The following is a 115343-nucleotide window of genomic DNA, read 5'->3' as shown; positions in this document are numbered from 1 at the left end:
AGGGCGATCCCGTTGAGGATCGCACCCATCGCGTGCTCGCGGATGCCGAAGTGGAGGTTGCGGCCGTAGGGGGACGCGGTCCACATGTCGGTCGAGATCGAGGCCGGACCGAAGGAGTCGGCGCCCTTGATGGGCGTGTTGTTGGACTCGGCCAGGTCCGCGGAGCCGCCCCACAGCTCGGGCAGGGTCTTGCCGAGGGCCTGGATGACCTCCGCCGAGGCCTTACGGGTGGCCACGCCCTTCGGGTCCGCCTCCCACGTCGGCAACTCGGCGTCCCAGCCCTCGGGCAGGTCGCCGGCGTACAGGCGGTCGTAGAGCTTCTTGCCCTCCGGGTTGGCCTCGGCCCACGCGTGGAACATGTCGCTCCACTGGGCGTGGACCCGGGCCCCCCGGTCACGGGCACCCCGGGTGTGGGCGAGCACCTCGTCGTCGACGGTGAACGGCTCCGTTCCGCCCATCCCGACGGCCTCCTTGACCGCGTCGACCTCGTCCTGGCCGAGCGCGGCGCCGTGGGAGGCGCCGGTGTTCATCTTGGTGGGAGCCGGGTAGGCGATGACGGTGCGCAGCACGATGAGCGACGGCTTGTCGGTCACAGCCCGGGCGTCGGCGATCGCCTCCTCGATCGCGGCCACGTCCTCGCCGCCGTTGACCGTCTGGACGTGCCAACCATATGCCTCGTAGCGCGCGGCGACGTCCTCGGTGAAGGCGATCTGGGTGTCGTCCTCGATCGAGATCTTGTTGTCGTCGTAGACGGCGATGAGGTTGCCGAGCTGCTGTGTGCCGGCCAGCGACGACGCCTCCGCCGTCACCCCCTCCTGGAGGTCGCCGTCCGAGGCGATGACGTAGACGAAGTGGTCGAACGGGCTCTTGCCGTACGGGGTGTCCGGGTCGAACAGGCCGCGCTCGTAGCGGGCGGCCATCGCCATGCCCACCGCCGAGGCGAGGCCCTGGCCGAGCGGGCCCGTGGTGATCTCGACGCCGTCGGTGTGGTTCCACTCCGGGTGGCCGGGGGTCTTGGATCCCCACGTCCGCAGGGCCTTGAGGTCCTCGATCTCGAGCCCGAACCCGGCGAGGTAGAGCTGGATGTACTGGGTGAGCGAGGAGTGCCCGCAGGACAGGACGAACCGGTCGCGGCCCACCCACTTGGGGTTCGCCGGGTCGAGCCGCATGACGCGCTGGTACAGCGTGTAGGCCAGGGGCGCCAGGCTCATGGCGGTGCCGGGGTGGCCGCTGCCGCAGTTCTGGACCGCCTCGGCGGCCAGAACACGGGCGGTGTCGACGGCCCGGGTGTCAAGGTCCGTCCAGTCCGAGGGGTGGCGGGCGGTGGTGAGCTCGGTGATCTCCGACGCGCTGGTCACAGGTGGGTCTCCCGGGTCGAGTGTGCGGCGCGGATCCGCGCGCGTGTCGTCAACCACCTTAGTGGTCACCGGCGATCGGGGTCGGGCGGTCCCCGCCCCCGCCTTTTCGCAGGCGTCAGTGGGGAGACGTAGGATCGGCGGGTAAGGCGCGACGAGTGCGACGCGACATCTGCGATGAGGAGTTCCGGTGCACGATTCCACCCCGACCCGGAGTAGGGGGGCTTCCCCCTCCGCTCATGAGGACTCGGGGCGGACGGGCACGGCCCCTGTCGATGCGGGGCGTAGCCGGCCGCTGGACGTGGTGATGGCCTACATCGCCCTCACCAAGCCACGCGTCATCGAGTTGCTCCTCGTGGCCGCGATCCCGGCCCTCCTGCAGGCCGACCGCGGCTCGGTGCACCTCGGGCTCATCCTGCTGACCCTGGTCGGCGGGTGGATGGGCGCGGCCAGCGCCAACACCTTCAACATGGTCGTGGACTACGACATCGACCAGGTGATGAAGCGCACCGAACGCCGTCCGCTCGCCCGGCACGCCGTGACCCGCCGCGCCGCGTTGATCTTCGGCCTCGTCCTGGGCGCGGGGAGCATGCTGTGGCTCGGCCTGCTGGCCAGCAGCTGGCTCGCCGCCTTCTTCATCCTGCTGACGATCCTGTTCTACGTGTTCGTCTACACGATGTTCCTCAAGCGCCGGACCGCGCAGAACGTGGTGTGGGGCGGCGCCGCCGGCTGCATGCCGGTGCTCGTGTCGTGGGCCGTGATCACGGACAACGTCGATGCGGAGACGGGCGCGTGGTGGCAGGCGATCGTCTTGTTTCTCATCATCTTCTTCTGGACGCCGCCCCACACGTGGGCGCTCGCGATGCGCTACAAGGACGACTACGAGGCGGCCGGAGTCCCGATGCTGCCCGTCGTGATGTCCCCCGAGGGCGTCACGCGCCGGATCACCATCTACACGTGGGTCACGGTCCTGTGCACCCTCGCCCTGCTGCCCGCCGCGGGGTGGGTCTACGCCGCCGGCGCGATCGGATTCGGTGCGTGGTTCATCGTCATGGCCCACCGCCTCGAGGCCGGCGTCCGCCGAGGCGTCGAGGTCAAGCCGCTCAAGCTGTTCATCCTGTCGAACAACTACCTCGCCGGTGTGTTCGTGGCGCTCTCCGTGGACGCGGTGCTGGGCCTGCAGACCCTGTCGGAGATGACGACCCTGTTCTGATCCGGGCGCACCTCTCCCGTCAGCGCGTGGGGTCGAGCGTCACCGAACCGGTGGTCTCCCTTGCCTGCAGCGCTCGGTGGGCGTCGGCGGCTTCGGACAATCCGAACGTGGCGCCGACGCTGAGGCGGAGCGTCCCGTCGAGCAGCGCTCCCAGCACCTCGGAGGCCCGGTCCCGGAACTCCTCGGTCGTGGCGATGTAGTCGGCCAGCGTGGGCCGGGTGAGGAACACCGACCCCACGGCGTTGAGCCGCTGGGGGTCGACGGGCGGGACGGGGCCGCTGGCCGCGCCGAACAGCACGAGGGTGCCGCGCCGGCGCAGGGAGGCCAGGCTCACGTCGAAGGTGTCCCGGCCCACGCCGTCGAAGACCGCGGCCACCCCTCCGTCGGAGAGCTCCCGCACCCGCTCCGCCGTGGCCTCCTCGTACCGAAGGACGTGCTCGGCGCCGAGGTCGCGGCACAGCCGCGCCTTCTCCTCGGTAGACGTCGTGGTGATCACCCGCAGGTCCCGCGCCGTGGCCATCTGGATGAGGAGCTGGCCCACGCCGCCGGCGCCTGCGGTGACGAGGACGGCGTCGCCCGGCTCCGCCCGGTGGGTGTCTGTGACGAGGTAATGCGCGGTGAGGCCCTGCAGGAGCAGGGACGCGGCCACCTCGTCGGCCACACCGTCGGGCACCGCGACGAGCTTGTCCGCGGGGACCGCGACGTACTGCGCGTAGGAACCGGGCCCCTGGCACCAGGCGACCCGGTCGCCGACGGCGAGGTCGCTCGTCCCCTCGCCGAGTTCCTCGACGACGCCCGCCCCCTCGCTGCCCGGGACGAACGGCAGGTCCGCGGCATAGACACCCTCGCGGAAGTACGTGTCGATGTAGTTGACACCGATCGCCGTGGTCCGCACCAGGACCTCGCCCGAGCCCGGCGAGGGGACCTCGCGGTCGACCGGGGTGAGGACGTCGGGGTCGCCGTGTCGGGTGATCTCGATGGCACGCATGGGTACCAGTATCCGTGCCCCGGCCGGCTCCTGCAGCGCCGATTCCGGTGGCGGACGGCGGCGAGGTCGGGAGCGCCGCCCGGGCACGGGCGGTGGAGGCGATAGGCTACCCCCATGAGCCTGCAGATCCTTTCCCAGTACGCCGGGGGACCGCGAGTCCGGGCGACCGGCTGGCCGGCCGTGACGACGAGCGGTTCCGCCGCCCCCGCGCCCGCGGAGACGCCGGCCCCCGAGTCCAGCGAGGCGACGGCTCCCGCCGACTCGGCTCGCGCCGCCGAGTCCGCCCCGGCATCCGAGGCCGCTGCCGCAGAGGCTGCTTCAGAGCCCGCCGCCCCGACCTCCGGTGAAGCCGGTGCCGCTCCCGCTGCTGCCGCCTCGACGGCCGCTGCCGTCGGCGGCGCGATCGTGCTAGGCCGTCGGGCCCCCAAGGCACCTGGCGGCGGGGCCTCGACCCTGCACGGCGATCGCATCACGGAGTCCGCGGGCGGCGGCACGGCCGCCCCGTCGGCGCCCGCCGCGGCCACTCCGGCTGCTGCGGCACCGGCCGATGGGCCGGCCACTGCCGAGGAGAAGGCCCCCACCGAGGTGGCCCCGGCCGAGGAGGCCGCTCCCGCCGCCGAGGCTCCGGCGGACAAGCCCGTTGACGCTCCGGCCCCGAAGACCGTCGACGCCCCGGCCGCCTCCGGCGGTGGCCTCACCCTGGGTGGCGGCTCCAAGGCCAAGGCCCCGGGTGGCGGCAAGGCGGGCAAGCTCGTCCTCGGTGGCGGCGCGGCGGCAGCGGCCGCAGGTGCGGCCGGTGCGGCGGCGCAGGGCGACGAGCCCGCCGCGGACGCCTCGGCGGAGAACACTCCCGCCCCGGCGACCGCGAAGGCCGACACGCCTGCCACCGAGCCCGACACGGCGGCGTCCGTGCCGAAGGCCGCCTCGGCTCCCAAGGCGCCCGGCGGTGGCAAGGGCGGCGGGCTCACGCTGGGCGGTGGCTCCAAGGCCAAGGCGCCCGGTGGCGGCGCGGCCGCGGTGACGCTCGGCGGCGGTACGGCTGCCGCGGCTGCGGCGCCGGCCTCGTCGGAGTCGAAGGCCGACGAGCCGGCCGCCGAGGAGAAGGCCTCCGAGCAGGCCGCGCCCGCCGCCGAGGACGCGACGGACACCCCGGCCGAGGCTCCCGCCGAGAAGCCGGCGGAGGCCGCGCCCGCTGCGAAGGCCCCCGAGGAGAAGTCGGAGCCGGAGCCCGCGGGCCCGACCCCGTCCAAGCGCTCGGCCAAGTTCGTCCACAAGTTCCTCGGTCGGCACGGCGGCACCGCGGACGTGGTGCTGCAGCCGGTCGGCCGCCGCGGGATCCGCGTGACGCTGGTCGGCGCCGACGGCACGATGGACGACTACATGGTCGACACGCTTTCCGAGGCCGAGGCGATCCGCGACTCGATCGACGGTCTGACCGGGTCCGACTGGACGCGCGAGCTCGTCGCGAAGGCCGACGTCCCCGCCGGCCACTGGAAGCGCATGGCGGGCTCGGGCGCGCTCGTCTGAGCCGTTCCCCGCCGGGATCCCCGGTGTCCCCGCGTCGGGACGCCGGGGATCTGCTCGTCCGGGCGGAGACGCGGCGGTGTCGGCCCGGATCCACACGCCTGAGCATCATCCACACACGAGGTTTCCCGTGGGGATGCAGCTGGAGCGTGTGGCTGCCGGGCCGGCCGTGCCGGCCCTCCAGCGCGACCGGCCAGTCCCTACGCCGGAACGCGCTCGCGCAGCACGCCGGCGGCCCAGAGGGCGCCGGTCATCGCGGTGATCGCCCCCGCGAGGGTCACGTGGAGCACCACGAGCAGCCCGGGCACGCCGAGCTGGTACTGGGTCACACCGAGGATCGCCTGCGCCACGATCATCACGATGAGGATCACACCGCGGCGGATCGCCGGGCCCTCGGCGCGCAGCGCGAGCAGACCCAGCACGAGGCCCACGACCAGGCACAGGTAGCCCACGGTGAGCTCGGCGTGGAAGTGGACCAGCCACTGGATGGGCCACTGGAGGCGGTCGGCGGCCTCGACGCGGGCGTCGCCGGCGTGCGGGCCGGCGCCGGTGACCATCGTGCCCAGGGCCAGTACGCCGGCGAGCAGCACGGCGGAGAGCCACGTCAGCCAGGTGAGCGGGCGGGGGATCACGCGGCGGGCCGGGACGTCGTCGCGCTCGCCGATCCGCACGAGCAGCACGGCGGCGAGCCACGCGAGGATCATCGAGGGCAGCAGGTGCAGGGCCACGGTCCACCAGACCAGGCCGGTGAGCACGGTGATGCCACCGATGACGGCCTGCGCGAGGATGCCGGCGGGCATGGCCCAGGCCAGCGCCTTGAGCCCGCGGCGGCGGCCGGCGCGGTAGATCGCTAGTAGCAGCGCCACGGCCGCCGCGGTGAGCACGAACGTCAGCAGCCGGTTACCGAACTCGACGCCCTGGTGCAGGGCCGGCGCGGCGCCGGGGACGGGGACGAAGCTGTCCTCGTTGCAGCGCGGCCAGGTCTCGCAGCCCAGACCCGAGGCGGTGATGCGCACGGTGACGCCGGTCGTCATGATGCCGACCTGCGCGATGAGGTTGGCCACGGCCAGTCCCTTCTGCAGCCGGATCGACGGCAGGGGCAGTCGGGACAGCGGTCCGCCGGCCTCCCGGGACTCGTTTGTGGCCGGGAATCCGGAGGTCGGGGCGGTGGAGGACGCGGTCACGCCCACGATTCTAGGTCTTCGGGCCCGCCGGCCTCGCCCAGGTGAGGGCGGCGGGGGGCCGGTGTGGGGGCGGGGCGGGCTCAGGTAAAGGAGAAGTGCCGCACGGCGAGTGCGCCGCACACGGCGGTCCACGCGAGCAGTACGAGGGCCTGGACGGCGGGGACGCCGCCATCCAGGGCCGCGACGAGGGCGGAGGTGAGGGCGTGGGAGGGGACGACGCCGAGGACGTCGTGCGCCCGTTCGGGCAGCGACGCCACCCCGATCGCCAGACCTGCCCCGCCGATGAGCAGGAACCAGATGAGGTTCGCCAGCGCGAGCACCACCTCGGCTTTGAGCGTGCCGCCGAGGAGCAGGCCCATCGCGGAGAACGCGATCGCGCCGAGGGCGATCATCACCGCCCCCACCACGAGCCCGCCGAGTGTGGGCCGCCAGCCCATGGCGGCGGCGATGACGCCGAGCACCAGCGACTGTCCGGCCACGAGCACCAGGGTGGCGAGGACCTTGCCCACGATGATGACGGCCGGCGGCAGCGGTGTCCCGCCGAGCCTCTTGAGCGCGCCATAGCGGCGGTCGAAACCCACCGCGATGGCCTGGCCGGTGAACGCGGTGCCCATGACGGAGATGGTGAGCACGGCGGTGATCGCGTGCGCGACCCGCGGTTCGGGGACCGCCCCGAGGTCGACCGCGGTGAGGCCGACGAGGACGGCGACGGGGATGACGAGCGCCACGAGCAGCTGCTCGCCGTTGCGCAGGAAGAGGGTGAGCTCCATGCGGGTCTGCGAGGCCACCATGCGCGCGAGCGGCGCGGGCGCGGACGGGGTGGCGAACGTCCCGGGGGCGAAGCGGTTGGCGGCGGGCCGGGCGGGGCCGGCGGCGGAGTCGGTCATCGCAGTTCCCGTCCGGTCAGGTCGAGGAAGACCTCCTCGAGGCTCCTGGTGCGGGTGGCCAGGGAGGTCAACTGGAGCCCGGCGCCCTCGAGCGCCGCGCACAGGGTGGTCATGAGGGCGGGGGAGACGGGCCCGTGGACCTCGAGGATCCCGCCGCCGGCGCCCTGGACGACGGTGTGCCCGTCGTCGACCACCCCGTCGAGCAGAGACGGGTCGACGGTGCCGTCGACGACGAGGGTCACCCCCTCCGTGGTCCCGGCGCGCTGCAGTTCATCGGGCGTGCCGGAGGCGACGCGGCGACCGTGGTCGACGATGACGACCTCGTCGGCCAGCGCGGCGGCCTCGTCCATGAGGTGGGTCGTGAGGACCACGGCGGCGCCGTCGCGGCGCAGGGCGCGGACGAGGTCCCACACGGCGCGGCGCGACTGGGCGTCGAGTCCCGCGGTGGGTTCATCGAGGAACACCAGCTCGGGGCGGCCGACCACCGCGCAGGCGAGCGAGAGCCGCTGCTGCTGACCGCCGGACAGGCGCCGGTAGGGGGTGCGGACGTGGTCGGTGAGCCCGAGCTCCCCGAGCAGCCAGTCCGGGTCGAGGGGGTCGGCGTAGTAGGAGGCCACGAGGCGGAGCATCTCGCCGGCCCGCGCGCCGGGGTAGGCGCCGCCGCCCTGGAGCATCATGCCGATCCGGCTGCGGACCTGCTGCCGCTCGGCGACGGGGTCCAGTCCGAGGACGGCGATCGTGCCGCCGTCGGGGCGGAGGAACCCCTCGCAGATCTCTACCGTGGTGGTCTTGCCGGCGCCGTTGGGGCCGAGTAGCGCCATGACGCGGCCCCGGCCGAGGTGCAGGTCGAGGCCGTCGACGGCGGTGGTGGCACCGAACCGCTTGACGAGCCCCTCGACGTGCAGCGCGGGGGCGTCGGCGTCGGGGGTCACCCGGCCGAGTCTAGGCCGCGGGCCCTACCGGTACCGCAACAGCCCCGGCCAGCGGTAGAAGGCGACGAGCAGCACCAGCGCGATCACGGCCGTCGCCGCCCAGCTCTGCACCGTGACGAAGGTGGGCGGACCGGTCCCCGGAGGCAGCGTGAAGCACGCGAGGACCGCGCTCACCGCCACGACCGGGGCGCGGAAGGTGATCCGGGACGCCCAGGCCGCGAGTGGGACCAGGGCCCAGAGCATGTACCACGGCTGGACCACCGGGAAGCACAGGACGATGACGGCCATGGAGGCCCCGAGCCCGCCGACCGGGTCGATGCTGCCGCGGTGAACGGCGAAGAGCATGCGCAGGGTGAAGGCGGCGGCCACGACGAGCGCGGCGGTCTGGACCATGACGAGGATCTGGGCGGTGTGGTCGCCCAGGCCCAGGTACTGACCGATCCCACCGGAGAGGACACCGAGCGCCGTGGGTGGCGAGAGCCAGCTGCGGATGGAGGTCGCCGCGCCCAGCTTGGTGATCCAGCCGAAGCCGGCGGAGGTGGCGACGACGGCGACGGCGGCGGTCGCGCCCCCGACGGCCACCATGACGCCGGCCGCCTTGCCTATGGCGCGCCATCCGGAGCCCCACCGGCGGGCCAGGGCCATGCCCACAAACCCGAGGGCGACCACCGTCGGCAGCTTGACCAGCGCGGACCCGGTGATCAGGGCGGTGCCCAGGCAGAAGAGCAGGACCGGGCGCCGGACTGCGGTGGGGGCGTCCAGGGCCCGCAGGGCCAGCACCAGTCCCACCGCGAGCAGGCCCATCATGAGCGACTCGGAGTGGATACCGGAGATGAGATGGAACAGGACCAGGGGGTTGGCCACCGCGAGCCAGAGCGCGGCCACGTCGGAGACGCCGCAGTACTCGGCCAGGCGGGGGACGGCCCAGCCCAGCAGGAGGACGCCGAACACAGCGACGGCCCGGTGGAGCACGGTGCCGGCGATCACGTCGTCGCCGGTGAGGGCGTGGATGGCCTTCTGCACGCCGAGGAACAGCGGGCCGTACTGGTTGGGGGTGTCCCGCCAGACGTCGGGGACGTTGATCGCGAGCGGGTGCGTGGCGCCCAGGGCGGAGACCGGGCCGAGGGCGTACGGGTCGTCGAGCGTGTTGGCGATGGCCCCCTGGGCGAGGTAGCTGTAGACGTCCTTGCTGAACATCGGAGGTGCCAGCGCCAGCGGCAGGGCCCAGGAGGCGATGATCCGGTCCAGGGTTACGCGGTCGATGCGCCCGCTGCGTCGGCCGAACGGGGTGCGGCCGAGGGCGTAGGGGGAGAGCAGCAGCCAGCAGAAGGTCACCACGACCATCCCGGCGAGCGTGATCGCCATGGAGGAGTGCTGCAGGCGCAGCCAGATGCCGAAGAGTCGTTCGCCGGCGGTGGGATTCTGTAGGACCGGCAGGGCCCCGGCACCGAGGGCGCCGACGGCCATGGTGACCGAGGCGGTGGTGCCGATGCGGCGGATCCGGCCGACGCGGGCGAGCTCGGCGTCCAGCGGGGTGCCGGTGTCCGGCTCGGCCGCGTGGAGGCGCGCGGTGACCACGCCAGGTGCGTGACGGGGGATGCGTGGCATGCGGCTGACGGCCTCCCTCCGTGGCGGTGTGACCGCCGCAACATCCGGCCCACTGAGCGCGCACCGACGGGGGTGGGAATATTTCCGTCACGCTGGTGTTGCGTAATATCAGGTGGCGCGCCCCGCTCCGGGGCGTACCGAGCATAACCGGAAGGGAGGGACGCATGAGCGTGCAGCACGCTGTGGTCACCGGCACGCGTCCCGACACCCGGTCCGCCGTCCGGGAGCTCCTCCTCGAGCGGGGGGCGCTCACGGCGGGGGAGATCGGGCAGGCCCTGGGCCTCACGGCCGCCGGCGTCCGCCGACACCTCGACCACCTGGTCGAGGCGGGCGAGGTGGAGCCGGTGCGGCGGCGGCCCGCGGCGACCCGCGGGCGTCCGGCCAGGGCGTTCCAGGTCACGGCCGTGGGCCGGAGCACCGCCGAACACGGGTACGACCACCTCGCCGCGGAGGCGCTCACGGCCCTGCGCCGCGTGGGCGGCACCGAGGCGGTGGCCGAGTTCGCCCGCGACCGCGTGCGCTCGGTGATCGGCCACGTGCGCCCCGCCGAGGAGCCCGAGGACGTCGAGCGGGCCGTCCGCGACATCGCGGAGGCGCTCTCGGACGCCGGCTACGCCTCGTCCGTAGAGGGCGCCGGCGGGGGGCTGCAGATCTGCCAGCACCACTGCCCTGTCTGGAACGTGGCGTCGCGTTTCCCCGAACTCTGCGAGGCGGAACAGGAGGTGGTGTCCGAGATCGTGGGCACCCACGTCCAGCGTCTCGCGACCATCGCGGGCGGAAACTGCGCCTGCACCACCAACATCCCCACGGGGACGGTGACCGCGGAAGCGCTCGCGGCCACGATCCCGTCCCAGGCCGACGCGACCGCGTCGGCTCCGACCCCCGAAAGGACAGCGCGATGACCATCACCCCAGATCAGGTGACGGCCGACGTCACCGGGCACGAGCCGACCACCGACGAGGAGCGGATCGCCTCGATCGGCCAGTACAACTACGGCTGGCACGACTCGGACGCCGCCGGCGCCGCCGCCCAGCGCGGTCTCTCCGAGGCCGTGGTGCGCGACATCTCGGCCAAGAAGAACGAGTCCGAGTGGATGCTGAACAAGCGCCTCAAGGCCCTGCAGACCTTCGAGAAGAAGCCGATGCCGGCGTGGGGTTCCGACCTCTCGGGGATCGACTTCGACAACATCAAGTACTTCGTCCGCTCCACGGAGCGGCAGGCCACCAGTTGGGAGGACCTGCCCGAGGACATCAAGAACACCTACGACAAGCTCGGCATCCCGGAGGCGGAGAAGCAGCGCCTCGTGGCCGGCGTCGCCGCCCAGTACGAGTCCGAGGTGGTGTACCACCAGATCCGTGAGGACCTCGAGTCCCAGGGCGTGATCTTTATGGACACCGACACCGCGCTCAAGGAGCACCCCGAGTACTTCGAGGAGTACTTCGGCTCGGTGATCCCGGCGGGCGACAACAAGTTCTCCGCGCTCAACACGGCCGTGTGGTCGGGCGGCTCGTTCATCTACGTCCCGCCGGGCGTGCACGTGGACATCCCGCTGCAGGCCTACTTCCGCATCAACACGGAGAACATGGGCCAGTTCGAGCGGACCCTCATCATCGTGGACGAGGACGCCTACGTGCACTACGTCGAGGGCTGCACGGCGCCGATCTACAAGTCGGACTCGCTGCACTCGGCCGTGGTGGAGATCATCGTCAAGAAGGGCGGCCGCTGCCGCTACACGACCATCCAGAACTGGTCGAACAACGTCTACAACCTGGTCACGAAGCGGGCGCGTGCCGAAGAGGGCGCCACCATGGAGTGGATCGACGGCAACATCGGTTCCAAGGTGACGATGAAGTACCCGGCCGTGTGGCTCACGGGCGAGCACGCCAAGGGCGAGGTCCTCTCCGTGGCGTTCGCCGGCGAGGGCCAGCACCAGGACACCGGCTCCAAGATGCTGCACCTGGCCCCCAACACGTCGTCGAACATCGTCTCCAAGTCGGTGGCGCGCGGCGGCGGTCGTTCGGCGTACCGCGGGCTCATCCAGATCAACCCCGGCGCCAAGGGCTCCAAGTCCAACGTCGAGTGCGACGCGCTGCTCGTGGACAACATCAGCCGGTCGGACACCTACCCCTACATCGACATCCGCGAGGACGACGTGACGCTGGGGCACGAGGCCACGGTCTCCAAGGTGAGCCAGGACCAGCTGTTCTACCTCATGAGCCGCGGGCTGGCGGAGGACGAGGCGATGGCGATGATCGTGCGCGGCTTCGTCGAGCCGATCGCCAAGGAGCTCCCGATGGAGTACGCGCTCGAGCTCAACCGCCTGATCGAACTGCAGATGGAAGGATCGGTGGGCTGACCACCATGACCGACACCACGACCTCCACCACGGGATCCGTCGCCGCGCCGGCGACGGACCGCTACGGCGTGCCCGTCACCGCCACCAAGGGCGACCAGTTCTCCTCCTTCGACGTCGCGGCCTTCGAGGTCCCGAGCCACAAGGACGAGATCTGGCGCTTCACGCCGCTCAAGCGGCTCCGTGGCATCCACGACGGCTCGAACGTCACGGCCACAGGGCGCCTGCTGGTCTCGGTGGCCGAGCGCGACGGACTCACCACCGAGACCGTCCCCACCTCCGACGAGCGAATCGGCAAGGCCGGCGCGCCCCGCGACCGCGTGGCAGCCCAGGCGTTCAGTTCGGTCGAGGAGGCGACGGTGCTCACCGTGGCCAGGGAAACCGAGCTGGACGAGCCGGTGTACGTGACCGTCGACGGTCCCGGTGAGGGCGAGCTGGCCTACGGGCACCTGCAGCTGCGCCTCGAGCCGTTCGCCTCGGCGACGATCGTCATCGACCAGCGCGGCGGCGGCACGATCGCCGAGAACGTCGAGTTCGTGGTGGGTGACTCCGCGAACCTCGAGGTGGTGCTCATCCAGGACTGGGACGACGACGCCCTGCACCTGGCCGGCCACCACCTGCTCGTCGGCCGGGACGCCACTCTGACCTACACCGCCGTCACCTTCGGCGGCGAGGTCGTGCGGATCGCGCCGGTGGCCGGGTTCACCGCCCCGGGCGGCACCGTCACGCTCAACGGGCTGTACTACGCGGACGACGGGCAGCACATCGAGCACCGCCTGCTGGTGGACCACTCGGTGCCGAACTGCACCTCCGAGATCCTCTACAAGGGCGCACTGCAGGGCGACGCCTCGTCGAACCTGCCCGACGCCCACACCGTGTGGATCGGCGACGTGCTCATCCGGGCCGAGGCCGAGGGCACGGACACCTACGAGATGAACCGCAACCTCGTCCTCACCGACGGGGCGCGCGCCGACTCGGTGCCCAACCTGGAGATCGAGACCGGCGAGATCGCCGGCGCCGGTCACGCCAGCGCGGTGGGCCGCTTCGACGAGGAGCACCTGTTCTACCTCATGTCCCGCGGCATCCCGGAGGATGTCGCGCGCCGCCTGGTCGTGCGCGGGTTCTTCGGCGAGGTGATCAACCGCATCGGGGTCCCCGAGGTCCGCGAGCGGATCACCGAGGCCGTCGAGGTAGAACTCCAGTCCTCCGGTATCTGACCGCCGGCTTCCCACCACCCCCCACGCTTCACGAGAAGATTGCGAGCACACTCCCCATGACCACTCTCGAGATCAAGGGCCTCACCGCCCGCGTCGCCGCGACCGAGGACTCCGAGCCGGTCGACATCCTCAAGGGCGTCGACCTCACCATCGAGTCCGGCCAGACCCACGCCATCATGGGCCCCAACGGCTCCGGCAAGTCGACGCTGGCCTACGTGGTGGCCGGCCACCCCAAGTACGAGGTCACCGGCGGCACCGTGACCCTCGACGGCGAGGACGTCCTGTCCATGGAGGTCGACGAGCGCGCCCGGGCCGGCCTGTTCCTGGCCATGCAGTACCCCACGGAGATCCCCGGCGTGTCCACCGCCAACTTCCTGCGCACCGCCGCCACCGCCGTGCGCGGCGAGGCGCCCAAGCTGCGCCACTGGGTCAAGGAGGTCAAGGAGGCCATGTCCGACCTCGACTTCGACCCCGCCTTCTCCGAGCGCAGCGTCAACGAGGGTTTCTCCGGTGGCGAGAAGAAGCGCCACGAGATCCTCCAGCTGGACCTGCTCAAGCCCAAGATCGCGGTGCTCGACGAGACCGACTCGGGCCTGGACGTGGACGCGTTGCGCGTGGTGTCCGAGGGCGTCAACCGTTACCGCGAGGAGGAGAACGGCGGCATCCTCCTCATCACCCACTACACCCGTATTCTGCGGTACATCAAGCCCGACACCGTCCACGTCTTTGTGGACGGCCGGATCGCCGAGTCCGGCGGCCCGGAGCTGGCCGACGAACTCGAGGCGAACGGGTACGAGAAGTACCTGACGCCCGCCACCGCCTGATCGGAACAGCTGGGAGAACATGACCTCGACTCTCGACCTGACAGCAGTCCGCGCGGATTTCCCGATCCTGTCGCGGACGGTCCGTGACGGAAAGCCCCTGGTCTACCTGGATTCGGGGGCGACCTCGCAGCGCCCCGTGCAGGTGCTCGACGCGGAGCGGGACTTCCTCCTGCACTCCAACGCGGCCGTGCACCGTGGCGCGCACCAGCTCGCCGAGGAGGCCACCGACGCCTACGAGGGGGCGCGTGCCGACATCGCGCGGTTCGTGGGCGCCGGGGTCGACGAGCTGGTCTTTACCAAGAACGCCACCGAGGCGCTCAACCTCGTGGCCTTCGCGTGCGGGGACGAGCGGTTCGGGGCGTACGCGTTGGGCCCGGGCGACGAGGTCGTGGTCTCGGAGATCGAGCACCACGCCAACCTCGTCCCGTGGCAAGAGCTGTGCCGACGTACCGGCGCGACCCTGCGCTGGTACTCCGTGACCGACGACGGGCGCATCGACCTCGACTCTCTCGAGCTCACCGACGCCGTCAAGGTCGTCGCCGTCACACACCAGTCCAACGTGACGGGCGCGGTCACCGACGTGTCCCGCGTGGTCGAGGCCGCGAAGAAGGTCGGCGCGCTGGTCGTGCTGGACGCCTGCCAGTCGGTGCCGCACATGGCCGTGGACTTCCACGCCCTCGGCGTGGACTTCGCGGCGTTCTCCGGCCACAAGATGCTCGGCCCCACCGGCATCGGCGTTCTCTACGGGCGTCGCGAGCTGCTGCGGGCCATGCCCCCGGTACTCACGGGCGGGTCCATGATCGCGACCGTGACCATGGAGGGCTCGACGTACGCCGATCCGCCGCAGCGGTTCGAGGCCGGCGTGCCCATGGTCTCGCAGGCGGTCGGCCTGGCCGCGGCCGTGCGCTATCTCGAGGGCGTGGGAATGGACGCGATCGCCCGCCACGAGGAGGCGCTCACCGCGGCCACGCTCGAGGCGCTCGACGGCATCCCCGGCATCCGGGTGGTCGGGCCGACGGACATGGCCTCCCGCGGCGGAGCCGTGTCGTTCGTCGTCGACGGCATCCACGCCCACGACGTGAGCCAGGTCCTGGACGACGACGGCGTGGCCGTGCGCGTGGGGCACCACTGCGCGTGGCCGCTGCACCGCCGGCTCGGCGTGCAGTCCACCGTGCGGGCCTCGTTCGCGTTGTACAACACCCTCGACGAGGTCGAGGTGCTCGCCCGGTCGCTGCGACGGGCGCAGGAGTTCTTCGGAAGCGGAGGTGTCGCACTGTGAAGCTGGAGCAGATGTACCAGGAGGTCATCCTGGACCACTATCGGCACCCGCACCACAACGGCCTGCGGGAGCCCTTCGGCGCCGAGGTGCACCACGTCAACCCGACCTGCGGCGACGAACTGACCCTCCGGTTGCGCCTGTCCGAAGATCTGACCACCGTGGAGGATGTGTCCTACGACGCCCAGGGCTGCTCGATCAGCCAGGCGTCGACCTCGATGATGGCGGACCTCATCGTGGGCCGCCCGGTGGCCGACGCGCTGCAGGCCTACGAGGCGTTCCACGCGATGATCTCGTCCCGCGGCCAGGACGAGGGCGACGAGGAGATCCTCGACGACGCCGTGGCGCTCGCCGGTGTCTCCCGCTACCCTGCCCGCGTCAAGTGCGCCCTACTCGGGTGGATGGCCTTCAAGGACGCCCTCGGCCGGCAGACCGATCACACCCAGGAGTGAGTGACATGACCGAGCAGACGAGCCCCTCGAACGACCCCGCCGTCAACGACCCCATGTCGGCGGAGGAGAACCCGACCCCGCCCGGCACCGCCTACAACGGCGAATTCCGCCCGGACCCCAACCGCCCCGAGCAGTCTGAGGACGACCTCGCGCTGGTGGCCGACATCGAGGAGGCCATGCGCGACGTGGTGGACCCCGAACTCGGCATCAACGTGGTGGACCTGGGCCTGGTCTACGACATCTGGGTGCGGCCCGGCGAGACCGAGGGCTCCACGATCGCCCGCGTCGACATGACGCTGACGTCCGCGGCCTGCCCGCTCACCGACGTGATCGAGGACCAGGCCCGCAGCGCCGTGGTGGGCTCCGACCTGGCCAACGAGCTCGAGCTCAACTGGGTCTGGATGCCGCCGTGGGGTCCGGGGATGATCTCCGACGACGGCCGCGAGCAGCTGCGCGCCATCGGCTTCACCGTCTGAGCCGCCGCGCCGGGCCCCCCGAGACGCCGCCCCCCGGAACCCCCTCCGGCGGGCGGCGTTCGATATTAGGGTGAGCTCATCTGGCGAGAGGGGCGGACATGCCACACGGATTCGACCCGCTGCGTCGGCGCTTACTCGCGGGGCTGGCCGCGGCACCTGTCCTCGCGTCGGTGACCTCGGCGTGCGGCCGACGCGGGCAGCCGGAGCGCTTCTTCGAGGACGAGGGCGTGGTCGAACTCATCGCCGCCGCCGAGAAGGGTGACGGCGCCCGCGCGGCGCAGCTCGTGGCGGACGGCGTCGACCCCAACGCGCTCGGTAACGACGAGGATCCGCGCCGCGTCGCCCTGACCCCGTTGCACTACAGCGTGGAGTTCTCCCCGCTGCGGGCGATCGGGGTCCTGCTCGACGTGGGGGCCGACCCGTTGCGCCCGCACGCACCGGACGGGGGACCGAAGGCGGGCGAGAACGTCCCGCACTACGCGGCGCGGCGCGACCTCGCTGAACCGCTCCGCGAACTCGTGTCCCTCCGCCCGTCGGTGGTCGAGGCCCCCGCGAGGACGGGCGGCAATCTGCTGCACTCGGTGGCCGGATCGATCAACCTGGACCGGTCCGACGCCGACGACAGTCTGCTGAGGCAGGCGATCGACGCCGGGGCGGACCTCGACTCCCGGCAGACAGTTTCCGGGTGGACGCCGTTGTTCTCCGCCGCCGCCGTGCACAACTGGCGCGCGTGCCTGGTCCTCATCCGCGCGGGCGCCGACGCCGGGCTTCGCGACGCGCAGGGCAACCGGTGGTTGGGGATGATCATGAAACATGACGACTCCATGCTCACCGCCGAGTTCCGCGACGGCCGACGCGAGGTCGTGCGTGAGCTCGAGGCCCGCGGTTTTCCGACGGAGTACTGACCGCGGAACGACCGAGGCCCGCCCCCCGCGGAAGGGCGTGGGAACCGACCGCGCGGATCATCCCCGCCTTGCCGCGCGTCGGCATCCGCGCCCACATGCCCCACATCGCGGCCGCCACCTGGTAGGAGGGGCTCGAGCCGTCGAGGAACCACAGCTGGCGTCGGGAGTCGATGCGCCCGAACGCGTCGAAGAGCCGGCGCAGGGTCCGCTCGTCCGCGTGCAGGAGCGCACCCAGTCCCAGTTCTTGTAGAGCGGTGGCCCGGGGCGATCGGGGTGCGGGCAGCGGATATCCCGTCACCACGGCGTGGACGGCCGCCGGCACCGCCTCGAGCATCGATGCCACCGAGTAGCCGGTCGCGGCATGCCCGTGCCCGCCCGCGGTGCCGAACGCCTCGATCAGCGTGTCGGGGTGCGGCGGCGGGGGCAGCAGCGGGATGCGGACCTCCTCGACGGACAGCGGCGCGTCGATCACCTCCTCGGCGACGCCCCGGCGCAGCAGCCGCGACCGCAGGCGGCGGGCCAGGACGGCCGGGGCCGGGGCCGGATCGCCTGCCAGACACGTCTCCTCGAGGAGGACGCGCGTCGGGCCCACCGGGATCGCGTACAGGAAGGTGGGGCCGAGCTCGTCGTCGTCATGATCGGAGCGCCAGTCCATGAACAGCGCGGGGTCCCCGCCGAGGGCGGGCGCGGCGTCGGCGGCGGGCAGGACAATCCCGTACGCGGTCTGCATAGGGATCCCGGGGCCCGGCCGGGCGCCGCGGCAGTCCACGACGCGGTGGGCGCGGCGGGTGAGGGCCCGTAGGCCGGCGTCGTCGATCCGGGACCGCTCGATCGTGACTCCCGCGCCGAGGGGGAACGCCTCGCGCAGGCGCGCGGTGTCGAGGACCGCGTACTCCATGCCGATCACGTGGCGCTCGGACCGGTGGGTCGTGGGGCTGTGCAGCGTGGGCCCGGCCACCGTGTGCGCGAGCACGTCGCGGCCGAGCCACGGCGGGAGCTGCTCGGTCCACAGGGAGAGGGTCTGGCGCCACTGGGCGTCGGGGTCGGGATCGACGGCGAGGACGCGCAGGCCCTCCGCGGCGCAGCGCGAGGCGAGCGCGCGGCCGGCCGGCCCGAGGCCGACGACAGCGACGTCGGCCATCGCACTCCCCGTAGCATTCATCACCGGTAAGGGTACGCAGCACACCGGGACGCCAGAGCTCCGCGGTGCCGACCAGGAGGAGGGCCGCGGATGACCGCCGTGTCGTTCTACACACCGCTCGACGAGTCGCGGTTCGAGTCGAGCCCGCTCACCGCCGGGCCGTGGGGCCCGGACTCGCAGCATGCGGGCCCGCCGAGCGCGCTGCTCGTGCGGGCGATGGAGCGGCATTCCCCGGCGCCCGACTCGCGGCTCGCGCGGGTCGTTGTGGACGTGCTCGGCCCGGTGCCGGTGGCTCCGCTGGAGGTGGACGTGCGGGTGATCCGGCCCGGGCGCAGCGTGGAGCTGCTCGAGGCGACCGCCTCCGTCGAGGGCCGGGCCGCGCTGGTCGCGCGCGGTTGGCGGATGCGCGTGACGCCGGGGGACTTCTCGGTGGTGGGCGAGCAGCTCGGACCCGACCCGGCGCTGCGACCGCCCCACCGCGGGGATCTTCTGCCGGGCGCGCACGCGGACGGTTACCTCTCGGTGGTGGACTTCCACTTCGTCTCCGGCTCCGGTGAGGGGCTCGGCCCCGCCTCGGCGTGGGGGCGCAGCCGCGCCGATCTCGTGGCCGGGGAGACCATGACGGGCTGGCAGCACCTGATGGCGGTGGTGGACTCGGCGAGCGGGATTTCCATGGCCACACATCCACTCGAGCACCCGGCCATCAACTGCGATCTGGTGGTGTCGTTGTTCCGCGATCCGGAGCCGGACTGGGTGTACCTGGATGCCGAGACGGTGGGCGGGCCGGGCGGCGGCGTGCTCACCGACACGAAGCTCTTCGACGCCCGCGGGCGGCTGGGCCGGTGCATGCAGAACCTCTACGGTCGCGGGGTCTAAAGCGGGCGGCTGAGGCGCAGGTCACCGGAGTCGTCCCGGTGCGGTGTGCGCCGGTAGAGTGGCAGGTCGGCCCGCTTCCGGGCGACTCCACCGCTTGACCCCCACCGTCCGAGACGAGGTACCCGCGCACGTGATCACCATCGACGACCTGGAGGTGCGCGCCGGCGTGCGCACCCTGCTCCACATGGACGGGTCCTCGCTGCGGGTCCAGCCGGGCGACCGGATCGGCCTGGTCGGCCGCAACGGGGCGGGTAAGACGACGACGATGAGGATCCTCGCCGGTGAGGGTGAGCCGTACGCCGGGAAGGTCAGCCGGAGCGGCGAAATCGGATACCTTCCGCAGGACCCGCGTGAGGGCAACATGGACCAGCTGGCGCGGTCGCGGGTGCTCTCGGCCCGGGGGCTGGACGTGCTCATGGCGCAGATGGCCGAGGCGCAGGAGCTCATGGCCGAGGCCGAGGACGACGCGGTGCGCGACAAGGCCGTGCGCCGCTACGGGCGTCTCGAGGACGAGTTCTCCGCCAAGGGCGGCTACGAGGCCGAGTCCGAGGCGGCGCGGATCTGCCACTCGCTGGGGCTGGAGGACCGGATCCTCACGCAGAACCTCGGCACACTCTCGGGCGGTCAGCGCCGTCGGGTGGAACTGGCACGCATCCTGTTCGCCGCCTCCGACGGCGCCGGCAAGTCACAGACGATGCTGCTCCTCGACGAGCCGACCAACCACCTCGACGCCGACTCCATCACCTGGCTGCGCCAGTTCCTGGAGAAGCACGAGGGCGGGCTGGTGATCATCTCCCACGATGTGGAGCTGCTCGACGCCGTGGTGAACAAGGTGTGGTTCCTCGACGCGGTGCGCGGGGAGATCGACGCCTACAACATGGGCTGGAAGAAGTACCTCGACGCCCGTGCCACCGACGAGGCGCGGCGCCGCCGCGAGCGGGCGAACGCCGAGAAGAAGGCCTCCGCGCTCAAGCAGCAGGCCGCCAAGCTCGGCGCCAAGGCCACCAAGGCCGCCGCCGCCAAGCAGATGGTGCGGCGTGCCGAGGCGATGATGAACGAGCTCGACGAGGTGCGCGTGGCCGACAAGGTGGCGCACATCAAGTTCCCCACGCCGGCCGCGTGTGGCAAGACGCCGCTGTTCGCCAAGGGCCTGACCAAGATGTACGGCTCGCTCGAGGTGTTCGCCGGGGTGGATCTGGCGATCGACAAGGGCTCCCGCGTGGTGGTGCTGGGCTACAACGGCGCCGGAAAGACCACCTTGCTCAAGCTGTTGGCCGGGGTGGAGCGCACCGACGGCGAGGGCGGCGTGGTCACCGGCCACGGACTGAAAATCGGCTACTTCGCCCAGGAGCACGACACCCTGGACATGGACGCGACCGTGTGGGAGAACATCCGCCACGCCGCGCCGGACGCGGGGGAGCAGGACCTGCGCGGCCTGTTGGGCGCCTTCATGTTCTCAGGACCGCAGCTCGAGCAGCCCACCGGCACGCTGTCCGGCGGTGAGCGCACGCGTCTCGCGCTGGCGGGGCTGGTGTCGTCGGCGGCCAACGTGCTGCTGCTGGACGAGCCCACCAACAACCTCGACCCGATCTCACGCGAGCAGGTGCTCGACGCCCTGCGCACCTACGAAGGCGCGGTCGTGCTGGTCACCCACGATCCGGGCGCAGTCGAGGCCCTGGAGCCGGAGCGGGTCATCATCCTGCCCGACGGGGTCGAGGACCTCTGGTCGCAGGACTACATGGAGATCGTCGAGCTGGCGTGAGTGGGCGGACGCGCCCGCGCGACCCCGAGTACGCGCACGCAACACAAGTGACATCTGAAGTGTGAATCACATTTACCGCGCCAAGTAGTGGGCAGGATTTCGGCTTCGGGAAGGGTGGGGGTCGTCGGGTCGGCTCAGCCCGAGTGCAACTCAGCGGAGCGGTTCCAGGGATCACGGCACCCAGCTGACCTCCGGACCCAACTGAAGGCAGCGTTATCGGTACTGGCTCCGCGGTCGTTCAGGTCATCCCGTGGAACGGGTGCGGTCGTCAAGTGCGTCTGGCGGTTGCCGCGCAGCTGCTCGCTGACGGGCGCGAAATCGCTCGAAGGCCAGGGAAGATAGCGACACCCCGTAGCCAACCCGGGCCCGGAGCATCTGCGAGAATCGACGCCATGGACATCGCCATCAAGCTCGTTCTGATCCTGCACTTCATCGGCCTCGCCGGCGTCATCGGCGGCTGGCTCGCCACCATCAAGTCCCCGCACATGACCAAGGGCGTCCTGCACGGCGCCATCCTCGCCCTGGTCGCCGGCCTCGTGCTGGTTGCCCTGCGTGAGATGCAGGACGAGGTCGAGCTCAACCACATGAAGATCGGCATCAAACTGCTGGTCGCGATCGTCATCCTCGTGGTGGCGATCATCGGTGTTCGCAAGGAGGCCAGGGCCCAGGGCAGCACCGCCGCCCTGGCGCACACCGCCGGCATCCTGGGGATCGTCAACGTGGCGATCGCCGTGCTCGTCTGACGAGCGCATACGTCCGACACGTCGCGTTTGTCCGACACCCCGGGCGCAGCCGAACCGCCCCTCCGCCGACACCGGCGGAGGGGCGGTTTGCATAAGCCCGGCCCCGCGGTTACTCCATGACCGCGGCCAGGTAGGCCCGCACCAGCCGGGCGCCCACCTCGGCAGGCAGGCGCTCGATCGCGGCGAGAAGCCCCGCCATCCCGGGCTCCGAGTCGCCGGAGACCACCGCGGAGACCAGGGCGTGGACGTCGTCCTCCGGCAGCGCCAGCAGGTCGGCGGGGGAGAGGGCGCCGGACTCGAGCGCACCCAGCACGTCCGCGAACTCCGCCGGCGCCTCGGGCGCGGGCCGGCCCCGCACCTCGTCGGCCGCCTCGCCGGCCACGGCGAGGATCTCCTCGACCAGCCGTTCGGTGACCGGCGTGATGGTCAGGTGCGCCGACGACGGCACGGCACCGCGCTCCTGCCGGTAGGCGGGCTGGCACTGCACCGCGATCCCGCGGGGCCCGCAGGCGTCCGCCCACAGGTGCGGGTGCACGCGGCGGTCGTCGGGCGCGGACTCGTCGGCCACCACGGCCAGCAGCGGCCCCGGGTCCCGGTCGAGCAGCCGCAGCCCCTCCAGCGCCTCGATCCCCATGGCGAGCCGGTCGGTGGCGCGGGCGGTGCGGGCGACGAGCTCGCGCTGGCCGTCGTCGCCCAGAGCCTCGAGCACCGCCCACGCCGCGGCCGCCGGCTCCAGCGGCTTGGACCCCAGCAGCGTGGGGTTGACCACCGGGTACCCCGGCCAGTCCACGGTCGCGAACCACGCCGCGCGGTGCCGTGCCCGGCCGCGGCTGAGCAGCACCGACGACCCCTTGGGGGCGAAGCCGTACTTGTGCAGGTCCGCCGAGACGCTCGTCACCCGCGGCAGCCGCAGGTCCCAGGGCTCCAGGGCCGGACCGCCGGGGCCGTCCGGCCAGAACGGCAGCACCAGCCCGCCCAGGCATGCGTCCACGTGCAGGCCCACGTGGTCGGCTCCCCGAGCCTCGAGCCCGGCGGCCACCTCCTCAACCGGGTCCACCACGCCGGTCGGGTACGCCGGCGCCGAGCACACCACCAGCACGGTGTCGTGGTCCACGGCCGCGAGCAGCTCCTGCGCCGAGACCCGCGCGGTCGCCGGGTCCACCTCGACGCCCACAAACCGAAGTCCGAGCAGGTGGGCGGCCTTGCGGAACGCCGCGTGCACCGTCACCGGCGCCACGATCGTCCCGCCCTCCCCGGGCAAGCGGCCGGCGACCTCGCGCGCGGCCAGGCAGGCCAGGACGCAACTCTCGGTCCCGCCGGAGGTGACGGAACCGAACACCTCGTCGTCACCACCCAGGATCTCCCGCGCGCGCCGCACGATCCCGCCGTGCACGTCCGCCACCGACCCGAACACCGTGGGGTCCAGGCCGTTGACGCCGTGCGCCAACGCGGCGGCGCGGATCGCGATGTCGTCCAGTCCCTCGACCCCCGAGTCGTAGACGTAGGACAGCACCCGGCCGCCGGTCGTCGGCGGGTCGGAAGCGCGCAGTTCGGCCAGCCGGGCCAGTGCCGTCTCGCCGCGGTCGCCCACGCGGGCGGGCAGGGAATCGGCACGAGGATCGGGGGTCACGAGGTCGGGATTCACGCGGTAGCTCCCGTCGTCGGGGCGGTCCAGCGCGGGTACTCGCGCCCGAGGGCGCGGACCACCGGCAGGCTCAGGGCTGTGAGCAGTGCGGGGACCAGGGAGAAGCCCAGGACGATGGCCCACCGGGCCGTGTCGGACTGCTCGGCCACACCCCCGGACTCGAAGCCCCCGACGGCGAGGAGCGCCAACACCACCACCGGGCCGAGCGCCATGGAGCCCGTCTCCGAGGCCGTCCACAGCCCGCTCATCGCACCACTGCGCCGGCGGCCGCCGAGCTCGCGGTCCAGGTCCGTGGCGTCGGGAAGCATCGACATCGGTAGAGCCTGCATACCCGCGTACGCCACGCCCGCCATCGCGACCGGCAGGTGGACCCACGCGCCGGGCATCCAGCCGACCAAAACGAGTAGCAGGCCGGCCACCGTGAACAGAAGCGTAGCCACCGTGAGAGCCTGCACCTTGCCACGCTTGTGCGAGAGGTTCGTCCACCACGGCATCACGATGAGCGCCGGGGCGATCAGCGCGAGGAACAGTCCGGTGAGCGCCGTCTCGTCGCCCAGCACGTACGTGGCCACGTACTGGCCGCCCGCGAGCATCACCGCCGTGGCCACCGCCTGCAGGCAGGACACCAGCACCAGCAGCCGGAACGGGCGGGTCGTGCGCATCGCGTCGAAGCCCTCCCGGTACCCGTGCGCCAGCCCACCCGACGGTTCGTCGGCCCGCAGCACCGTGCGCCGGCCCGCTCCGAACGTGGCCCAGAGCATGCCGAGGAGCATCACCACCGCGACCGCCGCCGCCATGAGGACGTACCCGGTCGGCCCGCCGCCCGCGGTGTCTCGGACCGCCGGCCCGCCGCCCCCCACGAGCAGGATGGTTCCCGCGAGGACCGCCACGCGCCAGGCGAGGATCGTCACCCGATGCCCCGAATCGTCCGTCAGCTCCGCCGGCAGCGCGAGATACGGCACCTGGAAGCACGAGTAGGCCAGCGAAGCCAGCAGGAAGAAACCCATCACCCACAGCCCGGCCGCGCCCGTGCTCCACCCCGTGGGCGCCGCGAACGTGGCCACGAACAGCAGCGGCAGGGCGAGCGCGCCGCCCAGCATGAGGCCCGTCCGCCGGCCCGAGCGGTGCGAAGCCCGGTCCGACAGCGCACCGATCAGCGGATAGGCCAGCACGTCGATCAGCTTGGGAACCAACACGAGCACCGTGGCCAGTGCCGCGGCCACCCCGATCGAGTCAGTGAGGTAGTAGGCCAGCACCAGGCCGGGCAGGGTGCCGAACGCGCCGGTGCCGAGGCTGCCGGCCGCGTACGAGGCGAGCAGCGAACCGGAGGGGGCGGCGCCCGCGGCCTCGGGGACGTCGGGGCGGGTCGAGGTCATGGCCTCGACACTAGGGCCGCGCGGGAGAGCGCACGCGGGTAACAGCGATGATCCCCTCCGACAGCGGCGATGCACGCTGTCGGAGAGCGATGGCGCTGTTGGAGGGGTGGGGAGGCGCGCCGGGGGGCGGGGGAGTCAGCCGCGCCAGTCGAAGGTGTCGGGGTCCGGCCCCGACCGCGTGCCGTCGTGCAGCGCCGAGACCGACGCCATCTGCTCGTCGGTCAGCTCGAAATCGAACACGTCGAGGTTCTCCCGCATCCGCTCCGGGCTCGAGGACTTGGGGAACACGATGTCGCCCCGCTGCAGCACCCAACGCAACACCACCTGCGACACCGTGCGACCCACCTGCTCCGCCAGCGCCTCCAGCTGCGAATCACCGAACACCCGACCCTGCGCCAGCGGGCTCCACGCCTCCACCGCGATCCCGCGCTCGGCGCACTCCGCGCGCACCTCGTCGTTGACGAAGTACGGATTGGACTCGACCTGATCCACCACCGGCACGCTCAGTCCCGCCTCCGCCAGCCGCGACAGGTGGGCCGGCTGGAAGTTGGAGACGCCGATCGACCGCACCGGGTAGTCGGCCCTGATCTCCTCCATGACCTCCCACACCCGCGCCACGTCCGCGTGCATGGCCAGCGGCCAGTGCACCAGGTAGAGGTCGATGTGGCCGCAGTCGAGCGACTCCAGCGAACGCTCGGTGGCCTCCCGCGCGGCCGCGCGCTCGTGGAACTCGTTGCTCAACTTCGTCGTCACATAGAGCTCGTCCCGGGCCACACCTGCCGCGGCGACGGCTCGGCCCACGCCCTCCTCGTTGCCGTACATCTGTGCGGTGTCGAGGTGACGGTAGCCGGCGGCCAACGCGTCGGAAACCACGCGCTCGGCGTCGGCGGGCGGCACCTGGAAGGTGCCGAACCCGAGCTGGGGGATCGAGGTGCCGTCGCTCAGCGCGACGTGGGGGATCTGCGGTGCGCTACTGGTCATGCGCCCTACAGTACGCCCGCCCCGGAAACAGGCCTCAGTCCCGGCCGGTGCGCAGGGAGTCCTCCACCAGGTCGAGCATGGCGCTCACGTGGGCAGTGCCGCGGCCCGTGGCCAGATGGTTGATGAGCCCGTCGAGGACCACCTCGAGGTAGGTGCGCATCACGTCCGCGGGCACGTCCGTCCGCATCCGGCCCGCTGCCTTCTGCTCACGCAGGCGCGCTACCAGGGCCTCGTCGACCTCGTGCTGGCGGTCCCGCCAGCGCTCCCGGAACGTGGGGTCCGTCCGGATCCGGCGGGCGATCTCCAGGCGGGTGCCCAGCCACGAGAACTCGCCGGGGTCGGCGAGGATCTCCCGCATCACCTGGACCAGACCCTGCTGGGCGACGGTGGCGGCCATAGCCTCGGCGTCGTCGTGCGCCAGGGCGAGGAACAACGCGTCCTTGTCGTCGAAGTGGTGGAAGATCGCGCCCCGGCTCAGGCCCGTCGCATCCTCGAGGCGCCGCACCGTGGCGCCCTCGAAGCCGTACTCGGCGAAGCACCGGCGGGCCCCGGCGAGGATCTGCCGGCGGCGGGCATCCATGTGGTCCTGGCTGACCCTGGGCATGTGGTCCCTTCTGGCGGCGGGCGACGGGAGCGGGGGAGACGCCGACGGCGGGCCGGCCGACCGGAGTGGTTCCGGGGCCGACCCGCCGTCGGGCGCGGATCAGGGGAGCTACGTTCAGCCCTTGATCATGTTGCGCAGCACGTACTGCAGGATGCCGCCGTTGCGGTAGTAGTCGGCCTCACCGGGCGTGTCGATGCGGACCTTGGCATCGAACTCGACGGTGTTGCCGTCCTCCTTGGTGGCGACGACCTTGACCGTCTTGGGTGTGGTGCCGTTGTTCAGCTCCTCGATACCCGTGATGTCGAAGGTCTCCGTGCCGTCGAGCCCGAGGGTCTCGTGGGACTCGCCCTCCGGGAACTGCAGCGGGATCACGCCCATGCCGATGAGGTTCGAGCGGTGGATACGCTCGAACGACTCGGTGATCACGGCCTTGACGCCCAGCAGGCGGGTGCCCTTGGCGGCCCAGTCACGCGAGGAGCCGGTGCCGTACTCCTTGCCGCCGAGCACGACCAGCGGGATGTTCTGCTCCGCGTAGTTCTGCGCGGCGTCGTAGATGAACGCCTGCGGGGCGCCCTCCTGCGTGAAGTCGCGGGTGTAGCCGCCGGTCACGCCGTCGAGCAGCTGGTTCTGCAGACGGATGTTGGCGAACGTACCGCGGATCATCACCTCGTGGTTGCCGCGCCGCGAACCGAAGGAGTTGTAGTCCTTGCGCTCCACGCCGTTCTCGTCGAGGTACTTCGCGGCCGGGGTGCCCGGCTTGATGGTCGAGGCCGGCGAGATGTGGTCGGTGGTGACCGAGTCGCCCAGCTTGGCCAGAACGCGTGCGCCCTTGATGTCCTCGACGGGGGCCGGCTCGGACTCCATGTCGTCGAAGTACGGGGCCTTGCGGACGTAGGTTGACTTGTCGTCCCACTCGAAGGTCTTGCCGTCGGGGGTGGACAGTCCGCGCCAGCGGTCGTCGCCGGCAAAGACGTCGGCGTACTTCTCCTTGTACTCCTTCGAGGTGATGGAGGCCTTGATGGTCTCCTCGATCTCCTCGCCGGTGGGCCAGATGTCCTTAAGGTAGACGTCGTTGCCGTCCTTGTCCTTACCCAGGGAGTCCGACTCGAAGTCGAAGTCCATGGTGCCGGCGATGGCGTACGCGATGACCAGCGGCGGGGACGCCAGGTAGTTCATCTTGACGTCCTGGTTGATCCGGCCCTCGAAGTTGCGGTTGCCGGACAGGACGGCGGTCGCCGTGAGGTCGTTCTCCTGGATCGCGGTGGAGATCTGCTCCGGCAGCGGACCCGAGTTGCCGATGCAGGTAGTGCAGCCGTAGCCCACGAGGTGGAACCCGAGCGCCTCCAGGTCCGGCCACAGGCCGGCGCGCTCGTAGTACTCGGTGACGACCTGCGAGCCGGGCGCCATGGAGGTCTTGACCCACGGCTTCGCGGTGAGGCCCTTCTCGTGCGCCTTCCGGGCCAGCAGGCCGGCGCCGATCATGACCGACGGGTTGGAGGTGTTGGTGCACGAGGTGATCGAGGCGATCGAGACGATCCCGTGGTCGATCACCATCTCCGTGCCGTTCGAGGAAACCTCGACCGGCTTGGACGGCCGCCCCTCGGCGCCGGCGGAGGCGTCGGCGCGGACCGAGCCCTCCTCGGCGAAGGACAGGCTGGCGCCACCGTTCGAGTCGGACGGGGCACCACCCTCAGCCTGCATGCGACGACCCTCGCGGGTGGCGAGCTTGTCCACGTCGGCGTCCACGTAGTTGTGGATGTCCTTGCGGAAGGCGCTCTTGGCGTCGGCCAGCTCGATGCGGTCCTGCGGGCGCTTGGGGCCGGCGATCGACGGGACGACGTCGCCGAGGTCGAGCTCGAGGTACTCGGAGAACGTGGGCTCCTCGGCCTCGGGGTCGAGCCACATGCCCTGCTCCTTGGCGTAGGCCTCCACGAGGGCCAGCTGGTCCTCGTCGCGGCCGGTCAGGCGCAGGTAGTCGATGGTCTCGCCGTCGATCGGGAACATCGCACAGGTCGAGCCGAACTCGGGACTCATGTTGCCGATGGTGGCGCGGTTGGCCAGCGGCACAGCGGCCACACCGGCGCCGTAGAACTCGACGAACTTGCCCACCACGCCGTGCTTGCGCAGCATCTCGGTGATCGTGAGCACGACGTCGGTCGCGGTGACGCCCGGCTTGATCTCGCCGCTGAGCTTGAAGCCCACGACGCGCGGGATCAGCATCGAGATGGGCTGGCCGAGCATGGCCGCCTCGGCCTCGATGCCGCCGACGCCCCAGCCGAGTACGCCGAGACCGTTCTGCATGGTGGTGTGCGAGTCGGTGCCCACGCAGGTGTCGGGGTAGGCCTGGCCGTTACGCACCATCACCGAGCGCGCGAGGTACTCGATGTTGACCTGGTGGACGATGCCGGTGCCCGGGGGGACCACCTTGAAGTCGTCGAAGGCGCCCTGGCCCCAGCGCAGGAACTGGTAGCGCTCCTCGTTGCGCTGGTACTCGATCTCCACGTTCTTCTCGAACGAGTCGGGGCCGCCGAAGGACTCGATGATCACCGAGTGGTCGATGACCATCTCGGCCGGGGCGAGCGGGTTGACCTTGTCCGGGTCGCCGCCCAGGGTCTTGACGGCCTCGCGCATCGTGGCCAGGTCCACGATGCAGGGCACACCGGTGAAGTCCTGCATGATCACGCGGGCAGGCGTGAACTGGATCTCGGTGTCCGGCTCGGCGTTCGGGTCCCAGTTCGCCAGGGCCTGGATGTGCTCCTTGGTGACGTTCGCGCCGTCCTCGGTGCGCAGCAGGTTCTCGGCGAGGACCTTGAGGGAGTAGGGGAGCTTCTCGGCCCCCGGAACCGCCGACAGGCGGAAGATCTCGTAGGAATCGCCGCCGACCTCAAGGGTCCCCTTGGCGCCAAAGCTGTCAATGCTTGCTGTCACGTCAGCTCCACTCATGGTGAGAAATTCGGTTCGACATCCCTCCCGGCAGATCCTCGCGACGCGGGGCGCCGCCGGCTCTGCCGGGCGGGCACTGGCTCCATTGTGGACCCTCGCGCCCGGATTGCGACCGCCAATTTACCAGTACGTCCGTTCTGCATTCCTGACGCCACGCCCGTCCGTGGGGGTCGGGCACGGAATCGGCGGGCGACGGCGCGTGGCGCCGGGGCCTCGACGGGGAGATGGCACCATGGCCACGTGAACTCCGCCGACGACGACGTGACACTGCTCGCCTACGAGTCCGAGCCGGTGATCTCCCTGAAGGAGGGAGAGGATCCCTTCTGGCTCGACTACCGGGCCGTCATGGAGGACCTCGCGGACGACGGGGTCTCCGCGCCCGAGCCGTTCGTCGAGGGGCTGCGCGGCGTCGTCACCGAGGCCGCCGGCCGCGGGCTCGACCTCAAGGTGGTCTATACGGAGGCGCCGACCGGCGTGCACACCGACCCGCGAGACGTGGCGAACCTGCTGGGGCAGGAGTATGAGGGGACGATCTTCGTCCGCACCCCCATGTTCGTGGGCAGTTCGAGCGACACGATCCCGCGCCACCAGCTCGAGGCCGGCCAGGACGACGCGATCGAGGAATTCGACCCGGTGGCCTCTGCGGCTGTGTTCTCCCACAAGATCACCCAACCCGCACCCCCGTGGGGCACCTATTCGGCAGTTCTCCTGGTGGTCGCGGTGATCGCCGTCGTCGCCTTCGCCGTGGCGCTGCGACGCCGGCTCGGCTGAGGGCCCACCCCGCCCGGATCGCACCGGTCGGCCGTTCCTGGCCGCCCGTCCAACCCGCTCCGCGCCCCTGATCCCGTCGCGCGGGGATTGTTCCACCCCGCCCGGGGCCCGCAGGGCACCGGGCGCGCCGCCGCGCATAATCGCAGCTCACTACGCACCGTGGGTACCACTAGTCACACAAGTCACACAAGTCACACGGCGCGCCTCCGTGCGCGAGAAGTTACAGCAGTGTATTTAACGCACTCGTGTTTCGATTGCGTCTTCTGTGACCTACGGTGCTAGAGGAACAACAGTTTCAGCCGGGTCTGAATGAGGCTCCAGTGGCGCAGGGGAAGGCATCACCGGAGTTCTCATCCACCCCGGCGACGCGTCCCGTGCTGCGGGACGCGCGGTGAGCCGTACCCCGGTGCGGCAATCGGAAGGTGAGACGTGGAGCCTGACAAGTCGATGACCCGTGCGCTGGACACGCGGCGAGTACCGAGGAACAGACGCGCGGGAGGGCGTGCCGTACTGACGGCCGTCCTGGTCCTGGGAACCGCGTCGGCCGGGGTCCACGTGCCGTTGGCCGTGGCCCAGGAGGCGCCGGCCGCCTCGCCCGCCCCCGACGACATCAGCGGCCTCATCCGGGCCGTCGCCGACGCCACCGCGCGCCTCGACGCCGCCCGCCAGGACATCGCTGTCAAGCGCGAGGGTGTCAACAAGACCCTCGTGGACCTGCAGATGGCCCGCGTCGAACTCGACCGGGCCTCCGCGGCGGCCGACACCGCCGCGCAGGAGCGGGAGCGTGCCGACTCGGGCGTCGCCACGGCGCGCGAGACGCTCGACGACTACGCGAGCATGCTCCACCGCCAGGGCACCGCACCCGGCGTGGCCTCGCAGATCCTCGACCCCGCCGGGCCGGGGGCCGCGGGGGATCGCCAGGAGCTGCTCCAACGGGCCGCCGCGGACCAGCACCGCGTGGTGGGCGACATGGTCACCGCCCGCGACGAGGCGACCCGCCGCGAGGCCGAGGCCACCACGGCCCGCACCGCGGCCGAGGAGCGGTACGCCGACGCCTCCGCCCGCCGCGACGCCGCCGAGGCCGAGGTCTCCTCCGTCACGGCCGAGGTCACCGCGCTCGAGCAGGAGGTCGCCGACCTCACCCGCGCCCTCGAGGAGAGCCGGGACTCGCTCCAGGCGGCCGGCGGCACCCCGGCGCCCCTGCCGTCCGAGGCCGGCGCCGTGGACATCGACCAGGACGCCGCCCGTGTGGAGGCACAGAGCCGGCTCGCCGCCGACCCCTACGCCGAGGGCCGTGCGGCCGACATCGCCGGCGCGCTGCCCTCGCACCTCGACCTGGGGGCGGTCCGCCGCCTCGCGGCCGGCTCCTCGGACCGCGTGTCCCAACGGGTCGGAGGGGCGATCGACACCGGCAGCCTCGACGGCGCGGTCGACGCCGGCAGTGTCGCCGACGCCGTGTCGGCCGGCATCGACGGCGACACCGACGCGATCATCCAGCAGGTCATCGACGCCATCAGCGGGACCGACACCGGCTCGCTCTACTCGGAGCCGGGGAGCCCCGGGGCGCCCACGAACCCGGGCGGCGGGACCTCGCCGGGGACGCCCCCCGCGGGCGGGAATCAGGGCGGGAACACCGGCACGCCCTCGCGCGACGCCAAGGTCGAGACCGTGGTCAACCGGGCACTCTCGCAGCTCGGCGTGCCGTACGCCTGGGGCGGCGGCGACGCCAACGGCCCCACGCGCGGCATCCGCGACGGCGGGGTCGCCGACCAGCACGGCGACTACAACAAGATCGGCTTCGACTGCTCCGGGCTCATGATCTATGCGTTCGCCGGGATCGGTAAGGCCCTCCCGCACTACACCGGGTACCAGTACACCTCCGGCCCGCAGTTCCCGGTGGCCCAGCGCCAGCGCGGCGACATGCTGTTCTGGCCCGGGCACGTGGCGCTCTACCTGGGCGACGGGAAGATGGTCGAGGCCCCGCAGTCGGGCGACGTCGTCAAGATCTCCCCGGTGCGGATGGCGGGGATCTCGCCGATGGTGGTGCGCCTGGTCTGAGCGGGCGCCTCCCGGGGGCGCCCGAGCGGGCGGCTCCCCGGGGCGGCACCGCCGTCGCGCGTTCGGCCCGCACCGGTACTGTCGTCCCCAGCCCGTGCCCAGACGCACCCCATCACCCAGAAGGAGCCCGCCGCGGTGACCCGACCCGACTCCGACACCACGACCGATTCCGGCACCCGTCCCTCGGGGGCCGCGCTCGCGGCGGAGGACGCGGCGCTGCTCGAGCGGGCGGTGTACGAGGTCAAGAAGGTCGTGGTGGGCCAGGACCGGCTGGTCGAGATGATCCTCGTGGGCCTGCTCTCGCGCGGCCACATCCTGCTCGAGGGCGTGCCCGGTGTGGCCAAGACGCTCACGGTGGAGACGTTCGCGACCGTGGTCGGAGGGAGCTTCCGGCGCCTGCAGTTCACCCCCGACCTCGTCCCCGCGGACATCGTGGGTACCCGCATCTACCGACAGGGCCGCGAGGAGTTCGACGTCGAATTGGGGCCGATCATGGCCAACTTCGTGCTGGCCGACGAGATCAACCGCGCCCCCGCCAAGGTGCAGTCCGCGCTGCTCGAGGTGATGGCCGAGGGGCACGTCTCGATCGGCGGCCGCACCTTCCCGGTGCCGGCGCCGTTCCTCGTCATGGCCACCCAGAACCCCATCGAGAGCGAGGGCGTCTACCAGCTCCCGGAGGCGCAACGCGACCGCTTCCTGTTCAAGCTCGTCGTGGATTACCCGAGCCCGGAGGAGGAGCGGGAGATCGTCTACCGGATGGGCAGCACGCCGCCGGAGCCGTCGCTGGTCCTCGGCACCGACGCCCTGCTGCGCATGCAGGAGGCGGTGCGCGAGATCTTCGTCCACCACGCGCTCGTCGACTACGTGGTCCGGGTGACCGCCGCGACCCGACAGCCCGCGGCGCACGGCCTCGAGGACGTGTCCCGCTGGCTCGCCTACGGCGCCTCGCCGCGCGCGACGCTCGGCGCGGTGACGGCGGCACGGGCACTCGCCCTGATCCGGGGTCGCGACTACGTGGTCCCGCAGGACGTGGTGGACGTGCTCCCGGACGTCCTTCGCCACCGCCTCGTGCTGACCTACGACGCGCTGGCGGACGAGGTGAGCGCCGACACCGTGGTGCGGAGGGTGCTCGAGGCCGTCCCGCTGCCGCGGATCAGCGCCGTGCCCGCCCAGCAGGGCGCCGGACCGCAGCCGGTCGGATCGCAGCCCGGTGACGGGCCGCCCGCACGGTGACCGCCGCCGACGACACGGTGCGTGAGGACCCGACCCACGCGTCGTCCCGCGCGGCGCTGGCCCGACTCGAACTCCTCGTCACCCGAAGGCTCGACGGCGTCCTGGGCGGCGACCACCGCGGCCTGCTGCCCGGGCCCGGCACCGAACCGGGGGAGGCCCGCCCGTACGAGCCCGGCGACGACGTCCGCACCATGGACTGGTCGGTCACGGCCCGCACCACGGTGCCGCACATCCGGCAGACCATCGCCGACCGAGAGCTCGAGACCTGGATCGTCGTGGACCTGGCACCGAGCATGGACGTGGTCGGCCGGTACGGGAGCAAGCGGCGGCTGGTCGAGGCCGCCGTCGCCACCGTCGGCTTCCTCTCCGCCACGGACGGCAGCCGCGTGGGGATGGTCGTCACCGGCCGGGGACGGCCCCGGGTGTTGCGCGCGACGGGCGGACGGGCCCACGTGCGGCGCCTGCTCGAGGAGGTGTCGGAAGCGCCGGCGGAGGTTGGTCCCGGCGGCACGCTCGACGACGCGCTCGTCGCCGTCCGCCGGACCGCCCGCCGCCACGGGCTCGTCGTGGTGGTCTCCGACTTCCTCTCCGCCCTCACGTGGGAGCGGTCCCTGCGGGTCCTCGCCGTGCGGCACGACTTCCTCGCCGTCCACGTGGCCGACCCCCTCGACATCGCCCTTCCCGCCGTGGGCGCCGCGCTGCTCCAGGACCCCGACACCGGCGAGGTGCTCGAGGTGGACGTGGACGACGCCCTGGCCGCCGATTACCGCCGCGAGGCCGGGGCGCACCGGGACGCGGTGCACACGGCGCTGCGCCGGTGCGGCGCGCCCGTCCTGGGCCTGCGCACCGACCGGGACTGGGTCCGGGACGTCATCGACTTCGTGGGCGTGCGCCGCCAGGGCGGGTTCCCGACCGGCGACGACCTGTCCCGGGACCTGCCGGACGGCGATGACGACGAGGTGGGCCGATGAGTCTGTCGGATTTCCAGCACCCCCTGTGGCTGATCCTGCTCCTCGTCCCCGCGGCGATCGTCGTGGGCTACGTCCTCGCGGTGCGCTCCAAGCGGCGCCGGACCGTCCGCTTCGGCAACTTCGGCATGGTCAAGACCGTCGACCGGGGCGCGAGACGCTGGTTCACGCACGTCCCCGCGGTGCTGCTCGTGCTGTCGCTGGTCGCCCTCGTCGTCGCCCTCGCCGGGCCCCAGGAGGAACAGAAGGTCCCCCGGAACCGGGCGACGGTGATGCTCGTCGTCGACGTCTCCCTGTCCATGGAGTCCACCGACGTCGCGCCCTCGCGCCTCGAGGCGGCGCAGGAGGCCGCCACGACGTTCTCCAACAACCTCACCCAGGGCGTCAACCTGGGCCTGGTGTCCTTCGCGGGCACCGCCTCGATGCTCGTCGCCCCCACCACGGACCGGGGCCCGGTGATCCGCGCGATCGAGCGGCTCCGGCTGGACGAGCGCACCGCCACCGGCGAGGCCATCTACACCTCCACGCAGGCCATCCAGACATTCACCGACAGCCTCGGTGGGCCGGACCAGGCGCCGCCCGCGCGCATCGTCCTGCTCTCCGACGGCAAGGAGACCGTCCCCGCGGACCCCACCGAGGAGCGCGGCGCCTTCACCGCCGCCGAACGCGCCAAGGAGGCCGGAATCCCGGTCTCCACCATCTCGTTCGGCACCCTCTACGGCACGGTCGACATCCAGGGCCGCTCTCAACCCGTGCCGGTCGACGACGCCTCCCTGCGCACCATCGCCGAGAAGTCCGGTGGCGAGTTCTTCACCGCCTCCAGCCTCGAGGAGCTCGACTCCGTCTACCGCACCCTCGAGGAGCAGATCGGCTACGAGTGGAAAAAGGCCGACGCCTCGCGGCCCTGGCTCATCACCGGGGCGCTGCTGGCGATGCTCGCCGCCGCCGGCTCCCTGGTGGCGCACCGCCGTATCCCGTGACGCGGCCGGAGCGGTGCGGACCGGGGACCGTGCTCCGTTCGCTAGGTTGGGTGTCATGGAATCCGATCCCACCCGCAGCCCAGCGCCGCGCCCCGTCACCCCGCGCACGGTCCTCGTCACCGGAGGCAACCGCGGCATCGGCCGCGCCGTCGCCGAGCGACTCGCGGCCGACGGCCACCGCGTGGCCGTGACCCACCGCGGATCCGGCGCGCCGGAGGGCCTGTTCGGTGTGGAGTGCGACGTCACCGACGCCGAGTCCGTGGACGCCGCCTTCGCCACCGTCGAGGCCGAGCTCGGCCCCGTCGAGGTGGTGGTGTCCAACGCGGGGATCACCGACGACACGCTCCTCATGCGCATGAAGGAGGAACAGTTCACCCGCGTGCTGGACGCCAACCTCACCGGCGCGTTCCGCGTGGCCAAGCGCGCCTCGCGGGGGATGCTGCGCGCCAAGTTCGGGCGGATCGTCCTCATCGGCTCGGTGGTGGGCCAGTCCGGCACCGCCGGCCAGGTCAACTACGCCGCCTCCAAGGCCGGGCTCGTGGGGATGGCCCGCTCCCTGACCCGCGAGCTCGGCTCGCGGGGCGTCACCGCCAACGTGGTGGCGCCCGGGTTCATCGATACCGACATGACCGCCGCGCTCGACGACAAGACGCAGGACCTCGCCGTGGCCGCCATCCCGCTCGGACGGCAGGGCACCGCCGAGGAGGTGGCCGGCGCCGTGAGCTTCCTGGCCTCCGACGACGCCGCGTACGTCTCCGGCGCCGTGATCCCCGTCGACGGCGGCATGGGAATGGGGCACTGATCATGACGTCTCCCGACACCACCGACGCCGCGCCCGCGGGCTCCGGACTGCTCGCCGGCAAGACCGTCCTCGTGACCGGCGTCATCACCGACGCCTCCATCGGCTTCCACATCGCCAAGCACTGCCAGCTCCACGGGGCACAGGTGATCCTCACCGCCTTCGGCCGGCCGTCGCTGGTCAAGGCGATCGCCAAGCGGCTGCCCGAACGTCCGCCCGTCATCGAGCTGGACGTGCAGAGCGCCGACGACCTCGCCGCGCTCGAGGGCCGGGTCCGCGAGCACGCCGACGGACTCGACGGCGTGGTGCACTCGATCGGCTTCGCCCCGCCGTCGTGCCTGGGCCGGGACTTCCTCGAGGCGCCGTGGCAGGACGTCTCCGTGGCACTGGAGGTCTCCGCGTACTCCTACGCCTCGCTCGCCAAGGCGGTGCGGCCGCTACTCCGACCGGGCGCCTCGATCCTCGGCCTGGACTTCGACCCCCGGTTCTCCATGCCGTTCTACAACTGGATGTCCGTGGCCAAGAACGCCCTCGAGGCCGTGAACCGCTACGTGGCCCGCGAGCTCGGCCCCGAGGGCGTGCGCTCCAACCTCATCGCCGCCGGGCCCGTCAAGACGCTGGCCGCCAAGGCGATCGCCGGCGACGCGCTCGGCCCCGGTGGCGAGCTGGACCAGATGCAGGACGAATGGGCCGCGCGGGCCCCGCTGGGCTGGGACGTGGAGGACCCCACCGCCGTCGCCACCACCGCCGTCGCCCTGCTCTCGGACCTCATGCCCGCCACCACCGGCACGGTGATCTACGCCGACGGCGGTGCCGGCACCGTAGCCTTCGCCGGGCGGGAGGGCCTGACGTGACCGACGGCGTGGGCGCGGTGGACGCGCTGCTCCTACTCTCCTTCGGCGGGCCGAACGGCCAGGACGACGTGATCCCGTTCCTCGAGAACGTCACCCGCGGGCGTGGCATCCCCGCCGAGCGGCTCGAGGAGGTGGCCACCCACTACCGGCACCTGGGCGGCCGGAGCCCGCTCAACGAGCTCAACCTCGAGATCATCGCGAACCTCCGCTCCGAGCTGTCCCGCCGCGGTCGCGACCTTCCGGTGTACTTCGGCAACCGCAACTGGGAGCCCTACCTCGAGGACACGCTCGCCACCATGCGCGACGACGGCGTGCGGGCCGCCGCGGTGTTCGCCACCTCCGCCTGGGGCGGCTACTCCGGGTGTGCGCAGTACCAGGAGGACATCCAGCGGGCCCGCCGCACCGTCGAGGACGCGCCCACCCTGTACCGGCTGCGGCAGTTCCACGACCACCCGCGGTTCGTCCAGCGCTTCGCCGACGACCTGCTCGTGGCGCTGGAGGAGGCCCGGGAGAAGGCCCGGGCCGCGGATCATGACGGCGAGGGGGTCGGTTCCGGCGGGGAGCCCCGCCTCGTCTTTACCGCCCACTCCGTCCCCGACACCGCCGACGCCACCGCCGGCCCCACGGAGCTCGGCGGGTTCCTCTACAGCCGTCAGGTAGCCGATTCCGCGCGGCTGGTGGCCGGGGCCGTGGGTGTGGACGAGTACGACGTGGTCTGGCAGTCCCGTTCCGGGCCGCCGAGCGTTCCGTGGCTCGAGCCGGACGTCGTGGACCACGTGCGCGACCTGGCGCGCAGGCACGGGATCCGCGACGTGGTGATCTGCCCGATCGGGTTCGTCTCCGACCACGTCGAGGTGGTGTGGGACCTGGATACCGAGCTGGTGGAGGACACCGAGGACCTCGGTGTGCGTGTGACCCGCTGCGCCACGCCCGGCCCGAGCGCCGAGTTCACCGAGATGGTGTTGCAGTTGCTCGACGAGCTCGAGACGGGGCGAGCGGTCGAGCGCCTCGGCGCGGTGCCCTCGCTGGGCTGCACCCGCGACGGCGAGCGGTGCGCGGTGGACTGCTGCCCCGCGCCGCGCCGGCGCCCGGCCTGACGAGTCTCAGCAGGAACTGCCGAGCGTTGCGGCCTCCGGGAGCGGATCGAGCATCTGGACCCGCGAGCCGTCCCACTGGAAGGTCACGTCGGCACGTCCCGACATCAGGGCGTTGGGCTCGTCGCCCACAGGCCAGCGGTACTCGACCGTCACCGAGTCGTCGGACTCGCCTACAACCTGTCCGAGGATGTCGCAGCGCACGCCGGTGCCGAGGAAGCGGTCCCGGTGGAAGAGCAGGAGCTGGGTGGGGGAGGAGCCCGTCGCCCCCTCGATGGTGATCTCGGCGTAGCCGAGGGTCGGGCACCCCTCCGACTTGCTGTACAGGACCCATCCACGGTCCGGGGCCAGCGAGGTCGGGCGGAAGCCGGCGATGGCCTCCGACACCGCCGAGTCCAGGTCGCACCCGGTGGACCCGGGCTGCTCCCACGGGTCGGTCGGGTCCGGTGCCTCGGCCTGTTCGTCGGGGGCGCCGCCCTCGTCGTCGACGGTAGTCACCACGGTGACGGTCTCGGGTTCCGGGGCACCGACCGGCACCGACCCGTCCTGGCCGCACGCGGTCGCCGCGAGCAGCACGACCGCCGCGACGGCGACGGGAGAGCATCGCGGGCCGAAACGTCCGGTTCGCAGCATGTGAGCACTGTAACCCGTCGGAGTCCGTATCCGGGGCCGTCCGCTCCCGGGTCGACGTCAGCGGACAGCGGTCAGTGTGCCCGGAGCGCCTCTGCTCCGGCCGCCGCGACCGCGGCACGCCGGGCGGCGTCGAGCGCCGAGACCAACCGCCGCAGCACCGGCTCGCGGCCGGCGGGGTCGGCACCGACGCCGGGCAACGCCAGGGCCAGCGCGACGATCGCCTCCACGCGGTCCACGCGGTCGACCAGCTCGAGGACCCGCGGCGTCAGTCCGGCGGGCAGGCGCGTCACGTGCCCGTGCACGTCCACGACGCCTGTAGTGCCACCCCCGGCGGTCGACCGTTCGATGAGCTCGGCCGCCTCCACCACGGCGCGGCCGAGGTCGGCCAGGGCGGCCGCGGGGCCGTCCGGTTGGGGCGCGACCGGACAGTCCGCGACGCCCCGTGCCCGCCACCGCGCCACCTCGCCGTCGACCACCCGGACCGTGAGGCACACCGCCTGGCCCACCACGGGGTCGCGCACCAGCACCCCGCATCCGGCCGCGGCCACGTCCGTGCGCACGGCCGGTACGGGCGGCAGGCTCGCCGAATCGCCGGGCGCGGCCGTGAGCAGCGAGAGCACCTCCGGCGCGGGGAACGGCCCTCCGGCCTCGGCGGATCCGGTCCCGGATCCGCCCGCGCGCCGCAGCGCCGCGACGAGCCCCGGCAGCACCCCGGCCGGGCCGGCTGCGGGGGAGACCCCGTCGAGCATCGCCACGCGGTCGCCGACCACCTCGAGGAGGTGCGCCTGCGCGAGCCCGCCGACATACTCGGTGAGCGCGTCGTAGGGCTGGTCGGCCCAGGCCGTGCGCAGCAGGAACAGCGGTAGCGGCCACGCGGGGTGCAGGGCGGTGCCCTGGATCGCCGGAGAGGTCATGAGATGCCAGCGTACCGCCGCGGATCGGGGGACACACGCCGCGTCGCCCGCATCCCGCGCGCCGGCCGGGCTACCGTGTCGGGCCGTGGCTGACATGTACGGATCCGATGTCCTGGCCGGTACCGCGAAGCGGCGCCGCCCCCAGATCCCGGTGATCGACGCCGAGCGCGACCTCGTGGTGGAGGACTCCGAGTCCGGCTTCTGCGGCGCCGTGGTGGGCTTCGACCGGAGCTACGACGGCGAGTTCGTCAAACTCGAGGACCGTCGCGGCACCGTCCGGCTCTTCGCCATGACCCCGGCCGCGTTCCTCATCGACGGCAAGCCCGTGACGCTGCGCAAGCCGAAGCCCGCCGCGCAGTCGGGCCCCGCGATCACCGCCTCGGGCTCGCGCAGGGTCGAGGGCCTGCGCGCCCGCACGGCCCGCGCCGGACGCATCTGGGTGGAGGGCATCCACGACGCCGCCCTGGTCGAGCGCATCTGGGGCCACGACCTGCGCGTCGAGGGGATCGTCGTGGAGCCGCTGCACGGCATCGACGACCTGCCCGCGCTCGTCCGGGAGTTCGGCCCGCACCCCGGCGCACGGCTCGGCGTGCTCGTGGACCACCTCGTCGAGGGCAGCAAGGAGTCCCGCATCGTCGCCGGCCTCGGCCCGCACGTGCTGGTGACCGGCCACCCGTACGTCGACATCTGGCAGGCGGTCAAGCCCGCGGCAGTCGGCATCCGCGAGTGGCCGACCGTCCCGCGCGGCGAGGACTGGAAGACCGGCATCTGCGAACGCCTGGGCTGGGGCGAGCCCGCGGACGGCTTCCGGCGTGTCCTGGCGGCCGTGTCGAGTTACCGGGACATCGAGCCGGCGCTGCTCGGAGCGGTGGAGCGGCTGGTGGACTTCGTCACCGAGCCCGCCTGACCTCGCCGTCGTCCACCACTCCCGGCCCCTCCCGCCCGTCCGACGCGCCGCAGGGTCGCACCGGGATGCGGGCGTCGAGCCACACCCCGGCAAGCCCGATGACGGCGAAGGCGGCGGTCGCCCACAGCCCCGTGGTCCCCGCGCCCTCCGTCAGCGCGTCCCCGAGCAGGATCGCCGCGACGGTGCCGGGGGCGCTGCCCACGACCCGCGCGGGCAGGAAGTGCGCGAAGCGGATCGAGGAGAGGGCCGCCGCGTAGTTGAGCACGGAGAACGGCACGGCCGGCACCATGCTCAGGCCGACGATCGACGGCCACCCTCGGCGTCGCAGGTGTGCGTCGATCCCCACGACCCTCGGATGCCGCCGCAGGCCGGCGGCCCGCTCGTAGCCGAGGGCGCGGACGCCGAGGAACGCCACGGTCGCGCTGACCGCGGTGGCGATCAGGGCCCCGGGGATAGCCACGGCGGGAACGAAGAGCACGGCCGCCGAATAGGTGAACGTGGACCGCGGGACCGGGAACACGGAGACGACGGCGTAGGTGAGGAAGAAGACGAGGGGGAACCACGCGCCGAGCTCCGTGGACCACTCGCGGATCCGCTCCAGGCCCGGCATCGGCACGAGGAACGCGAGGAGGACCACGGCGAGCATCGCCGCCACGCCCAGCAGGACCCGTCCGCGCACCCGGACGACTCTAGCCCGGTCCGCCGCGCGTCCTGCCCCCGTGTGGACCCGGTGCGATCGGTCGCCCTCCGACGTGAGGGGAGCCTCGACTAGAGTTCCCACCAAGAATCCGTGTCGCTCCGAGAGAGAACGAGGTACCGGTGTCCAGTCCGACCACAGGCCCCGACCTGAACTCCTGGTACGCAGCGGTGGGAGCCGTGCTCGCCAAGGCCGCCCGCAAGGACCCGTCGGAGATGCCCGAGGACGCCTGGCGTTCCCTCGTGGCCACGACGCGCGACGGGATCGAGGTCAACCCGCTCTACACCCGCGCCGACGAGACCGCCGAGCGCCCCGCCCCGGGCGTGTTCCCCTACGTTCGCGGCGGCGACCGCACCGGGCTGCCGGAGAACGGCTGGCACGTGAGTGCCCGTGTCGAGGCCGGCGACTCGGCCTCGGACACCAACACCGCCGTTCTGGACCTGCTGAACCAGGGCGTGTCCGCGCTGTGGCTGCGCGTGTCGGCCGCCGACGTGGCCGGGGTGCTCTCCGGCGTCTACCTGGACCTGGCGCCGGTGACGTTCGACGTGGGTGCGGACGTCGTGGAGGTCGCCGAGGCGTTCCTCGCACACGTGGACGAGCGCAAGGCCGCCGGCGACGGGGTCACGGACCGCGCGGCCATCGTCGCCGACCTGGGCGTGGCGCCGGTGACGGCCGCCTATGCCGCCGGCTCGGAGACGATCGGCCTCGACGCCGCGGTCCGCCTGGCGGCGCAGGTCTCCGAGCGCGAGGAGACCATCCGCACCTTCGTCGCCGACGGCACGGTGTTCCACGCCGACGGTGCCGGGGACGCCCAGGAGCTCGCCTACGCGGTGGCCGCGGGCCTGGAGTACGTCCGCGCCCTCATGCGGGCCGGGCTCTCCGCCGCGGACGCGCTGCGCCAGGTGTCGTTCCGCCTCGCCGCGACGGACGACCAGTTCCAGTCCATCGCCAAGTTCCGCGCGGGCCGCCTCCTGTGGGCCCGCGTCGCCGAGCTCCTCGGCGCGCCCGAGGCCGGCGACGCCCCGCAGCACGCCGTCACCTCGTCGGCCATGATGTCGCGCCGCGACCCGTGGGTGAACATGCTGCGCACCACGCTCGCCGCGTTCGGCGCAGGCGTCGGCGGCGCCACCTCGGTGACGGTCCTGCCGTTCGACGCCTCGGTGCCCGGCGGGCTGCAGAGCACCTCGCGCACCTTCGCCGAGCGCATGGCCCGCAACACCCAGCTCCTGCTGCTCGAGGAGTCGCACCTCGGCTACGTCGTGGACCCCGCGGGCGGCTCCTGGTACGTCGAGTCGCTCACCGACGCGATCGCCGACTCCGCCTGGTCCGCGCTGCAGACCATCGAGGCCGCCGGGGGCCTGGCCGCCGCGATCTCCTCCGGCAGCGTGGCCGACGCCGTCGCCCGGGTGCGCGACGCCCGAGACGCCGACTTCGCCACGCGCACGGCGCCGCTCACCGGTGTCTCCGAGTTCCCCAACCTGGCCGAGCCTCCGCTGGACGCCTCGCGCCGCGGGGGAGAGGGCTACCGCTACGGTCGCGCCTTCGAGGACCTGCGTGACCGCTCGGACGCCCACCTCGACTCCACCGGGACGCGCCCGAGCGTTCTCGTCGCCGGCCTCGGCCCGCAGGCCGAGACCACCGCTCGCGTGACCTTCGTGTCCAACCTGCTCGCCGCCGGTGGCATCGAGGCCCGCAACCCGGGCACCACCGCCGCGGGTGACGTCGCCGGAGCCGTCGAGGGCGACACCATCGCCGTGCTCTGCGGCACCGACAAGCGCTACGCCGCGGAAGGCCCCGACGCCCTCCGCGCGCTCCGCGACGCCGGGGTGTCCACCGTGTACCTGGCCGGCGCCGAGAAGGGCTTCCCAGCGGACGCCGCCGACCGCCCGGACGGCTACCTCGGGCTCGGCATCGACGCCGTCGCCGCCCTGACCACCCTCCTCGACCAGCTGGGAGTGCAGTGAGATGACGACCTTCCCTGACTTTTCCACCGCCCCGTTGCGCGACTCCGAGGCCGAGGCGGCCGACGTCTCCGTGACCGACGAGGGCGCCCACTGGGAGACCCCGGAGGGCATCGACGTCAAGCGCGTCTTCACCAAGGCCGACCGCGACGGCGTCGAGAAGGGCACCGCCGACGCCGCGACCGAGGCGGCCGACGGCGACGAGGTCACGCCGTTCCCGCTCGACACCCTCCCGGGTGCCGCCCCGTTCGTGCGCGGGCCGTACCCGTCGATGTACGTCAACCAGCCGTGGACCATCCGCCAGTACGCGGGCTTCTCCACCGCCGCCGAGTCCAACGCCTTCTACCGACGCAACCTCGCGGCCGGCCAGAAGGGCCTGTCGGTGGCCTTCGACCTGGCCACCCACCGCGGCTACGACTCGGACCATCCGCGGGTCAGTGGCGACGTCGGCATGGCCGGCGTGGCGATCGACTCGATCCTCGACATGCGCGAGCTGTTCGACGGCATCGACCTGTCGTCGGTCTCGGTCTCCATGACCATGAACGGCGCCGTGCTACCGATCCTCGCCCTCTACGTGGTGGCCGCCGAGGAACAGGGGGTGACGCCGGAGCAACTCGCCGGGACCATCCAGAACGACATCCTCAAGGAGTTCATGGTCCGCAACACCTACATCTATCCGCCCAAGCCCTCTATGCGGATCATCTCGGACATCTTCGCCTACACCTCGCAGAAGATGCCCCGGTTCAACTCCATCTCGATCTCCGGCTACCACATCCAGGAGGCCGGGGCGACGGCCGATCTGGAGCTGGCGTACACGCTCGCCGACGGCGTCGAGTACATCCGCGCCGGCCTCGACGCCGGCCTGGACATCGACAAGTTCGCGCCCCGCCTGTCGTTCTTCTGGGCGATCGGCATGAACTTCTCCATGGAGATCGCCAAGATGCGCGCCGGCCGCCTCCTGTGGAGCGAGCTGGTCGAGAAGTTCGGCCCCAAGAGCGAGAAGTCCAAGTCGCTGCGCACCCACTCGCAGACCTCCGGCTGGTCGCTCACCGCGCAGGACGTGTTCAACAACGTCGCCCGCACCTGCATCGAGGCCATGGCCGCCACGCAGGGCCACACGCAGTCGCTGCACACCAACGCCCTCGACGAGGCACTGGCGCTGCCCACCGACTTCTCCGCACGCATCGCCCGCAACACCCAGCTCGTGCTGCAGCAGGAGTCCAACACCGTTCGTCCGATCGACCCGTGGGCCGGCTCGTACTACATCGAGTGGCTCACCGCGCAGCTCGCCGACAAGGCCCGGCTCCACCTGCTGGAGATCGAGGAGGCCGGCGGCATGGCCCAGGCCATCGGCGAGGGCATCCCCAAGCTCCGCATCGAGGAGGCCGCGGCCCGCACCCAGGCGCGCATCGACTCCGGGCGCCAGCCGGTCATCGGCGTGAACAAGTACGTCGTGACCGAGGACCAGGAGATCGAGGTCCTCAAGGTCGAGAACTCGCGCGTGCGGGCCGAGCAGCTCGCCAAGCTGGAGAAGCTGCGCGCCGAACGCGACGAGGACGCGTGCCGGGCCGCGCTCGACAAGCTCACCGCCGCGGCCGACGGCCCCGCGAGCAGCGACCTGGACCGCAACCTGCTCGCGCTGGCGATCGACGCCGCGCGTGCCCACGCGACCGTCGGCGAGATCTCCGACGCGCTCGAGAAGGTATACGGCCGGCACAAGGCCGAGATCAAGACCCTGTCCGGGGTGTACCGGCAGGAGGTCTCCAAGGAGGGCGCCGTGGACAACGTCACCAAGGCCACCCGCATGGCCGACGTCTTTGCCGAGCAGGAGGGCCGACGCCCCCGCATCCTGCTGGCCAAGATGGGCCAGGACGGCCACGACCGCGGCCAGAAGGTCGTGGGCACCGCGTTCGCCGACCTCGGCTTCGACGTGGACATGGGCCCGCTCTTCCAGACCCCGGAGGAGGTGGCCCAGCAGGCAGCCGACGCCGACGTCCACGTCGTGGGCGTCTCCTCGCTCGCCGCGGGCCACCTCACCCTCGTGCCCGCGTTGCGCGACGCCCTCGCCGCCGTCGGCCGCGAGGACATCATGGTGACCGTCGGCGGCGTCATCCCGCCCGGCGATTTCCAGGAGCTCTACGACGCCGGCGCCGCCGCGATCTACCCGCCCGGCACCGTGATCGCCGAGGCCGCGATCGAGCTGCTCGACCGCCTCGCCGGCGAGCTCGGCCACGACCTGTCGTCGGCCGAGTCCGGGGAGGCCTGATCGGACGTGGCCGTCCTCGGCTCCGGCCCGGATCCCGCGGGCTCCGGTAACCCGCTCGGCGCCCTGTCGACCACGGCCGGGACGGGCGCCGTGCGCGGCCCCGTCCCGGCCGCCGACGGGCCGCGCCCGCGCCGCGAGATCGACGTCGATGCACTCCTCGACGGTGTCCTCGCCGACCGGCGGCCGATCCTCGCCCGGGCCATCACCCTGCTGGAGTCCACCAACCCGTCGCACCGGGAGAAGGCCCAGCAGCTCCTGCTCGGCGCTCTACCGCACTCCGGTGGGGCACTACGGATCGGGATCACCGGTGTCCCCGGCGTCGGCAAGTCGACGTTCATCGAGTCGTTCGGTCTCTACCTCGTGGAGAAGGGCCTGAAGGTCGCGGTCCTGGCCATCGACCCCTCGTCCACGAGGACCGGGGGCTCGATCCTCGGTGACAAGACCCGCATGGCGACGCTGTCGACCGAGCCGCGGGCCTACATCCGGCCGTCACCCACCTCCGGCACGCTCGGCGGGGTGGCCAAGGCGACGCGCGAGACGATCGTGCTCATGGAGGCCGCCGGCTTCGACGTGATCCTCATCGAGACCGTCGGCGTGGGCCAGTCCGAGGTCACCGTGGCCGGGATGGTCGACTGCTTTACCTTTCTGACCCTGGCCCGCACCGGCGACCAGTTGCAGGGCATCAAGAAGGGCGTGCTCGAGCTGGCCGACGTGGTGGCGGTGAACAAGGCCGACGGCCCGCACGTCAAGGACGCCCAGCGCGCCGCCCGAGAACTGGCCGCCGCCATGCGCCTGGTGCGGCCGGCCGACGCGATCTGGAAGGTGCCGGTCCTCACCATGTCCGGCCTCGAGGCCGAGGGACTCGACCGCTTCTGGGACGCCATCTGCACGCACCGTTCGACCATGGACGAGGCGGGGGAGTTCGAGGCCCGCCGCGCCCGCCAGCAGGTGGACTGGACATGGTCGATGGTGCACGACACCCTGATGGCGCGGCTGTCCGCCGACCCCGAGGTGCGGCGCGTGGCCCCCGACGTAGAGAAGCAGGTCCGCGCGGGCACGCTCACCGCGGCGCTGGCCGCCCAGGCGATCATCGACGCCTTCGACTCCTGAGCCCACGGCGCTCGCCCGCGGCGGGCGAACAGCAGGCCGATCACACCACCAGGACCACCCCGCCGCCGAATTCAGGAGTGCGGCGAGAGCGCCTTGCGTGCCGGTTCCTCGATGAACCGGTAGCTGGCGGCACCGACGGCGATCGAGCCGGCCACGGTCACGGGCCAGATCACGCCCATCCGCCGGGTCCACAGCGGCGTGCGCGTCAACGGGAAGGCGAAGTGCAGCACGATGAGGTGCCAGAGGAAGATCCCGTACGACCAGCGTCCGATCGCCTGCAGCGGCCGCGACTCGAGGACCGGGAACCGGGCGCCCTCCGGCGCCAGGACGACGGGCCCCAGGACCAGGAACGCCATTGCGGCGGTGAGCCCGTTGCGGGCGGCGTACTCGCGGCCGCTCGGGTGCCGGAATCCCTCGGAGAACCAGCGCGGCACCGTGGTGGCGAGCAGCGCGACGCCCCCGGCGGTCCACCAGCCCCATCGCGCGACCTGCCCCCGACTGAGGCGCGCGAGCACGCCGGGCCGCGCGGTCGCCAGCTCGGCGAGCAGCATCCCGGAGGCGAACCACGCCGAGAACGCCGGCGGCAGGATCTGATCGTTGACCCCCTGGGGCAGCAGCCGGAGCCGATGCCAGGGGACGAGCGGGAACAGAAGGCCCGAGAGACCGAACGCGCCGACGGCGGGCAGGCGCCACCGGGACGCCGCGCCCCGCAGGTTCCTCATCCCGGTCCACAACGCGGGAAGCGTGAGGTAGTAGGCCATCTCCACCGCCAGCGACCACGCGTGGGTGATCCCGGAGACGAGGAACTTGCGCTGATAGATCTGCGTGAGCGTGAGGTTGCGCAGCCACACGACGGGTCCGTTGACCCGGTTCTGCGGCAGCACCACCATCGCCACGGCCACGAGAACCGAGTACGCCGGCATGATCCGCACGAGCCTGGCCCGCAGGTAGGGGAGCACCGCGCGGGCGGTCCCGGGCCGGTCGCGGCGGGCATGGTCGGCGTGCGCCCGCCAGAGCAGGAAGCCGGTCTTGGCAAAGAAGACCGCGACCAGCATGTCGAGCCGCCCGAACAGGCGCCGCACCGGCGTGCCGAACGACATGCGGGTCACAAACGCCACGTGAGTGGTGATGATCCCGATCGCCGCCAGCCCACGGAGCCCCTCGAGCGCCGGGATGTGGCCACGGGATCCGGCGAGCCGCGGCTCCGCCGACATCGGCGCCCCGCCCGCCGCAGACCCCCCGGGAGCCCCCGAAGCCACTGGATCCGAAGCCTCCGCGGAGGCGGCCGCTGCCGCCCCGGACCCCTGCGCCGGGGCCGTCTCCTGCTGCACCAGACGGCGCGCCGCGAACCCGGCCGCGACGGCTCCACCAGCGAGGGCGACGGCGGCGACACGCCTCATGGACACTCCCGGGACGACTGAGATGGAACGACGATGCGTCTCCTGACAGCTCGGTTGCCGCTGCCAGGGCATCCGGGAGAGATTAGCACCGGTTCTAGTCGCCGACCCCGACACGGTCCGGGACGGACGCCACGGGTCTCACCCCGGATCGGCGAGGGCGGCCATGACCTCGTCCAGCACCGCGTCCGGCCCGCCGGAAACGGAGAGGTCGACGACGAGGGCGGCATTCGCCGGCCGCCCGCGGTGCCCGCGGCGGTCCTCGACCGTCATCCCGCGGGTGTGCTCGCCCGCGCACTCGACGCGCAGGTGCACGGGTTCCGTCACCGCCGCCTCGGGGTGCAGTGCCAGCCACGCGACCAGCGGGTCGTGCACCTGGGCCAGGTAGCCCTCGCCCACGGAGTCGTGGAACTCGAAGTAGAACCGCAGTGCATCCACGAGGTGCCGTGCCAGCCGAGCGGCCCGGCCGTCCGCCGACGCCGCCTGCGCGAGCAGCCGATCCGAACGCTCCGGCGTCCACACCGACCGCTCGGTGAGGTTCAGCCCGCACCACCACGCCGGCGCGACTGCCGGATCGGCCGCCCGCGCCGCCTCCCAGGCCAGGCATACCGCGTCGGCGGACTCGGGATCGACGTCGACGTTCCACTCGCTCACCGGCGTGGTGTTGCCGAGATGCCCGCGGAACGTCCCACCCATCACCACCAGCCTGCTCAGGAGCCGGGGGAGTGCGGGCTCCAGGTCGAGGGCCGTGGCCAGTGTGGACGAGGGCCCGGTCACCACGGCGACGAGCTTCCCCGGGTGGGCCCGGGCGAGATCCACCCAGAGGCGGGCACCACTACGGGCGTCGAGGGCCCTCGTCGCTGTCCCCTCCTCCCGTTCCGGCAGGACGGCGTGCCCGGCGCCACGCGGGCCGTGGGTCTCGGGTGTGAAGGCGTGCGGAACCACGGTGGCCCCGGCCGCGCCGGCGGCCACCGGCACCTCGACGCCGGCGCCGGCGAGGTCGATCCAGGCCAGGGCATTGCGCACGGTGTCGTCGATCCCCACGTTGCCGGCGGTGGCCACCACACCCTGTAGCGCGATCCGCCCGGCGCGGTGCTCGGCGGCGAGGTAGGCGATCGCCAGGGCGTCGTCGATCCCCGGGTCGCAGTCGAGCAGGACCGGGGTCTGCCGGCTCACCACGGGCTCGGCTCGAAGTCCTTGAGAAAACAGCCGTAGAGGTCCTCGCCGGCCTCGCCACGGACGATCGGATCCACGACGCGCGCGGCGCCGTCCACGAGGTCGAGCGGAGCGTGGAATCCCTCCTCGTGCAGGCGCACCTTGGTCACGTGCGGGCGTTCGTCGGTGATCCACCCGGTGTCCACGGCCGTCATGAGGATGCCGTGCTCGGTGAACATCTCCTCGGCGGAGGTGCGGGTGAGCATGTTGAGGCCCGCCTTGGCCATGTTGGTGTGCGGGTGCCCGGCGCCCTTGTAGCGCCGCGAGAACTGGCCCTCCATCGCGGAGACGTTCACGACGTACTTGCGGCGTGCCTCGGAGGCCGCCAGCGCCGGACGCAGCCGCGAGACCAGGATGAACGGCGCCACCGAGTTGCACAGCTGCACCTCGAGCATCTCCATGGGCTCGACCTGCTCGACCGTGGCCACCCAACTGTTGTGGTCCACCACGTCCGGCAGCAGCCCGCCGGCGTCGATGGCGGTCCCGGCGGCCACCCGGTCCAGCGACGCCGACCCGGCCTGCAGGGCGAGCTGCGCGATGTGGTCGGCCTCCCGCTCGGCCTCGTCGGCGCCGATGAGCGCGGACTCGCCGCCCATGAGCGCCGCCGGGTGCAGCTCGGAGGTACGGCCCATCGTCACCATGGGGACCTCGGCCGCGCGGCCGGTAATCGGCGCCGACTCGCCCTCGACCAGCCCAGAGTACGAGCCGGGGGAGCGGCGCACTGTCTGCGCGGCGTTGTTGATGAGGATGTCCAGCGGCCCGGCGGCGGCCACCTCGTCGGCCAGCGCCACCACCTGGGCGGGGTCGCGCAGGTCCACGCCGATCACGTGGACGCGGTCGGCCCAGTCCGCGTAGTCGTCCATCGACGCGAACCGGCGGACGGCGTCGCGCGGGAAGCGGGTCGTGATGGTGACGTCCGCGCCCGCCCGCAGCAGCATCAGCCCGATGTACATGCCGATCTTGGCGCGCCCACCGGTGAGCAGCACGCGCCGCCCACGCAGATCCATCTCCGGGTCGCGCTTTGCGCGGTTGACCGCCGCGCACGTGGGGCAGAGCTGGTGGTAGAACGCGTCGACCTGGGTGTAGAGCTCCTTGCACACGTAGCAGGCCTGCGCCCGCTGCAGATGGCCCGCGACGGCCCCCGGGGCGTTGGACACCAGTCGGATCCCGGCCGTCTCGTCGTCGATCCGGGTGGGCGAGCCGGTCGCGGTGGCCTCGATCACCGCCTTGTCCGCCTCCTGCCGCGCCCGGCGCACCTCGGCCCGGCGCGCCTTCTTGAGGTACTTGAACATCCGGCCCACGGCCCGCTGGACGGTCACCGAATCCGGGTCGTCGGCGGGGAGCCCCCCGACCTCGTCGAGGACGCGGAGGCAGATCTCGAGGTCGGTGGGGTCGATGCGCTGCTGCGGGTCGGTGCCGGTCACCAGGACACGGTACGACGAGGTGGCCGGCCCCTAAACGCTCGCCCCTGGCCGGGGAGCCACCACACCCTCCCGGAGCCCGGCGAGCGCCGCTGCCATGGCCTCGCGGTCGCGGGCGTCGAGCGGGCCCGCGGGCACCCGGGCGAATCCGTACCGGGCCGCGTAGGCGTCCGAGACGAGCTGGGCGTGCGCCTCGATCGGCCAGTCGCCCCGCCCTCCGGGCCGGGATGCCGCCCCGGCCGGTCGGTCGAGCACCCGCCGCCAGTCGTAGGCCCTTCGGCCCAGGCTCAGCTGCTCGAGCAGCGCCCGGGGGACGTACTGCGGCCCCACGTGGCGCCCCTGCCACACGTGCGCGAGTTCGTGGACCAGCGTCGGGGTGGCCCGCGGCCGGTCCGTGCGGACGATCCCCGGGTCCGAGCCGAGGTAGATCAGCCCGGGCAGCGCGAACGCTCGCGGGTGCGGGATACCGGGGACGTGACCGCGGCGGATCATCACCGCCGCGGGGTCGAACGCGTCCCCGAACAAGCCCCGCAGGTCCTCCAGGACCTCGGGCGGCAGCGCGAGCCGCGGCGGCGCCAGGCCCCGCCGATCGGCGAGCCGGTCGGCGAGTCGGGAGATCGCGCCCAGGGCGATCCCGGCGGCGTCGGCGAGCGGGCAGCGCACGGGCATGGGGTCATCCTGCCCGGCCGCTGCGGCCATCCGCCAGCACAGCTCGTTCCCCGTGACGATGGAGGGGGAGCCGAAGGTCGTCCGGTACGAGCGTGTCGCGTCCTAGCGACCGACGCCCCACGCACCGTCGCGGCGCATCGCCACCACCGGTAGCGCGGTGACGACCGGCGGCACCCACAGCGGCGCCGGGCCCACCGGCACATGCAGGGGGCCGGGCGCTGCGCCGCGCGTGAACTGCACGGGGGCGGGGGCCCGCCCGGCGAGGAACCGCGGGGGAGCCAACATCGCGGCGGCATCCGAGGCGGGGACCGCCGAGGCGAGCAGGCGGTAGGTGCCGTCGGGCGGCCGGCCGAGCAGAACCGCTCCCGGGCCCCGGCGCCTGTTGCCGGAAACGGGCGCGGCGCTGGCGACACCGCCGGGGTAGAAGCCCACGTAGACGTCCAGGTCGTCGCCGAGTCCCTCCGCCACCTCCACGATGACCGGGACCGTCGGTCCCGGTGGCGGCGCGGGCGTCGCGGCGGCGCCCGGGCCGGCGAGCCAGTCCTCGACCGGGCCGCGCAGCCCGGCGAAGGCGGAGGGGCTCACCCCGACCTCACTGCGGAAGCGGCGAGAGAAGGTCCCCAGCGAGCTGAAGCCCGACTCGTGGCACGCCTCGGTGACGGACGCGCCGGCGAGCAGCAGGCCCTTGGCCAGCTCGAAGCGTCGCGCGGTGATCGTGGCCCCGAGTCCGGCCCCGGTCTCGCGCTCGAACAGCCGCATGAGGTGGAAGGGGCTGTAGCCGACCGCCTCGGCGACGGCGTGGACGCCGTCGAGCTCCGTGAGGTGCGCGTCGATGAGCCCGCCCACCCGGTCGGCCACCCGCGCGCCGTGGGCGGACGTCGCGCTCCACGGCGAACCCGCCGGGTCTGCTGCACCCATGCCCCAGACGGTAGGCGCCCGGGCCGACATCCGTAAGGGCTCAAAGAATAGGACCCCGGATCGTCAGACGATCCGGGGTCCATCTACTGTCTCGACACAGTGTGCGCGAGGGGGGACTTGAACCCCCACGTCCGTTAATAGGACACTAGCACCTCAAGCTAGCGCGTCTGCCATTCCGCCACTCGCGCTCGCACTACTGCTTCGCCGGTTGTCCGGCTTGGTCGTGCGAGGAATGACACTAGCGGATCGCCGATCCCGGGGCCAAATCGGCCCCCGCGCACCGGACGCGCACGGGGTTCATCGCTGGTAGACAGGGACGTGACCGGTACGAGACGACGCCTGAGAACCCCAGGAGGACCGATGACCGACTTCCGTGTTCCCAACCCGTACGACGCCCTTCCCGACCTGCCCGTGCTCGAGGTGTCGAGCGAGTCGTTCGCCGAGGGCGCCACGCTCAGCGCCCCGCAGCTCGGTGGCAAGATGGGCGTCGAGGGCGGCGAGGACAAGTCCCCGCAGGTGAGCTGGTCCGCCGGCCCGGAGGGCACCAAGACCTACGTCGTGACCGTCTTCGACCCGGACGCCCCCACCGCGTCGGGTTTCTGGCACTGGTCGGTGGCCAACATCCCGGCCGACGTCACCTCGCTGCCCGAGGGGGCGTGCACGGGCGACGACTGCTCCGGGCTGCCCGACGGCGCGGTGGTGGTGCGCAACGACGCCGGCTTCAAGGGCTTCGTGGGCGCCGCTCCACCGGAGGGCCACGGCCCGCACCGGTATATCCTCGCCGTCCACGCCGTGGGCGACGAGATCGGGCTGGACGACGATGCCTCGTGCGCGTTCGTCGGCTTCAACCTCTTCGGCCAGGGCCTGGCCCGCGGCACCACCACGGCGCTCTTCGAGCAGTGAGCCGCTGACCGCAGGGGCCGTCGGTCACCGCACCGCGGAGCCGACGGCCTCGCCCAGCGAGGAGAACCCTCCCTGCCGGAGCCGTCGGGCCACCAGGCGGTTGGTGTCGCGGATCAGGCCGGTGCCCCCGTAGATGAACCCGGTGTAGGTCTGCACGAGGTTCGCGCCGTGGGTGATCCTCTCCCACACGTCCTCGGCGGTCTCGACGCCGCCCACCGAGATGATCACCAGCCGGCCGCCCGCCCGGGCGTGGATCCGGGCGAGCACCTCGCGGGAGCGGGCCGCGACGGGCGCGCCGGAGATGCCGCCGGCGCCCAGCGCCTCCACCTCGGCCGCCGGGGTGGCGAGCCCCTCGCGGGAGATCGTCGTGTTGGTGGCCACGATGCCCGCCAGACCCAGTTCGAGCGCCAGGTCGGTGACGGCGTCGACGTCCTCGTCCGACAGGTCCGGCGCGATCTTGACCAGGACAGGAACGGTCGCCACCTCGTCGACCGCCGCGAGGATGGGCCGCAGCGATTCCACCGCCTGGAGGTCGCGGAGGCCCGGCGTGTTGGGGGAACTGACGTTGACGACGAGGTAGTCGGCCAGGCCTGTGAGCATCGTGGCCGAGGCCACATAGTCGCGGACGGCGTCCTCCGCGGGGACCACCTTGGTCTTGCCGATGTTGATGCCCACCGGGTCGGCGCTGCGCCGGCGGCGCAGGTTGTTGGCGGCGTTGCCCGCGCCGTGGTTGTTGAAGCCCATCCGGTTGAGGATCGCCCGGTCGGCGACGAGCCGGAACAGGCGCGGCGCGGGGTTGCCCGGCTGCGGCGAGGCCGTGACCGTGCCCACCTCGCTGAACCCGAAGCCGATCGCGCCCCACGAGTCCACGGCCGCCGCGTTCTTGTCGAACCCGGCCGCAAGGCCGAGCGGGCCCGGAAAGGAGCGGCCCAGGACGTCCTGGGCGAGGATCGGGTCCTGCGCGCCGAGGACGCGCCGGACGAGCGCGCCGAGCGGCGGGATCAGCGTGAGGAGCTTGAGCACCCCGAACACCAGGTGGTGGACGCGCTCTGCGGGAAAGCGGAAGAGCACGGTCTTGAGCAGCGGGTACACGGTCCTCCTCAGGGGACGTGGGTCGTGACGGATCAGCCTTCGGGCTCGTCGAGCGTGGGGCGCAGCAGGTGCAGGCCGGCACCGCCAGCGGAACCCACCACCACGGTGCCCGAGTCGGTGACCACCACCGAGTTGGGCTGGCGGAGCGTCGCCACCTCGGCCCGGCGCGATCCGAAGCCATCGCCGAGATCGTACGCCTGGAGGGTGTTGGTCCCGGTCGAGGTCATCCACACCACCTCCCGCGAGGCGTCCTCCGCCACGGCCCACGGCGCGTCCGCGACGGGGAACATCTGGTGCAGGCGCACCGGATCGGTCGAGTACACCAACAGTGCGTCGCCGACCGTGTCGCTCGCCACCACCGAGTCCCCGGCGAACGGGGCGACCATCCCGGCACCCTTGCCGGCGCGCAGCAGCGGGCCCGCGGTGTCCTCGGAGAGGTCCACGCTGGCGATCACCGTGTCGGGGCGGCTCAGGGCCGTCACCGACCCGTCGCTGGCCACGGAGAGCAGGTCCACCGAGGTCAGCCCGCGAACGCGGTGCTGCTCGGCGCCCTCGGCGTCGCGCACCACGACCTCGCCGTCGGCGGTGCCGGTGAGCAGGCGGCCGTCGTCCGTGAGCGCCGCCGCGGTCACCGGGCCGAGCCCGGAGATCCGACGCTCGTCGCCGGTCGGGGGCACCACCACCACGCCGTCGGCGTAGGGCACGACCACGGCGCCGTCAGGTCCCGCCGTGGCCGGCCCGGCATCGGCGGGCAGCTCGACGGTGCGGTCCTCGGTCCAGTCGGTCCCCTCGACGTCGCCGATCAGCAGGCGCGCCGGGTCGGCGAGCTGGACCGCCACGCGGTCGCCCGCGGCGACCAGGGCCACCACCTCGCCGTCGACCTCCACGACCTCCCCATCGTCGGGTTCCGCGGCGGGCGGGGAGACGGCGGGCTGCGCGTTGCCCTGCTCGACGGCGTTGTGGCCCTCGAGCTGGCTGGCGGCCTGGGAACAGCCCGCCAGGCCCATCGCGAGCGCGAGCAGCGCGGCGGGCAGAGCGGTGCGACGGCGGACACGCAGGGTCACGGTGATCCTTTCGACTGCCCGACATTGTCCACGACGCGGGCCCTCAGGTGGCGCCCAGGTCGGAGCGACTACCCTCTGCCGAGTGAACGCAACGGTCCTCGCCGCCCCCGCCACCGAGGGAATGTCGTGGCTCCAGGTGGTCGTGCTCTCGCTCCTCCAGGGCCTCACCGAGTTCCTGCCCGTGTCCTCGTCCGGGCACCTGCGGATCTTCTCCACCTGGTTCTTCGGGCAGGACGCCGGCGCCTCGTTCACCGCGGTCGTCCAGCTCGGCACCGAGGCGGCGGTGCTCGTCTACTTCTTCACGGACATCGTCCGGATCCTCATCGCCTGGTTCCGGGGAGTGTTCCGGCCCGAGCACCGCGACGACCCCAACTACCGGCTCGGCTGGTACGTCATCGTGGGCTCGGCCCCCATCGCGATCATCGGCTTCGTGGGCAAGGACCTCATCCGCGACAACCTGCGGAACCTGTGGATCACGGCCGCGGTGCTCATCGGGTTCTCCTTCGTCTTTCTCCTCGCCGAGAAGCTCGGCCGCCAGGACCGCCCCGTCGACGGCAAGTCGCTCGAGGGGCTGACGATGAAGGACGCGGTCGTCATGGGCTTCGCGCAGTGCCTGGCCCTCATCCCCGGGGTGAGCCGCTCGGGCGGCACCATCTCGGCGGGCCTGTTCCTCGACATGTCCCGCGAGGCCGCCGCCCGGTTCTCGTTCCTGCTGGCGATCCCCGCCGTGCTCGCCTCCGGCCTGTTCAGCCTGCCCGACGCGTTCGCGCCGTCGTCGGTGGGACAGTCCGCGAGCGGGATCCAGCTCCTCGTGGGCTCGGCCATCGCGTTCGTCGTGGGCTACGCGGCCATCGCCTGGCTCCTGCGCTTCGTCCAGAAGCACTCCCTTGCCTGGTTCGCCGGCTACCGGATCCTGCTGGGCCTGCTCGTCATGGGGCTGCTCGCCACGGGGACCATCCCCGCGTCCTGACGTGGCCCGCGTCCCGGCCGGCTCCCGCCGGTAACCTGCGGGCATGACCGTCATCCTGCTCCGGCACGGCCGCTCCACCGCCAACACGGCGCGAACCCTGGCCGGCCGCACGCCCGGCGTCGGGCTCGACGAGACGGGCCGAGCGCAGGCCGACGCGCTCGTCACCCGGCTCGACGGCCTACCCGTGGAGGCCCTCGTGCGCTCGCCGCTCCTGCGCTGCCGCGAGACCGTCGAGCCGCTCGCCTCCGCGCTCGGCCTGGAGCCCACGATCGACGAGGGCCTGGTCGAGGTGGACTTCGGCACGTGGACCGGCCGGGTGCTCAGCGAGCTCGCGGAGGAGCACATCTGGTCGGTGGTGCAGCAGCACCCGTCGTCGGCGATCTTCCCCGAAGGCGAGTCCATGGCGCAGATGGCGATCCGCGCCGTGTCCGCCGTCCGGATGCACGACCGGCGGCTCGCCGACCAGGCCGGGCGCGACGTGCTGTGGGTGGCCTGCAGCCACGGCGACGTGATCAAGGCGGTCCTCGCCGACGCGTACGGGATGCACCTGGACCACTTCCAGCGGATCGTCGTGGAACCCGCGTCGGTCTCCGTGGTGCGGTACACGCCGCACCGGCCGTTCGTGCTCCGGGTCAACGACACCGGGGGAGACCTGTCGAGCCTGCGCGGCGAGCCGGCCGGGCACGTGAGCAACGCCACGCCCACCCACGCCGCCTCGGACGCCGTCCCCGGCGGGAACGTACCCTGAGAGATCGCGGGACCAGGCAGGACCGAGGAGGAGGCGAGCCGGCATGAGCAGGGCGGTGCACGAGTTCCATGACCCCACGCGGTTCATCGTGGGCACGGTCGGGCAGCCCGGCGAACGCGTCTTCTTTGTCCAGGCCACCGGCGACGGCCGCACCGTCTCGGTGCGGTGCGAGAAGCAGCAGGCGCAGATCCTCTCGGAGAAGATGGGCGCGCTGCTCGACGAGGTCGCGGCCCGCACCGACACGACCGTGCCGCCGGCCGCGCACACCGTCGATGACCTCGAGCCGCTCGAGATGCCCGTCGACCCCGAGTTCCAGGTGGGCACCATGGGCCTGGGCTGGGACGGCGAGAAGAACCTCGTGGTGGTGGAACTGCTCGCGATGGACCCCGGCGCCACCGACGAGTCCGTGGTCCTGTCGGACTCCGAGGACGCCCCCGACGCACTGCGCGTCTTTCTCACCCCCGCCCGCGCCCGGCAGTTCGTCCTGCGCAGCGAGAGGGTGGTCTCCGCCGGCCGCGAGCCGTGCCCGCTGTGCGGGGAGCCCATCGACGCGGCCGGGCACCTGTGCGTGCGGCTCAACGGGTACCGGCCGCGGTCCCGCGGGGAGCTCGTCGAGCTCATCGAACCGTGACCGGCCGCGCGGCCCCGCCCGAGCTCACCGTCCAGGCCCGCATCCCCTCCGGGAGCAACGCCGTCTACCGCTGCGTGGACGCCGACGGTGACGCGTGGGTCTACAAACCGTCGCTGGGGGAACGACCGCTCGCCGACTTCCCGGACGGCACCCTCGCCGCGCGGGAGGTCGCCGCCTACCTCGTGTCCGTGGCGTTGGGCTGGGACCTCGTCCCGGAGACCGTCGCCGTGAGCGGGCCCGGTGGGCCCGGGATGGCGCAGCGGTGGATCGACGAGGTGCCCGACGACGAGGCGGGCGGACCCGACCCGGTGGACGTCCACCCGGTGGACGCCGTGCCCGACGGCCGTGTCCCGGTCCTCCGGGGCGAGGGGGCCCGCGGCGAGGACGTGGTGGTGGCCCACACCGTCGACGAGCGGGTCCGGCGCATCGCGCTGCTCGACCACGTCGTCAACAACGCCGACCGCAAGGGCGGCCACCTCCTCGTGGACACCGGGGGGGTGGTGTGGGCGATCGATCACGGCCTGTCGTTCCACGTCCAGCCCAAGGTCCGGACCGTGCTGTGGGGGTGGGCGGGTCAGGCGCTGCCGGCCGACGACCTCGATGGCCTGCGGCGCCTCCGGACCGCCCTGCGTGACGCGGACACGCTCCGGCTGGGCCTGGCGGACCTGCTGGACCCCGCCGAGATCGACGCCCTCGAGCACCGGGTCGAGGCCCTCGTCGAGGCCGGCGTCTTCCCCGTCCCCGGCCCCGGATACCCCCTGCCCTGGCCGCTGTTCTGACACGCGTCTCTAGACTCGGCCGCATGCACTCGTGGTCCGCGCCCGCCGTTCCCGCCGTCCCAGGCGAGGCCGCGGCACTCCGGCTCTTCGACACGGCGAGCGGCGAGGTCCTGCCCGTGGACGCCGGACCCGTCGCCCGCATGTACGTGTGCGGGATCACCCCGTACGACACCACGCATCTCGGGCACGCGGCCACCTACCTGGCCTTCGATCTGGTGTACCGCCAGCTCCTCGACGCCGGCCACGAGGTCCACTACGTCCAGAACACCACCGACGTCGACGACCCGCTGTTCGAGCGCGCCGAGCGCGACGGCGTGGACTGGCGTGAGCTGGGCGCGATCGAGACCGACCGGTTCCGGTCCGACATGGAGGCGCTGCGCGTCCTGCCGCCCCGCGACTACGTGGCCGCCACCGAGACGATCGACGAGGTCGTGGAGATGGTGGCCGAGCTCCTCGACCGCGGGCACGCCTACCGCATCGACGAGGCCGTGGACGGTCACGCGGACGTCTACTACCGGCACCGCGCCACCGTCGACTTCGGCTACGAGTCCGGGTACGACGACGCGGCGATGGCGGCGGCGTTCGCCGAGCGTGGCGGCGACCCCGACCGCGCCGGCAAGGAGCATCCCCTGGACGCCCTGCTGTGGCGGATGGAGCGCCCCGGCGAACCGTCGTGGCCCTCGCCGTGGGGAGCCGGCCGCCCCGGCTGGCACATCGAGTGCTCGGCCATCGCCCGCAACCGGCTCGGCATGGGGTTCGACATCCAGGGCGGCGGCAGCGATCTCGCCTTTCCGCACCACGAGTTCTCGGCCGCGCACGCCGAGGCGGCCACGGGCGACGCCCGGTTCGCCCGGCTCTACGTCCACGCCGCGATGATCGGGCTCGACGGGGTCAAGATGAGCAAGTCTCTCGGCAACCTCGTGCGCGTCCAGCAGCTCCGCGAACAGGGCGTGGACCCGGCACTCATCCGGCTCGGCCTGTTCGTTGGCCACTACCGCACGGACCGCTCGTGGTCCGACGACGTGCTGGCGGACGCCCGCGACCGGCACGCGGCGTGGTCCCGGGCCGTGGCCCGAGGCACCGGCGCCGACGCGGCCGACGCGGTCCGGGCCCTACGGGAGCGGCTGGCCGACGACCTCGACACACCGGGCGCCCTCGCGGCCATCGACGCGTGGGCCGGGGCCACGCTCACCGGGGACGCGTCCGACCCCGGCGCCGGCGCCGCCGTCGCGACCGCGATCGACGCGCTGCTGGGCATCCGTCTCTGACCGGCCCCGCCTGCCCCGCCCGGCCCGCCCGGCCCGCCCCGGCATCTGCTCGAGCAGATGCCGGGGTGAATCGTCCTCGCCACGGTTCGCGTACAACCGCCCCGGCGCGCGCCATGGCGGCTGTGCGCTAAAGGGGGCGTGCGTCATCTGCTCGAGCAGATGGCGGGGAACGGCCAGGCGCCGGCGCGCTATATGCCGGGGAACGGCCAGGCGCCGGCGGGCTAGATGCCGGGTAGCCCTAGGTGCCGTCGGTGTCGCCGCGGTCGCCGCGGTCGCCGCGGAGGAACTTCTCGAACTCGGCGGCAATCGCGTCGCCGTCCACCAACGGCATGGCGTCGCCGTCGGCGGCGCGACCGCGGTCGGGCTCCGGGTCCACACCCGGATCCACCTGGCCCTCGTCCACGCGGTCCTCCAGGGACTGGATGTAGTCGCGCAGGTCGTCGTCCTCGCGGGCGGCCACGTCCACCTTCTCGACCCACGACCGGGCCTGGGAGCGCAGGGCGTCCATCGGCACCGCGATGCCCAGCTGCTCGCCGAGCCACGAGAGCATCGCCTCGGTCCCGCGCGGATTGGGCGGCGAGGCCACGTAGTGGGGGATCCCCGCCCACAGGCTCAGGGCCGGCACGCCGGCCTCGGTGAGCAACTGCTGCAGCACGCCGGTCATTCCGGTGGGGCCCTCGTAGTCCGAGGCGTCGACCCCCATCCCGCCCACGCGCTGGCGGCTGAAGGCGGCCCCGGTCAGGGGGACCGGCCGGGTGTGGGGGATGTCCGCGAGGTAGGCGCCCAGCAGGACCACCTGGGTCACCTCGAGGGTGTCCACCAGGTCCACGAACTCGGCGGCGAAGCGGCGCCACTTGAGGGCCGGCTCCGGCCCGTGGACCAGCACCACGTCGTGGGCGTAGCCGTCGGGCCGGCACACCGACACCATGATCCGCGGCCACTCGATCGCCCGGGAGACGCCGCCGGCGTGCCGCACGAGCGGGCGATGGTCGAGGTAGTCGAAGAAGTCGTCGCCGCCGATCTCCGCGATCGGGCGCGCCTCCCAGTTCAGGGCCAGGTGCTCGATCGTCCCCGTGGCCACGTCGGCCGCATGGTTCCACCCCTCGAACGCCACGAGCATGATCGGGTTCTCCACGTCGAGGTGTCCGTCGGAAGTCCAGTCGACCGTCATCCGTCCAGCCTACGTTCGACCTCGTCGTCGTCCCACCTACACTGACGGTCATGTCTGCCGCTTTCGATTCGCCCTTGTTGGACGCCGCCCGTCGGCGTGTACTCATCGGGGACGGGGCGATGGGAACCATGTTGCAGGCCGTGGACCTCGACGTGGACGACGACTTCCTGGGCCTCGAGGGCTGCAACGAGATCCTCAACGCCACCCGCCCCGACGTGGTGGCGGAGATCCACCGCGCCTTCTTCGCCGCCGGGGCCGACCTGGTGGAGACCAACACCTTCGGCTGCAACCTGTCCAACCTCGCCGACTACGACATCGTGGACCGGATCGAGGAGCTGGCCGAGAAGGGTGCCGCGATCGCGCGGAAGGTCGCCGACGAGATGGGCCCCTCCGAGGACGGCACCCCGCGGATGGTCCTGGGTTCCCTCGGGCCGGGTACCAAGCTGCCCTCTCTCGGTCAGACCACCTTCGAGGAGATCCGCGACGCCTACGCCCGCGCCGCCGAGGGGCTGGCCCGAGGCGGGATCGACGCCTACCTCATCGAGACCAGCCAGGACCTGCTGCAGGTCAAGGCCGCCGTCCTCGGTTGCCAGAGCGGCATGGAGGCCGCCGGCAGGAAGCTGCCGATCATCTCGCACGTCACCATCGAGACCACCGGCACCATGCTGCTCGGCTCGGAGATCGGCGCGGCGCTCACCGCCCTGGAACCGCTGGGCATCGACATGATCGGCCTCAACTGCGCCACGGGCCCGGCGGAGATGGTGGAGCACCTGCGCTACCTCTCGCAGCACGCCTCGGTCCCGGTGTCGGTGATGCCCAACGCCGGACTGCCGGAGCTCGGCCCGAACGGCGCCGTCTACCCCCTCGGCGCCGAGGACTTCGGCCCCCAGGTCGCCGACTTCGTCTCCGAGTTCGGTCTGTCCATGGTGGGCGGCTGCTGCGGCACCACGCCCGAGCACATCACGCGCCTGCGCGAGCAGGTGCTGGGCCGCACCCAGGCCGAGCGTGAACCCGCGCCGATCAATGCCGTGTCCTCGCTGTACTCGGTCACGCCGCTGCGGGCGGACGCCGGGATCATCATGATCGGCGAGCGCACCAACGCCAACGGCTCCAAGAAGTTCCGCGAAGCCATGCTGGCCGGTGACTGGGACACGTGCATGGAGATCGCCAAGGGCCAGATGCGCGACGGCGCGCAGATGCTCGACCTGTGCGTGGACTACGTGGGCCGCGACGGTTCGGGCGACATGGCCGAGCTCGCCGGCCGCCTGGCCACCTCCTCGACGCTGCCGATCATGCTCGACTCCACCGAGCCCGACGTGATCCGCGCCGGTCTGGAGCACCTGGGCGGGCGCTGCGCCGTCAACTCGGTGAACTACGAGGACGGCGACGGCCCCGACTCGCGCTTCCAGCGCATCATGCGGCTCGTCACCGAGCACGGCGCCGCCGTGGTGGGCCTCACGATCGACGAGGAGGGCCAGGCCCGCACCGCCGACCACAAGGTGCGGATCGCCGAACGCCTGATCGCCGACCTCACGGGCAACTGGGGGGTCGACGAGGACGACATCATCATCGACTGCCTCACCTTCCCCATCTCCACCGGCCAGGAGGAGGTGCGCCGCGACGGCATCGAGACGATCGAGGCGATCCGCCGGCTCACCGAGGCACACCCGCGCATCCACACCACGCTGGGTCTGTCCAACATCTCGTTCGGCCTCAACCCGGCCGCGCGGCAGGTCCTCAACTCGGTGTTCCTCCACGAGTGCATCCAGGCGGGCCTGGACACGGCCATCGCACACAGCTCCAAGATCCTGCCGATGAACAAGATCGACGAGCGGCAGCGCGAGGTGGCGTTGGACCTGGTCTACGACCGCCGGCGCGACGACTACGACCCGCTGCAGGTGTTCATGGAGCTGTTCGAGGGCGTGTCCGCGGCCAGCGCCAAGGACGAGCGCGCGGCAGAGCTCGCGGCGATGCCACTCATGGAGCGGCTCGCGGCTCGGATCGTCGACGGCGAGCGCAACGGTCTCGAGGAGGATCTCGACGCCGCGATGGCCGAGATCCCGCCGCTGCAGATCATCAACGATCACCTTTTGAACGGCATGAAGACGGTCGGCGAGCTGTTCGGTTCCGGACAGATGCAGCTGCCGTTCGTGCTGCAGTCGGCCGAGACGATGAAGGCCGCGGTGGCGCACCTGGAGCCCCACATGGAGGCCACGGACGAGGACGGCAAGGGCAAGATCGTCCTGGCCACCGTCAAGGGCGACGTCCACGACATCGGTAAGAACCTCGTGGACATCATCCTGTCCAACAACGGCTACGACGTGGTGAACATCGGCATCAAGCAGCCGATCGCCGACATCATCTCCGCGGCCCGCGAGCACAAGGCCGACGTGATCGGCATGTCGGGCCTGCTCGTGAAGTCGACCGTGGTGATGAAGGACAACCTCGTCGAGCTCAACAACGAGGGCATCGCCGGCGAGTTCCCGGTGCTGCTGGGCGGCGCCGCGCTCACGCGCGCCTTCGTGGAGGTGGACCTGGCGGAGATGTACCAGGGCGACGTGTTCTACGCCCGTGACGCGTTCGAGGGCCTGCGGCTCATGGACGAGGTGATGACGGCGAAGCGGACCGGCGTGCCCATCGCGCAGTCCTCGGAGGCGGCCGCCAAGGCCGCCGAGCGCCGCGAGCGCCGCGCCCGCAGCGAGGCGATCGCCGCCAAGCGGGCCCCCGAGGCCGAGCCGATCGAGATCCCTGCCCGCTCCGACGTGGCGGCCGACCAGCCCATCGCCACCCCGCCGTTCTGGGGCACCCGCATAGCCAAGGGCATCCCGGTGGCCGACTACGCCGGCCACCTGGACGAGCGCGCCCTGTTCCTCGGTCAGTGGGGCCTGCGCGGCGTCCGCGGGGGAGAGGGGCCCAGCTACGAGGAGCTCGTGGAGACCGACGGCCGGCCGCGGCTGCGGGACTGGATCAACCGGCTCACCACGGAAGGGATCCTCTCGCACGCCGCCGTGGTGTACGGCTATTTCCCGGCCTACTCCGATGGCGATGACGTGTACATCCTCGCCGAGCCCCGCCCCGACGCCGAGGTGCTGCACCGCGTGTCCTTCCCGCGTCAGCAGCGGCCGCGCTTCCTGTGCATCGCCGACTTCCTGGCCTCCAAGGAGCGGTGCGAGGCCGAGGGCACGGTGGACGTGCTGCCGTTCCAGCTCGTCACCATGGGCAGCCCGATCGCCGACTTCGCCAACGAGCTCTTCGCCGCCAACGAATACCGCGACTACATGGAGGTGCACGGCCTGTCCGTGCAGCTCACCGAGGCGCTCGCCGAGTTCTGGCACCGCCGGGTCCGCGACGAGCTGCAGCTGCCCGACGGCGCGGTGTCCGAGGAGGACCCGGACGCGATCACCGACTACTTCGACCTCAAGTACCGCGGCGCGCGCTACAGCTTCGGCTACGGCGCCTGCCCGGACCTGGAGGACCGGAAGGTCGTGGTGGACCTGCTCGAGCCCGAGCGGATCGGCGTGGAGCTGTCCGAGGAGCTGCAGCTGCACCCGGAGCAGTCCACGGACGCGTTCGTGCTGTACCACCCGGAGGCGAAGTACTTCAACACGTGATCGGCCGTGAGGGCAGCTTGTCCTTGCTGTCTCCGCCGGCGTGGCGTTCCCCGCTCGCCCGGCCACGCCCGACGCGGTTCGGGTAGACAGTAGGCCGTGACCAGCTTCTCCGAGAACCCTCGTCCGTCCGCTGTCTGCCTCGACATGGACGGCACGCTCGTCGACACCGAACGCCTGTGGGACGTGGCCGTGTACGAGCTCGCCGAACACATGGGGCGTCCGCTCGACGACTCGACCCGGGAGCGGACACTGGGCAACTCGCTGCGCGGGTTCTTCGACATCCTCGGCGAGTACACCGGCCACCCCGTCGAGGGCGAGGAGTACGAGCGGCTCGCGCACCGCCTCAACTCGCGGGTGACCGAGCTCATGCGCACGGACATGCAGTGGCAGCCGGGCGCCGAGGAACTGCTCGAGGACCTTGCCCGGACCGGCACCCGGGTTGCCCTGGTCACCAACACGGAGGCCGACGTGGCGTCGGTGCCGCTCGACTTCCTCCGCCGTGACCGCTTCGAGGTGATCGTGACCGGATGCATGGTGGCCGACCCCAAGCCGGCCCCGGACCCGTACCTGCTCGCGTGCCGGCGGCTGGGCGTAGCCCCGGCCGACACCGTGGCCGTCGAGGACTCCGTCACAGGCGCCACCTCCGCCGTGGCCGCCGGCCTGCGGGTGCTCTACGTCCCGTCCACCGACGGCCAGCCAGACGTCCCGGGCGCCCGCACGCATTCCGGCCTCGCCGACGTGGACGTGGCCGAGCTGTTCTCGCTCACCTCGGGGATGCCCGTGGGCGGCCCTGTGGGAGAATCGGGCGCGTGAAGACCTTCGACTCGCTGTTCGCCGAGCTGTCCGAACGCATCGCCACCCGCCCTGAGGGGTCGGGGACCGTCACCGCGTTCGACAAGGGTGTGCACCACCTCGGCAAGAAGGTCAACGAGGAGGCCGGCGAGGTGTGGATCGCGGCCGAGTACCAGTCCGACGAGGAACTGGCCGAGGAGATCTCGCAGCTCCTCTACTGGACCCAGGTCATGATGCTCAAGCGCGGGCTCGGCCTGGAGGACGTCTACAGGCACCTGTAGGCCGTCACCCTCATCCGGCCCCACACCCACCCCACGGGAGTCACCATGCTGCGCGTCGCCGTCCCCAACAAGGGCGCCCTGTCCGAGTCCGCCTCCGAGATGCTCGCCGAAGCCGGCTACCGCCGTCGCGGCGACGGGAGCAAGGATCTGTCCCTCATCGACCGCGAGAACGAGGTCGAGTTCTACTTCCTGCGCCCCAAGGACATCGCCGTCTACGTGGGCTCAGGCCGGCTCGAGCTGGGCATCACCGGGCGCGACCTGGCCGCCGACTCGCGGGCGGAGGTCGACGAGCTGCTGCAGCTGGGCTTCGGTCACTCCACGTTCCGCTACGCGGGCCCGCAGGGCGCCGGGTGGACCACCGAGAAGCTCGCCGGCGCCCGCATCGCCACCTCGTACCCCAACATCGTGCGCCGCGACCTCGAGGACCGGGGGATCGAGGCCGAGGTGATCCGGCTCGACGGCGCGGTGGAGATCTCCATCCAGCTCGGGGTGGCGGACTGCATCGCCGACGTCGTGGGCTCGGGCCGCACCCTCAAGCTGCACGAGCTGGAGGCGTTCGGGGACGTCCTCTGCGACTCGGAGGGCGTGCTCATCTCGCGACGCGGCGCCGAGCCGACGGCGGCCATGCGGCAGATGCGGGCGCGGCTGCAGGGCGTGGTCTTTGCCCAGCAGTACATGATGCTCGACTACGACTGCCCCAAGGAGCTGCTCGAGTCCGTCTCGGCGATCACGCCGGGGATCGAGTCGCCGACGGTCTCGCCGATGGCCGATCCCGCGTGGGTCGCCGTGCGGTCGATGGTGCCGCGCAAGAAGGTCAACGCGATCATGGACGAGCTGGCCGCGGCCGGGGCGCGGGCGATCATCGCCACCGACATCCGGTCCTGCCGGATGGGCGGCTGACGCCCCCGTCCCGTCCGGGCGGGCGGGCGAACGAGCCCGTCAGACCCGTTCGACGAGCAGCGCCTGCAGGGTGTGCCCGATCGGGCCGCGCTCGTCGTAGAGCGTGCCCGCGGTGGCACCCACACCGTCGGGACCGATCGAGGCGTCGGCGGCCACGCCGATCCACTCGCCCTCCGGGCGCCGGTGCAGGTGGGTGACGAGGTCGGTGTTGAGGAACCGCCACTGCTCGGGCCCGAGCACCGCGCCCACGCCGTTGGCGATGTCCGCCACCGACATGACGCGCTCCACGGGGGTCATCTCCTCCCCGGCGACGAGCGGCAGCCGCGTGCGCACCCACACGACCCCGTCACGGTCCCCGCGCAATTCGAGCGAGTCGATGTACCCGCTGGTCCAGCGGTCGAAGAACGTGCTGTCCAGGTCCTCGTCCGGCAGCCGGAGGGCGGGCTCGGCGGTCTGCTCGACGTCCGCCGTGTCGCCGATGAGCATGCGCCAGGCGCTTCCCCGGGCCACGACGCGGCCGCCGGCCTCGAGCTCGGCCTCGAGCAGCTGCACGCGCCGGCCGGGCCGGGAGACGCGGGCCCGGGTGCGGACCTCGCCCAGGGGTACCGCCCCGAGCAGGTCGACGGTCACGCGGGCGATGCGGGTGGACTCCGTGCGCTCGTGCCGGTCCATGGCCCGGGTGAGGATCGCCGCGGGCGGCGATCCGTGCTGCAGGTCCGGCCCCCACGCGCTCACCGTGTGGTCGGTGGCGTGGAAGACCTCCCACTCGGCGTCGGTGCCCCGCGGCTCGAAGTACGCGTCCGTCATCACCCTGCTCCTCCGGGCCGCTCGGGCCGCTCGATTGGTGTCACGTCCACAGGTACCACCCGGCTGCCCGGCCAGCCCGGGTACTCGGGCGGGGTGCCCCCGAAGGCCGGGCACAGGCTCTGGTGCGCGCACCAGTCGCACAGTCGCGAGGTCCGGGGCGCGAACTCACCGCTTTCCCCGGCGGACTCGATGGCCGCCCACAGCGCGTCCAGCGTCGCCTCGGTACCCGCGAGCGCCTCGGCGTCGGGGGAGAGGGTGAGCCAGCTCCCGTCCTTGAGGTAGATGAGCTTGAGCTGCGTGGGCAGCACGCCATGGATCCGCCGGTACATGAGCGCGTAGAAGCGCATCTGGAACATGGCCTCGTCCCGGTACGCGGGCCGCGGCGGCTTGCCCGTCTTGTAGTCGACCACCCGCACCTCGCCGGTGGGGGCCACGTCCACGCGGTCCAGGTAGCCGTGCAGCGGGGTCCCCGCGGCCGTCGCGGTGACGAGGTACTGCTCGCACGCGGCGGGGGAGAAGCGCTGCGGGTCCTCCACACCGTACAGGGTGGCGACCAGCGCGGCCGCCTCGGCGCGGAACGCGTCCCGGTCGGCGAGGGGGACGACGACGAGACCGTTCTCCTCGTTCCCGCCGCCGGGCGCGAAGAACGCCTCGACCGCGTCCCTCACGAGATCGGCCGCCCGCGCCGGGCCGCGCTCGGGCTGGTCCAGCACGTAGAGCGTCTCCAGCACGTCGTGCACCACTGTCCCCAGGACCTGGGCGCGGCTACGCGGTTCGGGAATCCGGTCGATCGCGCGCAGCCGGTACAACAGCGGGCAGCGCCGGAAGTCCGCCGCGCGCGAGGCCGAGAGCGCGAGCGGTCGCCGGACGAGGCCGCCCACCTCGGCGTCGTCACCCGAGCCGGCCCGCGGACCGCCACGTGCGCTCCCACCCGGGCCGGCACCACCGATTTCCAGAGCATCCGTCACACCTGGCAGGGTAGACACCCGGTCGGACATCCGGCCGAGCCCGCCATCCCCGAAAGGTCCACCGTGCAGCGATCAGGCCCGTTCGTCGTGGGCGACCGCGTCCAGCTCACCGACACCAAGGGACGCAAGTACACCGTGGTCCTGGTCGAGAGCGCCGAGTTCTTCACCCACCACGGAGCGGTCCGGCACGACGACCTCCTCGGCGCCCCCGAGGGCTCGATCGTCACCTCGACGGGGGAGGCCCATTACCTCGCCCTGCGGCCGCTGCTCACCGACTACGTGCTCTCCATGCCGCGCGGTGCGCAGGTCATCTACCCCAAGGACGCCGCGCAGATCGTCCACGAGGGCGACGTCTTCCCGGGCGCCCGCGTCCTCGAGGCCGGCGCCGGCTCCGGCGCCCTCACCTGCTCGCTCCTGCGGGCCGTGGGGCCGGAGGGCCGCGTGTTCTCCTACGAGGTCCGCGAGGACCACGCCGAGCACGCCGAGCGCAACGTCCGCACCTTCTACGGCGAGCACCCGGAGAACTGGGACCTGCGCGTGGCCGACCTCGCCGAGACCACCGTCGAGGCCCTCGGCGGCCCGGTGGACCGCGTGGTCCTGGACATGCTCGCCCCGTGGGAGTGCCTGCCCGCGGTCCGCGACGTCCTGGTGCCCGGCGGCGTGCTCGTGGCCTACGTGGCCACCACCACGCAGCTCTCCGAGGTGGTCGAGGCCCTGCGCCGCCAGGAGTGCTGGACCGAGCCGCGCGCCTGGGAGTGCATCAACCGCGGCTGGCACGTCGTGGGCCTGGCCGTGCGCCCCGAGCACCGGATGCAGGGGCACACCGCGTTCCTCGTCACCGCCCGCCGCCTCGCCGAGGGCGTCACCACCCTCAAGCCGCAGCGCCGCAGCGGTAAACACTGATGCGGCGCACCCACGCGTGTCGCACCCCCGTCTTGGCCCGGCGATAGGGTGGACGGGACGACGACGAGGCGCACGCGCGCGCTGGAGAGCAGGTGATGACGGTGACCGACGGGCGTTCCCCGGCCCGAGGCGGCCAGGAGAGGGTCACCCTCGACCGCGCCGAACTGGCGCGGCTGCGCCGGGCCGCGGACGAGGCGGCGCGCACGGACCGCGAGAAGTCGGTCAAGATCGACGCCCTCGGCGCGCGCAACGTCCGGCTCGCCGAGCTACTCAAGGACTCCCGAGACCAGCTCGAGGCGCTCAAGGGCGAGGTCGAGCGACTCGGCACCCCGCCGAGCACGTACGGCATCGTGCTCGCCGAACCGACCGGACCGGAGACCGCCGAGGTCCAGGCCGCCGGCCGCCGGATGCGGCTCACCCTGGCGCCCGGCGTGGACCCCGCCACGCTCTCCCCGGGGATGACCGTGCGCCTCAACGAGGCGATGACGGTCGTCGAGACCTGCCCCGAGCAGCCCGTCACCGGCGTCACCGCGATCCTGCGGGACGTCCTCGCCGACGGAGAGCGGGCCCGCGTGGTGATGGGCAACGACGAGGAGCACATCGTCCACCTGGCCGCCGCCCTGCGCGGCGGGCGCACGGCCGACGCGCCCGCACCGGTCCGGCCCGGCGACGCCGTGCTCGTGGACCCCAAGGCCGCCGTCGCCTTCGAGGTGGTCCCCAAGGCCGAGGTCGACGAGCTGCTGCTCGAGGAGGTGCCGACGGTCGACTACTCGGACATCGGCGGTCTCGGCCCGCAGATCGAGCAGATCCGGGACGCCATCGAGCTGCCCTTCGTCCACCACGAGCTCTACCGCGAGTTCCACCTGGCGCCGCCCAAGGGAGTGCTGCTCTACGGTCCGCCCGGGTGCGGCAAGACGCTCATCGCCAAGGCCGTCGCGCACTCGCTGGCGCGCGCCGCCGCGGAGTCCCGCGGCGAGGACGTCTCCGACGGCAGGTACCCCAACTCGTACTTCCTGTCGATCAAGGGCCCGGAGCTGCTCAACAAGTACGTCGGCGAGACCGAGCGGCACATCCGGTCGATCTTCGAGCGGGCCCGGGAGAAGGCCACCGAGGGCAACCCGGTCATCGTGTTCTTCGACGAGATGGACTCGATCTTCCGCACCCGCGGCTCCGGCGTCTCCTCGGACATGGAGACGACGATCGTGCCGCAGCTGCTCGCCGAGATCGACGGCGTCGAGGACCTGCGCAACGTCATCGTCATCGGCGCCTCCAACCGGGAGGACATGATCGACCCGGCCATCCTGCGCCCGGGACGGCTGGACCTCAAGATCCGGATCGACCGGCCCGACCGCGACGCCGCGGCCGACATCCTCACCAAGTACGTCACCCCCGACCTGCGCTTCGACCCCGAGGAGGTCGGGGTGGCGTCCCCGGTGGATCACGCCACCGAGCTCATCGAGCGGATCGTCGACCGCCTCTACACCCGTGACGAGTCGACGACGTACGTCCACCTCGTCTTTGCCTCCGGCCGCCGCGCCGCCCTGCACCTGGCGGACCTCGCCTCGGGCGCCATGCTGCGCAACATCGTGGACCGGGCCAAGAAGCTCGCCATCAAGGACATCGTCCACGGCACCGGCCGCGGCCTGACCGCCGACGACTTCCTCGACGCCGTGGACGCCGAGTTCGCGGAGAACACCGACCTTCCCAACACCTCCAACCCGCAGGAGTGGGCACGCCTGACGGGCGTGCGCGGCGAACGGGTCGTGGAGGTCGTGGTCCCGCACCGGGAGGAGAACGCATGAGCGCACCGGCTCAGCAGCCCCGCGGCCGGATCATCGGCACCGAGATCGAGTTCGGCATCGTCGCCGTGGGCCAGCCCCTGCTCAGCTCTGTGGTCACCTCCACCCAGGTGATCAAGGCCTACACCGACCCCGGCGAGGGCGCCGGACGCGTCGACGCGCGCTGGGACTACGGCTCCGAGTCGCCGATGCGCGACGCCCGCGGCTTCGACCTGGGCGCCGCCCGCGCCTACGACCCGAGCGAGTACGGCGTCACCAACCGCGTGCTGTCCAACGGCGCCCGCTTCTACGTGGACCACGCGCACCCCGAGTACTCCGCGCCGGAGGTGGACTCGCCGCGCGACGCGGTGCTCTGGGACAAGGCCGGGGAGCTCATCATGCACCGCGCCGGCCGCGAGTCCTCGACCACCGAGGGCCACGCCGAGCTCAAGCTCTACAAGAACAACGTCGACGGCAAGGGCGCCTCCTACGGGGCGCACGAGAACTACCTCGTGCGCCGCGACGTGGACTTCGGCGCCCTCACCCTGAGCCTGGCGCCACACCTGCTCTCCCGGCAGGTGTACACCGGCGCCGGTCGGGTGGGCATCGGGCAGTTCGGCGAGCACCCGGGCTTCCAGATCTCACAGCGGGCCGACTACATCGAGGTCCTCACCGGCCTGGAGACCACTCTGCGCCGCGGGATCATCAACACCCGCGACGAGCCGCACGCCCCCGACGAGGTGTGGCGCCGCCTCCACGTGATCATCGGCGACGCCAACCTCGCCGAGCACGCCTCCTACCTCAAGTTCGGCACCACGTGCCTGGTGCTGGACGCGATCGAGGCCGGCGTCGACTTCGCCGACCTCGTTCCCGTCGACCCGGTCGAGGCGGTCCACCGGATCAGCCACGACCCCACCCTCACCGCCACGGTGCGGATGGCCGACGGCCGCGAGCTCACCGGCCTGGCCCTCCAGCGCGAGATCCTCGCCCGCGTCGCCGGGGTGATCGGCGACGGCGCCGGCCGCCCCGCGTGGGCCCCCGAGGTGCTCGCCGCGTGGCAGGAGATCCTCGACGACCTCGAGGCCGACCCGATGGGCTGCGCCGACCGGCTCGACTGGCCCGCCAAGCTCCGGCTACTCGAGGGCTTCCGCACCCGCGACCAGATCGGATGGGACCACGCCCGCCTCGCGCTCATCGACGTCCAGTACCACGACATCGACCCCGAGCGCGGCCTCTACAACCGTCTGGTCGCCAAGGGTGCCATGCGGCGGCTGCTCACCGACGAGGAGGTCGACCGGGCCACCGTCATGCCGCCCGAGTCCACGCGCGCCTGGGCCCGCGGACGATTCGTCGCCGAACTCGGTGACCGCGTCCTGGCGGCGGGATGGGACCACGTCGTCGTCACCGACTCCCGCGGGGAGAAGCGGTCCGTGGATCTCTCCGACCCCTACGCCGGGTCGCGCGCGCACTGCGAGGCCGAGCCCGACCTCGTGAGCCCCGACGGCCCGTCGCCGCGCTGACAACCACCATCCACACCACCCGAGGAGGAGACATCATGTCCCAGATCCAGAAGAACGCCGGCGGGTCCGGCGGCGGTGACGACGAGGCCGGCCAGGTCGCCAAGGCGGCCGACACCACGTCCGCCGACTCGCTGCTCGACGAGATCGACGACATCCTGGAGGTCAACGCCGAGGAGTTCGTGAAGTCCTACGTCCAGAAGGGCGGGCAGTAGGCCGCCATGATCCGTCGCATCGTCGGGATCGAGACCGAGTTCGGCATCACGAGCGTCGGCGGGGAGGGCGCGCGCTCGCTCGGACCCGACGAGATCGCCCGCTACCTCTTCCGTCCCGTGGTGGAGCAGTGGCGTAGCTCGAACGTCTTCCTCGAAAACGGTGCGCGTCTCTACCTCGACGTGGGCTCGCACCCCGAGTACGCCACCGCCGAGTGCGACGGGCTGCGCCAACTCGTCGCCCACGACCGGGCGGGGGAGCGGATAGTCGACGACCTCGCCGTCCACGCCGAACAGTCCCTTGCCGCCGACGGGATCGACGCCACGGTGTACCTGTTCAAGAACAACACCGACTCGGCGGGCAACTCCTACGGCTGCCACGAGAACTATCTGCTGGACCGGTCCACGCAGGTACGCGGTATCGCCACCGACCTGCTGCCGTTTCTCGTCACCCGGCAGGTGATCTGCGGCGCGGGCAAGATCCTCACCGGACCGCCCGCCGGGGGCGTCGGCGGCGAGACCCCGGAGCCGACCTATTGCTTCTCGCAGCGGGCCGAGCACATGTGGGACGGCGTCTCCTCGGCCACCACGCGGTCGCGGCCACTCATCAACACCCGCGACGAACCGCACGCCGACTCCACGCGCTTCCGTCGCATGCACGTGATCGTGGGCGACTCCAACATGATCGAGACCACGACGCTCCTCAAGGTGGCCAGCACCCGGCTGGTCCTGGAGATGTTCGAGGCCGGGGTGCAGCTCCGCCCGATGGCCGTGGCCCACCCCGTGCGCGCCATCCGCGAGGTGAGCCGCGACCTCACCGGCACCCGCCCGGTCGCCCTCACCGACGGCACCACGATGACCGCCCTGGAGATCCAGCGGGAGTTCCTCGCCGCCGTACACCGCTACCTCGACGCCGGTGGCTGGGAGCGGGACGACCGGCCCGACGTGGAGCGGGCCGTGGCCTTGTGGGAGCGCGTCCTCGACGCCGTGGAGTCCGGCGACCACGATTCGATCGCCGCCGACATCGACTGGGCCGCCAAACTCCGGCTCATCCGACAGGTCCAGGACAGGACAGGCGTGGACCTGGACCACCCGCGGCTGGCACAGATCGACCTGACCTATCACGACGTCCGGCCCGGCCGGGGCCTGCACTCGCTCCTGGAGCGGCGGGGGATGGTCACCCGAGTCGTCGACGAAGCCCAGGTCGAGGCCGCCCGAACGCAACCGCCCGCCACCACGCGCGGCGCGCTGCGCGGGCGCTTCATCTCCGCCGCCAGGGCCGCCGGCCGCGACTTCACCGTGGACTGGGTGCACCTCAAGGTGGGCGACGGGACCCTGCCGACGGTGGCCTGCGCCGACCCGTTCTCCCATGAGGACCCGCGTGTCGACGACCTCATCGCCACGCTGGGGCGCTAGCGTTCCGGGCGTGTCCACCTCCAAGTCCCAGCGCCTGGTCAACCTCGTCATCTGCTTGAGGTCGACGACCGCGTTCCTGTCCGCGGACCAGATCCGGGGCATGGTGCAGGGCTACGACGGCTGCGAGACCGAGGCCGCGTTCCTGCGGATGTTCGAGCGCGACAAGCGGGAACTCCGCGACGTGGGCGTTCCGCTCGAGCAGGGGGCCTCCCTCGCACCCGGCTCGCCGGCCGGCTACCGCATCCCCGCGCGGGACTACGAGCTGCCCGAGATCACCCTGACCGCCGAGCAGGCCGGCGTCCTGGCCGTGGCCTCCGAGGTGTGGCGCGAGGGGGAGCGGTCCGCGCGGGCCGACGGCGCCCTGGCCAAGCTCAGCGCCGCGGGGATCGACCCCGTGCGCGACGGCGACACGACCGTCGCCGTGGCCGACCCCAACGAACTGTCGGTGGCCGCGCTCGTGGCCGAGGCCGTGGCCGACGGCCGGGGCCTGGAGTTCAGCCACACCTCCGCCGGCGCCACCGACCCCGTGGCCCGGCGGATCGAGCCGTGGTGGACCGGCTCCCGCAACGGCCACTGGTACGTCGTGGGCCATGACCTCGACCGGGGCGCGCCCCGTACATTCCGGCTGGTGCGGATGTCCGACGTTCGGCTCGGCGCCCCCGGCCGGACCGCCGCCGTCCCGCCCACCGAGGACGTGCTCGCTCTACTCGACGCCGCGATCGCACGGGTCAACCCGATCGCCACGGCCACCGTCTGGGTGGCCGACGGTCACGCCGCCGAGCTCCGCGCCATGGCGTCCGTGACGACCCCGACCGAGCGATACGGCCGGGCCGGGGCCGACCTCGAGGTGACGGCCCCGCTCGCCGAGCTCGCGGCGCTCGTCGCCTCCCAGGGGCCCGACGCCGCAGCCCTCGCCCCGCCGGGTCTGCGGGACCGGGTCGTCACCATCCTCACCGCCGCGACGGAGGCCGCCCGATGAGCCCCCGCACCGTCCCGCTGGCCACGCTGCTCAGCGTGGTCCCGTACTTCCACGCCCGGGGAGCGGTCCGGGTGGCCGACGCCGCCCGTGACCTCGGGATGAGCGAGCAACAGCTCCGTGGCGCCTTGTGGCAGCTGTGGTCCTGCGGCCTGCCCGGCTACGGGCCCGGCGACCTCATCGACCTGGCCTTCTCGGCCGAGGATCTCGACGACGCCGAGCTGGTCGAGGTGACCTTCACCGCCGGCATCGACCGCCCCGTGCGACTCACCGCCGCCGAGGCCGTGACCCTCGAGACCGGGTTGGCGGTGTTCCTCGACCACCCCGAGGTGGTGGACCAGGCGGCGCTGCGCGACCTGCTGGAGGCCCTGCGCGCCGCGGCCGGCGTCCCGGCTCGGGACGCCGGCGCGTCGGACCCCGCCGCCGCATCCGCCGGCACGGCCGACGCCGACACCGTTCGCACCGCCGTCCACCGGGGCCGGGCCCTGCGCTTCGTCTACCACTCCGCCAGCTCCGACACGTCCACGATCCGCGTCGTGGACCCGGCGCGGGTCTCCGTGGCGGACGGGCACTCCTACGTCCACGGTGTGGACCGGGAGACCGGCGAGTGGCGCACGTTCCGTACCGACCGGATGAGTGGCGCGGAGGATGTGGGGGAGCGTCGGCCGCTGGGCCCCGAGCCGCAGGAGTACGGCGGCGACGCGGCGCACAGCGAGATGGCCACGGTGCGGGCCGCCGGCGCGTGGTTCCTCGACGAGTTCCCGTTCCGCGACGTGGTCCGCCGGCCCGACGGAGACGTCGACGTGACAGTCGGCTACCACGATCGCGCCTGGCTGCAGCGCTTTCTTCTCGGCCACGCCGACGTGGTGACGCCCACCGACCCGGAGCTGGCCACCGAAATCGCCGCCCGGGCGGCGGAAGGGCTGGCGCACTACGCATCCGACGCCCCCTCCACGCCTGAGGCCGGAGGCGCGGGCTGAGCACCCGGGCCGCCGACCGCTGGCCCGCACCGCCGGAGAACCCGTGCGTTAGCATGACCACGTCGTCACACAATCGGAGGTTGACATGGGTGCGTTGAGCATCTGGCACTGGCTCATCGTCTTGGTCGTCGTACTCCTGCTCTTCGGCTCCAAGAAGCTCCCGGACGCCGCTCGCGGCCTCGGCCGCTCGATGCGCATCTTCAAGTCGGAGATGAAGGAGATGCAGAACGACGGCCGCGAGGACGAGCCCCAGGCGCTCACCCAGGGCGAGCAGCCCAACACGGCGCAGTACACCCAGCCCCAGGCGCACCCGCAGCAGCAGCCGGTTCAGCAGCCGCCGGCCCCGCAGCCCCAGCAGCAGGCCTACCCGCAGGCGCCACAGCAGCCGCACCAGCAGCCCGGACAGGGCCCGGCACCGCAGCAGTTCACCGACCCCACGGCCCCCTACGACGGGCGCCCCCACACGGGGCAGTAGGTCCCCACCCCGATGGCCCGGGCCGGAACCGACGCGAGCGACGCCTCCCGCACGGGGGGCGTCGGTCGTCGCACGCCCCGTCTGCGGCGTCGGCGCCGCAACCCCGACGGCACGATGCCGCTCATCGAGCACATCTACGAGCTCCGCAAGCGCCTGCTCATCTCGCTCGGCGCGATCGTCGTGACGCTGGGGTTCGGTTTCTTCTGGTACGGCAGCGGGTTCTTCGGCATCCCCTCCTTGGGCGAGATCCTCACCGGCCCGTACTGCGACATCCCGCCCGGCGCACGCATGCAGCTCGGTGGTGACGGCGAGGAGTGCCGCCTGCTGGCCACCGGCCCGTTCGAGCAGTTCATGCTCCGCCTCAAGGTGGCGGCCACGGCCGGGATCGTCCTCGCCAGCCCGGTCTGGCTGTACCAGATCTGGGCGTTTGTCACCCCCGGCCTCCACAAGAACGAGAAGCGCTACGGGATCACCTTCACGATCCTCGCGGCTCTGCTCTTCGTGGGCGGAGCCGTCCTCGCCTACGTCGTCATCGTCCACGCCCTCGAGTTCCTGCTCTCGATCGGCGACAACGTCCAGACCACGGCGCTGTCCGGCACCCAGTACTTCTCCTTCCTCATCCAGCTCATCCTCATCTTTGGCGTGAGCTTCGAGATCCCCCTGCTCATCGCCATGCTCAACGTGGCCGGGGTGGTGCGGTACGAGACGCTGGCCCGGTCGCGCCGCGGCATCATCATGGGCATCTTCGTGTTCGCGGCGGTGGCCTCGCCCGGCCAGGACCCGTTCTCCATGCTCGCGCTGGCCCTGGCCGTGTGTGTCCTCGTGGAGGCCTCCATCCAGTTCGCCCGCATCCACGACAAGCGCCGCGCCACACAGCGCGAGGACTGGCTGGACGTGGACGACGAGTCGGCCTCGCCGATCGCCCCCGCCGGCGGCCTCGACGGGTCGGGGTCGGTCCCGGCCCCCGAGCCCGTGGCCGCACCCGCCCCCCTCACGCCCGGACGGCCCCTGCAGGCGCCGACGGGCGGAACGCTGTATGACGACACCCTCTGACGTCCCCGGGCCCGCCGAGGACGGCCACCTTCTCGACTCGTTCCTCTCCGGAGAGGGCTTCGACCCCGACCCCTTCCAGCTCGAGGCGTTTGCCGCCCTCGACGCCGGCCGCAACCTGCTCGTCTCGGCGCCCACCGGCTCCGGCAAGACCCTGGTGGGTGAGTACGCCGCCTACCGCGCGCTCGCCCGCGGCGGACGCTGCTTCTACACGACGCCGATCAAGGCACTGAGCAACCAGAAGTTCCGGCAGTTCCGGCGCCGGTTCGGCCCCGAGAACGTGGGCCTGCTCACCGGCGACCACTCGATTGACGCGGACGCCCCCGTCGTCGTCATGACCACCGAGGTCCTCCGGAACATGATCTACTCCGGTTCCTCCGCGCTCCACGACCTGGAGTGCGTGGTGATGGACGAGATCCACTACCTCGGGGACCGCTCCCGCGGGGTGGTGTGGGAGGAGATCATCCTCACCCTCGACCCGGCGGTGCAGCTCGTGGGCCTGTCGGCCACGCTGAGCAACACCGACGAGCTGGGGGCCTGGCTCGGCGAGGTGCTCGGCGACACGGCCGTCGTGCTCTCCGAGCACCGGCCGGTCCCGCTCGCTCACATGCTCTACACCGAGGGCGACCTCGTCCCCGTGCGAGCCGCCGCCGAACAGCGCCGTCGGCGCCGGACCGGGTACCACGACGAACGCGTGGCCGGCCGGTCGCGGGCGCCGTGGGCGCGGCGCCGGGACGTCATCGAACGGCTCGACGACGAGCGGCTCCTGCCCGCCATCTACTTCGTCTTCTCCCGCGCCGGCTGCGACGGCGCGGTGGCGCAGATGCGCCGGGCCCGGCTGCGCCTGACCACCGGCGAGGAGGCGCGGCGGATCGCCTCCCACGTCGACGCCGCGTGCGCGGACGTGCCACGGCACGACCTCGACGCGCTGGACTACGACGCGTTCCGCGCCGGACTCGTCGCCGGGATCGCCGCCCACCACGCCGGCATGCTGCCACTCTTCCGCACCGTCGTGGAGGAGCTGTTCTCGGCCGGGCTCATCAAGGTCGTCTTTGCCACCGAGACCCTCGCGCTGGGCATCCACATGCCCGCCCGCGCCGTGGTGCTGGAGAAGACCACCAAGTTCGACGGCGAGACCCACGCCTTGCTCACCTCGGCCGAGTACTCCCAGATCACCGGCCGCGCCGGGCGCCGGGGGATCGACACCAAGGGCACCGCGGTGGTCCTGGACCAGCCGGACCTCGACCTGGACGCCCTCGCCGCGCTCGTGGACACCCCGCGCTTCCCGCTGCGCAGCGCGTTCACCCCCGACTACTCGATGGCGGTCAACCTGGTCGAGCGGATGGGCGTCGCCGAGGCCACCTCGCTCATCGGGCGCTCGTTCGCCCAGTACCAGACCGACCGGACGCTGGTCTCCCGGACGCGGGCCATCGAGCGCCGCATCACGGAGCGCGACCGGATGCGCGCCGACCTCGAGGAGGCCGGCGGCGGCGAGGACCTCCACGAGTACATGCGGCTACGCGCCGAGCTCAGCCGCCTCGAGCGCTCCGTCGAGAAGTCCAGCCGTGACGACCGCCTCGAGGCCGTGCGCGTGGCCATGCTCAAGCAGACGCCCGGCTCGGTGATCACCGTCGGCCGCAAGCGCTTCGGGATGGTGGCCACCGTCCTGCAGGTCCGCACCGACATCCCCGCCGACCCCGCGCTACTGTGCCTCACCGACAGCGGCTGGACCGGCTGGCTGCGCCGCCACGACTTCGCCGCGCCCCCGATCCCGGTGGGCCGGGTGGACCTGCCCAAGGGGCGCCGCCGGCTCGACGGGCGCGCCAAGAAGGCGCTGCTGCACCGCATGGAGGGGCTGCGCGGCAAGGCACGGGGCCGGCTCAGGAACGGGGGCGGCAAGCCGGTACGCAAGGACCCGCGCATCGCCCGCACCCGCCGCGCCCTTCGCGAGCACCACCTCCACGCCGACCCGCACACCGAGAAACTGGCGCGCCTGTACGAACGGTGGGCGCGCGCGGCAGCCGACGTGGACGCGCTCACCGCCGAGGTCGACGCCGATGCCGACTCGCTCGCCCGCCGCTTCCGCGGCATCGTCGAGCTGCTCGAACAGCTCGGCTACCTGGGGCGCGAGGACGGCGCACTGCGCGCCACCGACGCCGGCCGTCTCCTGGCCGGCGTGCACACCGAGCAGGACCTCTTCGTGGCCGAGTGCCTGCGCCGCGGCGTATGGAACGGGCTCGACGCCGCCGGGCTCGCGGCCGTCATCGCCACCGTCGTGGCGCACCCGCGCACCGAGTCGGCGATCCGTGAGCCCTCCGACGAGATGCTGCGACTCGCGCTCGCCGAGACCGCGCGCGTCGCAGAGGACGTGGCGGCCGTCGAGCGCACGCACCGGCTGCCCACGACCCCCGACCTCGACGCCGGTCTCGCGCCCGTGCTGCACCACTGGGTGTCCGGCGGGTCTCTCGCCTCCATCCTCGCCGCGTCGTGGCAGGAGGGGGTCGAGCTCACCGCCGGCGACTTCGTCCGCTCCGCCCGGCTCGTCCTGGACGTGCTGGCGCAGGTGGGCAACGTCGCCGAGCCCGCACTCGCGCGGACCGCCCGCTCGGCCGTCGGGGCCCTGCGGCGCGGCGTCGTGCTCGACCACATGGCCTGAGCGGCCGGATCAGTCGACGTCGAGCACCGCGGTCGCCTCGACGAGCCGGCGGATCGCACGCCCCTGGCCGGTGGCCTCCGCGAGCGCGTCGAGTCCGTCGCGATCCACCGGACCCCGGCGGCCGTCGGGGTCGCCGTCGAACTCCACCGCGAAATCCCGACCGCCCAGCCGGACGACCCCGCGGGCGGCGGTCAGGTAGTCGGCGGCGTCGGCGACCGCGGAGCGCCGCCGGGGGGTGAGGTCGGAGCCGGGGTCGGCGGCCGCGGTGACGATCCCGTCGAGGTCGCCGTACCGGCGCAGCAGCGTGGCCGCGGTCTTGGCCCCGATCCCCGCGACACCGGGCAGTCCGTCGGAGGCGTCGCCCACGAGCACGGCGTAGTCGGCGTACACCGCGGCGTCGGCGCCGACCGGCAGGTCGAAGCGTTCCGCCACGACCTCCGGGGTGTAGGCAAGCCGCTTGCGCATCCCGGCGCCCACGTACACCACCGTGGTCGTGGGAGAGGCCAGCTGGAACAGGTCGCGGTCGCCGGTCACCACCAGCACCTCGCGCTCGCGGGCGGCCAGCGACGCGATCACGTCGTCGGCCTCAGCGCCCGCGGCCCCGGCCCGGGAGATCCCGGAGGCGGCGAGGATCGCGCCGATCGACTCCACCTGGGGCGCCAGCGAGTCGGGGGCCTCCTCCTCGCCGTCAGCGCCCACCCGGTGCTCCTTATACGACGGCACCAGCTCGACGCGCCAGTCCGGACGCCAGTCCCGGTCCAGGGCGGCGATGAGCCCGGCCGGCCGGTACTCCTCGAGCAGCACCGCGGTCATGTCGCAGAAGCCGCGCACCGCGTTGGCGGCGGCGCCGTCGGGGCCGGTGATCTTCTCCGGCACGGAGTGGAACGCGCGAAACCACAGCCCCGCGCTGTCGAGCACCATGAGCGGGCCATCGTCCACCGCGCCTCCTCGGGAATCATCATCGGGTCCGGCCCCGCCAGGCTAGTCCGCCGCACGGCGCGGGGCCCGGCGGCACGCATAGGGTGGACGCATGAACGACTCCACCGGGATTCACGCCCACCGGCTCGGGGCGGTCCGTGACCGGGCCCGCGAGCTCGGGATCGACCACCTCGTGGTCTCCTCGGGCGAGGACATGGCCTACCTCACCGGCGAGCGGATCGACTCACACGAGCGGCTCACCGCGCTGGTGATCCCCGCGGCCGGCGGCTCGCCCGTCCTCGTCGTCCCGTCCCTCGAGCTCACCGACACCGTCCGCCGCGCCGCCGCGCGCGTGGGCGCGGAGCCGCAGCCGTGGTCCGACGGCACCGACGCCGTCGCCCTCGTCGTGGGGCTGGTGTCCGGCCGCGTCGCCGTGTCCGGGGCACTGCCCGCCCTGCACGTCGTGCCGCTCGGCCGGGGCGTCGACGGCGAGGTCGTGCTGGCGACCGACGTGATCGACGCGGTCCGGGCCGTCAAGACCCCCGAGGAGATCGAGCAGCTCGCCGAGGCCGCCCGGCGCATCGACGCCGTCCACGCGCGGATGGGGGAGTTCCTCCGCGTGGGGCGCACCGAGCGCGAGGCGGGCGAGCTCATCACCGCCGCGATCGAGGCCGAGGGCCTGACGCACGCCGAGTTCGTCATCGTGGGCTCCGGCCCCAACGGCGCCGACCCGCACCACGGGGTCTCCGACCGGGTGATCGCGGCCGGCGACATCGTGGTGGTGGACATCGGCGGGCCGCTGCCCAGCGGTTACCACTCGGACTGCACGCGCACCTACGCCATGGGCGAGCCCCCGGCCGACGTCGCCGAGGCCTACGCCGCGCTCGAAGAAGCCCAGCGTCTGGCCCGCGAGGCCGTGCGGCCCGGGGTAGCGATCGGCGAGGTGGACGCCGCCGCCCGCGAGTCGCTCGCCGCGGCCGGCCTCGGCGAGCTGTTCATCCACCGCACCGGGCACGGCATCGGGCTGGGTCTGCACGAGCCGCCGTTCGTCGCCCCGGGCGCCACGACGGTCCTCGAGGAGGGCATGACCTTCTCCGTGGAGCCCGGCGTGTACGTCCCCGGCCGCTGGGGCGCACGCCTGGAGGACATCGTCGCGGTGACCGCCGACGGCTGCCGCGCGCTCAACGCCGGCCCGCGCGGGCTCACGGTGCTCGGCGGCTGATCCCGGGGTTGCGCAGGTCGCGCCGGTCCTCTCCCTCCAACAGCGGTAACCGTCTGCAACAGCGGTCATGCACGCTGTTGGACGCGATCATCGCTGTTGGAAGGGGGTCAGGCGGGGCAGGTGAACATCCGCGCCGAGCCCAGGACGCGGTCCACCTCGATCGCCACCACGACGCGCTCGGGGTTGGGCGTGGGCTCGCGGTAGCGCAGCGCGTAGCGGCGTTCGCCCTCACGGACCGAGGCGGCGTCGGTGAGCAGCCGCACGGAACCTTCGAACGTCAGCCAGCGCGCCCCGTCGACATGTGAGACGGCCGCCCTCCCGCCGCGAGCCGCGTTGCGCGCCTTCTGCGAGCCCCGCCGGGTGATCACGCGCGCCAGCCCGCCGTCGGAATCCACCGTGAAGCCCACGGCCACGACGTGCGGCGATCCGTCCGCGCGGAGGGTGGTGAGCGTCCCCAGGTGGTACTCGGCGAGAAACGCGTGGGCCTCGGGGGAGAGGTCGGCGAGGGTGTGGGCCATGGCCGCGAGCCTGCCACAGCGAGCCGACGCCGGACCCGACGGGCCGCGTGGGAGACTGGGACGCATGTCCGCCCCCGACTCCCCGTCCTCTGACCGCCCGGCGACCGGCCCCACGGCAGTCGGCTCCGCGCCGCCCGGCCCGGCCCCGGCCGGCGAGGTCGTGGTGGTCTTCGGTGGACGCAGCGAGATCGGCCTGGCCGTGGCCCGGCGCCTCGCCGCCGGGCGGACGGTCGTGCTGGCGTCCCGCCCCGGCGGCGCCACCGCCGACCTCGCCGACCCGCTGCTCGCCGCGGGCGCCATCCGGGTCGAGCTGGTGGAGTTCGACGCCGACGACCTCGGCTCCCACAAGCGCGTCGTGGAACACATCGAGGCGCAGGTCGGGGAGATCGCGATCGCCGTGCTGGCGTTCGGCATCCTCGGCGACCAGTCCGTGGCCGAGCGGGACGCCGCCGAGGCCGCACGTATCCTGCACACCGACTTCGTGGCCCAGGCCGCGCTGCTCACCGTGCTCGCCGAACGGATGAAGCCGCGACGACGAGGCGTGCTGGTCGCCTTCTCCTCGGTCGCCGGCCAGCGCGTGCGTCGCGCCAACTACGTGTACGGCTCGGCCAAGGCCGGCCTCGACGGGTTCGCCTCCGGCATGGCCGACGCGCTCCACGGCACCGGGGTCACCCTCGTCATCCCGCGGCCGGGCTTCGTCATCGGCCGCATGACCGAGGGGATGGACCCGGCACCGTTCTCCTCGACTCCCGACCAGGTGGCCGACGCCGTGGTGGAGCGTGTGCTGGCCCGCAGGGCCGGCGTCGTGTGGATCCCGTGGCAGCTCCGCGTGATGTTCGCGGTGGCCCGCCTCGTGCCGCAGCCGGTGTGGCGGCGGATGCCGCGGTGAGCGCGCCGGTCCCCGTCGTCGGCGTCGGCGCCGACGGCCTCGACGGGCTCGCCCCGCGGTCCCGCCGGGTTCTCGAGGCGGCCACCGCGATCCACGGTTCGCCCCGCCAGCTCGAGCTGGTCGCGGACCTCGGTGTGCCTCTGTACCCGTGGCCGTCGCCGCTCGTCCCCGCGCTGCCCGTACTGTTCGGGGAGATCGCCCGCTCCGACGCCGCGATCGTCGCCAGCGGCGACCCGATGTTCCACGGGATCGGCTCCACGCTCGCCCGGATCATCGGCCCACAGCGGCTCCACGTGTACCCCGCCCCGTCCTCGGCGTCGCTGGCCGCCGCCCGCCTGGGCTGGCCGCTCGCCGGCCTCGACGTGCACTCGTGCGTCACCGCGGACCCGCACGTCGTCCTGGCCACCGCGCGGCCCGGAGGGCGGGCCCTCGTGCTGTGCCGCGACGCCTCGACGCCCGCCGCCCTGGCCCGAGTGCTCGTCGACGCCGGTCTGGGGGAGAGCGCGCTCACCGTCCTCGCCGACCTCGGCGCACGGGCGGAGTCGCGACACGCCCTCACCGCCACCGAACTCACCGGCGCCATCGAGATCACCGGGGCCTCGGCGCGGTGGTCCGACCTGTGCGTGGCCGCCGTCGAATACCGGGCCGCCCCCGGTGCGGCCGTTGTTCCCGGCGGCCCCGCCCCGGGACTGCCCGACGCGGCCTACGCGAATGACGGCCAACTGACCAAGCGCGTCGCCCGCGCCGTCACCGTGGCCGCGCTCGACCCGCACCCCGGCGCCCTGCTGTGGGACATCGGCGGCGGGTCCGGGTCGATCGGCATCGAGTGGTCGCGGATGGCGCCCGGTGCCCGCGCGGTGGCCGTCGAGCGCGACCCCGGTCGCGCCGGCCGGATCCGCGCCAACGCAATCCGGCTAGGCGTTCCCGGCCTGGATGTCGTCGAGGGCGCGGCTCCCGCCGCGCTCGACGGGCTGCCGCGGCCCGACGCGGTGTTCGTCGGCGGTGGCGTTACAGCGCCCGGGTTGCTCGACGCCTGTTGGGACGCGCTGCGACCGGGCGGCCGGCTCGTAGCCGCGGCCGTGACGCTCGAGTCCGAGCGTGTGCTCGCCGACCGGCACGCGACCCATGGCGGCACGCTCACCCGACTCGGGGTGGAGACCGCCGAACCGCTCGGGTCGTTCACCGGGTGGCGGCCGGCGCGACCCGTCGTCCACCTGGAGTGCGTCAAACCCGTCGAACCGTCCGAGGAGGGGTCCACCCCGTGACCGTGTACTTCATCGGCGCCGGCCCCGGCGCCGCGGACCTGCTCACGCTCCGCGCGGCCCGCCTCGTCGCCCGCTGCGGGACCTGCCTCTACGCCGGTAGCATCGTCCCGCGCGAGGTACTGGCGTCCTGTCCGCCCACCGCGCGGATCGTCAACACCGCCCGCATGCCACTCGGCGAGATCCTGGCCGAGATCCGTGCCGCCCACGCCCGGGGTGACGACGTCGCGCGCCTGCACTCCGGCGACCCGTCCGTGTACTCGGCGGTCGACGAGCAGATCCGGGCGCTCGACGCCGAGGGGATCGACTGGGAGATCGTCCCCGGGGTCCCCTCCTTCGCTGCCGCGGCAGCCGGTCTCGGGGTGGAACTGACGGTCCCGCACGTCTCCCAGTCGGTGATCCTCACCCGAGTCGATGGCCGCGCCACGCCGATGCCGCCGGGGGAGGACCTGGCCTCGGTGTGTGCGTCCGGCGCCACCGCCGTCATCCACCTCGCCGCGGCCCAGATGCCGCGCGTGGTCCGCGAACTCACATCGATCTACGGCGCCGGCTGCCCGGCGGCCGTGGTGGCGTTCGCCAGCCGCCCCGACGAGGTGGCCCTGCGGGGCACGCTCGCCGACATCGCCGGAAAGGTCGAGGAGGCCGGCGTCACCCGCACCGCCGTGATCATCGTGGGGCGCGTGCTGGAACGCGGGGGCACCGACGACACGCTCCGCAGCTTCCTGTACTCCGACGACCGTCCGCGCGACGCCGAGGGGCGTACCGTCTGCGCACCCACGCCCTGCGGTGCGGCGACCCCCTCACCGCCGGTCACGCCGCCGACCCCCGCCTCGCCGCCGCGCCGGATCCTCGTGTTGGGTGGTACCAGCGAGGGTCGCCAGCTGGCCGACCTACTCGATTCCGCGGGCCTCGACGTCGTCACCTCGCTCGCCGGGCGGGTCTCCCGCCCCCGGCTGCCGCGCGGCGACGTGCGCATCGGGGGGTTCGGCGGCCCCGACGGGTTGGCCCGCTGGCTCCGCGAGCACGACGTGAGCGCCGTCATCGACGCCACCCACCCCTTCGCCGAGCGGATCTCCGGGTCTGCCTCCGAGGCCACGGCCGCGACCGGCGTCCCGCTGCTGCGCCTCCACCGGCCCGCCTGGGAACCGCGGGAGGACGACGCCTGGATCCGCGTGCCGGACATGGACTCCGCGGCCCGCACCGTCCGTGAGCGCTTCCGCCGGCCGATGCTCACCATCGGGCGACAGGGGCTCGGTTCCTTTGCCGGGGACACCCGTGGCTCGTACCTCATCCGTTGCGTCGAACCGCCCGAGGAGCCCCTGCCGCACCGCTACCTGCTGGTGCTCGATCGGGGTCCGTTCGGCGTGGACTCCGAGCGAACGCTCATGGCGCGGCACCGGATCGACGTGCTGGTGACCAAGAACAGCGGTGGAGAGGCCACCGAGGCAAAGCTCGAGGCCGCGCGCGAGCTGCGGATCCCCGTGGTGATGGTGGACCGACCCGCGGCGCCGGCGGCCGAGACCGTGCACACCGTCGACGACGCGGCCCGCTGGCTGGTCGCCCGGTTCGGCTCACGCTGACCACCGCCGGCCCGCGCCCCGGGCCCCGCGCCGCGCGCCCCGACATCGGCGACCCCACACCTCTGCACAATCGGCGACTCTGCTGCTGGGTCGGCGACCCCCACATGGGCTGCCGACCCAGCAGCAGAGTCGCCGATTTCGGTGAGCGGCCGGGGCCGGTGAGCGGCCGGGGCCGCTCAGTACGAGCGCGGCGTGTACGCCCGCGGCCCGGCCGCGGTGTCCAGCACCCGAGTGCGCGAGGACCCCACGATCAGCAGGGTCCGCATGTCCACCACATCCGGGTCGAACGCGGCGGCGGTGGTCACGGTGAGCGACTCCTCGGCCCCGCCGACGTCGCGGCCCACGATCACGACCCGGTCCGAGCCGCCCACCTCGAGCGCGACGTCGCGCAGGCGCACCACCTGCTCGCGGCGGCTGCGGGAGGCGGGGTTGTAGACGGCGACGGCGAGGTCGGCGGAGAGGAGCGCCCGCAGTCGCGCCTCGACCACCTCCCAGGGCTTGAGCCGGTCGGAGAGGGAGATCATCGCGAAGTCGTGCCCCAGCGGCGCGCCGGCGCGGGCGGCCACGGCACTGGCGGCGGTGACGCCGGGCAGCACCTCGATCTCCACATCCGCATAGCCGCCGGCCTCGGCCGCCTCGAACACCGCCGACGCCATGGCGAACACCCCGGGATCGCCGCCGGAGACCACCACGACGCGGCGGCCCGCCCGCGCCAGATCCAGCGCGAACGTGGCACGCTCGACCTCCACGCGGTTGTCGGAGGAGTGGATCCGCTGGCCCGGTCGCGGCGGCACGCGCCGGGTGTAGGTCGCGTAGCCGACCACGTCGGTGGCGGTGCGTAGGGCGGCGTCGACCTCGGGCGTGCGCCAGCCGGCCGGGCCCGGACCGGTGCCGATCACGACCAGGCGCGGAGCCTCGTCGTGGCCGGCGGAACCCGCGGGCACCCCGGCCACCCGCCGCCGGGTGTCCTCGGGACTGGGGATCACCGCGGCGGAGAAGTACGGCACGGTGTCGGCGTCGACGTCGGCGAGCGGTTCGACCCGCTGCGCCGGCCAGGTGGCACGCTCGACGTACCGGGCCTCGTCCAGGCGCCCGGCGGCGGCGACGGCGCGGCGGACCTTGGCGAAGGTCCGGCCGAGCTTCATGACCACGGCCGAGTCGGTCTGCGCGAGCCGCTCGGTGAGCGTGGCCTCGTCGAGGGTGCCGGGCAGGACGGTGAGCACCTCCTCACCCTCGACCAGGGGCCGGGTAACGGCGGCGGAGACAGCCGAGACGGCGGTCACTCCGGGCACGATCTCGCACGAGAACTCGTCGCACAGCCGCGTGTACATGTGCATGAACGAGCTGTAGAACAGCGGGTCGCCGGCCGCGCACAGGGCTACGTCCCGCCCGGCGCGCAGGTGCGCGGCCAGCCGCTGCGCGGCCTCGGCGTAGAACTCCTCGATCGCCGCCTCGTAGCCGCCGGGGTGGTCGGTCTCCTCGACGGTCAGCGGGTAGACGAGCAGTTCCTCGAGCTGGTCGCCGCGCATGTAGGCGGCCGCGGTGTCGCGCGCGATGGAGTTGCCGTGGCGGGCGGCGTGGAAGGCCACGACGTCGGCCTCGGCGATCACGCGCGCGCCGCGGACGGTGACGAGCTCGGGGTCGCCCGGGCCGAGCCCGACGCCGTAGAGCGTGCCCGGTGCGGGGGAGTCGCCGCTCATTCGGCGGTGCTCGCGAGCGCGTTGAGGGCGGCCGCGGTGATCGCCGAGCCGCCCCGCCGGCCGTGGACGGTGACGAACTCCAGGCCCAGTTCGGCGGCATCTGCGGCGAGCGCCGCCTTGGACTCGGCGGCGCCGATGAACCCGACCGGGCAGCCCACCACCGCGGCTGGCTTCGGCCCCCCGGCTGCGATCATCTCCAGCAGGTGGAACAGCGCCGTGGGCGCGTTGCCGATCGCCACCACAGCGCCGTCGAGGCGATCCCGCCACAGCTCCAGCGCGGCGGCCGAACGGGTGGTGCCGAGCTCGGCTGCCAGGCCCGGGGTGCGCTCGTCGCGCAGGGTGCACAGCACCTCGTTGTCCGCGGGCAGCCGAAGCCGGGTGACGCCCGAGGCCACCATGTGCGCGTCGGCGAGGATCGGCGCCCCGGCGGACAGCGCGGCGCGGGCGGCAGCCACGACGGCGGGGGAGAAGGCGACGTCGCGGGCCAGGTCCACCTGCCCGCACGCGTGGATCATGCGGACGACGACGCGGGAGACGTCGTCGGGGAAGCGGGCGAGGTCGGCCTCGGCGCGGATGGTGGTAAAGGACCGGCGGTAGATCTCGGCGCCGTCGGTCTCGTACTCGTAGGGCATGCGTCCTCGCTGATCAGGGGGTGTCGGACGACCGGTCCACGCGGTACCCGTCCACAGTGGCCCGCACACGCGCTCCGCGACCGGTGTAGCCGCAGCCGCGCTCGCAGCCCACCCAGTGCTGTGGTCCGGCCACGGGCAGGGCGCCCCGCCGGACGGCGTCGGCGGCATCGTATCGGACGTCGGTGAGCGACCTGTCGCAGCCCGGCAGCCCGGTGCAGGCGGTCACCTCTACCCAGGGCGAGGCGGCGTCGAAGATCATCCCCATGGGTGCGAGCACACGCACCACCTGCTCGGCCATGCCCTCGGTGAGGCCGTGGACTCCGATCACCTTGTCCGCGGAGACCGTGCTGGGCCGCTCGACCGCGCCCAAGAACTCGGCCAGCCGCGCGGGGACCACGCCGAAGGGCACCACGGCGAGCAGCGTGACGAGCCCGTCGGCGGTGTCGACCCACCCGACCGGCGGCGCCTCGACGGCCGTGGTCGGCCGCGGGTCGGTGGCGCCGGCGGAGGTCCGCTCGTGGTCGGAGAGGGTCCCGACGACGAGGTCGTGCAGGTCGCCGGAGCCGGGCACGCGCCAGGTGCCCTCAGCGCCGCGCGCGAAGGCGGCGGCCGCGTCCACCAGGACGGTCGCGGCGTCGCCCGGGGGCACCTCGATGCCGGCGTCGCGACCTGCCACGTACACGCGGACCGGCCGGCCGGGCCCACCCGCGACGGCGGCCAGGTCGGGCGCGTGGGCCAGGACGTCGCCGGAGCCGTCGTCGAGGCCGAAGAGGAACCGGCCGCTCAGCGCGGTGACATCCGCGCGGGCGAGCAGCTCGGCGTCGAGCCGCTCGGGCAGGTCGCCGAGATCGTGGTGGCCCTCGAGCCGGCCGGCCAGGGGCGAGGCGATGACGTTGCGCACGCGGTCGTGTGAGGCACTGGGCAGCAGGCCGTGCTCGTCCACGCGCCGGCGCAGCAGCTCTTCGTCGCGCACGCCCCGGACCTGGAGATTGCCGCGGGAGGTGAGGTGGACGTCGCCGCCGTGGTCCGCGGCGATCGCGGCCAGCGCGGTCCAGTCGGCGGGCCGCAGCCGCCCGCCGGGGAACCGCAGTCGGGCGATCCCGCCGTCCGCGGCGGGGAAGACGCGCAGGACTCCGGGGCAGCGATCGTCGGGGGAGCGGCCGTCGGGGGCTTCGCCGTGCGGGGAAGGGCTCATCGCGGACCAGCGTAGGCCGCCGCCGGTGGTGCGGCCGCCCGGGTCGACCGGCCGGGGGATAGTCTGGCCGCGGGCACGGGAGCCGAGAAGCCGGTGAGAACCCGGGACGGTCGCGCCACCTGTGATGCCCGCCGCGGGCGCCAGACGTCACGCGGCGGGACGAGTCGGACCTCACCCGCGCCCAACGACCACTCGTCGTCCGCGCCACCCGTGCGCGGCGCCCCCGCTTGGGACGCGATATCCCGGGAAGGCCCTCGCCAGCCATGATCACGCTGCTGTCCACGTCGGACACCGACCTGCTCTCCGCCCGCGCCTGCGGCGCGGACTACCGCCTCGGCAACCCCCGTTTCCTCGACGCAGACCGGCTCCGCGAGCTCGCGGCCGGCGCCGACGCGGTGGTCTACCGCCAGCTCGGCAGCCGCCACGCGATCGCCGACCACCTGTCCGTGCTGGCGGCGACCGGGGTGCCGCTCGTCGTGGTGTCCGGTGAGCAGGCCGCCGACGCCGACCTCATGAGCGCCTCCACAGTGCCCGCCGGGGTGGCGCGGCAGGCCCACGACTACCTGGCCTTCGGCGGCCCGGAGAACCTCGCGCAGCTGTGGGCCTTTCTCGCCGACACGCTCACCCTGAGCGGACACGGCTTCGCCCCGCCGCGCGAGCTCCCCGCCTGGGGACGGCTCGAGGGCGACTGGGACGCGCCCGCGACCGCCGACGGCCGGGCGGCCCCGCGCGTCGCCGTCGTCTATTACCGGGCCCAGCACCTGGCCGGCAACACCCGGTACGTCGAGGAGCTGTGCCGGGCAGTGGTCGCCGCGGGCGCCACGGCGGTGCCGCTGTACTGCGCGTCGCTGCGCCGGCCCGACGACGGGCTCATCGACGAGCTCCGCACGGTGGACGCCGCGGTGGTCACGGTCCTCGCCGCGGGCGGCGCCACGCCCGCCGCGGCCACGGCCGGGGGCGACGACGACTCGTGGAACGTCGCCCACCTGGCCGAACTCGACATGCCGATCCTCCAGGGGTTGTGCCTGACCTGCGACCGCGACACGTGGGAGGCCTCCGACGAGGGCGCGCTGCCGCTCGACGTGGCCACGCAGGTGGCGGTGCCGGAGTTCGACGGCCGGGTCATCACCGTCCCGTTCTCCTTCAAGCACCTCGATCCCGACGGCCTGGCACACTACGTGCCCGACGTCGAACGCTGCGCCCGCGTGGCCGGCATTGCCGTCCGGCACGCCCGGTTGCGCCACGTCCCGGCTGCGGACAAGCGCGTGTGCGTGATGCTCTCGGCGTACCCCACCAAGCACGCACGGATCGGCAACGCCGTGGGCCTGGACACCGCCGCCTCGGTGGTGGCGCTACTGCGGGGCATGCGCGAGGAGGGCTACGACCTGGGCACCGATCCGGTGCCCGGCCTGGACACCGAGCACCCCGACGACCTCATGCACGCGCTCATCGCCGCCGGCGGACAGGACCCGGACTGGCTCACCGAGGCGCAGCTCGCCGCCAACCCGCACCGCATCCCGGCCGCGACGTGGCGGCGGTGGGCCGCCGACCTCGACCCGGCGCTGCGGGACGCCGTCGAACAGGCGTGGGGCCCGGCGCCCGGCGAACTCTACGTGGACCGCTCGGCCGAGGCGCTGCGCAGGGACCCCGACGGCGAGATCTGCGTGGCCGCTCTCCAGTTCGGCAACGTGCTCGTCATGGTCCAGCCCCCGCGCGGCTTCGGCGAGAACCCGGTGGCGATCTACCACGACCCCGACCTCGCCCCGAGCCACCACTACCTGGCCGCCTACCGGTGGCTGCGCGAGCCGGTCGGGGCCGGCGGCTTCGGCGCCCACGCGGTGTGCCACGTGGGCAAGCACGGGAACATGGAGTGGCTGCCCGGCAAGAACGTCGGCCTGTCCGCCGGGTGCGGACCCGACGCGGCGATCGGCGACCTGCCGCTGGTCTACCCGTTCCTCGTCAACGACCCCGGCGAGGGCACCCAGGCCAAGCGACGCGCCCACGCGGTGCTCGTCGATCACCTCGTGCCGCCCATGGCGCGCGCCGAGTCCTACGGCGACATCGCCCGGCTGGAGCAGCTGCTCGACGAGCACCAGAACGTCTCGGCGCTCGACCCGGCCAAGCTGCCGGCGATCCGACAGCAGATCTGGACGCTCATCAGCGCCGCCCGGATGGACCGCGAGCTCGGGTGGGAGGAACGCCCGGACGAGGAGGCGTTCGACGACCAGCTCATGCACGTCGACGGCTGGCTGTGCGAGATCAAGGACGTCCAGATCCGCGACGGACTGCACGTGCTCTCCACCGCTCCGGAGGGCGACCACCTGGTGGACCTGGTGACGGCGATGCTCCGCGCCCGCCAGCTCTGGGGCGGGGAGCAGACGGTGCCCGGACTCCGGGAGGCCCTCGGCCTGGACGAGGCCGACGGGGTGCGCGCGGACGTCGACGCCGCCGAGGCGCTCGCCCGCGGGCTCGTCGCCCGGCTCGCGGCCGCCGGCTGGGACCCGGGGTCCGTGGACGAGGCCGTCGCGGGCGCCGCGCTGCCGGAGACGGCCGACCTCGCCGTCGTCACCCGGATCGCCGACTTCGCCTGCCGCGAGGTGGTGCCCCGCCTCCTCGCCACCACCGAGGAGGTGCCCCGCACGCTGCACGCCCTCCGCGGCGGCTACATCCCCGCCGGCCCCTCCGGCTCCCCGCTGCGCGGGCTGATCAACGTGCTGCCCACCGGGCGGAACTTCTACTCGGTGGACCCGCGGGCCCTGCCCACCCCACTCGCGTGGGAGACCGGGCAGGTCATGGCCGACTCGCTGCTCGAGCGACACCTGGCCGAGACGGGGGAGTACCCGCGCTCGGTGGGCCTGTCGGTCTGGGGTACCTCCGCCATGCGGACCTCGGGCGACGACATCGCCGAGGTGTTCGCACTGCTGGGTGTGCGGCCGGTGTGGGACGAGGCCAGCCGGCGGATCGTGGACCTGCGGGCGATCGACCCGGACGAGCTCGGCCGGCCGCGGATCGACGTGACCGTCCGCATCTCCGGGTTCTTCCGGGACGCCTTTCCGCACGTCCTCGACCTGCTCGACGACGCGGTGCAGCTCGTGGCCGGGCTCGACGAGCCGGCGGACCAGAACTTCGTCCGCGCGCACATCGAGCAGGACGTGGCCGGCGGCGCCGGGCGGAGGGGCGCGTCGGCGCGCGTGTTCGGCTCCAAGCCCGGCACCTACGGCGCGGGCCTGCTGCAGCTCGTGGACTCGGGCTCATGGCGCGACGACGCCGACCTTGCCGACGTGTACACCGAGTGGGGCGGCTACGCCTACGGACGCGGACTCGACGGTGCCCCCGCGGGCGAGGACATGCGGCGCGCATACCGGCGCATCGAGGTGGCGGCCAAGAACATCGACTCGGTCGAGCACGACGTCCTGGATTCGGACGACTACTACCAGTACCACGGCGGGATGGTGGCCACGGTCCGCGCGCTCACCGGCGCCGACCCCAAGGCCTACGTGGGGGACTCCACCACCCCCGACCGCGTGCGTACCCGCACCCTCACCGAGGAGACGGGGCGAATCGTCCGCGCCCGCGTGCTCAACCCGCGCTGGATCGAGGCGATGCGCCGCCACGGCTACAAGGGCGCGTTCGAGATGGCCGCCACGGTCGACTACCTCTTCGGTTGGGACGCCACGACCGGCGTGGTGGACGACTGGATGTACGAGCAGGTCGCGCAGGCCTACGTCCTCGACCCGGTCAACCGCGAGTTCCTCGACCGGTCCAACCCGTGGGCCCTGCACGGCATGACCGAACGGCTGCTCGAAGCCGCCGACCGCGACCTGTGGTCCGAGCCCGACCCGGCCGTCCTCGACGGGTTGCGCCGGGCGTTCCTCGACGCCGAGGGCGCGCTCGAGGACAGGTGAGGCGACCCGCGCACGGCCCGGCGCTGGGTGACTCGGGGATAATCGCGGCCATGACCGCAACGCTGGCCACCGGGGGCCGCATCCTCACCCCCTCCTCCCGCGACGCCACCGCACTCGCCCACGACGGCGGCCTGGTGGTCTGGGCGGGTGCCGACGCCCCGGCCCCGGCCCTGTTCCCCGACGCCGAGCACGTGGACCTGGCCGGGGACTGGGTCGCGCCGGCGTTCGTGGAATGCCTGTCCGATGGGCTCGACATCGGGGCCGCGGCCGCGCGCGGCGTGGTGCCCGCCGGCCTGCCCGCGCCGCACGCCACCGGGACCGTGGCCGACCGCGTCCGCGCGGGGGAGCGGGTGGTGGTGGACGCCGGCGCCGACCCGGCCGGGGTGGCGGCCGCGCTCACCGATCTGGCCACCGAACTCGGAGGGCCGGCCGTGGCCCGGTGTACCCCCACCCTCGTCGGCGCACCGGACCTCGACGACGCGGGGCTCGCCGCGCTCGCGGCCGTCGGTGCGGTGATCCTGCTGCGCCCGCTCGTCGACGACCTGGCCGGGACCGACCTCGTGCGGCTCGCCGGCTCAGGGGCGGCGCTCGCGGCGTCGGTGCGGGCAGGCGACGAGGTGCGCCCGTGGGACGCGCTGCGGGCGCTCACCACGGTCGACCGCGGCCGCGGCCTCTCGCCCCGCGCCGCGTTCACCGCCACGACCCGCGGTGCCCGTCGCGCCGCCGGCGCCCGGGACGGCGCCGCGAGCACCCTCGCCGTGGGCGCGCCGGCCACCTACGTTCGGTGGGAGACCGGCGAGCTCGTGGTGGCTGCCGCCGACGACGCCGTGCAGCGCTGGTCCACCGATCCCCGCTCCGGCGTGCCGCCCATGCCCGACCTGGCCGGGCCCGACCCGGTGCTCCGGGACCTCGTGGTGGACGGCCACCCCGGGAACGCCGACCGGTGACGGCACTGCTCGTCCGCGCGCTCGGCGCCGCCGCCGCGGGCGCCCTACTCGCCGCCTCGTTCCCGCCCGTGGGCCTGTGGTGGGCGGCGTTTCCGGCGGTCGCCCTGCTCGTGGTGGTGCTGGCGCCGGTCCGCCGGGGCGGCCGCGACCTCGGGCGTCGGCCCCGCGCACGGACCGGCGCCCTCCTCGGCTTCGTCGCCGGCCTCACTTTTTTCCTACTCCTCGTCCCGTGGGTCGGCTTGTACGTGGGCGCCTACGCCGCCTGGGGTCTGTCCGCGGTCGAGGCGCTGTACCTGGCCGGGTTCGGCGCAGGCGCGGCGGTGATCCTCCGGACCGCCCTGCACCCCGGCCCGGGGGTCGGCCGGCGAGCCCTGGCCGGCGTGCTCGGGGTGACCGGCTGGTGGTCGCTGTGGGAGTGGATCCGCTCGTCGTGGCCCTGGGGCGGATTCCCGTGGGGCCGACTCGCCTTCGGCCAGGCGGACGGCCCGCTGCTGCCGATCGCCGCCCTCGGCGGCTCCCCGCTGCTCGGGTTCGCCGTGGCCGCGCTCGGCTCCGCCCTCGCGGTGGGGCTGCTGCTCGCCGTCCGCCACGAACTCTCCGGGCGAGCCGTGGGCGCCCTGGCAGTGGTCCCGGTGGTGACGGCGGGGTTCGCGCTCGCGGGGACGCTCACGTCTGCGGCCGAGCGGGAAACGGAGGCGGTCGAGGTGGCCGTCGTCCAGGGCAACGTGCCCCGGCTGGGCCTGGACTTCCAGGCCCAGCGCCGCGCTGTCCTGGAAAACCACCTCGGGGTGACCGCCGAGCTGGCCGACCGGGTCGACGCCGGCACGGCGCCCCGCCCGGACCTGGTGATCTGGCCCGAGAACGCCTCCGACATCTCGCCGCTGGACGATCGCCGGGCCGGCACGCAGATCGGCGCGCTGTCCGAGCGCCTGTCGGCCCCGATCCTCGTGGGGACCGTCCTGCCCGTCGGCTCCGGCCCCGAGGCCACCAACACCGTCCTGGTGTGGGACGGCGACGACGGCGTGGTGGACCGGCACGACAAGCACTACATCCAGCCGTTCGGAGAGTGGCTACCGTGGCGGGGGCTCTTCGAGGCCCTGTTCCCGATCGCCGAGTCGGCGGGGCACTTCGTCCCCGGCAACACGACAGGGCACGTCCGCGCGGCCGGGGTGGACCTGGGGGCGGCGATCTGCTTCGAGGTGGCCTTCGACACGGCCGCCCGCACCCCTGTCGCCGAGGGCGCGCAGATCCTCACCGTGCCCACCAACAACGCCACCTTCGGACGTTCGCCCATGACCTACCAGCAGCTCGCCATGTCGCGGGTCCGGGCCGTGGAGCACCGGGTGCCGGTCCTCATCGCCGCCACGAGCGGCGTGAGCGCCGTGGTGGCACCGGACGGCGCGGTGCTGCAGGAGACCGACATCTTCGAACCCGCCGTCCTCTCCGCCACGGTAGAGGTGGGGTCGGCCGGTACCATGGCAACCCGTCTGGGCGGCATCCCGCAGACCCTGGTGGGCCTCATCGGCCTGGCCGGGCTCGCCTGGGCGCTGATCCGCCGGCCGCTGCCCGCGAACCACACCGAGGAGACCTAAGTGACCGATCCCCACCCGACGCCCGCCCCGGGCCCGGGGGCTCCGTCAGCCCGCACGTTGGTCGTCATCCCGACCTACGACGAGCGCGAGAACCTCCCGTCGGTCGTGGAGCGCCTACTCGCCGCGGCCCCGGACGTCTCGGTACTCATCGCCGACGACAACAGCCCGGACGGCACGGGGGAGGTCGCCGACCGGCTCGCCGCCGAGGACACCCGCGGGCGCATCTCCGTGCTGCACCGCGCGGGCAAGGAGGGGCTCGGCGCCGCCTACATCGCCGGCTTCCGCTGGGGCCTGGAGCGTGGCTACACGGTGCTCGTGGAGATGGACGCCGACGGCAGTCACCCGCCGGAGCGGTTGCCCGCGATGCTCGCGGCCGTCGACGCCGGCGCCGACCTGGCGATCGGCTCCCGGTACGTCCCCGGCGGCAGCGTCGTCAACTGGCCCTGGCAGCGGCATGTGATCTCGCGCGGCGGCAACGTCTACTCCCGGATCATGCTGGGCGTGGGCATCAAGGACATCACCGCCGGGTTCCGGGCCTACCGGGCCGACGCCATCGCGGAGATGGATCTGGACTCCATCGAGTCCAAGGGCTACTGCTTCCAGATCGACATGACGTGGCGTCTACTCGGCGTCGGCCGCACGGTGGTCGAGGTGCCCATCACCTTTACCGAGCGCACCGTGGGCCAGTCCAAGATGAGCGAGTCGATCTTCCGCGAGGCCGCCGTCAACGTGGCCCGCTGGGGCTGGGAGAAGCGGCGCCGGCAGCTCCGGTCGCTCGTCGGGCGCTGAGCCCCGGACGGGCCCCAAGCACGGCGCGGCCCGCCGGACAGCCGAGACGCCCCGGTCTCTCCGTGAGGGGCCGGGGCGTCGTCGTTCAGGGGGAGCGGGTTCAGCGCGAGCCGGCGCGCCGCCGCTTCTTGAGCAGGTCCATGCGCTCCTTGAGAAGCTCCTCTAGCTCCTCGAGCGAGCGGCGCTCGAGCAGCATGTCCCAGTGGGTGCGCGGGGGCTTGACCTTCTTGGCTTCGACCGCGGGGCCGTCGATGAGCTGGCCCTCCTGGCCGTTCTTGCAGATCCAGGTGCCGGGGATCTCCGCGTCGTCCGCGAACGGGACCTCGTAGACCTCGCCGTTCTCGGTCTGATAGCGGGCCATACGACGGGGCGCGAGGTCGTGGTCCCGGTCGGTCTCGTAGCTCACCGCGCCGAGCCGGCTACCCCTGAGGACTCGATCTGCCATACGAACTCCTTCTCCCTGGTCGTGGAGACCCGCGCGCCGGTGGTGAGGCGGGGTCCGGTCCGTGGTGTCAGTAGTGGTAACGCCGCGGTGTCCCCGAAATGTTCCCACGCGGGCGGCGGGAGCAGAACCGCGGGTGTGGCTCGTCTAGCCTGAGCACCGTGTACGCCGATCCCTCCACCGACCAGGACCGCCCCCGCCGGGGCGAGTCCTCGTGCGCGTGGTGCGGGCGCCCCGTGGACGAGGGCCCGAGCGGCCGGCGGCGACGGTACTGCCGGCGGTCGTGCCGCCAGCGCGCGTACGAGCAGCGCCAGGCCCTGCGGTCTCGGGACCTCCCGGAGGGCACCGTCGTGTTGTCCGAGTCCGAGTCGGCCGAGCTCATGGACCGGATGTTCCAGCTGCGCTGCGCGTGTGAGGACCTGCACACGGCGATCGCCGAGGGGGCCGGGGCGGCCGAGCTCCGGGCGATGTCCGACGAGCTGGTCTCCCTCGCGCGCCGCGCCGAGCGCCTTCGATGACCTCGGCCCCTGCGGCGACCGCGCCTGTCGTGGGAACGCCGGCGGCACTGTCGCCGCCGATCCGGTCGCGTGGTGGATCCCGGACCTACCCCGCGCTGCCGAGGGGGACGCCGTAGCGGAAGAGGTTCTCCGGATCGTAGTGGTGCTTGACGCGGGTGAGGCGCTCCATCGTGTCGGCGTCGAACGACTGCGCCGTCACGAGAACCTTCTCCGGACCCTCGTTGAAGTTGAGGAAGCCGGGCACCGGAGCCAGGACCGGGCCCAAGCGGCCCCACGCCTGCGTGATCCGTCGCTCCAGTTCCACCTCGGCGCCCGGGAAGGCGACCATCCCCGCGAACTCCAGAGCGAACCCGGCGTCCCTCGCCGCGAAGCTCATCGCCGGGTTCGGCCGGCTCATCGCGCCGCCGGCATGCCGTGCCTCGGCGAGCAGCATCGGGGACGGGCCGTCACCGCCGCCCACGGCCTCGAGCATCGAGGTCAGGACCACCTCGTCGAGCCCCGTGATCCACCGTCCGCTCGCACGCCCCGGTGCGGGATCCACCGGATCCATGGAGATCTGCGCCGACGCCATGAACGGCATCGTGGTCCACATGTCCATGAGGGGTGCACGCCAGTTGCGCCACTCGTCGATCAGCCGGCGCCCCTCGTCCGGATCCGGCCCCGAGTAACAACCCCGCACGATCACGAACGCCTGGCCCCGCAGGGGTTCCGGAATCTCCTCGAGCGGCGGGAAGTTCGTGATGTTGAACGCGGTGGTGAGCTCGTCGGGCGCGTCGGCCGCCCACTCGCGGTACCGCTCGAACACCTCACGGGCGGAGTCGAGGGGATAGAACAGGTTTCCTCCGTAGACCTCTGACACCGGGGCGAGGGCGGCGGTCATCTCGACCACCACGCCGAGGGCGCTGCCGGAGGTGCCACACAGCGCCCAGAACAGGTCGGGCTCGTTCTCCGGTGAGGTGGTGACCGCCGTGCCGTCCGCCAGGACGACCCGCAGTGAGCGGACCGCGTCCACCGCCAGTCCGTGCCCCCGACCGAGCCACCCGAACCCGCCGCCGAGGGAGTAGCCGACGGCGCCGACATGCGGGGTCGACCCGATCAACGGCGCGAGCCCCGAGCCGTGAGCGGCCTCGAGGACCGCTGCCCATTTTGCCCCGCCCCCGACGGTCACCTCCCGCCGCTCGGCATCGATCGAGAAGCTGTCGAGTCCGTCCATCGCCAGCAGCAGCGCCCGCTCGTCGGAGGGCACGACCACCCCGTGCCCGGTGGCCTGAACCGCGACCGCAAGACCGTGCGCGGCGGCGTACCGGACGGCGTGCACGACGTCGTCCTCCACAAGGGGCCGGACTGCGACCGCCGGCGACTGCGTCCAACACAGGTTCCAGCCCGCGCACACCGCCGCATATCTCTCGTCGCCGGGCCATACGACCTCACCCTGGCACTGCCTCAGAAGGTCCTCCTCGCCACCGGCGCCGGGCTGGGGGTGGTTCATTGACGATCCCTTTCGAATCTCGCTGTTGCGGAGCCGGTGACGAGCCACCCCTCCTGGTCGCGGCTCAGCCTAACCCGCGGTCCTGTCGAAATTAATCCCCAACGCAAGCGCCTTTTCCGTGGCTGAACCCCCTCACCCGAGGGATAATGCATTACTCATCTAGTCTCTTGACGAGCACCACACCGCCACAGTCGATGTGGGGGAGCCCGGGAGGTAGCGGTGTCGGTATCGAGTCCAGCCGGGCACGACAATGCCCGGCGCCTTGAGCAGGCGGAAGCCCTGCTCCGCGAGTCCTGTGCCGATGCGGTCGGCACCGCCGAGCTGATCGACGGGGTGCGTCGTGCCTTCACTGCGGCACTGGGCCCGTCGTTTCTGGCGCTCGGGGCCACCGATCCGGACAGCACCGCGTTCGGCACCGGGTCGGTCGTCGACGGGCTGCCCCGGCAGATCGCCCGGCAGCTGGTGGAGAACGAGTACCTCGTGGACGACTTCAACACCATCTCCCGACTCCACCGATCGCCTTCGGGGCCTGTGACCTTGCACCGGGCGACCCAGGGACTCCCGCACCTGAGCCCCAGGTACCGCGACCTCTACCAGCCCAACGGCCTGGGCCCCGAACTCAGAGTGGTCTTCGCCCACGAATCGGCGTGCCTGGGCGTGGCGACCGTGGTCCGGGCGAGCAACGAGCCCGACTTCTCGGACCACGACCTCGAGTGGGTACGCCGCGCGGTTCCCCACATCACCTCCGGGCTGCGCCGTACCGTCGGCGCCGTCTGGTTCACCGACCAGGGACCGAGGGAGCCGGTCGGGGTGGTCACCTTCGATCCCGACGGCAACCTCCTGTCGATGACGACGAATGCCGCGTCCCACCTTTCCGACCTCTGGCTGCGACCGGCAGGGGAGGCGACCGTTGACTCCATTCCCGGTGAGGCCCGGATAGTCGTCACCATGGCGCGGGCCCTCGCGACCGGAGGTCAGGACACCCCGCCGCCCATCAGCCGGTTGCGGGGTCGATCGGGTCGATGGCTGACACTGCGCGGGGATCGCACACTGAGCACCTCCACCGAGCTCACCGGATTGGTACTGACGATCGAACCGTCCCGTCCGCCCGATATCCTCCCCCTTCTCGTCGCCTCCTTCGGTCTCTCCGCCCGCGAGCGTCAGGTGCTCACCGAGATGTCGAGCGGCCGAAGCACCACCGAGATCGCCGAGAGGATGGTTCTCTCGACGCACACAGTTCGCGACCACGTCAAGTCGATCCTGCGCAAGACGGGGTCGTGCTCCCGCGCGGAGTTGTGGAATCGGCTCTACCGCCACGGCGGCTGAGGTGATCGGTTCCCCGCGAGGAACCGCCGCACCCCACCGTGCCCGAGCATCGCCCGCCTCCCCGGGGCGGTGCACGACGGGCTCCACCGGGAAGGCTGCCGACACCTATGCAACGTCACTGTGACGTTTCATAGGTGCGCGGGAGGGCTCCGGAGAGCGGGGCGGCGACCCCGGCGAGCCCGGCGCGGGCGGCGGGAGCAGAACCGCGGGTGTGGCTCGTCTAGCCTGAGCACCGTGTACGCCGATCCCTCCACCGACCAGGACCGCCCCCGCCGGGGCGAGTCCTCGTGCGCGTGGTGCGGGCGCCCCGTGGACGAGGGCCCGAGCGGCCGGCGGCGACGGTACTGCCGGCGGTCGTGCCGCCAGCGCGCGTACGAGCAGCGCCAGGCCCTGCGGTCTCGGGACCTCCCGGAGGGCACCGTCGTGTTGTCCGAGTCCGAGTCGGCCGAGCTCATGGACCGGATGTTCCAGCTGCGCTGCGCGTGTGAGGACCTGCACACGGCGATCGCCGAGGGAGAGGACCCCGCGGAACTGACCCGGATGTCCGACGAGCTGGTGGCCGCGGCCCGGCGCGCCGAGCGGCTCCGGTGAGCCCTACGGCCGAGAACGCCCTGCGGACCCTCCGGGGCTGGTGGGACCGCTGGCGCCTGTCCGTCACCGGTCTCGTCGTGGCCGCACTCGCCGCGTGGACCTCTCTCATGCCCTCGTTCCTTCCGCGGGCCTGGTACTACCAGGGACTCGTCACCGGCATCTCGATGCTCGCCGGGTACGGGGTGGGCGTGGTGCTGCGGACCGTGTGGACCCGTCTCGTCGCACCCCGGATCACGCTGCCCGACCCGGTGCTCGAGATCGGCGGCACGGTGCTCCGGTGGGTCCGCGGCTTCGCGCCGTATCTCCTCGTGGTATACCTCATCACCGCGACAGCGACGGCAGTCCGCTGGCAGGACCAGGTGGCCGACCTCGTCCACTCCCCACGCCCGCCGTGGGGCGACTACATGAAGATCCCGTGGGTTGCCGCAGCGATCTTCCTCGGGCTGCTCCTTGTGTGTCGGGGCATCCGCGTGGGCACGCGGTCGATCAGCCGGTTCGTCCAGCGCCGGCTCCGGCTGCCGGAGTACCCGGCCAAACTCACCGGCGTGATCGTGGTGGCCGGGCTCCTGGTGGGAATCGTCGACGGCGTCGTCACCCGCGTCTTCTTCGAAGGGGCCAACCAGATTTTCAGCGTGCAGAACGACGAGCGCTACGACGGCGTCAACCGGCCCACGCGCCCCGAGCGGTCCGGCGGCCCCGGCTCCGTCGTCAGTTTCGCCGACCTGGGCATGCAGGGCCGGCGCTTCGTCGACGGCGGGCTCGACGCCGCCGCACTCTCGGAACTCCTCGGTGAGAAGGCGCGGGAGCCGATCCGCGCCTATGCGGGACTGGAGTCGGCGCCGACGGACGACGAGCGCTCGCAGCTCGTGGTCCGTGAACTCGACCGGACGCGAGCGTGGGAGCGCGACTCCGTGGTGATCGCGCCGACGACGGGAACCGGTTGGATCAATCCCCATGCGGCCCAGGCGATCGAGCTCCTCGGCGGCGGCGACACCGCCATCGTCGGCACCCAGTACTCCTACCTACCCAGCTGGATCTCGTTCCTCGCCGACCGCGAGAAGGCGGAGGCCGCTGGCGCTTCGCTCATCGCGGCAGTGGCGGACTGGCGGGATTCGCTACCCGAGGATGGTCCCCGCCCGAAGCTGTACGTGTACGGGGAGAGTCTGGGAACCCAGGCGGGGGAGGCCGCGTTCTCCGGCCTTCGCGACATCCGCTCCACGGTCGATGGGGTGCTGTGGATGGGCCCCCCGAACTCCAACTCGATCTGGCACTCGCTCGTCGAACGACGTGACCCCGGCACCCCGGTGACCGACCCCGTCTACGCCGACGGCCTGCTGGTCCGCTTTGCCGAGGATCCGGCCGAGTTCCGGGGCGACGACACCCCGTGGATCAACCCGCGGGTGCTGTACGTCCAGCACGCCACCGATCCGGTGGTGTGGTGGACGCCGGACCTGCTCTTCGACCGCCCCGCGTGGTTGGCGGAACCGCCGGGCAAGGGCCGCCATCCAGGGATGCTGTACCTTCCGGTCGTCACTTTCTGGCAGGTCACCGCCGACCTCGGGAACGCCATCGGGGGCTCGCAGGGGTTCGGTCACCTCTACGACTCGCAGATCCTCGACGGGTGGGCGGCCGCCACCGACCGGGAGGGGTGGGACGACGACGAGCACGCGCGGTTCGCCGAGCTGCACCGCCTGGCGATGGAACGCCAACCACGCGGTTGACCCGGACGTGGCGACGGTCCGGGCGTCGATCGCCTACCGTTGCCCTGGGCCGCGTCCCGCCGGTGCCGTCGTCATCCCGCCCCGAGGAGACACCCGTGAGCCAGCACGTCGCCGACACCCACGACGTCATCCGCGTGCACGGCGCGCGCGAGAACAATCTCCGCGAGGTGAGTGTGGACCTGCCCAAGCGGCGGCTCACCGTGTTCACCGGCGTCTCCGGCTCGGGGAAGAGCTCCCTGGTGTTCGGGACGATCGCCGCCGAGTCACAGCGCATGATCAACGAGACTTACAGCGCCTTCGTCCAGGGGTTCATGCCCGCGCTCGCGCGCCCGGACGTCGACGTCCTCGAGGGGCTCACCACCGCGATCGTCGTGGACCAGGAGCGCATGGGGACGGATCCCCGCTCCACCGTGGGCACCGCCACCGACGCCGGTGCCCTCCTGCGGATCCTCTACAGCCGCCTCGCCGAGCCGCACCTGGGCGGGCCCAAGGCGTACTCGTTCAACGTGGCCTCGGCCTCCGGGGTGGGCACGCTCAAGAAGGCCGACGGCACCCGGGAGAAGGCCGAGTTCTCCATCACCGGCGGCATGTGCGTGCGCTGCGAGGGCCGCGGAACCGTCTCGGACTTCGACCTGGACGCCCTGGTCGACCGCGACAAGTCGCTCGCCGAGGGCGCCATCACCGTGCCCGGGTACTCGATGGACGGCTGGTACGGGCGCATCTACGGCGGCTCCGGGTTCTTCGACATGGACAAGACGGTCCGCGACTTCTCGGAGCAGGAGTGGCACGACCTGCTCCACAAGGAGCCGGTCAAGGTCAAGGCCGACGGCATCAACGTGACCTTCGAGGGCCTGATCCCCAAGATCCGGAAATCGATGCTCGCCAAGGACGTCGAGGCGATGCAGCATCCGCGCGTTCGTCGAACGCGCCGTGGTCTTTGCCACGTGCCCCGACTGCGACGGCACCCGCCTCAACGAGGGTGCCCGCTCCTCGCGGATCGGGGAGCACAACATCGCGGACGTCTCGGCCATGCAGATCACCGACATGGCCGAATGGCTGCGGAGCCTGGACGCGCCGACGGTCGCGCCGCTGGTCGCGGGCCTGCAGCACCTCCTGGACTCTCTCGTCGAGATCGGCCTCGGCTACCTCTCCCTGGACCGGCCCGCGGGGTCGCTGTCCGGCGGCGAATCCCAGCGCGTCAAGATGGTCCGCCACCTCGGCTCGGCGCTCACCGACGTCACCTACGTCTTCGACGAACCCTCGATCGGCCTGCACCCGCACGACATCCAGCGGATGAACGACCTGCTGCTGCGCCTGCGAGACAAGGGCAACACGGTGCTCGTGGTGGAGCACAAGCCGGAGACCATCGCGATCGCCGACCACGTGGTGGACCTCGGCCCGGGCGCCGGTTCCGACGGCGGCGAGATCTGCTTCGAGGGCAGCGTGCAGGGGTTGCGGGAGAGCGACACCGTCACCGGCCGCCACCTCGACGACCGGGCCACGCTCAGGGACTCCGTCCGGTCCCGCACCGGCGTCCTCGAGGTGCGGGGGGCCACCGCCCACAACGTCCGCGACGTGGACGTGGACATCCCGCTGGGCGTGCTCTGCGTGGTGACCGGCGTGGCCGGCTCGGGCAAGAGTTCGCTCGTCCACGGCTCGGTCTCGCCGCGCGAGGGGGTGGTGGCGATCGACCAGTCGGCGATCCGCGGGTCACGCCGCAGCAACCCCGCCACGTACACCGGGCTGCTCGACCCCGTCCGCAAGGCCTTCGCCAAGGCCAACGGGGTCAAGCCCGCGCTGTTCAGCCCCAACTCGGACGGAGCGTGCCCCACCTGTAAGGGCGCCGGGGTGATCTACACCGACCTGGCCATGATGGCCGGGGTCGCCACGACATGTGACGACTGCGAGGGGCGGCGCTTCCAGGCCGAGGTCCTCGAGTACCGACTGGGCGGGCGGAACATCGGCGAGGTGCTGGCGATGTCGGTGGCGCAGGCGGAGGAGTTCTTCCGCGAGGGCGAGGCCCGGATCCCCGCCGCGCACAAGATCCTCGCGCGACTACGCGACGTCGGGCTGGGCTACGTGCGTCTCGGACAGCCGCTCACCACCCTGTCCGGCGGCGAGCGGCAGCGCCTCAAGCTGGCGGCGCAGATGGCGGAGAAGGCCGAGGTCTACGTCCTGGACGAGCCCACCACGGGTCTGCATCTGGCCGACGTCCGCAATCTCCTGGGCATGCTCGACCGGCTGGTGGACTCCGGGAAGTCGGTCGTCGTGATCGAGCACCACCAGGCCGTCATGGCGCACGCGGACTGGATCATCGACCTGGGCCCCGGCGCGGGCCACGACGGCGGCCGCGTGATCTTCGAGGGCACCCCCGCCGACCTCGTCGCGGACCGGTCCACGCTCACCGGCGAGCACCTCGCCGAGTACGTGGCCGCCCCACGCTAGAGGTCGAGGTGGAGCCGGAGGGCGTCGTCGAGTTCGGAGACCAGGTCTGGACCGAGGCCACCGATTCGCGGGCCGATCCGGTCGACGCTCACCGCGCGGACCTGCTCACACTGCGCCTTGGAATCCGAGCGCAGACCCGTGTCCTCCGCCGGGAGCAGGACCTGAAAGGGATGAACCGTAGCGGTGTTGCTCGTGACGGGCACCACCGTCACGACTCCGCGGCCAAGGCGGTCCGCGGTTGCGTTGCCCCTATCCCGGCTGACGAGTACCGCGGGGCGACGCGTATTCGCCTCACTGCCGCGGGCGGGTTCGAAGTCGACGATCCTGATCTCACCGCGCCTCATCGCCCAGCCCGTCTCCCGTGGTCTCGTCCCAGAGAAGGGCGTCGTCAGACCCAGCCCACTCGGTGAACGCGTCCTCGTAGGCCGCTTCGAGTTCAGCATCGCGGAGACGTCTGAGCGCGTCGCGGATCACTGCCGAACGAGAACCGAGACCCGACTCGCCCGCATAGCGATCGATCAGGGCCACGTCTTCCTCACTCAGACTGACACTGATTTTCATACCGTTCATCCTACCCTTGATGCGACCCCGGTGCGGGAGTGGCGCCGCACGATTACGCCGTGACGGCCGCACACGCCTCGCGGACCGCGACGTCCACCGGGTGGTCGTCCGGGACCGGACGCCATCCGGCCGGCAGGGGAGCGGTGGCGAGGTTCCGCCAGCCGCCGGGGGAGGCGGCGACGGCGAGCGGGTCGGCGGCGCCCAGGACGAGGAACCCGGCGTGGACCACCGCCTCCGCGGTCCGGGCCTCGGGGGAGTCGCGGTGACCGTCGGCGGCCAGCAGCGTGGCGGTCGAGTGCAGGTCGCGCAGGGCCGAGGCGAGGGTCGGCTCCGTGAGGCTCTGCCGTCGCCCTTCCTCGAGCTCGGCGAGCTCGCGCAGGACGCGGCGGGTGTCACCGCGGACCGCCCGGTGCGGGGCGCGGCGCCCGACCGCCCACACCACGACCAGGGCGACGGCGACGCCGACGACCGTGTCGAGGAGCCGCTCCCCGATGAGCCCCCACGGCTCGCCCTCGAGCCGCCCGCCGGTGGAGACCAGGAGCGCCAATGGGGTGATGAGGGTGACGGCGAGACCGTAGTTGCGGGCCACGAGCAACTCGATGGCGAACTGGAAGACCACGACCACGGCGACGATCCACCAGCCCGAAGGCTGGAGCAGGGCCAGGAGCAGGAAGATCCCGAGCCCGGCCAGGGTGCCGACGAGCCGGTGGACCGCCCGGTAGGTCCGCGCCACCCGGGGGCCGCCCTGGTGCAGGACGAGTGCAGAGAAGGCAATCACCCAGTACAGGTGCGTCTGGCCGGCGCCGGCGACCGCCGTGAGCACGAGGATCGACGCCGTGGTCGCGACGCCCACCGAGAGGGCGACGGACCACGGCTCGCCCGGCCGGCGCAGGCCGTCGGTGAGTCGTCGGCGCCACGAGCGGATGATCCTGCGCTCGTCGACGGCCAGCGCCTCGCCGGCGCGTCGGGCCTCCCCGGCGGTCGCCACCTCGACGTCCGAGCCCGCCTCGTCGTCGTCGATCCACCGCCCCGCGTCGGGGTTCCGGGGGTCCCACGCCGGGTCCACCCCCGGGACCAGGTGGTCGGTCGCGCGGCGGGCACGGCGGTCGTAGTCCTGGTGGGCGCGGGCGAGGCGAGCGGCGATCGCAGGGTCGGTCCGCCACATCCCCTCGGCGACCGCCTCGTCCGCGGCGGCGAGTGCCTGGGCGGCGGCGCGGTGGAGCGGGCGCCCCTCCGGCCCCGGCGTCGAGCGCGCGTAGTCCGCCACCGCGCGGGCGGCGGCGTCGACGGCCCGGCGCTCCGGCCGGCGCGGGTCGGCGAGCAGTTCGGCGAGGGTCACCGCGAGCGCCACGGCGGCGCCGACCGCCGTCATGCCCACGATCGTGCCCGGCGCGGTGCCGTGGTGGCCCGCCAGGTAGTTGGCGATGCCCGCGCAGAGGACGAGGAAGTACGAGCCCGGCGGGCCGACGCGCAGGGCCAGGCACAGCCCGGCGGTCACCATCGCGAGCAGGACCGCCGCGGCGGCGAAGAGCGGGGGAGAGGCGGCGGTGAACGCGCCGAGCGCGGTGGACCCGACCAGCGCGAGGCCGATCGTGCCCACGGTCGCGAGCCGGCGTCGCAGGGCGGCCTCGGGCGCGTAGAGGACGGCGAAGGTGCCGGTCACGCAGAGCAGGCCGAGGTCGAGTCGGCCGAGAGCCGTTGGGACGCCGAGGCACAGCAGGACGGTGAGCGCGGCCTTGGTCGCGGGTCGGATGCGGGACGGGCCGGGGGCGAGCGTGACGAGGGCGCGGAGGTGCTCGGGGAGAGTGGAGGCCGCCATGACGGTTCCAGCCTAGGCCCGGACCGGGCGTGATGGCTTGCTCCACACCAGGCGATACCGCCACAGGGGGAGATGCCGCCATCGGACGCCCGGCAGGGTCGCCGCGGCGGTCGCCCTCACCTCGTCGTAGGAATGCGGGGGAGCCTCCACCACCGGCGCCGAGTGCTGCCAGTAGCCGCGGCGCGCCGAGTACCACCGGTGCTGGATCGCGCCGACGACGCCGTGGAGATGGTCGCGAACGGTCGTCGGCCGGGCCAACCCGATCACCACGAGCACACCGCCGGGGGCGGTGAGGTCGGCGAGCCGCGAGAGCGCCTCACCCGGGTCGCCGAGGTGGTGCAGCGTCGCGATCGAGGCGACCACGTCGAACCGACGCCCGATGTCGTGCGTCAGGACGTCGCCGTGGATCCATGACACGTCGTGGTGGGAGCGGCGCGCCAGGTCGAGGACCGTCTCGTCGAGGTCGATCGCCGAGACCTCGGGCACCACCGAGCGAAGGTCGCCGGCGAGCAGGCCGTCCCCCGTACCCACGTCCAGGGCCGACCGTGCGTGCGCCGGGACCCGGTCGAGGACGTGACGGTGGTAGTGGAGGTTGTGGTTCCACCGGGTCGCGTCCGCCACCGCGTCAGCTCGCCTTCCCGAAGCGCTTGTGCAGCGCCTGCTTGCTCACGCCGAGGACGCGACCGATCTCGGCCCAGCTCATGCCGTGGATCCGCGCGTGGCGGACGGCCGCCGCCTCCTCTCGGGCCAGGTCGCGCTTGGCCGTGGCGATGGCCGCGAGGCGCCCGACGGGCGTGTCCGGCTCGTCGCCGCTGCTGATCCCGGTCCTCATGTCGCCCACCTCCGCCGTCAACCTACACTGACGCAGCAGGAGTCGTCAACCATGATTGACGGTAGCGAGGTACCGCCAGATCTCGCCCGGCCCGTCGTAGCGGGCCCCACCGTCCTGGCCCCACCGGCCGGAGAGGGTGGGGAACGAGTGACCGGCGTGGTCCACCACGACGAGCCGCACCGGGTGGTCGCCGTTCCACGTGGTGGTCTCGGCATCGCCGTCGCGCACCGCCTTCGGAGCCGGGCCCACGATCCCGTTGCGCTCGGCGTACCAGCGAGCGCCATCGGCGGCCGAGACCACCTCGCCGCGCGACCGGGCGAACGGACCCGACCCCACGCTCACCTCGCCGCCGTCGACCGGGTTGATCCGGTCCTCACGGGCCTGGAGGAACATGACCGGCACCGCTTCGCCCGCGTCCGCGCACGACTGGTTGTCCGGGGCGGGCGGGTTGGCGGCCACCACCGCGACGCCGTCGACGAGGTCGGGCGCCTCGAGTGCGAGGCGCATGGCCATGTGTCCGCCACTCGAGAAGCCGAGCGCGTGGACCGGTCCGGTCGCACCCAGCTCGGCGACCACCGCGCGCATGAACCCCACGTCGTCGAGCCCCTGCTCCTTGGCCGGCCAGTCACCCTCGACGCGGCACTCGTTCCAATTGTTCTCGTAGCCGTCCACATACGCCACGCGGAACCCGTCCCGGTCGGCGAGCCGCTCGAGGTCGGGGCCGATCCCGGTCCGGATGCCCTGACCCGTGTCACCGGTGCCGTGCATCACCAGCAGCAGCGGCGCGGCCGGGTCGTCGGCCACGGCGGGTGGGGAGTACACGGACCACGTGCGGGTCAGCCCGTCGATCATCGCGGAGTGCGCCGGGGCTTCCGGGGACACGGCCGCCTGTCCCGTCCCGGCCGGTTCCGGGTTCTCGGTGCCCCTCGACGACGACGTGCACCCCGCACAGAGCAGGACGCCGGCGAGGAGCAGTGGGAGCGGGCGGCGGAGAACGGTACGCACGGCCTCGAGTGTGCCGATTCTGCCGGCGCCGTGCCGGAGCGTAGAATGCAGCGCATGTATTCGGGTACCGCTCTCATGAAGCCCTGGTCCCGCCGCTGACGGCGGCAGGGTTCACCTTCACATCTTCCGTAGTTCTCTGCGCGCCGTCCTGGCGACCTGCCGGGCGGCCTTCTGTCGTGCTGCCCGGCTCCATGACGAGCCGAAGAGAGCACCGTGCACGAGCACCCTCATCTCCCCGCGGGCCATCGCGCCCACATCCGCGCCACCGGCGTCCACATCACCCTGGGCAGCAGGTCCGTCCTCCGGGGCGTTGACCTCACCGTCTCCGCCGCCTCCCGGCTGGCGATCGTCGGCGAGAACGGCCGGGGCAAGACCACACTTCTCCACATCCTCGCCGGGTCGATCCCGCCCGATTCCGGCACCGTCTCCCGGGTCGGCACCCTGGCGCTCGTCGAGCAACACCTCCACGCCTACGCCGGCCGCACGGTCGGCGACGAGGTCGCGCTGGCGGTCCGGCACTCCGCGACGGCCCTGGCCGATCTCGACCGGGCCACCGCGGCGCTCACCGCCGGCGAGCCGGGAGCCGACGACACCTACGCCGCAGCCCTCGACCGCGCCACCGTCCTCGACGCCTGGGACGCCGACCGCCGGGTGGACATCGCGCTCGCCGGCCTCGACGCCTGTACCGACCGCGGGCGGCCGCTGGCCTCGCTCTCGGTGGGGCAGTGCTACCGCGTGCGCCTGGCCTGTGTCCTCGGCGCCCGCCACGACCTGCTGCTGCTGGACGAGCCCACCAACCACCTCGACGCCTCCGGGCTGGCCTTCCTCACCGACCGGCTACGGGACCTGGCCGGCGGGTTCGCGGTGGTGAGCCACGACCGCGCGCTCCTGCGGGACGTGGCAGCCGAGTTCTGCGACCTCGACCCGAGCGAGGACGGCCGGCCGAGGCTGTACGCCGGCGGGTACGACTCGTGGCTCGACGGACGCCGCCGGGAACGGCTGCGCTGGGAGCAGGACCACGCCGCCCAGGTGGACGAGCGGGCGCGGCTGGCGCAGGCCGCCGAGGACGCCCGGGGGCGCCTGCAGTCGGGCTGGCGCCCCGAGAAGGGACACGGCAAGCACCAGCGCGCCACCCGCGCGGCCGGGGCGGTCCAGGCGTTCAACCGCCGACGCGAGGAGCTGGAGCGCCACCGCATCACGGTGCCCGAACCGCCGATGCGCCTGCGGTGGCCGTCCTGGCGCACTGCCGCCGGGCGGTCGGTCCTGGACTGCGTCGGGGTGCGGGTCGCCGACCGACTCGAGGTGCCGGTATCGCTGGCGATCGACGTCGGGGACCGCCTGTTGGTGACGGGCGAGAACGGCGCGGGCAAGTCCACCCTGCTTGCGGTCCTCGCCGACCGTCTCGAGCCCACGGCCGGTACCGTCACCCGACATCCCGAGGCGCGGATCAGCACCCTCGCCCAGGAGGTGCCCGAGTGGGACGATCGACGCACCGCGTCGGAGGTCTACACCGAGCACACGCGGCGTCTCGGCGTGGGGTCCGCGCCGGGGCTGACGTCGACGGGGCTGCTCGACGCGGAGGCGGTCCGCACCCCGGTGGGGCGGATGTCGCAGGGCCAACAGCGCCGCCTGCACCTGGCGCTGTGCCTGGCCGAGCGGCCCGACCTGCTCGTCCTGGACGAGCCGACCAACCATCTGTCGTCGGCGCTCGTCGACGAGCTCACCGAGGCGATCCGGGCGGCCTCCTGCGCGATACTCGTCGCTACCCACGACCGACAGCTCCTGCGGGACCTGTCCGACTGGCCGCGGCTGCATCTGGCGGCAGAGGACCGCACCGGTCCGCCGGCCGTCGTATCGTCCGGACATGGAGGACTACGACGTCAAACGGAATCGCCGTGACCTGTACGCGCCGCGGGCGGGGCGCATCGACGTCGTCGACGTCCCGTCCCTGCGCTACCTCATGGCCGACGGCGCCGGCGACCCCGACACCTCCGCCGACTACCGCGCCGTTGTCGAGGCCCTGTTCACCTGCTCGTACGCGGTGCGCAAGGCCTGCATCAGGGAGCTGGGGCGCAAGCACACCGTGGGCCCGCTCGAGGGGCTGTGGTCGGCGCGGGACATGGAGCTATTCCACACCCGCGACAAGGCGGCGTGGGAGTGGACCCTGATGATCGTGCAGCCGGAGTGGGTCACCGCCGAGCTCGCCGCAACGGCCGTAGAGACAGCGACGACGACGAGGTCTCCCGGCGCGGGGGAGCGGGTGCGGTTCGCGGAGTACGCCGAGGGCCCGAGCGTGCAGACGCTGCACGTGGGCCCCTACGACGCCGAGGGCCCGACCATCGCCCGCCTCCACGAGTTCGCCGCCGCCGAGGGGTACGCGCTGACCGGGCGGCACCACGAGATCTACCTCTCGGACGTGCGGAGGACCGACCCGGCGCGGCTGCGGACCATCCTGCGGCAGCCGATCGCTCGCGCCGGGGTCGGTGAACGCCGGGCGCAGTGAACGTCGCTCAGTGAACCCCGCCGACCTCGACCAGCAGAACCCCGCCGATGATGAGCAGGATGCCCACTCCCATCAGCGGGGTGAGCGGTTCGCCGAACAGGGCCCGGCTCGCCAGGGCGGTGAGCGCCACGCCGACGGCCGACCAGACCCCGTACGCCACGCCGAGGGGGAGCCCGCCGGCCAGCGCGACCGAGAGCAGCACGAACGCCGTCACGTAACCGGCCACCACGACGCCGTAGAAGGCCCGGCGTCCCAGCGCCGCCATCCGGAGCGAGAGCGTCGCGCATATCTCGACTCCGATCGCGCCGGCGAGGGCGAGCCACGCCGCCGTCATCGCACACCCGCCCCGGCCCGCCGCGCCCGGTCGGAGCCGAGCTCCACCACGAGGACCCCGACGACGATGAGCGCCATGCCGAGCAGCATGACCGGGGTGAACGGCTCGCCGAACACCGCCGCCGAGAGCAGGGCCGTGGTCGTGACACCGAGCGCCGACCAGATCCCGTAGGCCACACCCAGCGGTAGCCCGAGCCGCAGGACCCGGGCCAGCAGCAGGAACGAGGCGAGGTAGCCGACCGCGACCGCCGCGTAGAACGCGGGCTGCGCGAGCGCGGCCTTGAGCGACATCGTCGCCGTCACCTCGGTGGCGACGGCGCCCAGGAGCAGCATCCATCGGAGCACGCTGGATGACGCTACTCGAGCGGTGTCGGCCGACGCGCGGGCGACCGTATGGTGGTCATCATGCAGGATGACTCGCACCCCTCGCCGTCGGACGATTCCGCCGTGGACGTGCTCATCGTGGGCGCGGGGATCTCCGGAATCAACGCCGCCTACCGGCTTCAGGAACGGTGCCCGGACCTGAGTTACGCATTGGTCGAGGGCCGCTCGCGGCTCGGCGGGACCTGGGACCTGTTCCGGTATCCGGGGATCCGATCGGACTCGGACTTCTTCACCCTCGCGTTCCCGTTCCACCCGTGGACCGGCCGGGACGCGATCGTCGACGGCGACGAGATCCTCGACTACCTGGAGGAGGTGGTGCGGACCCACGGGATCGCCGACCACCTGCGGATGGACACGATGGTCCACGCGGCCGACTGGGCGTCCGAGGACGCGCGGTGGACCGTGTCGTGCACGGTCGCCGGCGAGCCGCGCACGATCTCGGCGCGGTTCGTCGTGATGTGCACCGGCTACTACGACTACGAGGCGCCGTACGACCCCGGATTCGCCGGCACCGACGACTTCGCCGGCACCCTCGTGCATCCGCAGTTCTGGCCAGAGGATCTCGAGGTGGCGGGCCGGCGGATCGCCGTGATCGGCTCGGGAGCCACAGCGATCACCCTCGTGCCCGCGCTGGCCGAGCGGGGCGCCGAGGTGACGATGGTGCAGCGCACGCCGTCGTACGTCCTGTCCCGCCCGCGGCGCGACGTGGTGGCCGACGCCGCCCGGAGGATCCTGCCGGCCGGTGCCGCGCACCGGTTCGTGCGTGCCAAGAACACCACGCTGCAGTGGGGACTGTTCCAGGTCAGCCGCCGTTTTCCCCAGGCCATGCGGGGCCTGCTCCGCAAGGGTGCGATCGCCGGGACCGGCTCCGAGGCGCTGGTGGACGAGCACTTCGATCCGCCGTACGACCCGTGGGACCAGCGCCTGTGCATCGCGCCGCGGGGCGACTTCTTCCGCGCCCTGCGCGATGGGGGAGCGACGATGGTCACCGGACACATCGAGCGCTTCGTGCCCGAAGGGCTGCGGCTCACCGACGGCCGGGTTGTCGAGGCCGACGTGGTGGTGACGGCGACGGGTCTGCAGCTCCAGCTCCTCGGCGGCATCGAGGTGAGTCTCGACGGCATCCCGGTGGAGAGCGCCGAGACGGTCGTCTACCGGGGTGCCATGCTGGGCGGGATCCCGAACCTCGCGTTCTGTGTGGGATACATCAACTTGTCGTGGACGATGCGCTCGGACATGAGCTCGCGGCTCGTCGCGCGGATCCTTCGGCGGCTCGTCGACTCGGGCGCGCGCTACGTCGTGCCGACACCGCCGGCGGACCTCGGGCCGACTGGACCGTTGCTCAACATGCAGTCGGGATACCTTGCACGAGCAGCGGACCTCATGCCGCGGTCGACCGACACCTACCCGTGGGCCATGAAGCAGAACTTCTTTGCCGACGCCTGGTCCACCAATCGGGCGGACCTGGACGACGGACTCCGTTGGGAAGGCGCAACGGCGTCGACCCGCTGACCCGCCAACCATCCCCGAAACGTCACAGTGACGTTTCGCGGGCGCACGGGGAGGGCCTCGGAGAGCGGGCCCGTCCACCAAGCGAGACCGACGCTCAAACCGAGCGCCCGGGTCGGCATGCTGCAGACCGACACGCTCCGGGGGCCGGGCACGCCCGGACACCGTCGAGTCCGGGCGCAGTTTGAGAATCCGTGGGCGAGCCTCACGGATCGGAGGTGTACGCCGACGCATCGTGACCATCGGCGAGAGTTTGCGGCACCGGCGGAACACCGGGCGCCGCGCCGCGGAACGGGCGCCGGCGCGCAGGCCAGACGGGGTTCACCCCTTCCGCGCACGTCACCCTAGTGCCGATAATCTACATTATGTTAAGTCGACGATGCCGAGTTGTAGATTCCGCGAACTCGACCCCTCCCCGAACTGCCCCTCGCCCGTAGTGCCCGACAGCCCGCGTGACCTGCGCGTGAACACGTGCCGGACCAGCGCTTCGGCCCTTGCCACGCCGTGACCGTCGGCCGATGACGGGATGGTGGGCGGCGCTGCTACCTGCGGCCTCTTGTGGCGATTCGCATTTCATGCGACACTTTCGCACAACACGCGAGCCATTTTTGGGCGGTGCGAGATGTCGCAGCAGGATC

General features: G+C 72.6%; 100 protein-coding genes, 1 tRNA gene and 2 pseudogenes (1 of these 103 running past the window's edge). 62 read left to right on the top strand and 41 right to left on the bottom strand.

Annotated features, from left to right (window positions below; all coding sequences use genetic code 11):
* Window positions 1-1358, bottom strand: the 5' portion of a protein-coding gene (gene tkt, locus ACH0BZ_RS02885; RefSeq protein ID WP_406896449.1) for a transketolase. The gene continues 754 nt to the left of window position 1, outside the view; the window shows 1358 of its 2112 coding nt (coding positions 1-1358); it begins with the start codon at window positions 1356-1358; its stop codon lies off the left edge, out of view.
* A gap of 304 nt (window positions 1359-1662) precedes the next feature.
* Here tkt and ACH0BZ_RS02880 point away from each other — a divergent pair, with 304 nt between their 5' ends.
* Window positions 1663-2568, top strand: coding sequence for a heme o synthase (locus ACH0BZ_RS02880; protein WP_406896448.1), 906 nt, complete (start codon window positions 1663-1665; stop codon window positions 2566-2568).
* 19 nt (window positions 2569-2587) lie between these two features.
* On the opposite strand, the gene ACH0BZ_RS02875 is transcribed toward ACH0BZ_RS02880, so the two are convergent.
* On the bottom strand, window positions 2588-3556 hold the full coding sequence (locus tag ACH0BZ_RS02875; RefSeq protein WP_406896447.1) for a quinone oxidoreductase family protein: 969 nt from the start codon (window positions 3554-3556) through the stop codon (window positions 2588-2590).
* A 114-nt stretch (window positions 3557-3670) separates the two neighbouring features.
* Here ACH0BZ_RS02875 and ACH0BZ_RS02870 point away from each other — a divergent pair, with 114 nt between their 5' ends.
* Complete coding sequence (locus ACH0BZ_RS02870; RefSeq protein WP_406896446.1) at window positions 3671-5083, top strand: hypothetical protein; 1413 nt, start codon at window positions 3671-3673, stop codon at window positions 5081-5083.
* A 197-nt stretch (window positions 5084-5280) separates the two neighbouring features.
* On the opposite strand, the gene ACH0BZ_RS02865 is transcribed toward ACH0BZ_RS02870, so the two are convergent.
* From ACH0BZ_RS02865 to mptB, 4 genes are all read right to left on the bottom strand, one after another.
* A complete protein-coding gene (locus tag ACH0BZ_RS02865; RefSeq protein WP_406896778.1) occupies window positions 5281-6192 on the bottom strand; it encodes a COX15/CtaA family protein in 912 nt (303 codons plus the stop codon).
* A gap of 152 nt (window positions 6193-6344) precedes the next feature.
* Window positions 6345-7151 carry an ABC transporter permease gene (locus ACH0BZ_RS02860; RefSeq protein ID WP_406896445.1) on the bottom strand — a complete coding sequence of 269 codons (807 nt, stop codon included), beginning with the start codon at window positions 7149-7151 and terminating at the stop codon, window positions 6345-6347.
* Window positions 7148-8083 carry an ABC transporter ATP-binding protein gene (locus ACH0BZ_RS02855; protein ID WP_406896444.1) on the bottom strand — a complete coding sequence of 312 codons (936 nt, stop codon included), beginning with the start codon at window positions 8081-8083 and terminating at the stop codon, window positions 7148-7150. Before ACH0BZ_RS02855 ends, ACH0BZ_RS02860 begins: the two co-directional genes overlap by 4 nt.
* A 24-nt stretch (window positions 8084-8107) precedes the next feature.
* The gene (mptB, locus tag ACH0BZ_RS02850; RefSeq protein WP_406896443.1) at window positions 8108-9691 is read right to left on the bottom strand and encodes a polyprenol phosphomannose-dependent alpha 1,6 mannosyltransferase MptB; all 1584 of its coding nucleotides are present in this window, start codon (window positions 9689-9691) and stop codon (window positions 8108-8110) included.
* 164 nt (window positions 9692-9855) lie between these two features.
* On the opposite strand from mptB, the gene ACH0BZ_RS02845 reads away from it, so the two are divergent.
* The 8 genes from ACH0BZ_RS02845 (at window position 9856) to ACH0BZ_RS02810 (ending at window position 17194) form a co-directional block, all read left to right on the top strand.
* Window positions 9856-10593 carry a helix-turn-helix transcriptional regulator gene (locus tag ACH0BZ_RS02845; protein WP_406896442.1) on the top strand — a complete coding sequence of 246 codons (738 nt, stop codon included), beginning with the start codon at window positions 9856-9858 and terminating at the stop codon, window positions 10591-10593.
* A complete protein-coding gene (gene sufB / locus ACH0BZ_RS02840) occupies window positions 10590-12047 on the top strand; it encodes a Fe-S cluster assembly protein SufB (RefSeq protein ID WP_406896441.1) in 1458 nt (485 codons plus the stop codon). The genes ACH0BZ_RS02845 and sufB overlap by 4 nt, the downstream gene beginning before the upstream one ends.
* Window positions 12048-12052: 5 nt before the next feature.
* Window positions 12053-13261, top strand: a complete 1209-nt coding sequence (gene sufD, locus ACH0BZ_RS02835) for a Fe-S cluster assembly protein SufD (RefSeq protein WP_406896440.1) — start codon at window positions 12053-12055, stop codon at window positions 13259-13261.
* 56 nt (window positions 13262-13317) lie between these two features.
* Window positions 13318-14085 (top strand): Fe-S cluster assembly ATPase SufC, encoded by a 768-nt coding sequence (sufC, locus tag ACH0BZ_RS02830; RefSeq protein ID WP_406896439.1) that lies wholly within the window; start codon window positions 13318-13320, stop codon window positions 14083-14085.
* A gap of 19 nt (window positions 14086-14104) precedes the next feature.
* Window positions 14105-15364, top strand: a complete 1260-nt coding sequence (locus ACH0BZ_RS02825) for a cysteine desulfurase (RefSeq protein ID WP_406896438.1) — start codon at window positions 14105-14107, stop codon at window positions 15362-15364.
* Window positions 15361-15813 (top strand): Fe-S cluster assembly sulfur transfer protein SufU, encoded by a 453-nt coding sequence (gene sufU, locus ACH0BZ_RS02820; RefSeq protein ID WP_406896437.1) that lies wholly within the window; start codon window positions 15361-15363, stop codon window positions 15811-15813. The genes ACH0BZ_RS02825 and sufU overlap by 4 nt, the downstream gene beginning before the upstream one ends.
* Window positions 15814-15818: 5 nt before the next feature.
* On the top strand, window positions 15819-16289 hold the full coding sequence (locus ACH0BZ_RS02815; protein WP_406896436.1) for a metal-sulfur cluster assembly factor: 471 nt from the start codon (window positions 15819-15821) through the stop codon (window positions 16287-16289).
* Between the two features lie 98 nt (window positions 16290-16387).
* Window positions 16388-17194 carry a hypothetical protein gene (locus tag ACH0BZ_RS02810; RefSeq protein ID WP_406896435.1) on the top strand — a complete coding sequence of 269 codons (807 nt, stop codon included), beginning with the start codon at window positions 16388-16390 and terminating at the stop codon, window positions 17192-17194.
* Here the strand turns inward: ACH0BZ_RS02810 and ACH0BZ_RS02805 are convergent.
* Window positions 17118-18335 carry a lycopene cyclase family protein gene (locus tag ACH0BZ_RS02805; protein WP_406896433.1) on the bottom strand — a complete coding sequence of 406 codons (1218 nt, stop codon included), beginning with the start codon at window positions 18333-18335 and terminating at the stop codon, window positions 17118-17120. The genes ACH0BZ_RS02810 and ACH0BZ_RS02805 overlap by 77 nt on opposite strands.
* 90 nt (window positions 18336-18425) lie before the next feature.
* On the opposite strand from ACH0BZ_RS02805, the gene ACH0BZ_RS02800 reads away from it, so the two are divergent.
* From ACH0BZ_RS02800 to ACH0BZ_RS02790, 3 genes are all read left to right on the top strand, one after another.
* Window positions 18426-19211 carry a thioesterase family protein gene (locus ACH0BZ_RS02800; protein ID WP_406896432.1) on the top strand — a complete coding sequence of 262 codons (786 nt, stop codon included), beginning with the start codon at window positions 18426-18428 and terminating at the stop codon, window positions 19209-19211.
* A 130-nt stretch (window positions 19212-19341) separates the two neighbouring features.
* Window positions 19342-20973 (top strand): ABC-F family ATP-binding cassette domain-containing protein, encoded by a 1632-nt coding sequence (locus ACH0BZ_RS02795; RefSeq protein ID WP_406896777.1) that lies wholly within the window; start codon window positions 19342-19344, stop codon window positions 20971-20973.
* A gap of 392 nt (window positions 20974-21365) precedes the next feature.
* Window positions 21366-21716, top strand: a complete 351-nt coding sequence (locus ACH0BZ_RS02790; protein ID WP_406896431.1) for a hypothetical protein — start codon at window positions 21366-21368, stop codon at window positions 21714-21716.
* A 109-nt stretch (window positions 21717-21825) separates the two neighbouring features.
* On the opposite strand, the gene ACH0BZ_RS02785 is transcribed toward ACH0BZ_RS02790, so the two are convergent.
* From ACH0BZ_RS02785 to ACH0BZ_RS02765, 5 genes are all read right to left on the bottom strand, one after another.
* Window positions 21826-23361 carry a pyridoxal phosphate-dependent decarboxylase family protein gene (locus tag ACH0BZ_RS02785; RefSeq protein WP_406896430.1) on the bottom strand — a complete coding sequence of 512 codons (1536 nt, stop codon included), beginning with the start codon at window positions 23359-23361 and terminating at the stop codon, window positions 21826-21828.
* The gene (locus ACH0BZ_RS02780) at window positions 23358-24737 is read right to left on the bottom strand and encodes an MFS transporter (RefSeq protein WP_406896429.1); all 1380 of its coding nucleotides are present in this window, start codon (window positions 24735-24737) and stop codon (window positions 23358-23360) included. Before ACH0BZ_RS02780 ends, ACH0BZ_RS02785 begins: the two co-directional genes overlap by 4 nt.
* Window positions 24738-24872: 135 nt before the next feature.
* Window positions 24873-25718, bottom strand: a complete 846-nt coding sequence (locus ACH0BZ_RS02775; RefSeq protein ID WP_406896428.1) for an aldo/keto reductase — start codon at window positions 25716-25718, stop codon at window positions 24873-24875.
* Window positions 25719-25752: 34 nt separating this feature from the next.
* Window positions 25753-26322 (bottom strand): TetR/AcrR family transcriptional regulator, encoded by a 570-nt coding sequence (locus ACH0BZ_RS02770; protein WP_406896427.1) that lies wholly within the window; start codon window positions 26320-26322, stop codon window positions 25753-25755.
* Window positions 26323-26436: 114 nt separating this feature from the next.
* The gene (locus tag ACH0BZ_RS02765) at window positions 26437-29250 is read right to left on the bottom strand and encodes an aconitate hydratase (protein WP_406896426.1); all 2814 of its coding nucleotides are present in this window, start codon (window positions 29248-29250) and stop codon (window positions 26437-26439) included.
* 255 nt (window positions 29251-29505) lie between these two features.
* Here ACH0BZ_RS02765 and ACH0BZ_RS02760 point away from each other — a divergent pair, with 255 nt between their 5' ends.
* The 8 genes from ACH0BZ_RS02760 (at window position 29506) to ACH0BZ_RS02725 (ending at window position 38025) form a co-directional block, all read left to right on the top strand.
* Window positions 29506-30036, top strand: coding sequence for a DUF6676 family protein (locus ACH0BZ_RS02760; protein WP_406896425.1), 531 nt, complete (start codon window positions 29506-29508; stop codon window positions 30034-30036).
* Between the two features lie 429 nt (window positions 30037-30465).
* Window positions 30466-32094 carry an NlpC/P60 family protein gene (locus tag ACH0BZ_RS02755; protein WP_406896424.1) on the top strand — a complete coding sequence of 543 codons (1629 nt, stop codon included), beginning with the start codon at window positions 30466-30468 and terminating at the stop codon, window positions 32092-32094.
* A 135-nt stretch (window positions 32095-32229) separates the two neighbouring features.
* Window positions 32230-33327, top strand: a complete 1098-nt coding sequence (locus ACH0BZ_RS02750) for an AAA family ATPase (protein ID WP_406896423.1) — start codon at window positions 32230-32232, stop codon at window positions 33325-33327.
* On the top strand, window positions 33324-34298 hold the full coding sequence (locus tag ACH0BZ_RS02745) for a DUF58 domain-containing protein (protein ID WP_406896422.1): 975 nt from the start codon (window positions 33324-33326) through the stop codon (window positions 34296-34298). The genes ACH0BZ_RS02750 and ACH0BZ_RS02745 overlap by 4 nt, the downstream gene beginning before the upstream one ends.
* Entirely contained in the window at window positions 34295-35275 is a 981-nt protein-coding gene (locus tag ACH0BZ_RS02740; RefSeq protein WP_406896420.1) for a VWA domain-containing protein, read from the top strand. The genes ACH0BZ_RS02745 and ACH0BZ_RS02740 overlap by 4 nt, the downstream gene beginning before the upstream one ends.
* A 55-nt stretch (window positions 35276-35330) precedes the next feature.
* Complete coding sequence (fabG1, locus tag ACH0BZ_RS02735; RefSeq protein WP_406896419.1) at window positions 35331-36077, top strand: 3-oxoacyl-ACP reductase FabG1; 747 nt, start codon at window positions 35331-35333, stop codon at window positions 36075-36077.
* A 2-nt stretch (window positions 36078-36079) separates the two neighbouring features.
* A complete protein-coding gene (inhA, locus tag ACH0BZ_RS02730; protein ID WP_406896418.1) occupies window positions 36080-36928 on the top strand; it encodes an NADH-dependent enoyl-ACP reductase InhA in 849 nt (282 codons plus the stop codon).
* Window positions 36925-38025 (top strand): ferrochelatase, encoded by a 1101-nt coding sequence (locus ACH0BZ_RS02725; protein WP_406896417.1) that lies wholly within the window; start codon window positions 36925-36927, stop codon window positions 38023-38025. The genes inhA and ACH0BZ_RS02725 overlap by 4 nt, the downstream gene beginning before the upstream one ends.
* Before the next feature lie 6 nt (window positions 38026-38031).
* Here the strand turns inward: ACH0BZ_RS02725 and ACH0BZ_RS02720 are convergent, their stop codons facing one another.
* Both ACH0BZ_RS02720 and ACH0BZ_RS02715 read right to left on the bottom strand, forming a co-directional pair.
* A complete protein-coding gene (locus ACH0BZ_RS02720; protein WP_406896416.1) occupies window positions 38032-38655 on the bottom strand; it encodes an LppP/LprE family lipoprotein in 624 nt (207 codons plus the stop codon).
* Window positions 38656-38726: 71 nt separating this feature from the next.
* On the bottom strand, window positions 38727-39569 hold the full coding sequence (locus ACH0BZ_RS02715; RefSeq protein WP_406896415.1) for a hypothetical protein: 843 nt from the start codon (window positions 39567-39569) through the stop codon (window positions 38727-38729).
* A 94-nt stretch (window positions 39570-39663) separates the two neighbouring features.
* Here ACH0BZ_RS02715 and ACH0BZ_RS02710 point away from each other — a divergent pair, with 94 nt between their 5' ends.
* Entirely contained in the window at window positions 39664-40476 is an 813-nt protein-coding gene (locus tag ACH0BZ_RS02710) for a DUF3097 domain-containing protein (RefSeq protein ID WP_406896776.1), read from the top strand.
* Here ACH0BZ_RS02710 and ACH0BZ_RS02705 read toward each other — a convergent pair.
* Window positions 40460-41155, bottom strand: coding sequence for a TVP38/TMEM64 family protein (locus ACH0BZ_RS02705; RefSeq protein ID WP_406896414.1), 696 nt, complete (start codon window positions 41153-41155; stop codon window positions 40460-40462). The two genes, ACH0BZ_RS02710 and ACH0BZ_RS02705, sit on opposite strands and share 17 nt — an antisense overlap.
* Before the next feature lie 140 nt (window positions 41156-41295).
* On the opposite strand from ACH0BZ_RS02705, the gene ACH0BZ_RS02700 reads away from it, so the two are divergent.
* The 3 genes from ACH0BZ_RS02700 (at window position 41296) to meaB (ending at window position 46510) form a co-directional block, all read left to right on the top strand.
* Entirely contained in the window at window positions 41296-43137 is a 1842-nt protein-coding gene (locus tag ACH0BZ_RS02700; RefSeq protein WP_406896413.1) for a methylmalonyl-CoA mutase family protein, read from the top strand.
* A gap of 1 nt (window position 43138) precedes the next feature.
* Window positions 43139-45400: a methylmalonyl-CoA mutase gene (gene scpA, locus ACH0BZ_RS02695; RefSeq protein WP_406896412.1), complete on the top strand. Its 2262-nt coding sequence runs from the start codon at window positions 43139-43141 to the stop codon at window positions 45398-45400.
* Window positions 45401-45490: 90 nt separating this feature from the next.
* Window positions 45491-46510, top strand: a complete 1020-nt coding sequence (gene meaB, locus ACH0BZ_RS02690) for a methylmalonyl Co-A mutase-associated GTPase MeaB (protein WP_406896775.1) — start codon at window positions 45491-45493, stop codon at window positions 46508-46510.
* A 71-nt stretch (window positions 46511-46581) separates the two neighbouring features.
* Here meaB and ACH0BZ_RS02685 read toward each other — a convergent pair whose 3' ends face one another.
* The 6 genes from ACH0BZ_RS02685 to ACH0BZ_RS02660 form a co-directional block, all read right to left on the bottom strand.
* Window positions 46582-47724, bottom strand: a complete 1143-nt coding sequence (locus ACH0BZ_RS02685; RefSeq protein ID WP_406896411.1) for an acyltransferase family protein — start codon at window positions 47722-47724, stop codon at window positions 46582-46584.
* Between the two features lie 324 nt (window positions 47725-48048).
* Window positions 48049-49083 carry a nucleoside hydrolase gene (locus ACH0BZ_RS02680; RefSeq protein WP_406896410.1) on the bottom strand — a complete coding sequence of 345 codons (1035 nt, stop codon included), beginning with the start codon at window positions 49081-49083 and terminating at the stop codon, window positions 48049-48051.
* Window positions 49080-50546: an SDR family NAD(P)-dependent oxidoreductase gene (locus ACH0BZ_RS02675; protein WP_406896409.1), complete on the bottom strand. Its 1467-nt coding sequence runs from the start codon at window positions 50544-50546 to the stop codon at window positions 49080-49082. The genes ACH0BZ_RS02680 and ACH0BZ_RS02675 overlap by 4 nt, the downstream gene beginning before the upstream one ends.
* Before the next feature lie 30 nt (window positions 50547-50576).
* Window positions 50577-51242: a hypothetical protein gene (locus ACH0BZ_RS02670; protein ID WP_406896407.1), complete on the bottom strand. Its 666-nt coding sequence runs from the start codon at window positions 51240-51242 to the stop codon at window positions 50577-50579.
* A 72-nt stretch (window positions 51243-51314) separates the two neighbouring features.
* A complete protein-coding gene (locus ACH0BZ_RS02665) occupies window positions 51315-52130 on the bottom strand; it encodes a helix-turn-helix transcriptional regulator (RefSeq protein ID WP_406896406.1) in 816 nt (271 codons plus the stop codon).
* A 102-nt stretch (window positions 52131-52232) separates the two neighbouring features.
* Window positions 52233-52318: transfer RNA gene (locus ACH0BZ_RS02660), tRNA-Leu, on the bottom strand.
* 172 nt (window positions 52319-52490) lie between these two features.
* Between ACH0BZ_RS02660 and ACH0BZ_RS02655 the strand changes: the two genes are divergently transcribed.
* Window positions 52491-53033 carry a YbhB/YbcL family Raf kinase inhibitor-like protein gene (locus tag ACH0BZ_RS02655; RefSeq protein ID WP_406896405.1) on the top strand — a complete coding sequence of 181 codons (543 nt, stop codon included), beginning with the start codon at window positions 52491-52493 and terminating at the stop codon, window positions 53031-53033.
* Between the two features lie 24 nt (window positions 53034-53057).
* Here the strand turns inward: ACH0BZ_RS02655 and ACH0BZ_RS02650 are convergent, their stop codons facing one another.
* Together ACH0BZ_RS02650 and ACH0BZ_RS02645 are read right to left on the bottom strand one after the other, a co-directional pair.
* Window positions 53058-54125, bottom strand: a complete 1068-nt coding sequence (locus ACH0BZ_RS02650; protein WP_406896404.1) for a quinone-dependent dihydroorotate dehydrogenase — start codon at window positions 54123-54125, stop codon at window positions 53058-53060.
* Window positions 54126-54157: 32 nt separating this feature from the next.
* On the bottom strand, window positions 54158-55189 hold the full coding sequence (locus ACH0BZ_RS02645) for a hypothetical protein (RefSeq protein WP_406896403.1): 1032 nt from the start codon (window positions 55187-55189) through the stop codon (window positions 54158-54160).
* Window positions 55190-55310: 121 nt separating this feature from the next.
* On the opposite strand from ACH0BZ_RS02645, the gene ACH0BZ_RS02640 reads away from it, so the two are divergent.
* Genes ACH0BZ_RS02640 through mshC form a run of 5 tightly spaced genes read left to right on the top strand, consistent with a single transcriptional unit; the run spans window position 55311 to window position 59585 of the window.
* On the top strand, window positions 55311-56159 hold the full coding sequence (locus tag ACH0BZ_RS02640; RefSeq protein ID WP_406896774.1) for an undecaprenyl-diphosphate phosphatase: 849 nt from the start codon (window positions 55311-55313) through the stop codon (window positions 56157-56159).
* A gap of 43 nt (window positions 56160-56202) precedes the next feature.
* A complete protein-coding gene (locus tag ACH0BZ_RS02635; protein WP_406896401.1) occupies window positions 56203-56907 on the top strand; it encodes a histidine phosphatase family protein in 705 nt (234 codons plus the stop codon).
* Window positions 56908-56950: 43 nt separating this feature from the next.
* Window positions 56951-57538 carry a DUF3090 domain-containing protein gene (locus ACH0BZ_RS02630; RefSeq protein WP_406896400.1) on the top strand — a complete coding sequence of 196 codons (588 nt, stop codon included), beginning with the start codon at window positions 56951-56953 and terminating at the stop codon, window positions 57536-57538.
* Window positions 57535-58317 carry an SCO1664 family protein gene (locus ACH0BZ_RS02625; protein WP_406896398.1) on the top strand — a complete coding sequence of 261 codons (783 nt, stop codon included), beginning with the start codon at window positions 57535-57537 and terminating at the stop codon, window positions 58315-58317. The genes ACH0BZ_RS02630 and ACH0BZ_RS02625 overlap by 4 nt, the downstream gene beginning before the upstream one ends.
* A 23-nt stretch (window positions 58318-58340) precedes the next feature.
* Window positions 58341-59585, top strand: a complete 1245-nt coding sequence (gene mshC, locus ACH0BZ_RS02620; protein WP_406896397.1) for a cysteine--1-D-myo-inosityl 2-amino-2-deoxy-alpha-D-glucopyranoside ligase — start codon at window positions 58341-58343, stop codon at window positions 59583-59585.
* Window positions 59586-59823: 238 nt separating this feature from the next.
* Here the strand turns inward: mshC and ACH0BZ_RS02615 are convergent, their stop codons facing one another.
* The gene (locus ACH0BZ_RS02615) at window positions 59824-60756 is read right to left on the bottom strand and encodes a PAC2 family protein (protein ID WP_406896396.1); all 933 of its coding nucleotides are present in this window, start codon (window positions 60754-60756) and stop codon (window positions 59824-59826) included.
* Between the two features lie 50 nt (window positions 60757-60806).
* Here ACH0BZ_RS02615 and metH point away from each other — a divergent pair, with 50 nt between their 5' ends.
* From metH to hisG, 4 genes are all read left to right on the top strand, one after another.
* Window positions 60807-64367 carry a methionine synthase gene (gene metH, locus ACH0BZ_RS02610; RefSeq protein ID WP_406896395.1) on the top strand — a complete coding sequence of 1187 codons (3561 nt, stop codon included), beginning with the start codon at window positions 60807-60809 and terminating at the stop codon, window positions 64365-64367.
* Between the two features lie 96 nt (window positions 64368-64463).
* Complete coding sequence (locus ACH0BZ_RS02605; protein WP_406896394.1) at window positions 64464-65180, top strand: HAD family hydrolase; 717 nt, start codon at window positions 64464-64466, stop codon at window positions 65178-65180.
* On the top strand, window positions 65177-65440 hold the full coding sequence (locus ACH0BZ_RS02600; protein ID WP_406896393.1) for a phosphoribosyl-ATP diphosphatase: 264 nt from the start codon (window positions 65177-65179) through the stop codon (window positions 65438-65440). The genes ACH0BZ_RS02605 and ACH0BZ_RS02600 overlap by 4 nt, the downstream gene beginning before the upstream one ends.
* Before the next feature lie 45 nt (window positions 65441-65485).
* Window positions 65486-66340, top strand: a complete 855-nt coding sequence (hisG, locus tag ACH0BZ_RS02595) for an ATP phosphoribosyltransferase (RefSeq protein ID WP_406896392.1) — start codon at window positions 65486-65488, stop codon at window positions 66338-66340.
* A 39-nt stretch (window positions 66341-66379) separates the two neighbouring features.
* Here the strand turns inward: hisG and ACH0BZ_RS02590 are convergent, their stop codons facing one another.
* Together ACH0BZ_RS02590 and ACH0BZ_RS02585 are read right to left on the bottom strand one after the other, a co-directional pair.
* Window positions 66380-67147 carry a thioesterase family protein gene (locus ACH0BZ_RS02590; protein ID WP_406896390.1) on the bottom strand — a complete coding sequence of 256 codons (768 nt, stop codon included), beginning with the start codon at window positions 67145-67147 and terminating at the stop codon, window positions 66380-66382.
* Complete coding sequence (locus tag ACH0BZ_RS02585; protein ID WP_406896389.1) at window positions 67147-68115, bottom strand: RecB family exonuclease; 969 nt, start codon at window positions 68113-68115, stop codon at window positions 67147-67149. The genes ACH0BZ_RS02590 and ACH0BZ_RS02585 overlap by 1 nt, the downstream gene beginning before the upstream one ends.
* A gap of 63 nt (window positions 68116-68178) precedes the next feature.
* Between ACH0BZ_RS02585 and ACH0BZ_RS02580 the strand changes: the two genes are divergently transcribed.
* The 10 genes from ACH0BZ_RS02580 (at window position 68179) to ACH0BZ_RS02535 (ending at window position 80078) form a co-directional block, all read left to right on the top strand.
* Window positions 68179-69018: a tRNA (adenine-N1)-methyltransferase gene (locus tag ACH0BZ_RS02580; protein ID WP_406896388.1), complete on the top strand. Its 840-nt coding sequence runs from the start codon at window positions 68179-68181 to the stop codon at window positions 69016-69018.
* A gap of 95 nt (window positions 69019-69113) precedes the next feature.
* A complete protein-coding gene (arc, locus tag ACH0BZ_RS02575; protein WP_406896387.1) occupies window positions 69114-70820 on the top strand; it encodes a proteasome ATPase in 1707 nt (568 codons plus the stop codon).
* The gene (dop, locus tag ACH0BZ_RS02570) at window positions 70817-72316 is read left to right on the top strand and encodes a depupylase/deamidase Dop (RefSeq protein ID WP_406896386.1); all 1500 of its coding nucleotides are present in this window, start codon (window positions 70817-70819) and stop codon (window positions 72314-72316) included. Before arc ends, dop begins: the two co-directional genes overlap by 4 nt.
* A gap of 35 nt (window positions 72317-72351) precedes the next feature.
* Window positions 72352-72528, top strand: a complete 177-nt coding sequence (locus ACH0BZ_RS02565; protein WP_406896384.1) for a ubiquitin-like protein Pup — start codon at window positions 72352-72354, stop codon at window positions 72526-72528.
* 6 nt (window positions 72529-72534) lie between these two features.
* A complete protein-coding gene (pafA, locus tag ACH0BZ_RS02560) occupies window positions 72535-73941 on the top strand; it encodes a Pup--protein ligase (protein WP_406896383.1) in 1407 nt (468 codons plus the stop codon).
* Between the two features lie 10 nt (window positions 73942-73951).
* Entirely contained in the window at window positions 73952-74920 is a 969-nt protein-coding gene (locus tag ACH0BZ_RS02555) for a helix-turn-helix transcriptional regulator (RefSeq protein ID WP_406896382.1), read from the top strand.
* Window positions 74917-75897 carry a helix-turn-helix transcriptional regulator gene (locus ACH0BZ_RS02550; protein ID WP_406896381.1) on the top strand — a complete coding sequence of 327 codons (981 nt, stop codon included), beginning with the start codon at window positions 74917-74919 and terminating at the stop codon, window positions 75895-75897. The genes ACH0BZ_RS02555 and ACH0BZ_RS02550 overlap by 4 nt, the downstream gene beginning before the upstream one ends.
* 85 nt (window positions 75898-75982) lie before the next feature.
* Entirely contained in the window at window positions 75983-76372 is a 390-nt protein-coding gene (gene tatA / locus ACH0BZ_RS02545) for a Sec-independent protein translocase subunit TatA (RefSeq protein ID WP_406896380.1), read from the top strand.
* A gap of 114 nt (window positions 76373-76486) precedes the next feature.
* A complete protein-coding gene (gene tatC, locus ACH0BZ_RS02540; RefSeq protein WP_406896773.1) occupies window positions 76487-77425 on the top strand; it encodes a twin-arginine translocase subunit TatC in 939 nt (312 codons plus the stop codon).
* Complete coding sequence (locus tag ACH0BZ_RS02535; protein WP_406896379.1) at window positions 77409-80078, top strand: DEAD/DEAH box helicase; 2670 nt, start codon at window positions 77409-77411, stop codon at window positions 80076-80078. Before tatC ends, ACH0BZ_RS02535 begins: the two co-directional genes overlap by 17 nt.
* A 9-nt stretch (window positions 80079-80087) precedes the next feature.
* Here the strand turns inward: ACH0BZ_RS02535 and ACH0BZ_RS02530 are convergent, their stop codons facing one another.
* On the bottom strand, window positions 80088-81017 hold the full coding sequence (locus tag ACH0BZ_RS02530) for a 5'-3' exonuclease H3TH domain-containing protein (RefSeq protein ID WP_406896378.1): 930 nt from the start codon (window positions 81015-81017) through the stop codon (window positions 80088-80090).
* Between the two features lie 91 nt (window positions 81018-81108).
* Between ACH0BZ_RS02530 and ACH0BZ_RS02525 the strand changes: the two genes are divergently transcribed.
* Window positions 81109-82218, top strand: coding sequence for a M24 family metallopeptidase (locus ACH0BZ_RS02525; RefSeq protein ID WP_406896377.1), 1110 nt, complete (start codon window positions 81109-81111; stop codon window positions 82216-82218).
* A gap of 107 nt (window positions 82219-82325) precedes the next feature.
* Here the strand turns inward: ACH0BZ_RS02525 and ACH0BZ_RS02520 are convergent, their stop codons facing one another.
* On the bottom strand, window positions 82326-82736 hold the full coding sequence (locus tag ACH0BZ_RS02520; protein ID WP_406896376.1) for a pyridoxamine 5'-phosphate oxidase family protein: 411 nt from the start codon (window positions 82734-82736) through the stop codon (window positions 82326-82328).
* A gap of 64 nt (window positions 82737-82800) precedes the next feature.
* Here ACH0BZ_RS02520 and ACH0BZ_RS02515 point away from each other — a divergent pair, with 64 nt between their 5' ends.
* The 4 genes and pseudogenes from ACH0BZ_RS02515 to ACH0BZ_RS02500 all read left to right on the top strand — a co-directional run bounded on the left by ACH0BZ_RS02515 (window position 82801) and on the right by ACH0BZ_RS02500 (window position 86467).
* Window positions 82801-83625, top strand: coding sequence for an SDR family NAD(P)-dependent oxidoreductase (locus ACH0BZ_RS02515; protein WP_406896375.1), 825 nt, complete (start codon window positions 82801-82803; stop codon window positions 83623-83625).
* Complete coding sequence (cbiE, locus tag ACH0BZ_RS02510) at window positions 83622-84890, top strand: precorrin-6y C5,15-methyltransferase (decarboxylating) subunit CbiE (protein ID WP_406896374.1); 1269 nt, start codon at window positions 83622-83624, stop codon at window positions 84888-84890. The genes ACH0BZ_RS02515 and cbiE overlap by 4 nt, the downstream gene beginning before the upstream one ends.
* Window positions 84887-85660, top strand: a pseudogene (gene cobM / locus ACH0BZ_RS02505) (precorrin-4 C(11)-methyltransferase); the annotation flags it as partial. The gene cbiE and the pseudogene cobM, both read left to right, overlap by 4 nt.
* A gap of 78 nt (window positions 85661-85738) precedes the next feature.
* Complete coding sequence (locus tag ACH0BZ_RS02500; protein WP_406896772.1) at window positions 85739-86467, top strand: cobalt-precorrin-6A reductase; 729 nt, start codon at window positions 85739-85741, stop codon at window positions 86465-86467.
* Between the two features lie 176 nt (window positions 86468-86643).
* Here ACH0BZ_RS02500 and cobJ read toward each other — a convergent pair whose 3' ends face one another.
* Genes cobJ through ACH0BZ_RS02485 form a run of 3 tightly spaced genes read right to left on the bottom strand, consistent with a single transcriptional unit; the run spans window position 86644 to window position 89994 of the window.
* A complete protein-coding gene (gene cobJ / locus ACH0BZ_RS02495) occupies window positions 86644-88167 on the bottom strand; it encodes a precorrin-3B C(17)-methyltransferase (protein WP_406896372.1) in 1524 nt (507 codons plus the stop codon).
* Window positions 88164-88799, bottom strand: coding sequence for a precorrin-8X methylmutase (locus ACH0BZ_RS02490; RefSeq protein ID WP_406896371.1), 636 nt, complete (start codon window positions 88797-88799; stop codon window positions 88164-88166). The genes cobJ and ACH0BZ_RS02490 overlap by 4 nt, the downstream gene beginning before the upstream one ends.
* A gap of 13 nt (window positions 88800-88812) precedes the next feature.
* Window positions 88813-89994 (bottom strand): precorrin-3B synthase, encoded by a 1182-nt coding sequence (locus ACH0BZ_RS02485; protein WP_406896370.1) that lies wholly within the window; start codon window positions 89992-89994, stop codon window positions 88813-88815.
* A gap of 263 nt (window positions 89995-90257) precedes the next feature.
* Here ACH0BZ_RS02485 and cobN point away from each other — a divergent pair, with 263 nt between their 5' ends.
* The 4 genes from cobN to ACH0BZ_RS02465 are packed head-to-tail and all read left to right on the top strand — an operon-like array spanning window position 90258 to window position 97227.
* The gene (gene cobN, locus ACH0BZ_RS02480; protein WP_406896369.1) at window positions 90258-93899 is read left to right on the top strand and encodes a cobaltochelatase subunit CobN; all 3642 of its coding nucleotides are present in this window, start codon (window positions 90258-90260) and stop codon (window positions 93897-93899) included.
* 50 nt (window positions 93900-93949) lie between these two features.
* On the top strand, window positions 93950-94846 hold the full coding sequence (locus ACH0BZ_RS02475) for an amidohydrolase (protein WP_406896368.1): 897 nt from the start codon (window positions 93950-93952) through the stop codon (window positions 94844-94846).
* Window positions 94843-96438: an apolipoprotein N-acyltransferase gene (gene lnt, locus ACH0BZ_RS02470; RefSeq protein WP_406896367.1), complete on the top strand. Its 1596-nt coding sequence runs from the start codon at window positions 94843-94845 to the stop codon at window positions 96436-96438. The genes ACH0BZ_RS02475 and lnt overlap by 4 nt, the downstream gene beginning before the upstream one ends.
* On the top strand, window positions 96439-97227 hold the full coding sequence (locus ACH0BZ_RS02465; RefSeq protein ID WP_406896366.1) for a polyprenol monophosphomannose synthase: 789 nt from the start codon (window positions 96439-96441) through the stop codon (window positions 97225-97227). It abuts the gene before it with no gap.
* 100 nt (window positions 97228-97327) lie between these two features.
* Here the strand turns inward: ACH0BZ_RS02465 and ACH0BZ_RS02460 are convergent, their stop codons facing one another.
* Window positions 97328-97672, bottom strand: a complete 345-nt coding sequence (locus tag ACH0BZ_RS02460) for an RNA polymerase-binding protein RbpA (RefSeq protein WP_406896365.1) — start codon at window positions 97670-97672, stop codon at window positions 97328-97330.
* Between the two features lie 149 nt (window positions 97673-97821).
* On the opposite strand from ACH0BZ_RS02460, the gene ACH0BZ_RS02455 reads away from it, so the two are divergent.
* Window positions 97822-98187 carry a hypothetical protein gene (locus tag ACH0BZ_RS02455; protein ID WP_406896771.1) on the top strand — a complete coding sequence of 122 codons (366 nt, stop codon included), beginning with the start codon at window positions 97822-97824 and terminating at the stop codon, window positions 98185-98187.
* 85 nt (window positions 98188-98272) lie between these two features.
* Here ACH0BZ_RS02455 and ACH0BZ_RS02450 read toward each other — a convergent pair whose 3' ends face one another.
* On the bottom strand, window positions 98273-99676 hold the full coding sequence (locus ACH0BZ_RS02450; protein WP_406896364.1) for an FAD-binding oxidoreductase: 1404 nt from the start codon (window positions 99674-99676) through the stop codon (window positions 98273-98275).
* Between the two features lie 219 nt (window positions 99677-99895).
* On the opposite strand from ACH0BZ_RS02450, the gene ACH0BZ_RS02445 reads away from it, so the two are divergent.
* The 4 genes and pseudogenes from ACH0BZ_RS02445 (at window position 99896) to ACH0BZ_RS02430 (ending at window position 105759) form a co-directional block, all read left to right on the top strand.
* Entirely contained in the window at window positions 99896-101002 is a 1107-nt protein-coding gene (locus ACH0BZ_RS02445) for a response regulator transcription factor (protein ID WP_406896363.1), read from the top strand.
* Between the two features lie 234 nt (window positions 101003-101236).
* Window positions 101237-101593 (top strand): hypothetical protein, encoded by a 357-nt coding sequence (locus ACH0BZ_RS02440; RefSeq protein ID WP_406896362.1) that lies wholly within the window; start codon window positions 101237-101239, stop codon window positions 101591-101593.
* Window positions 101590-103314 carry an alpha/beta hydrolase gene (locus tag ACH0BZ_RS02435; protein WP_406896361.1) on the top strand — a complete coding sequence of 575 codons (1725 nt, stop codon included), beginning with the start codon at window positions 101590-101592 and terminating at the stop codon, window positions 103312-103314. The genes ACH0BZ_RS02440 and ACH0BZ_RS02435 overlap by 4 nt, the downstream gene beginning before the upstream one ends.
* Window positions 103315-103409: 95 nt before the next feature.
* A pseudogene (locus ACH0BZ_RS02430) lies at window positions 103410-105759 on the top strand (ATP-binding cassette domain-containing protein).
* Here the strand turns inward: ACH0BZ_RS02430 and ACH0BZ_RS02425 are convergent.
* From ACH0BZ_RS02425 to ACH0BZ_RS02400, 6 genes are read right to left on the bottom strand one after another with little or no spacing between them, the layout of a single operon-like run.
* A complete protein-coding gene (locus ACH0BZ_RS02425) occupies window positions 105756-106103 on the bottom strand; it encodes a type II toxin-antitoxin system PemK/MazF family toxin (RefSeq protein ID WP_406896359.1) in 348 nt (115 codons plus the stop codon). The pseudogene ACH0BZ_RS02430 and the gene ACH0BZ_RS02425 sit on opposite strands and share 4 nt — an antisense overlap.
* The gene (locus tag ACH0BZ_RS02420; protein WP_406896358.1) at window positions 106090-106320 is read right to left on the bottom strand and encodes a ribbon-helix-helix domain-containing protein; all 231 of its coding nucleotides are present in this window, start codon (window positions 106318-106320) and stop codon (window positions 106090-106092) included. The genes ACH0BZ_RS02425 and ACH0BZ_RS02420 overlap by 14 nt, the downstream gene beginning before the upstream one ends.
* Window positions 106321-106372: 52 nt before the next feature.
* Window positions 106373-108139: an FUSC family protein gene (locus ACH0BZ_RS02415; RefSeq protein WP_406896357.1), complete on the bottom strand. Its 1767-nt coding sequence runs from the start codon at window positions 108137-108139 to the stop codon at window positions 106373-106375.
* 12 nt (window positions 108140-108151) lie between these two features.
* Window positions 108152-108760: a class I SAM-dependent methyltransferase gene (locus ACH0BZ_RS02410; protein WP_406896356.1), complete on the bottom strand. Its 609-nt coding sequence runs from the start codon at window positions 108758-108760 to the stop codon at window positions 108152-108154.
* A gap of 4 nt (window positions 108761-108764) precedes the next feature.
* Window positions 108765-108971, bottom strand: a complete 207-nt coding sequence (locus tag ACH0BZ_RS02405; protein WP_406896354.1) for a sigma factor-like helix-turn-helix DNA-binding protein — start codon at window positions 108969-108971, stop codon at window positions 108765-108767.
* Between the two features lie 45 nt (window positions 108972-109016).
* Entirely contained in the window at window positions 109017-109976 is a 960-nt protein-coding gene (locus tag ACH0BZ_RS02400) for an alpha/beta hydrolase family esterase (protein ID WP_406896353.1), read from the bottom strand.
* A 213-nt stretch (window positions 109977-110189) separates the two neighbouring features.
* Between ACH0BZ_RS02400 and ACH0BZ_RS02395 the strand changes: the two genes are divergently transcribed.
* Window positions 110190-111875, top strand: a complete 1686-nt coding sequence (locus ACH0BZ_RS02395; protein WP_406896352.1) for an ABC-F family ATP-binding cassette domain-containing protein — start codon at window positions 110190-110192, stop codon at window positions 111873-111875.
* Window positions 111841-112479, top strand: a complete 639-nt coding sequence (locus ACH0BZ_RS02390; protein ID WP_406896351.1) for a GyrI-like domain-containing protein — start codon at window positions 111841-111843, stop codon at window positions 112477-112479. The genes ACH0BZ_RS02395 and ACH0BZ_RS02390 overlap by 35 nt, the downstream gene beginning before the upstream one ends.
* A gap of 7 nt (window positions 112480-112486) precedes the next feature.
* On the opposite strand, the gene ACH0BZ_RS02385 is transcribed toward ACH0BZ_RS02390, so the two are convergent.
* Complete coding sequence (locus tag ACH0BZ_RS02385) at window positions 112487-112813, bottom strand: DMT family transporter (protein ID WP_406896349.1); 327 nt, start codon at window positions 112811-112813, stop codon at window positions 112487-112489.
* Window positions 112810-113157, bottom strand: coding sequence for a DMT family transporter (locus ACH0BZ_RS02380; protein ID WP_406896348.1), 348 nt, complete (start codon window positions 113155-113157; stop codon window positions 112810-112812). The genes ACH0BZ_RS02385 and ACH0BZ_RS02380 overlap by 4 nt, the downstream gene beginning before the upstream one ends.
* 60 nt (window positions 113158-113217) lie before the next feature.
* Between ACH0BZ_RS02380 and ACH0BZ_RS02375 the strand changes: the two genes are divergently transcribed.
* Entirely contained in the window at window positions 113218-114708 is a 1491-nt protein-coding gene (locus ACH0BZ_RS02375; protein WP_406896347.1) for a flavin-containing monooxygenase, read from the top strand.
* The last annotated feature ends 635 nt before the right edge of the window (window positions 114709-115343 follow it).

The sequence above is a fragment of the Dietzia sp. 179-F 9C3 NHS genome (genome assembly GCF_045369825.1).
Taxonomy (GTDB): Bacteria; Actinomycetota; Actinomycetes; order Mycobacteriales; family Mycobacteriaceae; genus Dietzia.
Note: the sequence above shows the minus strand (reverse complement) of the source record. Positions and strands in the feature narration are given on the sequence as shown.

Coding starts and splice junctions, on each gene's coding strand:
- ACH0BZ_RS02880 (WP_406896448.1), top strand. CDS start 1,663: ATGGCCTACATCGCCCTCACCAAGCCACGCGTCATCGAGTTGCTCCTC.
- ACH0BZ_RS02875 (WP_406896447.1), bottom strand. CDS start 3,556: ATGCGTGCCATCGAGATCACCCGACACGGCGACCCCGACGTCCTCACC.
- ACH0BZ_RS02870 (WP_406896446.1), top strand. CDS start 3,671: ATGAGCCTGCAGATCCTTTCCCAGTACGCCGGGGGACCGCGAGTCCGG.
- ACH0BZ_RS02860 (WP_406896445.1), bottom strand. CDS start 7,151: ATGACCGACTCCGCCGCCGGCCCCGCCCGGCCCGCCGCCAACCGCTTC.
- mptB (WP_406896443.1), bottom strand. CDS start 9,691: ATGCCACGCATCCCCCGTCACGCACCTGGCGTGGTCACCGCGCGCCTC.
- ACH0BZ_RS02845 (WP_406896442.1), top strand. CDS start 9,856: ATGAGCGTGCAGCACGCTGTGGTCACCGGCACGCGTCCCGACACCCGG.
- sufB (WP_406896441.1), top strand. CDS start 10,590: ATGACCATCACCCCAGATCAGGTGACGGCCGACGTCACCGGGCACGAG.
- sufD (WP_406896440.1), top strand. CDS start 12,053: ATGACCGACACCACGACCTCCACCACGGGATCCGTCGCCGCGCCGGCG.
- sufC (WP_406896439.1), top strand. CDS start 13,318: ATGACCACTCTCGAGATCAAGGGCCTCACCGCCCGCGTCGCCGCGACC.
- ACH0BZ_RS02825 (WP_406896438.1), top strand. CDS start 14,105: ATGACCTCGACTCTCGACCTGACAGCAGTCCGCGCGGATTTCCCGATC.
- ACH0BZ_RS02815 (WP_406896436.1), top strand. CDS start 15,819: ATGACCGAGCAGACGAGCCCCTCGAACGACCCCGCCGTCAACGACCCC.
- ACH0BZ_RS02810 (WP_406896435.1), top strand. CDS start 16,388: ATGCCACACGGATTCGACCCGCTGCGTCGGCGCTTACTCGCGGGGCTG.
- ACH0BZ_RS02805 (WP_406896433.1), bottom strand. CDS start 18,335: ATGGCCGACGTCGCTGTCGTCGGCCTCGGGCCGGCCGGCCGCGCGCTC.
- ACH0BZ_RS02800 (WP_406896432.1), top strand. CDS start 18,426: ATGACCGCCGTGTCGTTCTACACACCGCTCGACGAGTCGCGGTTCGAG.
- ACH0BZ_RS02790 (WP_406896431.1), top strand. CDS start 21,366: ATGGACATCGCCATCAAGCTCGTTCTGATCCTGCACTTCATCGGCCTC.
- ACH0BZ_RS02780 (WP_406896429.1), bottom strand. CDS start 24,737: ATGACCTCGACCCGCCCCGACGTCCCCGAGGCCGCGGGCGCCGCCCCC.
- ACH0BZ_RS02775 (WP_406896428.1), bottom strand. CDS start 25,718: ATGACCAGTAGCGCACCGCAGATCCCCCACGTCGCGCTGAGCGACGGC.
- ACH0BZ_RS02770 (WP_406896427.1), bottom strand. CDS start 26,322: ATGCCCAGGGTCAGCCAGGACCACATGGATGCCCGCCGCCGGCAGATC.
- ACH0BZ_RS02740 (WP_406896420.1), top strand. CDS start 34,295: ATGAGTCTGTCGGATTTCCAGCACCCCCTGTGGCTGATCCTGCTCCTC.
- fabG1 (WP_406896419.1), top strand. CDS start 35,331: ATGGAATCCGATCCCACCCGCAGCCCAGCGCCGCGCCCCGTCACCCCG.
- inhA (WP_406896418.1), top strand. CDS start 36,080: ATGACGTCTCCCGACACCACCGACGCCGCGCCCGCGGGCTCCGGACTG.
- ACH0BZ_RS02720 (WP_406896416.1), bottom strand. CDS start 38,655: ATGCTGCGAACCGGACGTTTCGGCCCGCGATGCTCTCCCGTCGCCGTC.
- ACH0BZ_RS02715 (WP_406896415.1), bottom strand. CDS start 39,569: ATGACCTCTCCGGCGATCCAGGGCACCGCCCTGCACCCCGCGTGGCCG.
- ACH0BZ_RS02710 (WP_406896776.1), top strand. CDS start 39,664: ATGTACGGATCCGATGTCCTGGCCGGTACCGCGAAGCGGCGCCGCCCC.
- scpA (WP_406896412.1), top strand. CDS start 43,139: ATGACGACCTTCCCTGACTTTTCCACCGCCCCGTTGCGCGACTCCGAG.
- ACH0BZ_RS02685 (WP_406896411.1), bottom strand. CDS start 47,724: ATGTCGGCGGAGCCGCGGCTCGCCGGATCCCGTGGCCACATCCCGGCG.
- ACH0BZ_RS02670 (WP_406896407.1), bottom strand. CDS start 51,242: ATGGCCGCAGCGGCCGGGCAGGATGACCCCATGCCCGTGCGCTGCCCG.
- ACH0BZ_RS02665 (WP_406896406.1), bottom strand. CDS start 52,130: ATGGGTGCAGCAGACCCGGCGGGTTCGCCGTGGAGCGCGACGTCCGCC.
- ACH0BZ_RS02655 (WP_406896405.1), top strand. CDS start 52,491: ATGACCGACTTCCGTGTTCCCAACCCGTACGACGCCCTTCCCGACCTG.
- ACH0BZ_RS02640 (WP_406896774.1), top strand. CDS start 55,311: ATGTCGTGGCTCCAGGTGGTCGTGCTCTCGCTCCTCCAGGGCCTCACC.
- ACH0BZ_RS02635 (WP_406896401.1), top strand. CDS start 56,203: ATGACCGTCATCCTGCTCCGGCACGGCCGCTCCACCGCCAACACGGCG.
- ACH0BZ_RS02630 (WP_406896400.1), top strand. CDS start 56,951: ATGAGCAGGGCGGTGCACGAGTTCCATGACCCCACGCGGTTCATCGTG.
- mshC (WP_406896397.1), top strand. CDS start 58,341: ATGCACTCGTGGTCCGCGCCCGCCGTTCCCGCCGTCCCAGGCGAGGCC.
- ACH0BZ_RS02615 (WP_406896396.1), bottom strand. CDS start 60,756: ATGACGGTCGACTGGACTTCCGACGGACACCTCGACGTGGAGAACCCG.
- metH (WP_406896395.1), top strand. CDS start 60,807: ATGTCTGCCGCTTTCGATTCGCCCTTGTTGGACGCCGCCCGTCGGCGT.
- hisG (WP_406896392.1), top strand. CDS start 65,486: ATGCTGCGCGTCGCCGTCCCCAACAAGGGCGCCCTGTCCGAGTCCGCC.
- ACH0BZ_RS02590 (WP_406896390.1), bottom strand. CDS start 67,147: ATGACGGACGCGTACTTCGAGCCGCGGGGCACCGACGCCGAGTGGGAG.
- arc (WP_406896387.1), top strand. CDS start 69,114: ATGACGGTGACCGACGGGCGTTCCCCGGCCCGAGGCGGCCAGGAGAGG.
- dop (WP_406896386.1), top strand. CDS start 70,817: ATGAGCGCACCGGCTCAGCAGCCCCGCGGCCGGATCATCGGCACCGAG.
- ACH0BZ_RS02565 (WP_406896384.1), top strand. CDS start 72,352: ATGTCCCAGATCCAGAAGAACGCCGGCGGGTCCGGCGGCGGTGACGAC.
- pafA (WP_406896383.1), top strand. CDS start 72,535: ATGATCCGTCGCATCGTCGGGATCGAGACCGAGTTCGGCATCACGAGC.
- ACH0BZ_RS02550 (WP_406896381.1), top strand. CDS start 74,917: ATGAGCCCCCGCACCGTCCCGCTGGCCACGCTGCTCAGCGTGGTCCCG.
- tatA (WP_406896380.1), top strand. CDS start 75,983: ATGGGTGCGTTGAGCATCTGGCACTGGCTCATCGTCTTGGTCGTCGTA.
- tatC (WP_406896773.1), top strand. CDS start 76,487: ATGCCGCTCATCGAGCACATCTACGAGCTCCGCAAGCGCCTGCTCATC.
- ACH0BZ_RS02535 (WP_406896379.1), top strand. CDS start 77,409: ATGACGACACCCTCTGACGTCCCCGGGCCCGCCGAGGACGGCCACCTT.
- ACH0BZ_RS02525 (WP_406896377.1), top strand. CDS start 81,109: ATGAACGACTCCACCGGGATTCACGCCCACCGGCTCGGGGCGGTCCGT.
- ACH0BZ_RS02520 (WP_406896376.1), bottom strand. CDS start 82,736: ATGGCCCACACCCTCGCCGACCTCTCCCCCGAGGCCCACGCGTTTCTC.
- ACH0BZ_RS02515 (WP_406896375.1), top strand. CDS start 82,801: ATGTCCGCCCCCGACTCCCCGTCCTCTGACCGCCCGGCGACCGGCCCC.
- cobJ (WP_406896372.1), bottom strand. CDS start 88,167: ATGAGCGGCGACTCCCCCGCACCGGGCACGCTCTACGGCGTCGGGCTC.
- ACH0BZ_RS02490 (WP_406896371.1), bottom strand. CDS start 88,799: ATGCCCTACGAGTACGAGACCGACGGCGCCGAGATCTACCGCCGGTCC.
- ACH0BZ_RS02485 (WP_406896370.1), bottom strand. CDS start 89,994: ATGAGCCCTTCCCCGCACGGCGAAGCCCCCGACGGCCGCTCCCCCGAC.
- cobN (WP_406896369.1), top strand. CDS start 90,258: ATGATCACGCTGCTGTCCACGTCGGACACCGACCTGCTCTCCGCCCGC.
- ACH0BZ_RS02475 (WP_406896368.1), top strand. CDS start 93,950: ATGACCGCAACGCTGGCCACCGGGGGCCGCATCCTCACCCCCTCCTCC.
- ACH0BZ_RS02460 (WP_406896365.1), bottom strand. CDS start 97,672: ATGGCAGATCGAGTCCTCAGGGGTAGCCGGCTCGGCGCGGTGAGCTAC.
- ACH0BZ_RS02450 (WP_406896364.1), bottom strand. CDS start 99,676: ATGAACCACCCCCAGCCCGGCGCCGGTGGCGAGGAGGACCTTCTGAGG.
- ACH0BZ_RS02425 (WP_406896359.1), bottom strand. CDS start 106,103: ATGAGGCGCGGTGAGATCAGGATCGTCGACTTCGAACCCGCCCGCGGC.
- ACH0BZ_RS02420 (WP_406896358.1), bottom strand. CDS start 106,320: ATGAAAATCAGTGTCAGTCTGAGTGAGGAAGACGTGGCCCTGATCGAT.
- ACH0BZ_RS02415 (WP_406896357.1), bottom strand. CDS start 108,139: ATGGCGGCCTCCACTCTCCCCGAGCACCTCCGCGCCCTCGTCACGCTC.
- ACH0BZ_RS02405 (WP_406896354.1), bottom strand. CDS start 108,971: ATGAGGACCGGGATCAGCAGCGGCGACGAGCCGGACACGCCCGTCGGG.
- ACH0BZ_RS02390 (WP_406896351.1), top strand. CDS start 111,841: ATGGAGGACTACGACGTCAAACGGAATCGCCGTGACCTGTACGCGCCG.
- ACH0BZ_RS02385 (WP_406896349.1), bottom strand. CDS start 112,813: ATGACGGCGGCGTGGCTCGCCCTCGCCGGCGCGATCGGAGTCGAGATA.
- ACH0BZ_RS02375 (WP_406896347.1), top strand. CDS start 113,218: ATGCAGGATGACTCGCACCCCTCGCCGTCGGACGATTCCGCCGTGGAC.